This is a genomic window from Desulfuromonas soudanensis, assembly GCF_001278055.1.
Taxonomy (GTDB): domain Bacteria; phylum Desulfobacterota; class Desulfuromonadia; order Desulfuromonadales; family WTL; genus Deferrimonas; species Deferrimonas soudanensis.
In genome coordinates this window covers 2,341,057-2,455,810 of sequence record NZ_CP010802.1, presented here as the reverse complement: position 1 = coordinate 2,455,810, position 114,754 = coordinate 2,341,057, and the positions used below count along the sequence as shown (strand labels likewise).

Genomic DNA, 114,754 nt, shown 5'->3' with positions numbered 1-114,754 from the left:
ATCCGGGCCGGCGAGTTCCCCGGTTTTTCTGATAATCAACTTTTCGTCCAGGGTGAACAGTTTCATCCGAATCATCGAAGGTGAGGGGAGGCCGGCGTAATCCAGATCCCGGATCTCAATATCGAGCGGCCAATCCGAATTTTTGGCACTTGTAATCATCGCCATGACGGCCTGGCCAACCCGCTGATTAAAGGTCTGAGCATCGGAGAGAATCAATGCCGGTCTGCGCTTGGTTGTAGCTTTGTCCGTAAAGGGCGCGGGGTCAGGCTTCCTACCTTGACACATTGCGCCCAGTTGTTATCATCCCCCCATGGCACGTAAACCAAGAATACATTTCCCCGGCGCCGTGTATCACGTGATTTTCCGCGGCAACGCAGGCCAGCCCGTCTTCTCTACAGATGAAGACCGAACGCGATTTTTCCTTCTCCTTCAAGAAGGAACCTGTCGCTTTGGCTACCGCGTTCATGCCTTCTGCCTCATGCACAATCACATCCATATGGCCCTGCAGGTCGGTCAGGTTCCTTTGTCAAAAGGCATGCAAAACCTGGCTTTCCGATTCACCCGTTGGATGAATGTTCGCCTGGGCCGGACGGGACACCTGTTCCAGGGAAGGTACAAGGCGATTCTGGTGGATGCGGATGCTTACCTGCTACAACTCGTTCGTTACCTTCATTACAACCCCGTCCGCGTCGGGATGGTGATGATGCCTGCTGACTATTGCTGGAGCAGTCATCGGGCTTATCTGGGGGAGGAACTGCTGCCCTGGTTGACGACAGAGTTGGTGCTGGCGCAATTTCAGCCCAGCCTGGCGCAGGCTCGGTTGGTCTATGCTGCGTTTATGTCGGCTGGCAGTGAAGAAGGTTTCCGCAAGGAGTTTCAGAACGGGAGCCATGCAAACCGTCTCCTCGGTGACGACCGATTTGCCGAAAATGTGCTGACCCAGGTTGAGGGGGTGTTTTGTCCACGTGTCGATGTAGAGCGCCTGCAAGAGTTGGTGCTGGAGGAATTTGACTGTACGCTGGATGCGCTTGGGACACGGAGTCAGAGACATTCTCTGGCCTTGGCCCGTGCAATGATGGGATGGCTGGCCGTGCAGTCCGGGGCGGCGACTCTGACGGATGTTGGTGGCTGGTTCGGCCGGGATGTGGTCACGATGAGCGCGGCAGTACGCCGACTTGCTGAACGCGCAGAGCGGTGTGTGGAATTACGCGAGGTGATGGCACGATTGCAGGCGACATTGGCGAGCAAGGCAACCGGCTCCTGTTGCAGAGATAACTCTTTGCACTCGATGGAAGCTATTGTATTCTCTTCTTAAATCCTTGGTTGAGGAGGTACATGATGACACGTGAAGAAATTCTGAAGTTTATGCAGGATAATAAGGCGGAAATGGCCGAGCGCTTCGGTGTGACCCGCCTCGGACTCGCAGGGAGTGCTGCCCGTGGCGAGATGGTTCCGGGAAGTGATGTCGATGTCATCGTCAGCCTGGACAGCCCGAACCAATTTCGCAGTTTTTTCGGATTGCTCCACTATCTGCAGGACGCTTTGCCGCACAAGATTGATCTTGCCACGGAAACGAGTCTCAAGCCCCTTGTCAGGGCTCAGATCATGAAAGATATCCATTATGTTTGAACGGGATGTCTCTCTCTACCTGGATGACATCCTGGAGTCGATCTGTGCGATTGAAGATTTTACGCGTGGTATCGACTACGACTTTTTCTGCACGGATCGCAAAACCTATTCTGCAACCCTGCGTGAATTCATCGTGATCGGTGAAGCCATCGCGCATATCCCGGAACCGGTCAAGACCGCGTTTCCATCCATTCAATGGCGTCTGATCAAAGATTTTCGTAATTTCATCGTACATGAATACTTTGGTGTCGACCAACGGATTGTGTGGGATGCTGTGCGGCTGGAACTACCACAGTTACATGCGGAGATGTCCCGTTTGAAGGCTTCTCTTGCTGCTCCCTGACACCCTCCTCCAGTACATGGCAAGGGTCTTGCCGTGCTTGCCTGGCCGTGTTCCCGATGAGTCCCCAGGGCCGATCAAAGGCTTGTTTCACGCGACGACGCGACGAAAACCTCTGATCCTGGTTCAGATCCTGAAGCGTTGCGGCGTCGCGTGCTTTGCCCTACTCTTGCCGGGCCGAAAGGCAGGGAAGCAGCTGGCGCAGCGCCGCTATGACTTTGGCCTGATCCGGGCCGGCGAGTTCCCCGGTTTTTCTGATAATCAACTTTTCGTCCAGGGTGAACAGTTTCATCCGAATCATCGAAGGTGAGGGGAGGCCGGCGGAATCCAGATCCCGGATCTCAATATCGAGCGGCCAATCCGAATTTTTGGCACTTGTAATCATCGCCATGACGGCCTGGCCAACCTGCTGATTAAAGGTCTGAGCATCGGAGAGAATCAATGCCGGTCTGTGCTTGGTTGTAGCTTTGTCCGTAAAGGGAAAGGGGACAACGACGACATCGAAGGCATTATAGCTCACGATACGCCTCTTCATCGGCGGCCGAGTCCCATTCGGTCAGCGTCCCTTCAAGAGCCTCCGCAAAGACCAGATCCAGGGGCCTTGCCTTCCTGATCCGGATTTGGTCGTCTTCGATGTCAAAGGCAATGGCGTCCCCAGCTTTCAAGTGCAGGACTTTTCGAACCGGTTCCGGAATGGTCGCTTGATATTTGGATGTGATTTTACTCGTCGCAGTTGTCATCGGTTGACCTCCTTTTGGTAATACTAGCATTACCTGACACGTCTCGCAAGGCGTGGAGGAGCGCCAGGGGAGGGTGACTGCCGGGTCGGACCCGTGGTGACTGCCGGGTCGGACCCGTGGTGACTGCCGGGTCGGACCCGTACAACCATAGTGGTGTCAACTTCCTGGGTTCAGTAGAGCAATATGGTGCTGTTCTGTAAGGAGATCAACCTTGCCGTACCACATCTTCTCACAACCTGTTGAAAAGTCACCGACTCAGGCTTCCTTCTTCGACCGTTGACTGTCCTGGAGAGATCTTTTTGAGGGAAGGCACAACCTAAGCCATTGACAATAGGTTATACGAGGTTGTAATGTTTCTATGATGAACGTCATCTGGCAACCCAAGGCACTCAAACATCTCAAAAAGATCGGCGACCGCTCGGCTCAGGAACGGATCCTTGCCGCAACGCGGGGGTTGGCTGCCTTTCCGGCCTGTCCCAACATCAAATCGTTGGCGAACCACGAATATACCCATCGGTTGCGGGTCGGGAACCAGTGTCCCGATTGGTTAATTCCGTCCATTAATTCTGGTCCTTTTGGCCGCTCCCTGCGTTGGGTCTCCTCGGCTTAAGCCTGGCTAGGCCTGCGTCGACCCGCCTTGGCAGCGACCAAAATGCCTCAGAATTATCTGAATGGACTAACCAAACGGGACACTAACGTGTGTTGTTCAACGTCTTCGAGGAAGTCAGCATCCTCAGCATCGAGGAGGTGAAAAAGCGTGATGAGCAAACCTATTGAGTATCAAACCATCGAACATTGCGGACACCCCGCCTTTGTCCTCGTCCCCTGGGAGGAATGGAAACGAGTCCAACCCCTGCTGGAAGCCGAAAAGGCCCGCGCCGGCGGCATCCCCCAGGAGGTTGTCGAGGCGCACATCCTGCGCGATGAACCGCTTATCAAGGCATGGAGGGAACATCTCGGCATCACTCAGGAAGAGTTGGCCATCCGCCTGGGCGTATCGCAGGCAGCTATCGCCAAATTTGAGCGTCCCGATGCGCGCTTGCGGACCGTCACGCTGAAAAAGATCGCTGCGGCCATGGGACTTGACGCAGAACGGTTGAGGGCCTGAGGAAAAACCGATAACCCGGAAAGGATACCCGCAAGGGTATCCCTACAACAGGGCCGATCAAAGGCTTGTTTCCCGCGACGACGCGACGAAAACCTTTGTTCCTATTTTAGATCCTTAAGCGTTGCGTCGTTGCGGCGTCGCGTGAGGCAGGGTAAGGTCTCGGGTCAGGTCCTCAAGGTTGAGGGCGCAGAGATAGACCGGTGCGGAAGCCACCTACGTTCTCTTTTTATTTTGTGACGGATTTTTTATACTAAGTTGTCTCCTCCTCGCACCCAACCAAAGGAGTTTTCCATGTCCCCCAAAGTCGCCCTGATCACCGGCATCACCGGCCAGGATGGTGCCTATCTCGCCGAATTCCTGCTGAAAAAGGGATACATCGTCCATGGCATCAAGCGCCGTGCCTCCCTGTTCAATACCGACCGCATCGACCACCTCTATCAGGATCCGCACGTCGAGAACCGCAACCTCGTCCTCCACTACGGCGACCTCACGGACTCGACCAACCTGATCCGCATCATCCAGCAGGTGCAGCCCGACGAGATCTACAACCTCGCGGCGATGTCGCACGTGGCGGTCTCCTTCGAGACTCCCGAATACACCGCCAATGCCGACGGCATCGGCACCCTGCGCATTCTCGAGGCGATCCGCATTCTCGGTCTGGAAAAGAAGACCCGCTTCTACCAGGCGTCGACCTCGGAACTCTACGGGCTGGTGCAGGAGACCCCGCAGAAGGAGACGACCCCCTTTTACCCCCGCTCGCCCTACGCCGTGGCCAAGATGTACGGGTTCTGGATCACCGTCAATTACCGCGAGGCCTACGGCCTTTTTGCCTGCAACGGCATCCTCTTCAACCATGAATCGCCGGTGCGCGGCGAGACCTTCGTCACCCGCAAGATTACCCGGGCCGTGGCCCGCATGGTCCTTGGCCTGCAGGACTGCCTCTACCTCGGCAACATGAACGCTCTGCGCGACTGGGGGCACGCCCGGGATTATGTCGAGGCCCAGTGGTTGATGCTGCAGCAGGAGGCGCCGGAGGACTTCGTCATCGCCAGCGGCGTGCAGTATTCGGTGCGCGATTTCGTCAATGCCGCCGTGGCCGAGCTGGGGCTCGCCCTGCGCTGGGAAGGGGAGGGGGTCGACGAGATCGGTATCGTGGCGACGGTGGACGAAAAGAGAGCTCCGGAGAGCGCCCGCGCCCTGGCGGGGAAAACCGTCGTCCGCGTCGATCCGCGGTATTTCCGGCCGACGGAGGTGGAAACGCTCCTCGGGGATCCGACCAAGGCCCGGGAGAAACTCGGCTGGCAACCGAAGACCACCTTTGCCGAGCTCGTCTCGGAAATGGTCCTTTCCGATCTGGAGGATGCCCAGCGGGACGAGCTGTGCAAGACTCACGGCTTCAAGGCCTTCGACTACCATGAATAAAATCGTCTACCGCCAAAGGACCTCGAAACCCGGGAGAGGGCGATGAATTTCATGGAAAAGAGTGCGAAAATCTTTGTCGCCGGTCACGGCGGCCTGGCTGGTTCGGCCATCGTCGCCCGCCTCAGGGCTGAAGGCTACGACAATCTCCTCCTGCGGACCCGGGCCGAGCTCGACCTCCTCGACCAGGGGGCGGTACGGGCCTTTTTCGCCGCCGAGCGCCCTGAGTACGTCTTTCTCGCCGCGGCCAAGGTGGGGGGGATTCACGCCAACAACACCTACCCGGCGGAGTTTCTCTACGAGAACCTGACGATTCAGGCAAACGTCATCCACAGCGCTTACCTCGCCGGCGTCAGGCGTCTCCTTTTTCTCGGCTCCTCCTGCATCTATCCGCGCCTCGCCCCGCAGCCGATGCAGGAGACCGACCTCCTCACCGGCGAACTTGAACCGACCAACGAGCCGTACGCCATCGCCAAGATCGCCGGACTCAAGATGTGCGAGGCCTACAACCGCCAGTACGGCACATGCTTCGTGGCGGTGATGCCGACCAACCTCTACGGCCCCGGCGACAACTTTCACCCGGAAAATTCCCATGTTCTCCCCGCCCTCATCCGCCGCTTTCATGAGGCCCGTCTCGCCGGAGCCCCTGAGGTGATTGTCTGGGGGAGCGGCAGGCCGCTGCGGGAGTTTCTCTACATCGACGAGATGGCCGACGGCTCTCTCTTCGTGATGAATCTCGACGAGTCGACCCTCGCCGAGCACCTCCTGCGTTATCCCAGGCCCTGCTTCGTCAACCTCGGCAGCGGGGTCGAGGTCTCCATCCGGCAGCTGGCCGAAACGGTCCGGGAGGTGGTCGGCTACGGCGGGAGACTGACCTTCGACGCCAGCAAGCCCGACGGGGCGCCGCGCAAGCTCCTCGACGTCTCGGCCATGAAGGCTCTCGGCTGGGAGGCGAAGGTGTCCCTGCGCCAGGGGGTGGAGGAGACCTATGCCTGGTTTCTGAAGAATGTTGATCGGGTGAGAGGCTGAAGGGAGAAGGGAGAAGCTGTCCCTTAATTAAATTAACAACTTGATTGATCTTCGGTTCCGTAAATCGTAAGATTCACCGCTTGTTGAAATGTTGTTGTTTTATCCTGCAAGGGGAACCCGTTGGATCCGATCCAGAGCTGTTACATTTTCATGACGGCGCTCTTTGCGGCGCTGATCATGGTGCCGCCGCTGCGCCGCTGGGCGCTGGAGAGCGGCAACGTCGATCAGCCCGACGCCCGCAAGGTGCATACGGTGGCGATTCCGCGCATCGGCGGCATCGCCATTTTTGTCGCCTTCCTCCTTTCCTGCCTGGTTTATGTCGATCTGCTCCCTCCGGTCCGGGGGATCCTCGCCGGGGGGCTGGTGATCTTCAGCACCGGGCTCATCGACGACATCTCCGGCCTCACCGCCAGGCGCAAGTTTCTCGGCGAGATCGTCGCCTGCCTGGTGACCGTCTTCGTCGGCGGCCTCCAAATCCATACCCTCGGAAACCTCTTCGGAACAGGGCCGATTCTTCTGCCGCCCTGGGCCGCCGTCCCCTTTACGGTCTTCGCCGTCGTCGGGGTGATCAACGCCATCAATCTCCTCGACGGCCTCGACGGACTGGCCGGCGGGGTCTCGGTGATCGCCCTGACCTCCTTTGCCATCCTTGCCTATCACAACGGCAACACCTCGGCGGCGATGCTCTGCATCGCCCTCCTCGGGGCCCTTCTCGGCTTTCTCAAATACAACTTCTTTCCGGCCCGGATCTTCATGGGGGACACGGGGAGCCTGGGACTCGGTTTCATGCTCGGATTTCTGGCGGTCTATCTCACCCAGATGCCGGACTCCCGGGTCAGTCCGGTGGTGCCGGTGGTGATCCTCGGCCTGCCGATCCTCGATACCCTCTGGGTGATGAGTCGACGGCTGCTGCACCGCCTCTCCCCCTTCGCCCCCGACAAGACCCACCTGCACCACAAGTTCCTCGATCTCGGCCTCGAGCACCGCTTCACGGTCATCTTCATCTACGGCATCTCCCTGGTCTGGGGGACGGTGGCGATCCTTTTTCGCGACACCGAAGGGCATCTGCTCCTTTTGACCTACCTCGGGGTGACCCTCTTCCTCTATCTGCTGCTCCGCGCCATGCTCCGCCACCCGGAGCGCTTCACCTTTCTCCGCCTCGACAGCGCCCAGGGGATCCGCCAGGCGGTCCGGTACCGGCAACTGGCCGGAATCATCGACACCCTGGCGCTGGGGCTTTTCCCGCTGCTGGGCGCCTATCTGGGGATGATCCTCTACGTGACCTTCGCCGGAGGGCAGGGGAGCTGGCAGGTGGCCGGCATCCTCCTTGCCGCCGCCGCCTTCCTCTGGATCCTCACCCGCGACCTGAAAAACTCCTATCTGCTGGCGATGCTCTTTGCCGGCGCCCTCGAGCTGACCTACGGCGTGGAGACCTACTATCTCCTCGATCCGACGGTGGGCGGATTCTTCCGCGAGGCTTCAAACCTGATCTTTCTGGCCATGGCCGTTCTCGGCATGCTCAAGCTCTTCTTTCGCCTGGACGGCGATTTCTTCATCTCCACCGTGGATATCCTCATTTTGGGGTTGCTGGCTTTTCTCTCAATCGTTTTCCATCATCTGGCCGTCTCCTTGGACCTCTCCCTGACCCTCCTCAAGGGGGCGGCTTTGTATTTTGCCCTCAAGGTGGTCGCCGGGCGCTATCGTTTCCGGTGAAGACTTGTTCTCCGCGGAGGACGCGGAGAATTTATGATTAAAGACTCAACGCAGAGAGCGCCGAGAAAGGCCGGAGAACGGAGAGAAGAGCAGAACCGGAAGCTTTTTGGTTTAACCCCAGTGGCCATTAAGGGCTTGTTTCACGCGACGACGCGACGAAAATCTCTGCTCCTGCCCCAGATCCTTTAAGCGTTGCGTCGTTGCGGCGTCGCGTGAGGCAGGGTTAGGTTAGGTAGGCAGCTTTTCTCCTTCGACTCGTTTCTCTCCCGATTTGACAAGTCGCATCATCGACAGTACTCTTGATCGTGCTGATAGAAAGACGTGGCCGGAGGTGTGACGTGAAGACGATTGCGGCGAACGAATTGAAGACGCGGGGGGTCTCCTCCATCGAGAAGGCCCTCGAAAACGGCGCCGAGGCGATCATTTCCGTGCGTGGACAGGATCGCTATGTGGTCATGGACATGAAGGAGTACAATCGCCTGAGGGTCTGCGAACTCGAAGCCGCTCTTTACGAAACCCGACAGCAACTTTCCCGCGGCGAGTTTCTTGAGGAGAGCGTCGATGAGCATCTGGCGCGAATCAGGAAGACCGCCGAATGAGCTGGCGGATCATTTATACGCACGGGTATCTGAAGCGCGCCGCCAAGTTCCTCAAACGACATCCTGAAATTCTCCCCCAGTACGAAAAGACCCTGAGACTCCTGGAACTCAATCCGTCGCATCCGTCCCTGCGTCTGCATCGTCTGGACGGCCCCCTGCGGGAACTGCATTCGGTGTCGATCAATCTCAGCTACCGGATCACTCTCGAGTTTTTGCTCGAAGACGGGAAAATCGTTCCGGTGAACGTCGGCAGCCACGATGAGGTTTTTTGAAAGGTGCTGGGAAGGAAGAAGGAAGAAGGGAGAAGGGAGAAGGGAGAAGGGAGAAGGGAGAAGCATCCGCCGCGGTAAAAGTGTCTTTTTCATATTTTGAGGTGTCGATTAATGATCATTCCCGTCATTCTCTCCGGCGGCGCCGGGACCCGCCTCTGGCCCCTGTCGCGGGAGCTTTATCCGAAGCAGCTCCTCCCCCTGGCCGGCGAGGACACGATGCTCCAGGCGACGGTGACTCGCCTTGCCGGGGTCGCCGGTCTCGGAGCACCGCTGGTGGTCTGCAACGAGGACCATCGGTTCCTGGTCGCCGAACAGCTGCGCGCCATTGCCTCTCCGGCGAGCGCCATCCTTCTCGAACCGGTGGGGCGCAATACCGCCCCGGCGGTGGCCGTGGCCGCCCTGCAGGCGCAAAAAGGGGGGGACGACCCGATCCTGCTGGTGCTCCCGGCCGACCACGTGATCCGCGACCCGGCGCCCCTCCGCGCCGCCATCGCCGCCGGGGCCGAACTGGCCGAAGCGGGGCACCTGGTGACCTTCGGCATCGTTCCGGCCACAGCGGAGACCGGCTACGGCTACATCAAGGCCGGCCCCCCGCTCCCCCCCGTCACAGGTCACCCGTCGCCCCTCACCGCCTTCACCGTGTCCGAGTTCGTCGAAAAGCCCGATCTGGAACGGGCGCGGGGATATGTGGCGGCGGGGAACTATTTCTGGAACAGCGGCATGTTCCTGTTCCGGGCCAGCCGCTTTCTCGAGGAGCTGCAGACCTTTGCGCCGGAGATCCTTGCCGCCTGCCGGAAGGCCATGGCCGAAGCCGTGCCGGATCTTGATTTCGTCCGTCTCGATGCCGCCTCTTTTGCCGCCTCCCCCAAGGACTCCATCGATTACGCCGTGATGGAGAAGACCGCCGCGGCCGCCGTGATCCCCCTGGACGCCGGGTGGAGCGACGTCGGGTCCTGGTCGGCGCTGTATGAGATCGGCGCCGCCGACGAAGACGGCAACGTCACCTTCGGCGACGTTTTGACCTGCGATGTCCGCAACTCCTATCTCTATGCCCAGACCCGGCTGGTGGCGGCCATCGGTCTCGACAACCACGTGGTGGTCGAAACCGCCGACGCGGTCCTCGTCGCCCACAAGGATTGCGTTCAGGATGTCAAGGCCATCGTCGAAACCCTCAAGAAGCAGAAGCGTCCGGAGGCCCTCCTTCATCGCCGGGTCAACCGCCCCTGGGGGGCCTACGAGTGCATCGACGCCGCCGAGCGTTTCCAGGTGAAGCACATCACCGTTCATCCCGGCGCGACCCTCTCGCTGCAGATGCACCATCACCGCGCCGAGCACTGGGTCGTGGTGCGCGGCACGGCCAGGATCACCCGCGGCGACGAGGTCCTTGTCCTGTCGGAAAACCAGTCGACCTACATCCCCCTCGGCGTCGCGCACCGCCTGGAAAACCCGGGGAAAATCCCCCTGGAACTCATCGAGGTGCAGTCGGGGAGCTACCTCGGCGAGGACGATATCGTTCGATTTGAGGACAGTTACGGGAGAAGCTGAAAAAACTTCAACGGGGAGAAGGTCCTGAGAGCGCTGAGGAGGGCAGGGCCAGAACCAAAGGCTTGTTTCACTCAACGACGCGACGACGCGACGAAAACCTCTGATCCAGTTTTAGATCCTGAAGCGTTGCGTCGTTGCGGCGTCGCGTGAGATAGGGATAGGTTTGGTCTTCAACGCAGAGAGCGCCGAGAAGGTCCAGAGAACGCTGAGAAGGGCAGGAACAGAAACAGCAGCGTTTTTTTTAACCTTAAGACCAGATGTTCTCAGCGTCCTCCTTCTTTTCTCTGCGACCTCTGCGTTGAAAGTTTTCGATTTCAAAACTCCGTCGAAGGGTTCCAAATGAATTTGACCTGTTTCAAAGCCTACGACATCCGCGGCCGCCTCGGCGAAGAGCTCAATGAGGAGATCGCCTACCGGATCGGCCGGGCCTACGCCGCCTGTCTCAAGCCGGAGAGGGTGGCCATCGGGCGGGATATCCGCCTGTCGAGCCAGGAACTCTGCGCCGCTCTTGCCCGCGGGCTCTGCGACGGCGGAGCGGATGTCTTCGACATCGGCCTCTGCGGGACCGAGGAGATCTATTTCGCCACCTTTCACGAGAAGCTCGACGGCGGGATCATGGTCACTGCCAGCCACAATCCCCTCGACTACAACGGCATGAAACTGGTGCGGGAGGGGGCGCGGCCGATCAGCGGCGATACGGGGCTCGAAGCCATCCGCGCCCGCGCCGAAAAGGGGTCTTTTCCCCAGGGGAGAAAAAGGGGGACGGTCCGGCCCCTGGAGAGCAAGAACGCGTATATCGATCACCTCCTCGGTTACGTCGATTTGCAGCGGCTCAAAAATCTCAGGGTGGTGGTCAACGCCGGAAACGGCTGCGCCGGGCCGGTCATCGACCGCCTGAAGAATCATCTCCCCTTTGAATTCATCGAACTCCACCATGAGCCGGACGGCGCCTTCCCCAACGGCATCCCCAATCCGCTCCTGCCGGAAAACCGCGCCGCCACCACGGAGGCGATTCTCTCCACCGGCGCCGACGTCGGCATCGCCTGGGACGGCGACTTCGATCGCTGCTTTTTCTTCGACGAGCGGGGCGTTTTCATCGAGGGGTACTACATCGTCGGCCTCCTGGCCGAAGCCTTTCTCGCCCGGTACCCCGGCGCCAGGATCATCCACGATCCCCGCCTGACCTGGAACACCGTCGATGTGGTGACGGCTGCCGGCGGCGTTCCGGTGATGAGCAAGACCGGCCACGCCTTTATCAAGGAGCGGATGCGCGCCGAGGATGCGGTCTATGGCGGCGAGATGAGCGCCCACCACTACTTTCGCGACTTCGCCTACTGCGACAGCGGCATGATCCCCTGGCTTCTCGTGCTGGAATTGATGTCGGCGACGGGAAAAACGCTTTCGGAGTTGGTCGGAGCGCGCATGCGTCTCTTTCCGGCCAGCGGCGAGATCAACCGCACCCTCCTTGATCCGGGGGCGGCCCTCAAGGCCGTGGAGGAGCGTTACGCCGGGGAGGGTCCGGCCGTAGATCGCACCGACGGCCTGAGCATGGAGTTTGCCCGCTGGCGTTTCAACCTGCGGATGTCCAACACGGAGCCGCTGCTGCGCCTCAACGTCGAATCCCGGGGGGATGAAGCCTTGATGCGGGAAAAGACGGCGGAGCTGCTGGCTTTTTTGGATAACTAAGTTAAAAGCTTCAACGCGGAGAGCGCAGAGAAGGGCAGGAGAACGCGGAGAAGGGCAAAATCGAAAGCTTTTTTTGATTTAATCCCAGGGCCCATCAAGGGATTGTTTCACGCGACGGCGCGACGACGCGACGAAAATCTCTGAGCCTGCCCAAGATCCTGAAGCGTTGCGTCGTTGCGGCGTCGCGTGAGGCAGGGTTAGGTTTGGTCTTCAGTTACTCTTACAGTGATAATCATATGACTTTACTGGAGGTGGGGATGAACAGGTTGAAGGGAAAGAGGATTCTGGTCACCGGCGGCGCCGGGTACATCGGCAGCCACGTGGTCAAGGCTCTGGGCGAGGCCGGTTGCCAGATCCTGGTCTACGACAACCTCTCCACCGGCAACCGTTGGGCGGTTCTCCACGGCGAGCTGGTCGTCGGCGATCTCTCCGACCGTACGGCCCTGACCCGGGCGGTGGTCGGTTTCGCCCCGGAGGCGGTGATCCATTTTGCCGCCCATATCGAAGTCGGCGAGAGTGTCCGCGACCCCCTCAAGTATTATCGCAACAACACCGCCAACGCCCTGGGACTCCTCGAAGTGCTGCGCGGCGCCGGCGTCGGCTCCCTCATCTTCTCCTCGACGGCGGCGGTGTACGGCATCCCCGAGAGCATTCCCGTCAAGGAGGACGCGCCGCTTTCGCCGATCAACCCCTACGGGGCGAGCAAGGCGATGACCGAGCGGATCCTCGCCGATCTCGCCTGCGGGGACGGGGCCTTTCGCTATGTGGCGCTCCGCTACTTCAACGTCGCCGGCGCCGATCCCTCAAGCCGCATCGGCCAGGATTACAAGAATCCGACCCATCTGATCACCCGCGCCCTGAAGACCGCCGCCGGGGTCTATCCCCGCCTCGAAGTTTTCGGCACCGACTACCCGACCCCCGACGGCACCTGTATCCGCGACTATATCCACGTCGACGATCTGGCGTCGGCCCATCTGGCCGCCCTCGGCCATCTCCTCGGCGGCGGCGACAGCTCGGTCTTCAATTGCGGCTACGGCCACGGGTCCTCGGTGCGGGAAGTGATCGCGGTGGTGCGGCGGGTCACCGGGGTCGATATCCCGGTGGTGGAGGGGGCGCGGCGCGAAGGGGATCCTCCGGCGCTGGTCGCCGACAGCTCCCGGATCAGCGCCGCCCTCGGCTGGACGCCGCGCCACGACGACCTCGAGTATATCGTCCGTACCGCCTGGGACTGGGAACGGGCCTTGGCGTCCCGAGCGGTCGATTCCCGACCTTGATACCCCTCCCTTTTTCATTGCTGTGAGTTCGGGTGACTCGCGGTCCCGGTCGAAGCCAGGTATTAAATCAGATTTTCTTTTGATTTGCCGGTCGGTTGGGCTAGAATAGCTTCCGTTTGCTTTGTTGTGTTCTGTCCGTCAGGGAGGATTGATGATGAAAAACCGTCGGTTTCGGGTTGCCCTTTTCGCCTTTTTTCTACTTATGGCCCTCTGTCCCGAGGGGGCCCGGGCGCAGAACCGCGACCATTCCCTTACGTTCTCCCCCATGGCCGGCGGTTACCGCTTCGAGGGGAACCAGGGGATCGACACCGGCCGTTTCTACAGCCTCGGCCTCGGTTACAACCTCAATAAACACTGGGGGATCGAAGGGGTGGCCGAGATGGTCGACACCGAATTCGAAAAGACCGACACCGAGCTGCGGCTCTACGGCGCGCGTCTGGATGCCCTCTACCATTTTCACCCCCAGGGACCCTTCGTCCCCTACCTGATCGCCGGGTTGGGAGGGGCGCGGGAGGTCTCGAACCTCCCCGGAACCAATGTGGGGGGGGTCGTGACCACCGGCCTCGGCCTCAAGCTCTTTCTTAACAATTTTATTGCCCTGCGCCTCGAGGCGCGCCATGTCCTCGATGTCGATATCGACCGTGATCTGAAGATCCACGGGGCCTTCAACAACCTCGTCTACGGCGGCGGGCTCTCCCTTCAGTTCGGCGGCGGGGAAATGGCCGCGGCACCGAGCGACTCCGACGACGACGGGGTGATCGACTCTCTGGACCGCTGTGCCGCCACCCTCTCCGGAACGCCGGTCGGCCCCGACGGCTGCCCTGCCGACAGCGACTCCGACGGCGTCGCCGACGCCCTCGACCGCTGCGCCGACACCCCTCCCGGGATTCTCGTCGATGGCAGCGGCTGTCCGAAAATGCTCGGCGTCCTCGACAGCGACGGCGACGGTATCGCCGATGAGACCGATTTCTGCCCGGCGACTCCCCAGGGGACCCCGGTGGACGAAGCCGGCTGTCCGAAGACGATCAAATTTGTGGACAGCGACGGCGACAGTGTCGCCGATAACCACGACGAATGCCCCGGGACACCGAAGGGTACGGCCGTCGACCCGAGCGGCTGCCCTCCGGACAGCGATGGAGACGGCGTCTACGACCTCCTCGATCGCTGCCCCGACACCCCCCTCGGGAGCGCGTGGACGACCGGGGCTGCGAAAGTGCCGCCCTCGGCGGGACCGATGCGGCAGATAAGGGCGTGGCCGAGGTCGAGATCGAATATCTCCGGGGTGAGGCGGACTTCTCGGCCAGGGATGCAGCCCGGCTGCAGAGTCTGGCCGACTACCTTGTCAGTCACCCGGAGGCGCGGCTGGTGGTCGAGGGGCATACGGACAGTGTCGGCCCCGCGGCCTTCAACCTCCAGCTTTCCCTGATTCGCGCCGAAAAGGTCCGGCGCACCCTTATCGAACGGTACGGGGTTTCCGCCGAGCGGGTTGAGGCCAGAGGCTTCGGTGAAAGTCTGCCGCAAGCCGACAACAGCACCCCCGAGGGACGCCAGAAAAACCGGCGCGTTCTCGTTCGACTCCTGCGCTAGTCTTCTTTTTGTACATTTTGAAAACGTTTGGAAGCCGACGGTCCTGCCGTCGGCTTCCTCTTTCTGCACCTCCCAGCGAAACGGAAGCCCCTTGACTGACACCCTTGAATTTTTTGCCACCGCCCCCCGCGGCGTCGAATCCCTCCTCGCCGCCGAACTGCGCGCCCTCGGCGCCGAGGTGATCGCCGAGACCGGCTCCGGCGTGAGCTTTCGCGGCCCCCTCGAGACCGGCTATCGGGCCTGCCTCTGGTCGCGCCTGGCCAGCCGCATCCTCCTGCCGCTGGCGCGTTTTCCCGCCTTGACGCCGGAGGAGGTTTACAGCGGTGCGGCGTCCATTTCCTGGGGAGACCATCTCGAATCCGACGGCACCCTGACCGTCGACTGTTCGCTGCGCCACTCCCCCCTGACGCACAGCCATTACGCCTCTCTCAAGGTCAAGGACGCCGTCGTCGACCAGTTCCGCGACGCCTGCGGAGTGCGCCCCTCCGTGGCCCGGGAGCGCCCCGACCTGCGCATCAATCTCCATCTCGAGCGCACCGAGGGGGTCCTCTCCATCGATCTTTCCGGGGAGAGCCTGCACCGCCGCGGCTACCGCGAGGAGGGGATGGCTGCCCCCCTGAAGGAGAACCTGGCAGCGGCCATCCTCTTGCGCTGCAACTGGCCCGGGATCGCCGCCGCCGGCGGGGGGCTGGTCGACCCCATGTGCGGCTCGGGGACGCTCCCCATCGAGGCGGCCCTGATCGCCGCCGATATCGCCCCCGGTCTGACCCGGGAGCATTTCGGTTTTCTCGCCTGGCTGGGGCACGATGCCTCCCTCTGGGAGCGCCTCCTCGAAGAGGCTAGCCTTCGTCGCGACCAGGGGCTCGCCGCCCTCCCGCCGATCGCCGGCTACGATGCCGATCCGAGGGCGATCCGCGCCGCCCGGGCCAACGCCGCCCGGGCCGGGCTCGCCGAGCGGATCTCCTTCGAAGAGCAGGAGCTCTCCGACCTGAAGGCTCCTCCCGGGCAGGACGGGGTTCCCGGCCTGCTGGTGGTCAACCCCCCCTACGGCGAGCGCCTCGGTGAACTGCAGGGGCTCAAGCCCCTCTACGCCACCCTTGGCGAGCGGCTCCGTCAACACTTTTCCGGCTGGAAGGCGGCGGTCTTTACCGGCAATCCCGAACTCGGCAAGGCTCTGGCCATGCGCAGCCGGCGCATCCATTCCCTGTTCAACGGCGCTCTGTCCTGCCAGCTCCTCCATTTCGACATCGACCCCCAGTGGTTCTACCGCGAGCCGGTGATCGCCGTTCCCGGCGAATCGCCCCGCTGGGGCGAGGGGCCGCAGATGCTCGCCAACCGGCTGGCCAAGAACCTGAAGAATCTCGGCCGCTGGGCCAGCCGCGAGGGGATTTCCTGCTATCGTCTTTACGATGCCGATCTCCCCGAGTATGCCGTCGCCGTGGACGTCTACCAGGACTGGGTGCATGTCCAGGAGTACGAGGCCCCCAAAACCATCGATCCGAAGCTGGCCGCGACCCGTCTGCAGGAAGCGATGGCGGTCATCCCCGTCGCTCTCGGGGTGGCGCAGGAAAGGGTCTTTCTCAAGGTGCGCCGCCGCCAGAAGGGGAACGAGCAGTACCGCAAGCTCGACCAGACGGGGGAATTCCACGAGGTTGGCGAAGGGGCCTGCCGGTTTCTCGTCAATTTCACCGACTATCTCGACACCGGGCTCTTCCTCGACCACCGCCTGACCCGGGCCATGATCGGGGAACTCGCCGAAGGGAAGCGCTTTCTCAACCTTTTCGCCTATACCGGCACCGCCACCGTACATGCCGCCATGGGGGGGGCGCTCTCGACGGTGACTGTCGACATGTCCCGCACCTATCTCGGCTGGGCGAAAAAAAATATGGCGCTGAACGGTTTTGCCGACCGTCGCCACGAATTCGTCCAGGCCGACTGCCTCGAGTGGCTCGCCACAAGCCGGCGCCGCTTCGGCCTCATCTTTCTCGATCCGCCGACCTTCTCCAATTCCAAATCGGTGGAGGATAGCTTCGATGTCCAGCGCGACCATGTGGCGCTGCTGCAGAGCACCGTCGCCCTTCTCGAACCGGAGGGGGTGCTGATCTTCTCCAACAACAACCGGCGCTTCAAGATGGACAGGGAGAGTCTTCCCGGGCTGGAGATCGAGGACATCAGCCGCCGGACGATCCCGAAGGATTTCGAGCGCAGTCCGCGGATCCACAATTGCTGGAAAATCCGCCGCCTTTGACGTCTGAAAGCTTTACCTGTCCTGAGAGGGAGGGCAAAGAAGGATGAGAGGTAAAACTGTGACATTTCGATCAGGGGAGACCCCGAGCCGCAACAATCCGGAGATTTTGCTGCGGCAGCTCGTCGCCATCGCCCTGGTGTCCATAGTCGCCATCCTCTCCCTTGCCGGCTACGGGATCTATCGGGTTTACGCCGGGCAGGTCATCGCCAACGCCGAGACCTTGGCCATCCACGTCAGCGAAGTGCTGGTGGCCCAGGAGAGGGGGCTTCTGCTGGAGAAAGGGGAAGACGGCGGCATCGGAGTCGTTCTGCGTTCCGAAGAAATCCCCGACCTGGATCGGCGACTGCGCCGTTTTCTGCGCCCGTTTTCCATCGTCAAGATCAAGATATTTGCCGCCGACAGCACCATCGTTTACAGCACCGACGCAAGCATCATCGGTATTAAGGACGAGGGGAACCCCCGCCTGAACCGGGCCCTCTCCGGGCAGAACGATTCGCAGTTCGTGACCAAGGACCGGGTCCTCGACCTGGCCGAGGAACAGATCATCGACGTCGACGTGGTCGAAACCTACGTGCCGATCCGGGTCGGCCTCGAGCGGGTGGTCGGTGCCATTGAAATCTACGTCGACGTTACCGGCTACCGCCAGGAGATCCGTGAGGTCGTGACCCGCACGGTGATCCTTCTCGGACTCACTCTGATGGCGGTCTTTTTTTGTTCCTTCCTCGTCGTCCGCAAGGCGACGCTCCAGCTCAAGACGGTCCAGGACCAGCTGCAAAGACTGGCCACCACCGATCCCCTCACCGGGATCTTTAATCGCCGGGAGATTCTCGACCGGGCAGACCGCGAGCTGCGCAGGATTCGCCGCAGCCGCCTGCGGAGCCTCGAGAACGTTATCGGCTTCATCATGATCGATATCGATCATTTCAAAAAGATCAACGACAGCTTCGGCCATCAATGCGGCGACGCTGTCCTTTGCGAACTTGCCCGAAGGCTCAAGGGAGCGGTCCGCGGCTATGACGTCATCGGTCGTTACGGCGGCGAGGAATTCCTCGCTGTCCTCCCCGGCGCCTCTTCGGCGAAGGTCCGCGCCGTCGGTCTGCGGATGCTCGAAACGCTGGCGGGTCGCCCCGTCGAGGTCAGGGGGCAGAGCCTTTCGGTCACGGGGAGTTTCGGGATAGCGGTCACCCGAACCGGCGAGGACGACATCGAACCGGCTCTGCGCCGGGCGGACGCTGCCCTTTACCGGGCCAAGATGAAGGGGCGCAACCGGGTCTGCGGCGCCGAAGAGGGTCCGGTCCGTACCGCCGTTGAGGAGGGGGAGGAGGAGACGGGACCCGAAGACACGTTGTGACGGAGGGGTTGGGGAAGAGTGTTTTGCAGGAGAGGGGCCGGAGGGATGATCTCCGGCCTTTTTTCATGAAAAGAGGGTGTGTTCGAGGAGGATCCGCAGCCCGATGCCGATCAGGACCAGGCCGCCTGCGACTTCGACCCGGCGCCCCCAGGCGGCACCGATGCGCCGGCCGAGAAGCATGCCGATCACCGTCAGGACCCCGGCGACCAGACCGATGATGGTCGCCGGCAGCCAGATGCTGACGCCGACCAGCGCCAGGGAAAGGCCGACGGCCAGGGCGTCGATGCTGGTGGCGACGGAGAGGAGGATCAGGGTCAACCCCCGGGTCGGATCGCTGCCGGCCTTGTCGGGATCGTCGTCGGCAAAGGCTTCCCGCACCATCCGGGCGCCGACGAAGGCCAGCAGGGCAAAGGCCACCCAGTGGTCGTAAGCGGCGATCCAGTGTTGGATCGTAAGGCCGGCCAGCCAGCCGATGACCGGCATCAGGGCCTGAAAGAGTCCGAAATGAAAACCAAGGCGAAAAAGATGACGGCGGGTCAGGGGTTGGAGAATCAGCCCGGCCCCGAGGGCGACGGCAAAGGCGTCCATGGCCAGGGCCAGGGCGATACCGAATAGGGTCAGCAGGTCCATTGCGGGTCTCCGGTGGGTGGCGACGGCATGTTTGGCAGCGTCGACCGCGGCGATTTTCCCTGCTGCGCTCCTTCTTGTCAATGGAAAAGGAAGGGAGAAGGGAGAAGGGAGAAGGGAGAAGGGAGAAGGGAACGTTGGGACTTGCCTTGAGAGGGTCGAAGGTTGTAGAATGTCGAAGTTTGAAAAATTCATCAGCCCGTCAAATATTGCGAAAAGGATCCGAAACATGAAAATACTTCTGATGATGACCATAGCCCTTTTTCTTGCGGTCCCCGGCCAGGCCTTTACCCAGGACGGCTGCGGCGCCGGCACCTGTGCCGATTGTCACAGCCTGACCAAGGCCGAAGCCGCCGATCTCCTCAAGGGGGGGGTGGACAAGGTACTCGACGTCTCCTTTGCCGAAATCCCCGGTCTCTGGATGGTCTCGGTGGAAAAGGACAATCAGAAATTCCCCCTTTTCATCGATTTTTCCAAGGCCTATCTTGTGGCCGGCAACGTCATCCGCCTCAAGGATCACCAGAACATCACCACCGCCCGCCAGGCGGAACTCAACAAGGTCGATGTGTCCAAAATCCCCCTGGATGACGCCCTGCTCCTCGGCAAGAAGGGGGCCAAGACCAAAGTCATCGTCTTTACCGACCCGGAATGCCCCTATTGCAAGAAGCTTCATGTCACCTTGAAGGAGGTGGTTCAGCGCAATCCGGAGATCGCCTTTCTCATCAAGTTGTTCCCCCTCAAGATGCACCCCAACGCCTACGGGATTGCCAAGAGTATCGTCTGCAGCAAGTCCCTCGAATTCCTCGAGCTGAGCTTTGCCGGACTCCCCGTTCCTCCGGCCACCTGCGAAACGGATGTGGTGGACCAGACCCTGGCCCTCGTGGAGACCCTGGGGATCCGCTCGACGCCGACCCTGGTCCTTCCCGACGGGCTCATTGTCCCCGGGGCCAAATCGGCTGACGATCTCCTCAAGCTCCTCGGGGGGGGAGCGCCCGTGGCCAAGGCGGTCAAATAACTTGCTATCTCCCTGGCACTCTGGTACAAGTGCCTGTTGAAAAAGACATTAAGGAGGCTGTATACAATGGGTTTGATGGATGGAAAACGCGGCATCATTTTCGGTGTCGCCAATGATATGAGTATCGCCTGGGGCGTGGCCCAGGAGCTGCGGGCCGCCGGGGCGACCCTGGCTTTTACCTACCTCAACGGGGCACTGGAAAAACGGGTGCGTCCCCTGGCGGAAAGCCTCGATTCAGAGTTGATCCTCCCCTGCGACGTCGGCAGCGATGCCGACATCGAGCAGGTCTTCAAGGATGTGGAGGCGGCCTGGGGGGGACTCGATTTCGTCATCCATTCCGTAGCCTTTGCCAACCGCGACGACCTGAAGAGACCCTTTACCCAGACCAGCCGCGAGGGTTTCGCCCTGGCCATGGACATCAGCGCCTACTCCCTGGTGGCCATGAGCCGCTACGCCGCGCCCCTGATGAAAAACGGCGGCAGCATCGTCACCATGACCTACCTCGGGTCGACCCGGGCCGTTCCCAACTACAACGTCATGGGGGCCGCCAAGGCCGCCCTGGAAGCGTCGATGCGCTACCTTGCCGCCGAACTGGGGGAGAAGGGGATTCGCGTCAACGCCATCTCCGCCGGGCCGATCAAGACCCTGGCCGGCTCCGGCGTCGCCGGCCTCAAGGAAAAGATCAAGCTGATGGACCAGTACGCTCCCCTGCGTCGCGCCATCAATCAGGAGGACGTCGGCCGTTCCGCCGTCTATCTCGTCTCCGATCTCTCCAGCGGAGTCACCGGCGAGGTTCACTTCGTCGACGGCGGCTTCAGTACCGTAGTCTGCGCCTGATCGGCGTCGTGTTGCAGTATCGGAAAAGGGCCCTGCCGGGCCCTTTTTTGCTTTCGAGGGGGCTGTATTGATTCAGGGTCATCTCACCGGTCTCAAACCGAGCCAGATCAAGGGGCTGGAGCGGATCTACCGTCGGCGGATTCCGCCGGACCAGGTTGTCAGCGTTGAACTGGCGCGCTATCTCACCGAGCAGTCCTCTGCCCTGCGCCGTCAGATAGGCGTCATTCTCGATCGCCTGGGGACGGTGATTCACGTCATCGTCGGCGACGACCGCGAGATCGTCATCCCCGACCTCTCCGGCTTCGCCCTCGGGCGCAGCGGCCTGCGCGGCCTGCGCTGTATCCATACCCACCTGAAGGGCGAACCCCTCTCCCAGGACGACCTCACCGACCTGGCCCTCTTGCGCCTCGACCTGATGGTCGCCCTCGGTGTCGGCGGGGACGGACTGCCGGGCGCGGTGCATTACGCCCACATCCTCCCCCCCAACCCCGAAGAGAAGAGCGTCGAGATCCTGAAGGCGCCTTCGGTTTACGACTTCGATCTCGATTTCGATCAGTTCATCCGCTCCCTGGAGGCCGAACTCGAGGGGAAGATGGCCGAAACCGTCGATCTCTCCGACACCCGGGAGAAGGCGATCCTCATTTCCGTCTCCCAGGAGTCGCGGCAGGAGACCGAGGATTCGCTCGACGAGCTGACCGAACTGGCCCGCACCGCTGACGTCGTGGTCCTCGACCGGATCGTCCAGCGGGCCCGGCAACTCAACCCCAAGTACCTCATGGGGGAGGGGAAGGTCAAGGAGGTGGTCATCCGCGCCCTGCAGCAGGGGGCGACCCTTTTGATCTTCGACCAGGATCTCTCGCCGGCGCAGGTGCGTTCCATTACCGAGATCACCGAAATCAAGGTCATCGACCGCAGCCAGCTGATCCTCGATATCTTCGCCCGGCGGGCCCATACCCTCGACGGCAAGGTGCAGGTCGAACTGGCCCAGCTCAAATACATCATGCCGCGTCTGGTCGGCCGGGGGACCGCTCTTTCGCGCCTTATGGGGGGGATCGGCGGCCGCGGTCCGGGGGAGACCAAACTCGAGACCGACCGCCGGCGCATCCGCGATCGCATCACCCGCCTGGAAAAGCAGCTGGAGGCCCTTTCCCAGGGGCGTCGGCAGCGCCGGCAGCGCCGCATCCGCGCCGAGGTGCCGATCGTCTCCATCGTCGGGTACACCAACGCCGGCAAATCGACCCTCCTCAACGCCATGACCCAGAGCGCGGTCCTCACCGAGGATCTCCTCTTCGCCACCCTCGACACCGCCACCCGCCGTCTGCGCTTTCCCCTGGAGAGGGAGGTCATCATCACCGACACCGTCGGTTTCATCCGCAAACTCCCCAAGAGTCTGATGGGGGCCTTCAAGGCGACCCTTGAAGAGCTCGAGGATGCCGACCTGCTGCTGCACGTCGTCGATCTCTCCAATCCGCGCTTCGAGGAGCAGATGAAGTCCGTGGAAAAGATCCTCGCCGATCTGGAACTCGACCGCATCCCGACCCTGCTCGTCTTCAACAAGATCGACCTGGTCGATCCCGACGAAGTGGCCGCCTATTGCCGCCGCAATCAGGCCATCGGAGTAAGTGCTCGAAATCGCACGACCTTCCTTCCCCTTCTCGCCGAATTGCAGCGGCGCTTCTGGCCCGACGAAGCGGGAACTCATTGACATGCAAGGCTTTTTTTTATAGCCTGAGCCGTGGCAAAAACCCGGAGGAATGAACATGAAAGTCATCTTGGCTGCGGCCCTGATTCTCTTTGTCGCAGGGTGTCTGCCGTATTCGGCGTCCGAAGGAGTCACCGGCCACCCGGCGAATCCCGACCCTGTGCGTAGCGAAGCGCTCGCTCCCCAGGAGAGTCCCCTCCTCGTCGAAAATCAGGCGCCGGCGGTCGTCGCCACGGATCTTCTTGAGGAGGTGGCCGCCGTCGATCCGGAGACGATCGAGGACAACCTCCTTCTGAACGGTGCCGACCAGCTCCCGCCCGACAACGAGGGGGTGACCGTGGCCCCCGTCGCGGTGACCTTCGACTTTCCCGTCGTCGAAAACGAAAAGGTCCGCTACTTCATCGATTACTACAGCGGCCGCGGACACGGGACCTTCACGCGCTGGCTCGAGCGTTCTGGGCGCTATCTCCCCCTGATGCGCCAGATCTTCAGCGAGGAGGATCTCCCTCTCGACCTGACCTACCTGGCGATGATCGAATCCGGCTTCAATAATCGGGCCTACAGCTGGGCCAATGCCGTCGGGCCCTGGCAATTCATCGAGAGCACCGGACGGATGATGGGGCTCAAGAGCGACTGGTGGTACGACGAGCGGCGGGATTTTGAAAAGTCGACCCGTGCCGCGGCCCGGTTCCTCAAGGACCTGAATCGCCGTTTCGACGGCGACTGGAACCTGGCGATTGCCTCCTACAACGCCGGGCCGGGGAAGATGGCCCACGCCATCCGCAAGTACAACACTCGGGACTTCTGGGAGATCAGCCGCGGCAAGTATCTGCAGCTCGAGACCAAGAATTATCTCCCCAAGCTGATGGCCGCGCTCATCATCGCCAAGGAACCTGAGAAGTACGGCTTCACCGATATCGAGTACCAGGATCCCCACGATTTTGAGACGGTACAGGTGCCGACGGCCACCGATCTCGAGGTCATCGCCCGGCTCTGCGGCGCCGATTACGAAACGGTCAAGGCCCTCAATCCCGAGCTCAAGCGCTGGTGCACCCCGCCGGGGATCCGCGATTACGAGGTGCGGATCCCCCTCGGCAGCCGGGAACGCTTTGAAAAGGGATACGCCCTTCTTCCCCATGAGGACCGGGCCAATTACAAGCGGCACCGGATCGCCCCGGGGGACACACTGCTGGCCCTGAGCCATAAATACAAGATCCGGGTCGCCGACATCATCGCTCTCAACGGCATCAAAAACCCCAAGGCGCTGCGCATCGGCGCCGATCTCATCCTCCCTCTCAAAAAGGGGTATACCAGCCTTCCGGTGGATGAGCTCAAGGACGACTATGTCCGCAGCCGCCGCCAGACCTATACGGTGCGCTCGGGGGACAGCCTGTGGAAAATCGCCCGGCGCTTCAATGTTTCCGAAAAAGAGCTACGGGTCTGGAACCGTCTCGGATGGAGCAACACCATTCGCCCCGGTCAGACGCTCGTCGTTTCCGCCGGGGCGGCCAAGGCCGTCAAGCCGCAAACGGTGGCCGGCAAGGGGACGAAGGACGACGGGCCGGTGCGCAAGATCGTCTACAAGGTCCGCGCCGGGGATACCCTCTGGGGGATCGGTAAGCAGTTTTCGGTGAATACCCGGCAGATCATGGCCTGGAACGAACTCTCGGCCGACCACATCCTCCGCCCCGGGGACAAACTGACACTGATGGTTGCGGGCGGGAGTCGAGGGTAGCATGGAGCGGGCCCTCTTTCTGAGCCGTCCCGACGACGATCTCCCCTCCTGGGTCGGCCGGCTCTATTTCGGGGCCGAATTCTGTCCCTGGACCTTTCCGGAGGCCGCGGAGATCCTCGCCGCCATGGAAGCCGCCCGCCGCTGCGCCGTCCCCTTCACCCTCGCCACGCCGGTCATCGTCGAGCCCTTTCTGGCCCCCCTGCGCCGGGTTCTCGAGAAGATCTCCCCGTTTCTGGCTCCCGGGGACGAAATCCTCATTTCCGACTGGGGGGCACTTTCCCTGGTGCAGGAGACGGCTCCCGGCATCCCGGTCATCCTCGGGAGGGTCCTTTCGGGGCAAAAACGGGGTCCGGAAATCCTCGATCTTCAACTCACCGCCGACGAGTCCCGCTATTTCCGTCAAGGGAGCTGGTATTCCCCCGAGGCGGAGCGGTTTCTTGCCGAGACGGGAATATACCGAGTGGAACTCGACAATCTGCTGCAGGGGATATCTCCTCTTCCCGACGGACTTCGCGCTTCCCTTCATTACCCCTTTGCCATGGTGACCTCGAGCCGCAACTGTCCTTTCCGCGACGGAAATAGGGCGGAGGGGTGCGATTCTTCCTGCGGCGAGGTCTTTGTTCTTGAGAGCCCCCGCAGCCAACTCCCCCTCCTGCAGCGGGGCAACACCCAGTTCCTTTCCAACGACGACCTCCCCGGCGATCTGCAAGGGTGCGGAATCGACCGTCTGGTCTGGCATCCCTGTCTCCCCCGCTAGATTCCCGGGGAGCTGCCGCCCCCTTTTTCCTCTACCCTCCGGCGACATTGGTTTTGACATTTGAGGGCGGGATTGCTAAACTCTGCTCGCTCGTAATCCCCGAAAGGAATCCCCTCCCGCATGTTCAATCTCGCCATTTCTCTGCTGGTCTGCGCCCTCGCTGTCGTCACCCTTTATTTCTTGGCCGGGCTCAACATATGGTATGTCGCCATCATCGCCCTGATCGCCTTTGCCGGCGTCTATATCCTGCTCATGCGACATGTCATGAAAAAGGTCGGCGACCTCATGGAGATCGCCCAGCGCGACATCCAGGCCGGGCGGATCGAAAAGGCCGTCAAGACGTTGGAAAGCGGCTACAAATACGGCGCCTGGCAGTTCTACGTCAAACCGCAGATCGATGCCCAGATCGGCATGCTCCTCTACCTGCGCCGCGATTTTGCCAAAGCCTTCGAGTTCCTGCAAAAAGGCTTTGTCCGCCACTGGGTGGCGATGGCGATGCTCGGTATCTGCTATATGAAGCGCAACAAGACCGCCAAGATGATCGAAACCTTCCAGAAAGCCACGGCGGCGACGAAAAAGGAACCCCTCCTGTGGAACCTCTATGCCCTGTGCCTGGATAAGGTCGGGGAAAAGGAGAAGGCGATTGCCGCCATGGAGAAGGGGATCAAGAAGTGCGGCGGCGACGAGCATCTGGAGGCCAACCTGCAGGCGTTGCGGGTCGGGAACCGGATGAGGATGCAGGACTACGGGGATATGTGGTACCAGTTTCACCTCGAAAAGCCCGGGGCTCTCATCAAGCAGCAGACCAAGGCGATTCAGGGGCGGCGAAAGATCGTGAGGCGCTGATTTTGGCTCCCGGAAAAAAATCCAGAAAATCCCCCCAGAACCCCTTCGCCTCCCTGAAGGGGTTTTGCGTTTCCAACGACAAACCGAAAAAGCCGGTCCCCCCGGTGTCCAAGGCTCTCCCCGAACCGGCCCTCGAGGAGGAGCCCAGGGACGATGGGACGCTTTTCGCCGAGGAGATGGAGCGCCTCGGTCTCTCTCCCGGTGGCCCAGAGGCTTCCCACGAAGAGGCTCCGGAGGAGGAGACAGGGGAGGGTACGGAGAAGATTAGGACCCTTGCCCCCCCGACGGACCAGGAACTTTTTTGCGCGGCACTGGGGACCATGGATGCGGTCTTCGAGGATGAATTTTCCCCTGAGGAGGAGGTGCGGGCCGAACCCCGGCGGATGCGTCTGGTGCGCCGCGGCCAACTCCTTCCCGAGGCGCGGCTCGATCTCCACGGCCTCCATCGCGATCAGGCCCGGGAAAAGGTCCGGTTTTTTCTCGAAAACAGCGTCTATCAGGGGTTCCGTACCGTGCTCATCATTACCGGCCGCGGTCTCGGTTCCGGGAGTGAACCGGTGCTACGCACCGAGATCGAACGCTACCTTACCCATCAGGCCGGAGCCTGGGTCGTCGAATGGGGGAGGGCGCCCCGGCAGCACGGAGGTGAGGGGGCGCTGGTCGTATTTTTGAAGGGGTAGGGCGGTACAAACAGCAAAGGCCGGGACGCTTGTCCCGGCCTTTGCTTATCAGGAGCGGATTATTCTCCGCTTTCGGACGTTTCCACCTTCGGCGCCTTCTTGCGGGGCGCCCTTTTTTTCGCTTTTTCCGCGGCAGCGCCGGGGATCTCCTCTGCGCCGGGAGCGGCAGCGCCCTTTCGGGTGCGGTTGCGGGGGGCTGCCTTCGGGGCCGGTTTCTCGGCGGCTCCCTCCTTGACCGGGCTCTCCTTGGAGGTGGCTGCTACTTTGGCCTTGGGTTTGGCCCGGGTCGCCGTCTTTTTAGCGGCCTTTGCTTCGGCCGGCTTTGCGCCCGCCTCATCGGCCGGAGGAAGGGGCGTTTTGGCCGGCGCCGTCTTCTTGGCCGGTGTGCGGGTTTTCTTCGCCGGTTCCGACGTCTCTTTTGCGGCTGCCGCCGGGGAAGGCGGGGTCACTTCCTCGGCCACGGGGGTATCAGCGGTCGCAACACCCTTTTTGGCCCGGGGAGGGCGCTTGCGCTCCGGCCTTGTTTTTTCCCCGCCGGCCGGGGCTTCAGGCAGGACGTCCGCCCGGGTGGGTGCGGCAGGGGCCAGGGGGGGGGACAGGTCCAGAGGGCGCGCGATGGCGGAGGGCTCCTCATGCCGGGGGGAATCGGTGCCGTTCCCGGACAGAGCCGCTTCCGCGGCAGCCTCTGCGGGCCTCTTCTTGCGCCGCCGGCGCCGTTTGCGTTTGACGCCCTCTTCACTCTCACCTTCGACGGCGACATGAAGGAGGACGGGGAGTCCCTCCTCCGTGGCCGCGGCCAAATCCGGCACCTCTTCCTCTGGCGCCTCTCCCTCCTCGAAATCTTCTTCGCCTTCGCCTTCGCCCCTCCCTTCGGTCGGTGCTCCGCCGTCTTCGCTCCCCTTTTTCTTCTTGCGCCGGCGGCGGCGTTTCTTTTTGCCCCCCTCTTCGCCGGCGGGGAGTTCGTTTTCGACCTCCCTCTCTTCCGGGGCTTCGACGACGGCCTCCTCCAGGTAGTCCGTCATCGGCATCTGGGCAAAAGAAGAGGACTCGATATACTCGGCGGCGACTTCTTCCTTCTCCCGTTTGTGGATGGTCACTTCGGCCTGACTGGCCATGAAGTCGGGGCGCCCCTTGACGAGAATGGTCAGGTTGTGCCGCCGTTCCATCCCCAGGAGTTCTTCGCGCTTGCTGTTGAGGAGGTAGGTGGCGACGTCGAGCGGGACTTCCCCCTCGATGCGGCCGACCTGCCCCTTGGCCGCCGCGGCCTGCAGTTTGCGGAGAAAGGCGATGGCCTGGGCTTCGGGGCTCTTGACCTGGCCGCTCCCCTGGCAGTGGGGGCAGGGGAGGAAGGTCCCTTCGGCGAGGATGGCCTTGATGCGCTGGCGGCTGAGCTCGAGGAGACCGAACTGGCTGATGCGCCCCACGGTGACCCGGGCCTTGTCGTCCTTGAGGGCGGCGGCGACCTGTTTCTCGATCTCGCGGATGTGTTTGCGGTCGCGCATGTCGATAAAGTCGATGACGATCAGTCCGCCGAGATCGCGCAGCCGCAGCTGGCGTCCGACTTCGACGGCGGCTTCCATGTTGGTCCTGAAGGCGGTGGCTTCGACCCCCGATTCGCCGGACATCTTCCCCGAGTTGACGTCGACGGCCACCAGCGCTTCGGTGGAGTCGATGACGATGGAGCCGCCGGAGGGGAGGGGGACCTTGTTCTTGCTGATGGTTTCGATCTGCTCTTCGATCTGGTAGCGGGAGAAGATCGGGCGTCGCTCCTGATGGAGCTTGACCAGCCGTGCATACTCGGGCATGACCTGCTGGAAGAAGTCCTTGGCTTCCTGGAAGACCTCCGGATCGTCGACCAGCACTTCGTCGGTATCGGCGCTGAAGTAGTCGCGGATGCAGCGGATAACCAGGTTCGATTCCTTGTAGATCAGGGCGGGGGACTTGACCTTTTTGGCCAGGGCCTGGATGTTTTCGTTGACCCGGCGCAGATAGTCGAAGTCCCGCTTCAGCTCTTCCTTGGACTGGCCGATGCCGGCGGTGCGGACGATGTAGCCGAGATTCTGCGGGAGGTCAAGGGAGGCCATGGCGCTCTTGAGGGCCTTACGCTGGGATTCCTCCTCGATCTTGCGGGAGACCCCCTTGGTGTCGCTGTCGGGCATCAGCACCATGTAGCGGCCAGGGAGGGAGAGGAAGGTGGTGAGAGCGGCGCCCTTGGTCCCCCGCTCTTCCTTGACGACCTGCAACAGGAGTTCCTGTCCGCGGTGAAGGATGTCGGTGATGCGCGGACGCCCCTTCCCCTCGTGGCTGGATTCGTAGGCCTTGAAGTAGTTGGGGTGGATCTCCCCCATCTGGAGAAAGCCGAAACGGTCGCCGCCGTAGTCGACAAAGGCGGCCTGCAGCCCCGGTTCGACGCGAACGACCAGCCCCTTGTAAATATTCCCCCGGGTCTGCTCCCTTCCGGCAACTTCGATGTCGAGTTCGGTCAGGATGCCGTCCTCGACGATGGCCACCCGGTTTTCCTCGGGATGGGTGGCGTTAATCAGCATCTTCTTGCTCATGTAGATCCTTCCGGAACGTCCCGCGGGGCGCTCCCTGGTGTGGTTACCGGGTCAGCCGGTCGGCTTCCCGTGCGGTTTCCCGATGTCGGCATCCCTAAAGCCCCGGAGGCGTCCCCCGGAGCATGGTGCTCTTAAGGGGAGTCTGGCCGGTCGGCTGGGGGGATGCCGGATCGATCCGAAACCGCCTGATATTCTGCCGCCGCCCTGCATCCGGCAGTCGGGTGCGGTCGGCGGAAAACTCTGCGTCCACCCGGTCTTTGCCTGCGCCTCTTCTCTCGAGCCGAAGGGCGATGGGGACTGGGGGCCTTAGGCCTTATCTATCTTCCAGGGCGCATGCATGCCCGTGGGTTCCTGAGTCGGAGGTTAGCAACCCCTCCGGAAATACGCAAACTATAGCAGACAAAAGGTGTTTTGGATAGGGCAAAGGCGGCCCCGGTCGGGGATACTCCGGCGCGGAGGAGCGGTGTCCTCCGAGAGCTGCTTCTGTGTTTCAAGATGGGGGTAACTTATGGTATAAAGGGCGCATGTTGCATCTACGATCCATAATCAAAGATTTCGGCGGCCGGAAGCTCTTTGCCGGCATTAACTGGCACATCCGCCCGGGCGATCGCATCGGTCTCTGCGGAGAGAACGGAGCCGGCAAGACCACCCTCCTCAAGATGCTGGCCGGCACGGTTTCCGCCGACGGCGGCGACCTTCATGTCGCCCGGGGGACCACCTTCGGCTATCTCCCCCAGGACGGACTGGAACATCGGGGGACCGTGCTCTTTGACGAGGTCCGCAGCGCCCTGGCCGAACTCCTGAAGATGGAGGCCGAGCTGACCCGCCTCGAAGAGGCCATCGCCCTGCGTCATGATGAGGGGGACCTGGCCCGCTATTCCGAGGTGCAGGAGACTTTCCGGCAGCGCGACGGCTATGCCATGGAGGCGGAGATCGGCCGGGTTCTGCGCGGACTCGGTTTTGCCGAAACGGATTGGGACAAGCCCTGCGACCACTTCTCCGGCGGCTGGCAGATGCGCATCGCCCTGGCCAAGCTTTTGCTGCAGAAGCCGAACCTTCTCCTCCTCGACGAACCGACCAATCACCTCGACCTCCCGGCCCGGGACTGGCTCGAGGGATATCTGGCTGCCTACCCCTTTGCCGTCGTCCTGGTTTCCCACGACCGGTTCTTTCTCGATCAGGTGGTCGGACGGATCGTCGAAGTCTGGAACGGCGCCCTCACCGAATACCCGGGCAACTACAGCCGCTATCTCGAGGAGAGAGAGCGACGGGTGGCCGCTCTGCAGGAGGCCAAGGCCCGACAGAATGAGGAAATCGCCAAGATTGAGGCGTTCATCGGCCGCTTCCGCTTTCAGGCCAACAAGGCCTCTCTGGTGCAGAGCCGGGTCAAGCAGCTCGAGAAGATCGAACGGATCCAGGTCCCTCCAGCCCGCAAAAAAATTACCTTCCGTTTCCCCGATCCTCCCAAGGGGGGGCGGCAGGCTCTGGAACTCAAGGGTGTCGTTCAGCGTTACGGCCCGCTGACCGTTCTCGACGGCATCGATCTCTGCGTCGAACGCGGGGACCGCATCGCCCTGGTCGGGGCCAACGGAGCCGGCAAGTCGACCCTGATGCGGATTCTGGCGGGAGTCGAGCCCCCCGTTGAAGGAACCCGAACGGAAGGGCACAATTTGATTTCGGCTTACTTTGCCCAGGACCAGGCCAAGGTCCTCCATGCGGGGAAGACCGTTCTCGAGGAGATCACCGACGACGCCCCCTTCGAGATGGTTCCCCGGGTGCGGGATATTCTCGGCGCCTTTCTCTTCAGCGGCGACGATGTCCACAAAAAGGTGGCGGTCCTCTCCGGGGGTGAACGCAACCGGCTGGCTCTGGCCATCCTCCTTTTGCGACCGGCCAACCTCCTCCTCCTCGACGAGCCGACCAACCACCTCGATCTCAAGTCCAAGGAGGTTCTTCTCGATTCCCTGCAGCACTATACCGGGGGGCTGGTCTTCGTTTCCCACGACCGCTACTTCGTCGATGCTCTGGCCACCCGGGTGGTTGAGGTCGGCGACGGAAAGGCCATTTCCCATTTCGGCAATTACGAGGATTTTTTGCGCAGCAAAGAGACCGTCGGCGATATCAGCCACAGTCGCTTGCGGGTGGAAACCTCCAGCGCCCCGGAAGGCGCGGGAGAGGGGCGAGGGGAACGGCAGCGCAGCCAGGAGGAGCGCAAGGAGAGCAAAAAAAACGACCGGCGCCGCCAGAAGGAGTTGGCCGAGGTGGAGGAGGCCATCGAAGCCCTGGAAGGGGAGCTGGCCGTCCTTGAGGGAGAGATGGCCGACCCTGAACTCTACCGCGATCAGGAGCGCTGGCGTACCGTTTCGGCCCGGCACCGGGAACTGCAGGATTTGATCGCCGACCTCTATCCGCGCTGGGAGGCGCTGCAAATGGTCGAAACCGCATGATGAGGGGCTCATGAACCAGTGTCGGCCCTTTGTGGTTGCCGTGGCCAGTGAAAAGGGGGGGGTGGGGAAGACTACGCTCGCCACCAATCTGGCCGTTTATCTTAAGGCTCTCCACGAGGACCTGCCGGTCACCATCGCCTCCTTCGACAATCACTTCAGCGTCGACAACATGTTCGCCATCGGACGAAACAGCGGCCGTTCGGTCGCCGGCCTCTTCGAGATGGACCCCGTCGCCGACCTGGCGACCATGGGGGAATACGGGGTGCAGTTTCTCGCCTCGGAGCGGGATCTTTCTCCTCCCGACGACGATTGCCTTCGGCTGCGAAAAGCCCTGGCCGGGTCCGGCTTCGGCGGTATTCTCGTTCTCGATACCCGCCCCATCCTCGACTACTTTACCCGCAGCGCCCTGGCGGCGGCCGACCTCGTCCTGGTCCCGGTCAAGGACCGTCCTTCCCTGGTCAATGCCGCATCGGTGCAACAGGCCCTGGTCGCCGGGGGAGGAGACCCTTCCTCCCTCTGGCTGGTGCCGAGCCTGATCGACGCCCGGCTTCGGCTGCGGGAGAACATCGGCATCCGGGAATTCCTGGTCTTCTCGGCCCGGGAACGGGGATACCAGGTTCTCGACACCTTCATCGCCAAGAGTCCCAAGGTCGAAGGATTGGCCACCAATCTGACCAGCCGGGTCTATCCGGTGCTGACCCATGCCCGAACCACCGTCGTCCACCGCCAGTTTCGGGAGGTCGCCTCCTTCGTCCTCGACCGCTACGGAGAGGGATTTGCCGCCCTCTCGTCCCTCGGCAACGACGCATCGTCCGGCGGAGAATCGACCCCCCGCCTTCGGCGACTGGTGGGGGATTGTCCGGTCTGCGGAGCCGGGATCCAGGGGGAGGAGGGGCATTTCTTCTTCGATCAGCGCAGTCGGAGGCGGGGCTTCATCCATGGTCGGTGCCTGGCGCGACTCCTGGAGAATACCGATCTGAAAACCCTGGCCGGAACCGATGGCGGACTCGTTTTCGAGACCGTTTCGGTGGACGAAAGCGGTCCCGAATCGGCGTTTACCCTGCGGCTTTTCGACGGCGGCAGCGCCGAGGTGGTGGCCGAGCAGATGATCGCCGCTGAGGACGGCCTCTTTGACCACTTCTGGCAGGGGGCCTGCGGCCGGCCGGTTGAGGAACTCTATCGGGAGATTCTTCTGGTGACCCTCGATGCGGGGGCTCCCCGGCGCTTTCTCGAAGGGGAGGGACGGGCGCGGTTTTCCTCCTGGCGTCGCCGGGTCCTGCGGGAGGTTTTCCCCCGGGCATAGGAGCCTGTCGGACTATCCATGAGCCGGCTGCAAAATCGTCTATTTGGTCCATATCCGAGCTCCTTTTCGACCAATAGAGACGACTATTGGCCCTCAAACGAGCTCGAATCTGACCTCAAATATCCAATTTTTCGCTTCGGCCCGTATAGTCCGACCGGCTCCTAGCCTGCTGCGGCCATTCCGACCGATCGGGGCGTTTGGTGGACACCGGGGGCGATCATTGTTGACAAGAATGGTCAAATGGGTTAATAAGTTTAGGATTTTTCAATTCTTTTCGCCAATCGTTCCCACTCTCCATCTGTTCGAGGCCTGTCCATGATCCTGTTGCCGCGGGGAAACCCCGTCAAGGAAAAGATCGATCCGGGCAAGATCAATTTGCCCGAAGCTCTCCGTAAACTCCAGTCCGGCACTTTTACCGGCTACCTGCGTTTCGAGACCAAGACCGGGACAGGAGTTGTCATCTTCGAGGCGGGGAGCCTGATCAGCGCTCTCTTCGAATGGGCGCGGGACGGAGAGCGCCTGGTCAACGAGGCGGCGTTTGAGCGCATATTCGAGCAATCCCTGGCCGGGGGGGCGACCCTCGACATCTACCGCCTCTCCACCGAACTGGCCCGCAGTATTCATGCCCTCCTCCACGGCGAGGTCCTCTACAAGGGGCAGGATCTTAAACTGATCGACATCAAGGCGCTGCTGGCCAAGCTCAAAGAGGATCAGATGAGCGGTTGTCTGCGTATCTACACCAAGGAGCATGTCGCCCTGATCTTCTACCGTGACGGCAACCCCCTCGGTTTCTTTCATGATGGCTCCACCGATATCGAAACCACCGCCGGTCACTCCATGTCCGTGGCCCGGGAGCCGGGCGCCAAGATCGATGTCCTTCTGGCCACGAACAACGGCGAGGGGGGGGCGGTCAATCTCCTCCAGACCATCGATCTTCTCAGCGTCTGGCAAAAAATCCAGGACGGCGTCGTCCGCCAGCGCCGCACCCAGGTCGAAGAAGCAAACCGCAGCAAGGAGGTTGTCGAAAAGGACCGGCAGCAGAAGGTGCTGTCCCTGCTGCGGGGAACGGCCGAGAAGCACATCGGCAAAATCGGCGTTTCCCTGGTGGAGAAAGAATTCGACAAGGGCGTGCCTCTGGGCGCCGATAGCCTCTCCGGCTTCTACGAGCGGTTGGCCAAGGCCGCCAAGCTCGTCGCCGGCCCCTCGGCGGTCAAGACGATGGTCGAGGAAATGCAGAAGGGTCTCGGCGCCTTCCTCAAGTAAACATGCCATTTCTGCCGGGACGCTTGTGCCGGCGCGTACACATTTATTCAGGAGGCAGGTCATATGAACTGGGAGTTGCTGCAGGTCGCATTCTGGCTGATCGCCGGCATCGTGTCTTTCTACTTCAGCCTCGGCACGGCCCGGGTCTGGACAAGCATCGCCGTCGGGTTCTTTCTCATTCTCGTCGGTGAGGTCATCCCCAGGGCCATGCCCTTCCTCCCCTGGGCCGACCTCCCCCAGGTCGAGGCGATGGGCCTGATCATCGGAACCATCTCCATCATGGTCATGACCCACGGGTTCCAGGAATATTATGTCTTTTCCAAAACCCTGGAGATCGAAGGGAAAAAGAGCACCGTCTATCTCGGCACCCTGGCAGTCATCGCCGCCTCCCTGGCCTTTATCCTGATCAACCCTGTTCCCGATTCGGCCACCCTTGAGTTGATCAAGATCGTTAGCCTCACCAACTGGGTCTTTTTGTCGCTGATCAACATCGACATGATCCGCAAGATCTACCTCAATATCAAGGACAGTCCCATCAGCAAGGGCTTTCTCGCCTTCATCGCCATATTCGTTTTCATCTTTCTCTGGAAAGGGGCGGCCCTCTACATTCGGATCTATGAACTCGATACCCTGCGTGGTACCTATCCTTTCCGCTACAATCTCTCTTTCATGGTCAGCCACGCCGGCAACGTTCTGGCCAGCCTTTCCGTCGGAGGAACCTTCCTGTACCTGGCGCGCCTGCTGCGCTAGGGTTCTTGGCGAAAAGCGGGGACTGAAATCGAAAAAACCGGAGCTGAGATGCTCCGGTTTTTTTTGTTTCATTCTCATCGTCCGTTCGCGGTGCTCACTTGCCTCGAAGCGCCTACCAAAAAAGCTTTCGGTTCTGCCCTTCTCCGCGATCTCTGTACTTTCTCTGCGCTCTCCGCGTTGAAGCTTTTCCTTTCGTCTCTACGGCCGGAAGGGGAGACGGTTCGTCAAGGCCCGGTTTTTCGAGTATACTGAATCGGCAAGCCATGTCCTGGCGCTCAGTACGAACGGTCCTTTTTTTGGAGGAGCATCGGCTTGTCAGGATAAGACATCAGGGGTGAGGGGAACGAATTCATGAAGAGACTCGCAAGTATTGTCGTCTGTCTGGCCGCCTTCGGTTCGTTGTTCGGCTGCCTCGGCCTGGAACCCGGTTTTGAAACGCCGACGGTGGGGGTCAGTTCCTTCCGTATTCTACCCTCGGAGGGGATGGCGCCGAAGTTTGAAATCGGTCTGCATATTGTCAACCCGAACCGCTCGGCGCTCAAGCTTGAGGGGATCGTCTATTCGGTGATTCTGGAAGGGCACAAGGTGCTGACCGGAGCTTCCCACGACCTTCCTGTGATCGAGGCCTATGGCGAGGGGGATATCATCCTGACGGCGACGGCAGATCTCATCCGTAGCATCAGCCTCATTGCGTCCCTGATGAACCGGCCGCAAGATACCTTTTCCTACGACCTGAACGCCAAACTGGATATCGGTCGACCTGGCCCCCGGATTCACGTTCAGGAAAAGGGAGAAATCTCCTTCAGGGGGGCAAACTAGGACGGCTCCCTAATTCATCCGGTCAAAAACGCAGAGAGCGCAAGCTGATAGCCTTGCGCTCTCTGTTGGTCTGGAGCTAAAGAGGGCGCCGGGTCGGAATTTAACCGAACCGTATTTTCCCCCCGCCTGGTTTTTTACTTCTTTTTGCCCTTGCCTCTGGCCGCCCGAGCCTTGGCCAGTCCGGCACCGAGATCCTTGTCTATGGCCATCTGCCGTCTGCTCTCGGAGTAGTCTTTGGCCGCAAGAGCCGTACCCGCAGGGATGCCAAACTGCTTGCGATAAGCACCCGGCTTTATGTCGTGAGCCGTCTTGAGATGGCGCGCAAGAGTGGTGAAGCTTTTGCCGCAGATCATGCAGGTGATCTGTTTCTTGCCAAAGGCTTTGCGCCGGGTAATAGAAGGAGCAGCTTCTTCCCCCGCAGGCAGTTCAGTTCCGATTGCCTCTCCCTTCTCGAGGGAACTAAGAGCAGAAAATACCTCCTGCAGCTCAGCGACCAGTTCTTCTTTGGACATCTTCGAGTTGGAAGCGTGAGCAGAAACGATATCTGCTGCCATTTCGAGAATTTTGGACATTTAAACCTCCATTAAGGTGTTGTTGAAGTTTCCTTATATCATGATGCAATGGAGGATAAAATGTTTTTTTCAATTTATTGGCAGTAAAAATATAAATAGGGTCCTAACAGGTCGTTGAAAAACCAACTGGGAGGCGACCTGTTCCCTCCCGAAATCATTTTTTTGATCTTTGACAATCTGTGTTTCGTTGGTTTCTTGCCAATTCTCCTTGTTTAGTGGCCCGTTAAGGCCGTTTTTCTGCCATCAATCGGCAGTCTTTGCCCTTTTTGCCTATGTTGACCAAATCAAGTTACGCATTCGGGTCAAATTATAAGCGCTCATGGCGAATTCGAATATCCAACCGACCAGGTCAAGCCCTCGATGTCGCGTCTTGCGCAGACAGCCGACAGTTTTGAGCCAGCCGAAGATTTCTTCAACCCGCTTGCGGATTCTCTGGCTGACCCGGTAGCCTTCATGACGGGTGGTTCGTTCATCAATCGCAGTGCCCTTGTCTTTCCGAGCCACATGCGGCGTTGCCAACCGTTCCCGTAAACCATCGACGAAGACCGGAACATCGTAGCCCTTGTCTGCGCCGACCGTGACCCGATTTGTGCCCGGCAGATTTTCAACCATCTCCAGGGCGGCATCCCATTCGGCGGTGCCATTGGCCAGAGTCAGGCGGCTGTCGACCACCATGCCGTTGCGGTTTTCCATCAGGGCATGACCCATGTAGCAGAGTTTCGATTCCTTTCCTTTGCCCTTTTTGAGGAGTCGGGCATCCGGATCGGTGATCGACTGATGCGTGTCGTTCTTGCGCTTTTGTCCTTTGAAATCAACATCAGGGTTGCGGCCGCCCGTTGCTGGCGGGTCTTGATCCTGATCATCCTTGGGGCGGAAACTTTTCATCGAGGCCCAGGCTTCGATCAGGGTTCCATCTACGGTAAAGTGGTCTTTCGACATCAGTCCGGCCCGCTCGGCAAGTCCCTTGGTCGCCTGGAAAAACGCCGTCGCAACCTCGAATTGCATCAGGCGCTCCCGGTTCTTGGAGAAGGTGGAATGATTCCAGACCTTGTCGTCCATGGACAGCCCGACGAACCAACGAAACAACAGGTTGTAATCCAGTTGCTCAACCAGCATCCGCTCGCTACGAATGGAGTAGAGCACTTGCAGTAAAGAGGCTCGCAAGAGCTGCTCCGGCGGAATTGACGGCCGGCCGGTATGCGAATACATCTCCCGAAACAAGGGAGCCAGATCATTGAAGGCGCTGTCGACCATGATCCGAATCGGACGCAAGGGGTGATCCTTGGGAACCCGAGCTTCCGGTGAAACATAACTGAACATGGCCTGTTGATTCTGGTCTTCTCCGCGCATAACGTTTTCTCCTGCAATATCAGACGTTTATGCGCAAAATTATAACAAAATCAAGATATGAAGGCCAGCAAAATCAAGGGCTTGGGCAAATAGTTTTTCAACAGCCTGCTAAAATTATGGTCCTAAATTTGAGGTATCTGGTTGCAAAGGGTGAAATATGACCCACCATGAAAAATTTGAAAATCTTTTGCAAGTCCGTTTCGGGTCTCATTTTAACCCAGGTTCGATTTGCTCCCTTGTTCGCCATTTTGACTTCCATCTCTTCGTCTCGCCCTTGAAGGGCTGAGGTCCTCCAGACAAGTAGCGCAAAATTAATACAACAGGAGATAATGCGAGGTAAATCAATCAGGACGTTCTTCAGTAGAATTTCGGGTAAACAGAATAGCAACGTTCAGTGAACGCTCCTGTTTGAAAAAAAGGTCGCCCGGGCAGGGCGACCTTGTATGCTTCTGCCGCTGGCAGGCCTGGGAAACGGGTCCTGTTGGTGGACCTGCATTTGGCCTTTGCCGGACCAGGAGAAGTAGGCCTATGGTAACGAGGCCGGCACCTCGCCGGAAACGGGTTGTGAATAATCGGAGACCTTCCCCCCCGCGCGGGCTCTGACCTGGTAATAGAGAATGGTTTCGGGAGGCGCAGTAGCGTCGATGTACTGCAAAGTGTCTCCGCCGACGGTGCCGATGACGACGAAAGGTCCGCCGAAAAGCTCCGCACGGGCAATTTCATAACTCGAGATCCCTTCGGACGTTCCCGCAGCAGGGGACCAGCTCAGGTGAACAGCACCCTCCGCCACTGCAAGGTGCAGGGAAGTCGGCGGCTGGGGTATGTTGGAGGCCACAACAGAGGAGCAACTCCAGAGACACAGGGCCAATAGCCCCAGGGCTAATTTTACATGTATGGGAAACATCGACATTTTCCTTTCCGCCAGCCCGGTGTGATTTGACGGCAGCAGGGGAGAAAAACCGGGCGGCGGCCAGGACGGACGCCGCCCGGTGAGTTCGTACCTTTTAACGCGTCCTACGGTTGGACCATGTAGGGGCGCATCATTTCGTTGTCCTCATGATCGAGGATGTGGCAGTGCCAGACATAGCCCGTACCCCCGGGGAAGCCGAAGGCATCCAGGGTTCCAATCCCCGCGGTCGGGTCGAAGGGGAAGGTGTTGGTCCCGGCCAATGTGGTCAGCGGAGCATCCTGTGTGGCGTAGCGGACCACGAAACGAGTCACCTCGCCGGGGTAGACGATGCCCGTATCCTTCCACCCGTTTTCGTTGGCCAGAGCTGGTGCCGGATTCTTCTGCAGGTAGGGGGTGACGTCCGGATTTCCACCCACCACGGTGCTGCCGACCGGGAGGGTCGGGTTGCCGATGTTGGAGTAGGGGTAGGGCGGGCCATTGGCCGGCAGAAATGCGCCAAGGGGGAAGGCCGCATTGTAGGCCTTGAGATACTTATTCGTCTGGAACGGCTGACGGTTGAGGAGCTGGAACTGAGTCAGGTGGAGGTGGATCGGGTGCGCGTCGGCTGTCAGGTTAACGATCTCCCAGACCTCGGTGTCCCCTATCCGTGGGAGTTCCGTCAACCAGTTGGTTCCCACTTGTGTGCTTCCGGGAATGGGGGTGGCCGTTCCGGCCTGAAGCCCGTTCCACTTGGTGTTGTTGAGCAGCACCTCAAGGGGGCCTCCCATGCCCATCACCTCGTTGAGGGTCAGCTGCCGGGTGAGGGTGGCAGTTGCAGGATTGAGGCGAAGGATGGGATTGACGCCGCGCAGGGTGGCGCCGGGAAGGGCCGGATTGAAGACGGCGGTATCGGGGGTGGTGACGGTGGTGCCGACCACGATCTGCATGATCTGGCCGGTGGTTTTGGGATCGACGGGTGCCCCTTTGGGGAAGGGGGTGCGGGCGGTGTTGTTGAGCAGCAGGGTCTGTCCGGCATAGGCGCTGAAGTCGATGATGATATCGGCCCGTTCACCAGGAGCGATGAGCATCCGCGGCGAGGGGAGCCCGGCGGCCAGGGCGACCGGATCGTTGAGAAGGGTCGGTGCGTCGAGGAAGCCGCCGTCCGTGCCGATCTGCCAGAAGGCTGGCCCGGGAGCGCCGGTCACCGGGTTGATCAGGGCCATGCTGTAGAAGCGGGCGTTGGAACCGTTGAGCAGGCGCAGACGGTACTTGCGCGGCTCGACGTTGAAGACCGGCCAAGTCTTGCCGTTGACGACGATGGCGTCCCCCACGAACTCGGGAATCCAGAAGGGATGTATGGTCGGGTTGATGCCGAGGTCGGGGAAGAGCAATTGGCCGGCCGTGTCGAACATTCGGTCCTGGATGACCACCTCGACTTCGTACATCGGGTTGTCCGCCGCTCCGCCGGGGAGGTTGGTCGGTGTGTTGGCCGGATCGCGCAGGAAGTAGAATCCCGCCAGACCGCCATAGACGTTGAGCCGGGTGGTGCCGAGGGCATGGTCATGGTACCAGAGGGTGGTTCCCTGCTGGGCGTTGGGGTAGGAGTAGACGTTGGTGACGAATCCCGGGCCGGTCGAGACCGGGGCTCCGGCGGCATTGGGGGTGAACCAGGCGTCGGGGGCGCCGTCGAAGGCCGAGGGGACTTCTCCTCCATGCAGATGGGCGACGGCGGGAACGGGACCGGCATAGGGGAGCATCATGTTGCAACCCGGTGTCATCATGCAGGTCAGAGGATCGGCCCAGTGCAGGGTCTGATCGACGGTCAGGTATTTCTGCAGCTTGGGCGGATTGGCCGGGTTGGCCGGATCGACCAGATTGTTGATATAGGTCACGTTGGTCGGCGTCCCCCGCTGCGCCACAATTGTCGGCCCGGGGTAGGTGCCGTTATAACCCCAGACGGTGGTCAGGGGGAAGGGGAGGGGGAGGACCTGCTGGTCGAATTCAGACATGGTGACGGTTAAAGGCAGAGTGCCGTCGATGCGGGCCGGAATGGGCAAGGGATCAATGAACTTCGGAATGGCTTTGCCCGGCAGAGGAACCTGCAGGATCTGTGTCGAGGCCACGGCCCCGCCACCCCAGAGCATCAAGGTCGCAGCCAGCATCGAGATGGCTGCACGATAGTAGATTTGCTTCGCCGTTTTCATTGACTATCCTCCTTCCGTGAGTTGTTCTTCCGGCAGGTTCCAGCATTGAAAACTGTCACACTGAATGAAAAAAAAGACCAAGCGTCCTCCGGATGGTTTCTCCTTCGGCAGCTCGGCCATCTTCACTTCGGGAAGATCCGTCACTTTCCGTCCCCTCCTCGCGGAGGGTTTGGCTTTGTCGGGCTCAAAGTCAGGAATTTTTTCTGACCTGATTTTACTTACTAACAGTCGGCTGGCAAATTGCAAGATCATCAAGGATTTTTTTATGAGTGAAAGGCATTGATATTTGGTCTTTTTCTGACCCGCCTCTTTCATGTCGGGAGCAATACGAGGGAGCGAACGCTGATGTTTGAAAAACTCGGTATCACCAAGGGCTTGTATCTCAACAGGTACACAAAAGGCCGCCCCTGAAGGACTGCCTTTTGTGTACCTGTTGTCGTCGGGGCGTTCGCTTTGGCGCTCTACTTTGATCCCTTGAAGCGGTCACCGAGGGCGGCGAAGGGGGAATGGCCGAGGGAGGGGCGGACCTGTTGCTCGGTCGGGCCGTCTGAGCTGCGCTGCTCCTGTATGCCCCGGGTATGCTCGTGGTCGTGGCAGTAGAGACACAACAGTTCCCAGTTGCTGCCGTCGGGGGGGTTATTGTCGTGGTTGTGGTCCCTGTGATGGACCGTCAACTCACGGAGTTTTTTTCCCTCGAATTCGCGGGTACAGCGGCCGCAGACGTGGGGAAAAAGCTTCAACGCCTTCTCCCGGTATCCGGCCTGACGGTTTAGCTCTTCCTTGCGCATCTCGGCGACGATATCGTCACATCGTTTGTTGTCAGAATTGGTCATGAAGCCTCTCGGGGTTGTTCCGGATATAAAAATCCGGGCGGATCGTGTCGTTTTTTCAAGAGACGGCGCACCGGGCCGGAAGGCCTATCATAAGCCATCGCCAGGGGAAAGACAATGAGGGTGCGAGGGGACTGTTGCTTTTTGAAAAGCGCTCTGGGACTGGACACATTTTTTGAATTGGGATCCCACTTTGGAAAATATTTAGTAGAATATCCACAACGTCACTACTTTTTATCAAGGCAGGATAATTATGAATGCAAGGAACGATAAATTGAAGGTTTTATGGGCAGCCACATTCTTCGCCCTGCTTTGTTCCTGTACGACAGTCCCGGTACACCCACCTCTTGAAAATGTTTTGGCCTACGTGGTTCCGGAAGATGAGCAACTACTGAGCCGTCACGCACCTGTTTTTGTGATAGACAATTTTAAAGAAAAATACAACCGGATCGGAACACCGAGCGCAAAAATCACAGAAGATTCTGAAGAGCTCGTCTATGTAGATCCTGCAAAAGCGACCGTCTACACACGGGTGGACAGGTTTGAAACGTCAAAAGACGCTTACACCAATCTTGTCTATCGCATACACTTTCAAAAGGTCCCGGGCGGATTTATTCCTTTCTATTTAGGCAAGGGACGCAATACCGGTCTGATCGTCCTTGTCACGCTCAATAGCCGGAATGAGCCGGTCCTATACACCCTGGTGCATACCTGCGGCTGCTATCTGGCTTTTGTTCCCACGTCATACCTGCCCGCAGATCGTTTTCCCGACTATTGGGAGAACGGACGACAGTCCGTCTATGGCGAAAGTCTCCCCGGTCTTCTGGATTACGAAGATTTGTCCCCCGATGGGCAAAAAACGATTGTCCTGGTGCGGGAGGGATCCCACAGGGTCATGGATATATGGTTTTCAGATGCCGATTCCTTGCAGAAGTACCATACGGACGCCATGGAGATGTTGCCTCTCGGCTCCCTGGAAATGCTCCTCCTGGAAAGCGACCGGACAACCTCCTTCTACGAAACCTGCGGCCCCCGTGAGGGGTATGTCAAGGGGAGCGAAAAGATCCGGGAGAGGCTGCTGATGAGCTGGTGGGCCCTCGATTGGCGGGTCGGGGAGGATAAAAAGTTGGGCAAGGATAAAAACGACGGGATCCTTTTCTACACGAGTCTTAAACCGTGGGCCAGGGAAGAATCGGACTTGCGGGACTTTGTCACTTTCTTAAGATATTGGAAATGGAAACTTTAGGAGCCTGTCGGACTATCCATGAGCCGGCTGCAAAATCGTCTATTTGGGCCATATCCGAGCTCCTTTTCGACCCATAGAGACGGTTATTGGCTCTCAAACGAGCCCGAATCTATCCTCAAATATCCAATTTTTCGCTTCGGCCCGTATAGTCCGACAGGCTCCTGGGGCCATTTTTAATCTTGATTTGCCCGGTGTGATGCATGGTAAGGTGGGGCCTTCCGCAGGCTATGGCCCGGCATCCTCCTCCTTCCACCTCTCACACTTAAGGCCTGATAACGATGCGACAGAATTCGATATTTGTGACAGGGTTGGCCGTGTTCAGCGGTCTCACCTCCTTCATCTTTGTCTATTACGCCGTGGGCATATTCACGGCCGACAATCCTCCTGAATGGAGTCGGGTTTTAGCCTACGTGGCAGCGGGTTACGGCTTGGGGAATATCTACATTCTCAGTTGGGCATGGCGCATCCGCGGCACCGGGGCGACCTGGGCGAACAAGCTCATCGCTCTTTGTTTTCTCGGCGTATTCCTTCTCGACCGGTGGAAGGGCGGCGTTGAGAGCCCCATGGAATATGTCGGCATCCTTACCGTTGCCGGCGTTCTCCTTCTCAACTGGTTTGCCGTCAAGAAAATTTCCGAGAGGCACACCCCCGAGGTGAAATCATCCCGGCCGCGCAGGTAACTTCGGGCTCCCCCGAATCCCCCACGAGAACTTGAACAGAATAGAAAAAAGGGGCAGGCCGGAAATGGCCTGCCCCTTTTCGTTCTGCTGATTTGTCCGGCGACCGCCTAGACGATGGCCTTCATCCCCTGCATGGCGGCGCGCAGTTCTTCGCCGACTTCCTCGATGAGGTGACCGCGGATCTCGGCGTTGACGGCGACCAGGGTGCTGTTGTCGACACTGTTGTCCTTCACGGAGAGCCCCTTGCCGATGACGTCGGTCCCCACTCGGGACATGAAGTCCTTGAGGAGGGGGACGCAGGCGTGGGCAAAGAGGTAGCAGCCGTACTCGGCGGTGTCGGAGATGACGCGGTTCATCTCGTAGAGCTTCTTGCGGGCGATGGTGTTGGCGATGAGCGGCGTCTCGTGCAGCGACTCGTAGTAGGCCGACTCGGCCTCGATGCCGGAGCAGACCATGGTCTCGAAGGCGAGCTCGACGCCGGCCTTGACCATGGCGACCATGAGGATCGCCTTGTCGAAGTACTCCTGCTCGGTGATCTCTCCGGCGGCTTCGGTCTTCTCGAAGGCGGTCTGGCCGGTCTCCTCGCGCCAGGTGAGGAGCTTGACGTCGTCGTTGGCCCAGTCTTCCATCATGGCGCGGGAGAACTCGCCGGAGAGGATGTCGTCCATGTGCTTCTCGAAGAGGGGACGCATGATGTCCTTGAGTTCGGAGGCCAGGGAGTAGGCGGTCAGCTTGGCGGGGTTGGAGAGACGGTCCATCATGTTGGTAATGCCGCCGTGCTTGAGGGCCTCGGTGATCGTCTCCCAGCCGTACTGGATGAGCTTGACGGCGTAGGGGGCGCCGATGCCGTTCTGCGTCATCTTGTCGAAGCAGAGGAGGGCGCCGGCCTGTAGCATGCCGCAGAGGATGGTCTGTTCGCCCATGAGGTCGGATTTGACCTCGGCGACGAAGGACGACTCGAGGACGCCGGCGCGGTCCCCCCCCTGGGCGGAGCAGAGGGCCTTGGCGATCTCGAGGCCGTCGCCGTTGGGGTCGTTTTCGCCGTGGACGGCGATCAGGGTCGGGACGCCGAAACCGCGGACGTACTCGGCGCGGACTTCCGAGCCGGGGCATTTGGGGGCGACCATGACGACGGTGAGGTCCTTGCGGATCATCGTCCCTTCTTCGACGATGTTGAACCCGTGGGCGTAGGAGAAGACCGCCCCCTGCTTCATCAGCGGCACCACGGTATTGACGACGTCGGTGTGCTGCTTGTCGGGGGCGAGGTTCATGACGATGTCGGCGGTGGGGAGGAGCTCTTCATAGCTGCCGACCTTGAAGCCGTTTTCCGTGGCGTTTTTGTAGGACTGGCGCTTCTGGGCGATCGCTTCCTTGCGCAGGGTGTAGGAGACGTCGAGGCCGCTGTCGCGCATGTTGAGCCCCTGGTTGAGCCCCTGGGCGCCGCAGCCGACGATGACGATCTTCTTCCCTTTGGCATATTCGCAGCCGCCGGTGAATTCATCGGCGTCCATGAAGCGGCAGGTGCCGAGTTCCTGAAGCTGGCGACGAAGCGGCAGGGTATTGAAATAGTTCTGTCCCATGGTGTTTCTCCTTGTCTTGGCTGATGTCAAAAATCGAAGTCTAGCGCACTCTACTAGAAATTGAATATTGCGTAAATTGATTTGTTACGCATACTATGTTGCGTTTAACGCAATTTTTGTCTGGTCGAGGACTGCCTTTACCACGGAGGCACAGAGGCACGGAGAAAAGCCAAAATATCTATTGAATTTCTCTGTGCCTCTGTGCCTCTGTGGTAAGGCTTTGTGGGTTGCCGTTTTCCACTAAGCACAAAGAAAACTGAAGGAAAGGGGATTGATATGGATACCCGTGAACTGGAAATATTTCTCACTGTCGCCGAGACCCTCCATTTCGGACGTGCCAGCCAGGCCTGCAACCTCAGCCCCTCGGCGCTGACCCGCACCATCCAGCGCATCGAGGAGGAACTCGAGCGGCCGCTTTTCGTTCGCGACAACCGCCGGGTGACCCTCTCGGCCGCCGGGGAAAAGTTGCGCGTCTATGCCCGGCAGAGCCTGCAGGAATGGCAAACCTTCCGTTCGACCCTCCGGGAGGGGGAGGCCGTCGCCGGTCCCCTCTCCCTTTATGCCTCGATCACCGCCGTCTACAGCCTCCTCCCCGATCTCCTCGAGGCCTTTCGCGGTGCTTATCCGGAGGTGCAGCTCGAGCTGCGTACCGGCGCCGCCGAACAGGCGGTGATCCTGGTCAGCAGCGGCGAGATCGACCTCGCCGTCGCCGCGCTCCCCGACCGGCACCGCTCCCAGATCGAGTTTCTCCCCATCACCACCACCCCGCTCCTCTTCATCGCCCCCGGGGGCGGGATGGTCGCCGGGCTCTCACCCGAGGGGAGACTCGACCTCTCCCGGGCGCCGCTGGTGGTGCCCCAGTCCGGGCTCTCCAGGCGGCGCCTCGATCAGTGGTTGAAAGAGAAGCGCATCACCCCCAACATCACCTCCGAGGTCTCCGGCAACGAGGCGATCATCGCCATGGTGCGCCTCGGCGTCGGCGTCGGCATCGTCCCGCAGCTCGTCCTCGAGCGCAGCCCCTTTCGCGACGAGGTGCGCGTTCTTGACGGAGGCCCGCAACTGGAGCCGTACATCGTCGGGCTCTGCACCAGCAGGCGCAATCTGCAACGTCCTGCCGTGCGGGCCTTCTGGGCCCTTGCCGAGGAGCGCTCCGACGCCGGAGCGGGGTAGGGGGACATCCTCCTTCGGTTCACGATAAAAAAGCCCCGATTCCTTTGAGGAGTCGGGGCTTTTGGGCAGTTCAGTGTAGATTTTGACACTCTAAGGCAGTTTTACTTTCTGTAGTCAGCGGGACTTTCATGAACTGCGCTGGAAATTGGCACAGATTTGACATAAAGGGTTTCCGGCGCGATATCGAGATCATTGGGCCAGCAGACCGTATCGAGGGCCACATAGGCCTGGGCAAAGAGTGTCCGATCCTTCAGTTGATTGAAAACGCCTTTATCCAGATAGGGGCGGACATCAAAGAGCCGCACCTCTCCCGTATTGAACTCGATCTCCAACTGGTAGTTTTCCCGTGGAACCACACGAACGACCGATTCCATGTTTCCTCCTAACGCAGCGGTTCTATCGGAAAGGGTGTCTGCCCGTTGACGGCCAATTCCCAATCAGCCAGCAGGTCTTCCTTGTGGATTTCAAGCCAGGCTTGCACCAGTTTCATCTTGGATGAAGGAATCTCTCCTTCAAGAACTTCTCCGTCAGGGATCGAAACGGAGGCTTGTTGGCTTTGGTAGCGGGCGTGAAAATGGGGCGTCTGGTGTTTCTGGTTATCGAAAAAGTAGAGAGTGATGATGATTCCGTAGAATACACTGATTGTCGGCATTGACAACACCCTCAATGCACGAAGCCCCCGGCCGCATCAGCGAACCGGGGGCTTCGGCTTTTCTCACAACTTGATTATAGGCCGAGTTTCTTGAAAAAGTCGTTCCCCTTGTCATCGACGAGGATGAAGGCCGGGAAGTCTTCGACTTCAATTTTCCAGACCGCTTCCATGCCGAGTTCGGGGAAGTCGATGCACTCGACTTTCTTGATGTTTTCCTCGGCGAGGACTGCGGCCGGGCCGCCGATGGAGCCGAGGTAGAAGCCGCAGTGCTTCTTGCAGGCGTCAGTGACCTGCTGGGAGCGGTTCCCCTTGGCGATCATGATCATGGAGCCGCCGTTGGCCTGCAGCAGGTCGACGTAGGAGTCCATGCGCCCGGCGGTGGTGGGGCCGAAGGAGCCGGAGGCTTTCCCCTTGGGGGTCTTGGCCGGGCCGGCGTAGTAGATCGGGTGTTTTTTCAGGTACTCAGGGAGCGGCTTGCCGGAATCGAGAATTTCCTTGAACTTGGCGTGGGCGATGTCGCGGCCGACGACGATCGTCCCCTTGAGGAGGAGAGGAGCGCCGACTTCGAGCTTGGAGAGGTCGGCGAGAATGTCCTTCATCGGTCGGTCGAGATCGATCTTGGTGCCGTGGCCGTGTTTGCCGCGGTACTTGTCGGGGATCAGGCGGCCGGGATTGCGGTCCATCTCCTCGACGAACAGCCCCTCGCGGGTGATCTTCGCCTTGATGTTGCGGTCGGCGGAGCAGGAAACGGCCATGGCGACGGGGCAGGAAGCGCCGTGGCGGGGGAGACGGATGACGCGCACGTCGTGGGCGAAATATTTGCCGCCGAACTGGGCGCCGATGCCGAGCTTCTGGGCCGCCACAAGGAGGCGCCCCTCGAGTTCGAGATCACGGAACGCCTGGCCGTGCTCGTTGCCGGAGGTGGGGAGTCCGTCGAGTTCCTTGGCAGTGGCGAGCTTGACCGTCTTCAGGCAGGCATCGGCGCTGGTGCCGCCGATGGCGAAGGCGATGTGGTAGGGGGGGCAGGCGGCGGTGCCGAGGTATTTCATCTTCTCGATGAGCCACTTCTCGAGGTTCCCGGGGGTGAGGAGCGCCTTGGTTTCCTGGTAGAGCATCGTCTTGTTGGCGCTGCCGCCCCCCTTGGCCATGAAGAGGAACTTGTAGTAGTCCCCCTCGGTGGCCATGATGTCGATCTGGGCGGGGAGGTTGGTGCCGGTGTTCTTCTCTTCGTACATGTCGAGGGCGACGGTCTGGGAGTAGCGCAGGTTCTCCTCAGTGTAGGTCTTGTAGACCCCCTTGGAGAGGAACTCCTCGTCCCGGGCGCCGGTCCAGATCTGCTGCCCCTTCTTGGCGACGACGGTGGCGGTGCCGGTGTCCTGACAGACCGGGAGCTCGAAGTTGGCGGCGATTTCGGCGTTGCGCAAAAAGGCCATGGCGACGCCGCGGTCGTTGGGGGAGGCTTCGGGGTCGCTGAGAATCTGGGCGACCTGCTCGTTGTGCTCGGGGCGCAGCAGGAAGGAGACGTCCCTCATGGCGGTGTTGGCCAGCACGGCGAGGGCTTCGGGATCGACCTTGACGACGTCCTTCCCTTCGAACTGGGCGACGGAGACGTACTTTTCCGAGCCTTCGAGCTTGCGGTACTTGGTGGTGTCCTTGGCGAGGGGAAAGGGGTCCTGGTACTTGAAGTCAGGCATGGTCTTCTCTCCTTTGGGGGATATGAAAGGGGGCCGGGAAAGACCCGACCGCCAGGGGAACCGTCAGCGCAGCATTATATAGAAGATGTATACAGTTGTCGATACATCAGAGGTGTATAATTATTCAAAAAATCCGAGCCCGGATGGGGTATGCTTCGCCTGTTCCCTTCATCCCTGCTCTGAATTCCAAAGGAGGTGCAACCATGGGCAATCAAAAGAACTCCGGTCGGGTCGCCGTGATCGGCGGCATGCGGACTCCCTTCGTCAAGGCCGGAACGGTCTTCCGCCATATCTCTCCGCTGGAGCTCTCCTCCCATGCCGTCCGCGGTCTGATCGAACGCTTTTGCCTCGACCGGGAGTCCATCGACCTCCTCGTCTGGGGGCGGGTCCTTCATGACCCTCGGATCTCCAACCTCGCCCGGGAGATCGTCTTCGATCTCGGCCTCCCGTCCAGCATTGCCGCTTACCTGGTCTCCAACAACTGCATCTCCAGCCTTCACGCGGCAACGGACGCCGCCGATGCCATCCTCGGCGGGCGGGCGGAGATCGCCATTGCCGGAGGGGTGGAGTCAATGTCGACGGTGCCGGTCCTCTTCGGCCGTGAGGCCTCGGAAATCTTCCTCGATGCCGGACTGGCCCGGAGCACCGCCGAGAGGGTCAGGGCCCTGCTGAGGCTGCGTCCCCGGCATTTCAAGCCGTCGCCCCTCTCCTTCAAGGAGAATTCCACCGGGCTGACCATGGGAGAACACGCCGAGATCACCGCCCGGGAGATGGGGGCCACCCGCGACGCCCAGGACCAAATCGCCCTGCGCAGCCACCAGCGGGCCGCCGCAGCAACCGAGGACGGCCGCCTCACCGCCGAAATCTTCCCCCTGGCGGGGACGGCGCGGGACACCATCGTCCGCGGCGACACCAGCCTTGAGAAGCTGGGGCGGCTCAAGCCGGTCTTCGACCATTCGGGGAGCGGCACCATCACTGCGGGGAACGCCAGCCCCCTCACCGACGGCGCCAGCGCCGTCCTGCTCATGTCCGAGGAGCGGGCCCTTCGGGAAAACCTTAAACCTCTGGCGTTTTTGCGCGGGGTGGAGTATGCCGCCATCGCTCCCCGCCAGGGGCTCCTCATGGCCCCGGCCCTGGCCGTGCCGCGTCTCCTCAAACGCTGCGGGCTTTCCCTCTCCGAGATGGACATCGTCGAGGTCCACGAGGCTTTTGGCGCCCAGGTCGTCTGCAACCTCAAGGCCTGGGAAGAGGGGAGGGGAGAAGAGGCCATCGGCGCCGTCGACCCGGAGAAGCTCAACCCCCTCGGCAGCTCCATCGCCGTCGGTCACCCCTTCGCCGCCACCGGCGCGCGGATCATCACCACCCTGGCCAACGAGATGGCGCGGCGGGAATCCCGCTACGGGCTCATCTCCATCTGCGCGGCTGGGGCGATGGCCGGGGCGATGATCCTCGAGAGGCCCTGAACCTTTTCACCACAGAGACACAGAGGCACAGAGGAACCCTGAGACCGATAAACTGGGCTGTGGATTTTGGATTGAAATCATAGTATCTTTGGCACCTTCTGCGCCTCGAAAGAGAACTCCGGTCTTGTCGATGGACCTGCTCGCGTATTCCCCTTCAGATTTTGTCCCTTGCTTGAAGGGTTTTCTCTGTGTCTCAGTGCCTCTGTGGTCGCATATTCAAGGTTTAAATCATGCAAAAAATCCTCAAGCAGATTCTCACCTCCCGCGTCTACGAGGCGGCCGTCGAGACCCCTCTCGACGAGGCCCCGGGACTCTCCGCCGCCCTCGGCAACCGGGTTCTTCTCAAGCGGGAGGATCTGCAGCCGGTCTTCTCCTTCAAGCTGCGCGGCGCCTACAACCGCATCGCTCATCTGACTGTCGCGGAACTCGGGTGCGGGGTGATCGCCGCCTCGGCCGGCAATCACGCCCAGGGGGTGGCCTTCTCCGCCCGCCGTCTCGGCGCAAGAGCAGTAATCGTCATGCCGGTGACCACCCCCGAGATCAAGATTGCCGCCGTGCGCGGGTACGGCGCCGAGGTCGTTCTGTACGGCGACAGCTACTCCGAGGCCGCCGAGCACTGCGCCCGACTGGTCGATGAGAGCGGGATGATTTTCATCCATCCCTTCGACGATGAACTGGTGATCGCCGGCCAGGGGACGGTGGCCGACGAAATCCAGCGGCAGAACTCCGGGCGCCTCGACGCCGTCTTTGTCCCCGTCGGCGGCGGCGGTCTCATCGCCGGCATGGCCGCCTATCTCAAGGCGCTGCGCCCCGAGGTGCGGGTGATCGGCGTCGAGCCCCAGGACAGCGACGCCATGGCCCGCTCCCTGGAAGCAGGCCGACGGGTGATCCTCGATTCGGTGGGGATCTTCGCCGACGGTGTGGCGGTGCGCGAGGTCGGCGTCCTGACCTTCGATCTCTGCCGGCGCTATGTCGACGAGATCATCCGCGTGGACACCGACGAAATCTGCAGCGCCATCAAGAGCAACTACCAGGCGACCCGTTCCATCGTCGAGCCGGCCGGTGCCCTGGCTCTGGCCGGACTCAAGAAGTATGTCCGGAAGCGCAAGGTCTCGGGGGAGACGCTGGTCGCTGTCAATTCCGGCGCCAACATGAATTTCGAGCGTCTGCGCTACGTCGCCGAGCGCACCCAGAGCGGGGAGAAGCAGGAGGCGCTCTTTGCCGTGACCATCCCGGAAAAACCCGGCGCCCTGAAACGTTTCTGCGCCGAGGTTCTCGACGGGCGCAACATCACCGAGTTCAACTATCGCCTCTCCGACAGGGAGCGGGCGCACATTTTCGTCGGCATCTCCATCCGTGAGGAGGAGGAACGGCAGACCTTTGCCGCCCAGTTGACGGCCAGCGGCTTCGATAATGTCGATTTGACCGACAACGAACTGGCCAAGACCCACGTCCGCTACATGGTCGGCGGGCGTTCCGGCGTTGTCGCCGGCGAAGCCCTGTACCGTTTCTGGTTTCCAGAACGTCCCGGGGCGTTGAGCCGCTTCCTCTCCATCATGGGCGCCAGCTGGAACATCTCCCTCTTCCACTACCGCAGCCAGGGGGGGGATTTCGGTCGGGTCCTCATCGGCCTGGAGATCCCCGCCGGCGAAGAGGAGAACTTTCGCTCCTTTCTCGAACAGCTCGGGTACCGCTTTGTTGAGGAGTCGACAAACCCCGCCTACCGACTCTTCCTCTGAGCCCTGTCGTTTCCCCTTCGCCGTGATAAAATAAAGGGGAAAGTCGGACCTTGTTTCAAGAGAGGAGGTGCTTAATTTATGGCGCTTTTCTATGATCCGAGAGATGAATCCGACCTCCGGCGGGTCGAATCGATTCTTCGCCAGGGCGGGATCGAATATTTCCTTCGCAAGGAGCCCGAAGTTGGGATCGGCCCGATGCAGGTCCATGTGGCCGAGGAGGATATGCCGCGGGCCGAGGAGCTCCTGATCGAAAGGACCCTGCACTGACGGGCTGTTTCTCCTCTCCCGAGGATTGGGCGATAGCGCCGGCCTTGACTGTTTTTTCACCGGAAAGCCCCCCATTGTTTCGGCGGATCCGTTAGGGTCCGTGACCGGACTCTCCTCCAGAAGAAGCGGCAGGCTCGAAGGTGTCCCGGTCGGGCGCTTCCTGACCCGTGGATCAGTTTAGGTATGGGAGCCGCATTATATGGATATTCCGTTCTTTTTTTGTCACCGGCGTCCCCGGTGCCGAGAAGGGAAAAGGGATATTCTTATGCCTCAGGCGGTCCCGCTCCCCGGCCTTCTTCCCCGGCGGGAAGGGGCGGAGATCGGCGTTCCGGTGGCACGGACCGTGCACGTGGACCAGGAACTGCACATCGGTCTTCACTCTCAGCCTGATACTCCCCGTTCCCGGCCGGGGACACGGAAGAGCCTGAATGCAATTGACGGCCCTGATCATCGACGATGACCGCTTCATGCGGGAAGTCCTCACCGACCTCCTGGGGAGCGCCGGTTTTCGTATCCTCGTCGCCATCGACGGCGAAGAGGGGTGGCAGCAGGCCGAAGCGCACCATCCCGACATCATTCTCCTCGATCTGGTCATGCCCCGAATGGACGGCGTGGCCGCCTGCCACAAGATCCGCTCCCTCCCTGACCTCCAGGACACCCCCGTCATCATGATGACCTGCCGCAGCGATATGGAAGGGATGGTCAACCCCTTTCAGCTCGGCGCCGACGACTACATCTCCAAACCTTTCGACGACTTTGAACTCATTGCCCGTGTCCGGGGGAGCTTGGCCAAGAAGCGCGCCGCTCGGTCTCTGGCGAGAAAAGCGGAAAATTTCCAGACCCTTCTCGACATCAGCAACTCGGTGACCTCCACCCTCGATACCGTGGAAATTCTTCGCCAGGTTGTCGACAAGATTGCCCATCTCCTCGACGACGTTTACCGCTGTTCCATCGCTCTGGTTCAGGAAGACGAGCGCTGGGGTTACGTGATGGCTTCCAGCGACGATCCCGACCTCGGGGGGCTGCGTATTTTCCTCGATAAATATCCGGAAATCCGTCGGGTCCTTCAGACCGGCGAACCGATACTGATCGATGATGTCACCAAAGATCCTCTCCTGACCGATGTCCTTCCGGTTCTTGACGGTCAGAAATTCAATACCATTCTCGTCCTCCCCGTGGTCTATCGGCAGAGGGTCATCGGTGCCATGGTGGTGCGGGCCCTTCGATCCAATGCCGGGATTTCCCAAAAGGAGATCGAGTTCTGCCAGCTGATCGCCAATATTTCGGCTAATGCCATCAAGAATGCCCATCATTTCGAGCTGCTGCGTGAAGAGTCGGAACGCCTGCAGCTCGCCAAAAACAGCCTCGAACAGGATCTGTGCACCAAGACGGTCTACGAGCAACTCTTTGACAACGCCTCCGACGCTTTGATTGCCTTCGACGGCCGGGGGAGGGCGGTCTTCGCCAACCGCCGGGCCCTGGAAATCAGCGGCTATTCGGCAAGCGAGCTCAAGGGATTCAGTCTCGCCTCCCTCCTGGACCTTCGGTCGATCCGTTTGATTCTGCAGCGGCGGCGGGATGTGATGGCCGGAAAATCTGTCCCCCTCTCCTGCGATCTGGCGATCCGCACCCGTAGCGGGGAGCGGCGCCTCCTGTCGGTGAGCTTCAACAGCCGCCCCGCCTGCGGTGATCTGCAGGTGGTGGCCATCCGCGACGTCACGGAAAAGCGGCAGGTCGAAATGGAGCTCGAACTGACCCGGTCGAACCTCGAGACGGCCAATCGGCAGCTCCTTGAGGTCGACCAGATCCGGGGCGAATTTCTCAACACAGCCGCTCATGAGCTGCGCATTCCCGTGACCATCGTCAGCGGCTACTGCTCGCTCCTCAAGGATATGGGAACGGAGAATTTTTCCGAACAGCAGCGGGAGTTCCTGGAGCAGGCCGTCGAGGGGAGCGATCGTCTGGTCGACCTGATCAACAACATTCTCGATCTCTCCCGTTTCGATGCCGGCAAAATGATACTCGAGGTCGAGGAGAAGGACCTCGTGGCGACCATTCACGAGGTCCTTCCGGGATTTGTCCCCCTGGCGGAAAAAAACGGCCTCCTGCTGAATCTCGGTGTTCCGGAGACTTGCCGCGCCCTCTTCGACCCGGAGGCGATTCACCGGGTGCTGGTTAATCTGGTCGGCAATGCTCTCAAGTTCACCCCCCGCGGCGGGACGGTGACGATCGAAACCGAAGAGGCAGAGGAGGAGGTGCGGATCTGCGTCGCCGACACCGGCAAGGGGATACCCGAGGAGAGGATGGCCGACCTTTTCAAGGAGTTCACTCAACTCGGCAAGGAAGATTCCCGCCGCGGCACCGGTCTGGGACTCTCCATCTGCAAGAAGATCATCGAATCTCACCAGGGGCGAATCTGGGCCGAAAGCCAACTCGGCCAGGGGAGCCGCTTCATCTTCACCCTCCCCAAACCCGTCTGACTCTTCACGTTAATTCCTTTGTTTTTTCCCCGCCGACAGCGCCGCAAAATAATTGACAGTTTTACTCAGGTATGTTATCGATTAGAAAAATTGACGCCCCCGGTGGCTTTTTAAGGAGGATTTTTCTGTGCTGCAAACTCTCAAAGACGACTTCAAGGCGGTGTTCGAACGTGATCCCGCGGTGAGAAACATCGCCGAAATCATTTTCTGCTACCCCGGGTTCCACGCCATGCTCTTCCATCGCCTGGCCCACGCCCTCTGGCAACGCAAATTTTTCTTCGTCGGCCGTCTGACGTCCCATCTCGGCCGGTTTCTCACCGGGATCGAAATCCATCCCGGGGCCAGGATCGGTCGGGGGTTCTTCATCGATCACGGCATGGGGGTGGTGATTGGCGAGACCGCCGAGATCGGCGAAAACTGTACCCTGTACCACGGCGTCACGCTCGGCGGCACGTCCTGGGCCAAGGAAAAACGTCATCCGACCCTCGGCAACAACGTGGTCATCGGGTCCGGGGCCAAGATTCTCGGACCCTTCACCGTCGGCGACAACAGCAAGATCGGCTCCAACTCGGTGGTGGTCAAGGAAGTCCCCCCGAACTCCACAGTGGTCGGAGTGCCGGGGCGCATTGTCATGGCGGGAGCCCAGAAGGGCGATCTCGAACACGGACAACTCCCGGATCCTGAAGCCAAGGCGATCGCCTGCCTCTTCGACCAGATTCAATCGCTCGAACGCAAGGTGCGCGAACTGACCGAGGAGCAGGAGCTGCTGCGGGCCGGGCAACAGAAACCCACCCCGAAGAAAAAGGTCTCCTGAGTCATGCGGCTGTCAACCAAGGCTCAATATGCGGTGCGCGCCATGGTGAGCCTGCATTTGTATGCCGACGGTTCTCCCGTTTCCCTCAAGGTCATTGCCGCCCGGGAGGATATCTCCCTGACCTATCTGGAGCAACTCTTCGTCAAACTGCGCCGGGGGAAGATCGTCGACAGCGTCCGCGGCCCCGGCGGCGGTTACGTTCTCGCCCGCCCCGCCGGCAGCATCCGCGTCGACGAGATCATCGACAGCGTCGAGGAGACCCTGGTCCCCGTCTCCTGCATGGGGGACGACGGCAGCTGCGCCTGCACCGATCAGTGCGTGACTCACAGCGTCTGGCAGGGGCTCGGCTCGCGCATCCGGCAGTTTCTCTCCTCGATCACCCTCGAGGACTTGATTCGTGAGGCCCGGGAGAAGATCCGCTAGATTTTATCCATGCGGCAAAGGGGCGGCCGGGGATTCCCGGGGCTCCTCTTTCCTGCTGAATATCGAACATTTGCACGGTTTTATGGAGGATTGATCAGTGAAACACATCTACATGGACAATAACGCCACTACCGCCGTTCGTCCCGAGGTTCTCGAGGCGATGCTCCCCTTTTACCGGGAGCAGTTCGGCAACCCCTCCAGCGTCCACTGGGCGGGGCGGGCGGTGAGCGGCGCGGTGGAAAAGGCGCGGGAGCAGGTGGCGACCCTGATCAACTGCGCGCCGGCCGAGATCGTCTTCGTCTCCTGCGGCAGCGAGGGGGACAACATGGCCATCAAGGGGACGGCGGAGGCCCTGCGGGAGAAGGGGAACCACATCATCACCACCAGCGTCGAACATCCGGCGGTGCTCAATACCTGCGAGTACCTGGAAAAGCAGGGGTTTCGCGTCACCTACCTGCCGGTGGACAAGGACGGCATGCTCGACCTCAAGGAACTCGAGGCGGCCATCACCGCCGAGACGATTCTGATTTCGGTCATGTGGGCCAACAACGAAACGGGCAATCTCTACCCCATCGAGGAGATCGGCGCCATCGCCCGCAAGTACAAGGTGCGCTTCCATACCGACGCCGTGCAGACGGTGGGGAAGATCCCCGTCGACGTCCAGAAGGCCAATGTCGATCTCCTGGTCCTCTCCGGGCACAAACTCGGCGCTCCCAAGGGGGTCGGGGCGATCTACATCCGTCGCGGCACGCGGATGAACGCCCTGATCCATGGGGGTCACCAGGAGCGCAACCGGCGGGCCGGGACGTACAACGTCGCCGGCATCGTCGGTCTTGGCCTCGCCTGCGAACTCGCCGGTGCCGAAATGGCCGAGAGTGCGGTCCGCATCGCGGGCCTGCGCGACCGTCTTCAGGAGGGGATCATGAGCGCCATCCCCGAGATCAAGCTCAACGGCCATCCGACCAGGCGACTCCCCAACACCCTGAACATCAGCTTCGCTTACATTGAGGGGGAGTCGCTCCTTCTCAACTTCGACATGAAGGGGATCGCCGCCTCTTCGGGATCGGCCTGCACCTCGGGTTCCCTGGAGCCGTCCCACGTCATGGGGGCGATGTGCGTCGACGTCGTCCTGGCCCATTCGAGTACCCGCTTCAGCCTCGGTCGCGACAACACCGAGGAGGAGGTCGACTACGTCCTGGAGATCCTTCCGCCCATCGTTCAGCGCCTGCGGGAGATGAGCCCCCTTTACAACCGCAAGGAGCCCCTCTCCTGCGAGGAATGCCAGGTCATCCGCAAGGTGCACTGATAGGCCAGGAGACGTTTTAACCCTGACACTTAAAGCCAGTTCGCTTTTCCCCATAAAGGAGTCTGCCATGTACACAGAAAAAGTGATGGACCACTTCAGCAATCCCCGCAACGTCGGTGAAATCGAGAATGCCGATGGCGTCGGCGAAGTCGGCAACGCCTCCTGCGGCGACATCATGAAGATTTTTCTCAAGGTTGAAAACGACGTCATCAAGGAGGTCAAGTTCAAGACCTTCGGCTGCGGGGCGGCGATCGCCACCTCGTCCATGGTCACCGAGCTGGCCATCGGCAAGACCCTCGACGAGGCGATGGAACTGACCAACGCCGCCGTCGCCGAAGCCCTCGACGGCCTGCCGCCGGCCAAGCTCCACTGCTCCAACCTCGCCGCTGACGCCCTGCACGAGGCGATCAAGAATTACCGCGAGAAACAGGGGTAATCCCTCCGTCCTCTGACAGATGCCGGATCAACGGGAGGGGCACGGTACGTCGTGCCCCTTCGCTTGTGTACTACAGGTTTATTATGTCGCAAAAAAGAAAGAGAATTGTCGTCGCCATGAGCGGCGGCGTCGACTCCTCGGTGACCGCGGCCCTCCTCAAGGAACAGGGGCACGAGGTCATCGGCATGACCATGCAGATCTGGGACTACGCCAGTTTCACCTCCGGGCACGGCGAGACCTTCGGCTCCTGCTGCAGCCTCGACGATGTCCACGATGCGCGGCGGGTCGCCGAATCCCTCGACATCCCCTTTTATGTGGTGAATTTCGAAAAGGATTTTCAGCAGGCGGTCATCGACCGCTTCTGCGACGACTATTTTGCCGGCCGCACCCCCAACCCCTGCGTCCTCTGCAACCAGGTCCTCAAGTTCGAGCTGTTGCTGCGCCGTGCCCGGGAGCTCGAGGCCGATTATCTGGCCACCGGCCACTACGCGCGCATCGTTGCCGAAGGCGACGGCTATGCCCTGTGCAAGGGCCTCGATCCGGCCAAGGATCAGAGCTACTTCCTCTATACTCTGACCCAGGAGCAGATGGAGCGGGTCCTCTTCCCCCTCGGGGGAATGACCAAGGACGAGGTGCGCGCTCACGCCGCCCGCTTCGCCCTGCGCGTGGCGGAGAAGGCCGAGAGCCAGGACATCTGCTTCGTCCCCGACGGCGACTACGTCCGTTTTCTCGAAGAAGAGCGGGGGGCCGGTAAGATGGACGGCGAGATCGTTCACGTCTCCGGAACGGTTCTCGGCCGTCACTGTGGCACCTACCGCTACACCATCGGCCAGCGCCGCGGCCTGGGGATTGCCTGGCCCTCTCCCCTGTACGTGGTCGGTATCGATGCCGCAAGCCGCCAAGTGCTGGTCGGTGAAAAGGAGCACCTGTCCGTCGGCAGCCTCACGCTCCATGGCGTCAACTGGAGCCTTTCGGCTCCGGAAGGACCGCTGCGCGCCGCCTGCCGGATCCGCTACCGCCACCAGGAAGTTCCGTCGACCATCACTCCTCTCGGCGGCGGGCGGGCGCAAGTGGACTTCGACCAGCCGCAAAAGGGGGTGACTCCGGGTCAGGCGGCGGTCTTCTACGACGGCGATCGCGTCCTCGGCGGCGGGTGGATCGAGTGAGCCGAAGCGTCGCCATCGCCACCCTAGGCTGCAAGACCAATCAGTTCGAATCGGCGGCCATCGAAGAGCGCCTGCGCGAGGCCGGCTACCGTTTCGTCCCCTTCGACGAGGGGGCCGAGCTGGTGATCGTCAACACCTGCACCGTCACCGCCGCCACCGACGCCCAGTCCCGCAACCTGGTGCGCCGCGCCCGTCGCCTCAACCCCGACTGCCGGGTGGTGGTGACCGGCTGCTACGCCCAGGTCGATCCGGCGGCCCTCCTCGCCATCCCCGGGGTCTCCCTGGTTCTCGGCAACGACGAAAAGCGCGACCTCCTGCGCCTGATTGCCGAGGGGGGAGAGACCCCAGCCGCCCACGTCTCCGACATCCGCCAGGCCACCGAAGCCGTCCCTCTTCCTCTCTCCTCCTTTTCCGAACGCAGCCGCGCCTTCGTGCAGATCCAGAACGGCTGCGACGCCTTCTGCTCCTACTGCATCATCCCCTACGCCCGCGGCCGCAGCCGCTCGGTGGATCCCGAAGCGGTTCTCGAACAGGTCGGCACCCTGGTGGATTCCGGTTACGGCGAGATTGTCCTTACCGGCATCCATATCGGCGGCTACGGCCTCGACCTGAGCCCCCCGACGTCCCTCCTCTCCCTGGTACAACGCATCGAAAGCGAAACGAGGGTCGCGCGCCTGCGCCTCGGCTCCCTGGAGCCGACGGAGATTTCCGCCGCGCTCATCGAAACCGTGGCGGCTTCCCCGATTCTCTGTCCCCACTTCCACATTCCCCTGCAGGCCGGGGATGATGAGGTGCTGCAACGGATGAATCGCCACTACGACACCACCTTTTTCCGCAAGCTGGTGGAGACCATCCACGCCCGGATCCCGGAGGCCGCCATCGGTCTCGACGTCATCGTCGGATTTCCCGGTGAGAGCGACGACGAGTTCGCCAACACTCTGGCCCTCATCGAGGAACTCCCCGTCTCCCATCTCCACGTCTTCCCCTTCAGCCGCCGTCCCGGAACCCCCGCCGCTACCATGGCCGGACAGCTCCCCGGCGACCTCATCCGCGAGCGGGCCGCGCGCCTGCGGGCTCTCGGCGACGACAAACTGCGCCGCTTCGCCGAACGCTTTGTCGGCAGCACCCTCGATGTGGTGGTCGAAGGGGGGCGCCACGGCGGCCTCGGCCGCGGCCTGAGCCGCAACTATCTCTCCGTCCTCTTTCCCTGTGATAAAGGAAGGGAAGGGGAGGCGCTGGACCTGCGGATCACGGCCAGCCAGGGGGAGCACCTGTTGGGGGTTCTCCCGTGAGCTCTCCTTTTTCCCGGCGCCGCGAAACGATCCTCGTCCCTTCCGAAGAGGCCGGGGAGCGCCTCGACCTCTTCCTCACCCGGACCCTCGACGGCGTCTCCCGCAAGACGGTGAAGCGGGCCCTCGACGGCGGCCAGGTCTTCGTCAACGGCCGTGCGGAGCGCCGCGCCTCCCTGGTTCTCTGCGGAGGGGATCAGATTCAGGTCTCCTTCGAGGGGCGCGCCCCCTCCCTACCCCCCGTTCTCAGCGAACTCTATCGTGACGCCCACCTCCTGGCCGTCAACAAGCCCGCCGGGCTCCCCTGCCATGCCACGGGAGACGGAGGGGCCAACGCCCTCGATCTGGTCGCCGCGCGCCTGCATGAGGAGTCCGGAGACGCCGCACCACCGATCCTCCTGCATCGCCTCGATGTCGACACCACCGGGGTCCTCCTCTTCGCCCTCGATCCCGGTGCCAATAGGGCGTTGGCCCGGCAGTTTGCCGAGCGGGAGGTGAGCAAGGTCTACCTGGCTCTGGTGGCCGGGAGTCCTCCCGAATCCTTCTCCGTGGCAAATCAGCTCAAACTCGGGCGTCGCGGCCGCATCCAGGCCGTTACCAGCGGCGGTCAGACGGCCGAGACCTCCTTTGCCACCCTGGCCCGGGGCGACGGCTTTGCCCTGGTGGAGGCTCGCCCCCGCACCGGCCGCACCCACCAGATCCGCGTCCATCTTTCCGACGCCGGATTCCCCCTCCTCGGCGACCTCCTCTACGGCGGCCCGTCAACGCTCAAGGTTCAGGGGGAGATTCTTCTGGCCGGGCGCCACCTTCTGCACGCCCGCACCCTCTCTCTGCGCCGTCCCGACGGTGCCCCACTGACCCTCAGCGCCCCTCTTCCGGACGACTTTCTCCCCTTCTGCCGGACCCTTTCCCCACCCGTTCTTCTCTGAAGCGCTTCCCTTCCGGCAAGAAAAGGATTGACTCCTCCCTTTGGAATCGCATATAGCATATATGTCAAAAACATTATGTATTGCGTTCTCTTGTTGCTTCGGGGAAAAGGAGTTTTTCATGGATCAGAAAAAACGGCGGGTGGTGGTGGTCGGCGGCGTGGCCGCGGGGATGAAGGTCGCTTCGCGGCTGCGGCGTCTTGACCCCGAGGTGGAGATTACCGTGATCGAGCGGGGGTCCCAGGTCTCCTACGGGGCCTGCGCCCTGCCGTACTACATCGAGGGGCTCTTCGAGGATCTCGACGAGGTGCGCCAGACCCCCGCCGGGGTGGTGCGCGACGAGACCTTCTTCCGCAAGGTCAAGGGGTTCGATGTCCGCGCCTCCACCGAGGCCCTCAACGTCGCCCGGAAAGCACGGATCCTCCGGGTGCGTGATCTCCAGACCGGGGAGGAAGAGAACCTTGCCTACGACGTCCTGGTGCTGGCGACGGGGAACCGGCCGATTCTCCCCTCCATCCCGGGGATCGATCTCGCCGGTGTCCATGCGCTGAAGAGCCCTGAAGACGCCGGTTACCTGATGGACCTTTCTCGCACCGCCCGCACCGCCGTCATCGTCGGCGGCGGTCTCATCGGCCTGGAGATGGCCGAGGCGCTGGCGAAGCGGGGGATCGCCGTCACTTTGGTGGAGATGAAGGATCAGATCCTCGCCTCGGCCCTCGATTTCGGCATGGCCGCCCTGGTGCACCGCGAACTGCGCAAAAACGGCGTCAACCTGCGCCTCGGTGAAGGGGTGCAGGCCATCGAAGGGGAGGAGGGGCGTGTCTCCCGGGTCCTCACCACCGGAGGGAGCTATGCCGCCGACATGGTGGTCATGGCCATCGGTGTCCGTCCCGAGGTCACCCTCGCCCGGGATGCCGGTCTGGAGATCGGTCCCACCGGCGCCATCGCCGTCGACGCCGGCCTGCGCACCTCGGACCCTTCGATCTACGCCGCCGGGGACTGCGCCGAATCGACGGATCTCCTCACCGGCAAAAAAGTGTACGTCCCCCTCGGCTCCACCGCCAACAAGCATGGACGGGTGGTCGCCGACAACATCTGCGGTCGCAACGAGACCTTTGCCGGAATCCTCGGCTCTCTCATCGTCAAGGTCTTCGACCTCAATGTCGCCCGCACCGGCCTCTCCGAAGAAGACGCTCGCCTGGTCGGCCTCGACCCCGTGACCCTGCTGGCCCCCTCGCCGGACAGGGCCCACATCTATCCCGGGGCCAAACCGATCGTCATCAAACTGGTGGCCGATCGGGCAAGCCGCCGAATCCTCGGCGCCCAGATCGTCGGCCCGGGGAATGTGGACAAGCGCATCGACACCCTGGTGGCCGCCCTCACCCTCGGCGCCACGGTCGACCAGGTCGCAGCCTTCGATCTCGCCTACGCTCCCCCCTTCGCCTCGGCCATGGATCCCCTGATCACCGCCGCCAACGCCCTGCGCAACAAGCTCGACGGCATCGGCATCAGCCTCGATCCGGCCGAGGTCATGGAGCTCCTCGAAGGGGAGGAGGATTTCGTCTTTCTCGACGTGCGATCTCCGGCCGAGTACAGCGAAGTCCGCATTCCCGGGTCGACCCTTCTCCCCCTGGGGATGCTGCGCCAGCGTCTTGCCGAACTCCCCCGGGATCGCCGGATCGTCGCCTTCTGCAAGCTCTCCCTGCGCGGTTACGAGGCCCAGCGCATCCTTCAGGGCGCCGGTTTCGATCGCGTCTGTTTCATGGAAGGGGGGATTCTCGGCTGGCCCTACCTCCTCGAGAGCGGGCCGGTCGTTTCGGCCGCGGCCGGGGCCGCCTGAGGCGGTAAGCCTCCGGGTCCGCCGACCTGCGGCGACCCGGAGTTGATCGTTTCGAGTCCCTTTCCCCTCGGCCAAAGAGACAACCTTTTTTCGCTCAAACGACACGAAGCCCCCGGCATCTCTCAATGCCGGGGGCTTCGTCCTTTTTGGGTCCGCCTCCCGATTTCAGCGATGTCGCGGGTCGGTCAGCGGCGGGGGAACTGGCGGGCGACGTCGGCGAGGATTTCCGGAAAGTCGCTCATCAGACCGTCGACGCCGAGAAGGAGAAGGCGGTCCATGGCGCTGCGTTCGTTGACCGTCCAGACGTGGATCTCGAGGCCGAGAGCGTGGGCGACGGCCAGGGTTTCCGGGGTGACCAGGGTGTGCTCCCCCCAGGTCTCGGGGATCTGCAGCGCCTGGGCCGGCAGGGAGAAGGGGGCGGCGCAGCCGCCGCCGACCCAGGCCATGAAGGCGGCAACCTCTCCGGCGCTGGCGCTGGTGGGGATGGCCCCGCAGATCTTCCGCAGGCGCTGCATGACGTCGTCTTTCTCGGAGGCGAGGAGGACCTCCTCCTCCTTGCCGGCGCGGCGAATAGCTGCAACCGTCAACTCCTCGATGGCCGGAGCCTGCTGCTTGATCTCGATGTTGCACAGGGCGCCGGGGAAGGCGGCAAAGACCTCTTCGAGGGTCGGGATGCGGATGCCGCGGCCGGCAAAGGGGTGACTTGCGCCGCTGTCGTTGCTGAAGCCGTGCCCGGCGTCGAGGCTCTGCACTTCGGAAAGGGTGAAGTCGCAGATAGGCCGGTCGACGCCGCATTGGCGCAGGGCCGTTTCGTCATGGTGCACCACGACGACCCCGTCGCAGGTGGCCCAGACGTCGAGTTCGAGATAATCCATTCCTGAATGGAGCGCGGCAGCAAAGGAGGGGAGGGTGTTCTCGGGAAGATGCCCGGCGGCGCCGCGGTGTCCGAAGAGGCGGGGCTTTTTGGGGGCGAAGTAGCGGCTGGTCATGGCAGGACCCCTTGGGCTGCGGCTCGGCCCCGGGAGATGTCGACCCGGGAGAGGAGGAGGATGCCGACGGCAAAAAAAGCGGTCAGGGCCAGGATCGACAGGCGGGTCGAACCGGTCAGGTCGGCGATCAGGGCGAAGACGAGCGGTCCGAAGACCGAGGCGAATTTCGAGCTGATGGCGTAGAAACCGAAGAACTCGGCACTCTTCCCCTCGGGGATCAGGGCGCCGAAGAGGGAGCGGCTCACCGCCTGGCTTCCGCCGAAAATGATCGCCACCACCAGGCTCAGGACCCAGAAATGCCAGGCGGCGTTCATGAAAAAGGCAAAGACGGTCACGGCGACAAACAGGACCAGGGAAATAAGCACGGCGCCCTTGGCGCCGATCTTCTCGGCGAGGCGGCCGAAGGCGAGGGTCCCCGGCATGGCGACGAACTGGATCATGAGGAAGCAGCCGAGGATCTCCCCCTGGGAGAGGCCGAGTTCCTCGCGGCCGAAGATCGCCGAGACGACGATGATGGTCTGAATGCCGTCGTTGTAAAAGAGAAAGGCGACGAGAAAGAGGAGGAGGTCGGGATAGCTGCGGATTTCAGCAAAGGTTTGCAGGTAGCCGCGCACTCTCCGGAGGGGGGAATCGGCCGGGAGGGGGGCGGTGGCGCCCCGCAGAAAGACGAAGGCGGGGAGAGCGAAGAGGAGCCACCAGGCTCCGGTGAGGAGGAATCCGGCGCGGGTCGCCGCCCCCTTGTCGGCAAAGCCGAAGAATTCGTATCCCTGAATGAGGGCGAAGACTACGAGCAGGGTCAGGCCGCCGCCGAGGTAGCCGTAGGCAAACCCCCGGGCCGAGAGGCGGTCGAGCTCCCCCTCTCCGGCCAGGCTCGGCAAAAAGGCGTTGTAGAAGACGTTGCCGGCGGCAAAGCCGACGTTGGCGACGATGAACAGCCCGGCGGCGAGGAGATACTCCCCCGGTCCGGCGGTGGCGAGGAGGGCCGTGGCTCCGGCGCCGGTGAGGCAGAAGACGATCAGCAGGCGGCGGTGCAGGGCATGCCTGTCGGCGAGGGCCCCGAGGTAGGGGGCGGAAACGGCGACCAGCAGCATGGAAAAGGAGACGGCGTACCCCCAGAGGGCGGTGGGCGGGACGGTGCGGGAAAGACCGAAAAGGGGGAGATGGGCTCCCTGCTCCGGGATCAGGGAGACGAGGTAGACGGGGAGAACGGCGGCCAGAATCACCGTGGCAAAGCTCGAGTTGGCCCAGTCGTACATGCACCAGCCGAACCAGGCCTGTTTTTTGCTCGGAAGATTCATCGGGGGAGAACCTCGAATCCTTTGGGGTGGGAAAGAACTATAGCAAAGAAAGGGAGAAGGGAGAAGGGAGAAGGGAGAAGGGAGAAGGGAGAAGGGAGAAGGGAGAAGGGAGAAGGGAGAAGGGCTGCGTCAGCGTCTCCCCTTTTTTTGCGGGGGCTGGCGGTAGGCGCAGTCCTCGGGGAGCCACTGGACGCCGGCGACGAGCTTGGGAGTGAGTTTGACGCACCCCTCGCCGACGTCGAGGCGCTTGTGATAGACCTTGCACTCCCGGCTGACGATATCGAGGAAGCGGCAGGGGATGGAGGTGGGGTGGATGGTACCATCCTCCTCGACCCACTTTTCAAAGCAGCACTGCCCGCAGCGGTTGCAGAGGTCTTCCCAGTCGGCCACGAATCGATCCTTTGATTGAAGGTAAAAGCCTTCGGAAAAGAATCGCCCGCCGGCTTCTGGAGGCCTGGCGGGCGATGGACTGTACCTTAGGTGTAATACCCCCGACCTATACCAAGGATTTGGTTAGTCGAGGACCGTCATGGCGGTGATAACCACCGGCTCGACGGGGACGTCGGCGTGACCGGCGACGGTGGTGGTCGCCTTCATTTCGATGGCGTAGACCACGTCCATGCCGTCGACGACCTTGCCGAAGACCGCGTAGCCGTAGACCTCGGGTCGGGAGCCGCCGTGGTCGAGGGACTTGTTGTCTGCGGTGTTGATGAAGAATTGACAGGTGGCGCTGTCGACCTCGGAGGTGCGGGCCATGGCGAGGGTCCCGGTCTTGTTCTTCAGGCCGTTGCCGGCTTCGTTCTTGATCGGGGTGCCGCTCGGTTTTTCCTCCATCTCCGCCGTCATTCCTCCACCCTGGATCATGAACCCCTTGATCACGCGGTGAAAGATGGTCCCTTCGTAGTGGCCGGCCCGGGCGTAGGCGATGAAGTTGGCCACCGACAGGGGGGCCTTGGCGATATCGAGTTCGAGAATGATCTCCCCGAGGGAGGTTTCCATCTGAACCAGGGGGTTGCTGGCGCTCATGGCAGAAATCCTTTGCAGATCAATGATGCGTTGAAATGAGATTCAAACGGCCGCGTCTCCATGCCGAACCCCTAAGGGGCGGTCCCGGATTCGCCGTTATCCGGCAGTCCCTGGGCGCAGTCGCTGCAAACAAGCTTCAGTTCGAGATGCCCGAACTCCGCATTGCGCAGCGGACGATGGGCCAGGTGCGCCTCGCAGGCGATCTGGTAACAGAGGGCGCAGGCCCGTCCGGTGCCGTTGGTCGATTTGAGGCCGCAGACATGGCAGGCCCAGGGGGAATTCTCGTTCATGGTTCGTCCTGCCCGCAGTCCGGCGGACCCTTCCCAGGCCGGATGAAAAATCGACCTGTCGGGTCCTGTCCGGGGTCAGCGTCCCTTGGGTCCGCCTTTGCCGAAGGGGGCCTTCTTCGCCCCGGGCTTGAAAGGGGTCCTTTTGACGGACGAATCCTGGCGCACGTCGCCGGTCCCCTTGTCCGGGGCGATCTTCAACTGCTGGCCGCAGACCCAGACGGTCTGCAGGTGGCGGAAGACCGCGACGGGAAGATCCTTGGGGAGGTCGACGAGGCTGAAGGAATCAAAGAGTTTGATCTGGCCGATGTCACGGTTGGTGAGATTGGCCTCGTTGCTGATGGCGCCGACGATGTTTCCCGGCTCCACCCCGTGCATGCGCCCCACCTCGATGCGGTAGCGCACCAGATTGGTGGTGTCCCGCTGGGCGCGGGTAGCGCGGGGTGCTCCCGAGTCCTTCTCCTTCGACTCCTCGATGGCGCTCTCCTCCGGCTGCAGCGGACGCTCTTTCTGCAGGAGGTAGGCGAGGGTGGCGGCGACGCGGCGCAGGCCGACGTCGTTCTCGCTCTGGTAGTTGTCGATCAACTCCTCGAAGAACTCGAGATCCTGACTCTCCATCGCCTCGGAGATCAGCTCCTTGAACTGGTCGGTGCGCCGGTTGGTGATGTCCTTGCGGCTCGGCAGGGTCATGGGGGTGATCGGCTGACGGGTGGCCTGCTCGATGGCCGAGAGCATCCGCATTTCCCGGGGGGCGACGAAGAGGATCGCCTTCCCTTCGCGGCCGGCGCGGCCGGTGCGGCCGATGCGGTGCACGTAGGCCTCGGTGTCGTAGGGGATGTCGTAGTTGATGACGTGGCTGATGCGTTTGACGTCGAGGCCGCGGGCGGCGACGTCGGTGGCGACCACGATGTCGAGGGTGCCGTTCTTCAGGCGTTCCACGGTCTTCTCCCGCATGACCTGGGTCATGTCGCCGTTGAGCGCGCCGCTGGAAAAGCCCCGTGCCTCAAGCTTTTCGGCGAGTTCCACGGTGGCGATCTTGGTGCGCACGAAGATGAGCATCGCCTCGATCTCCTCGGCTTCGAGGATGCGGGTCAGGGCGTCGAGCTTGTGCATCCCCTTGACCTGCCAGAAGCGTTGGGAAATGGTGTCGACGGTGGTCGTTTTGTTTTTGATGCGGATCTCCACCGGATCCTTGAGGTGGCGGCGGGCGACCTGCAGCACTTCCTTGGGCATGGTGGCGGAGAAGAGGGCGGTCTGGCGCCCTGCCGGAGCCAGGGCGAGAATCGCTTCCACCTCATCGACGAACCCCATGCGCAGCATCTCGTCCGCCTCGTCGAGGACGACGCAGACCAGGTTGTCGAGCTTCAGTGTGCCGCGGCGGAGGTGATCCTGAATGCGCCCGGGCGTGCCGACCACGGCCTGCACGCCGCGACTGAGCTGGCGCAGCTGCTGAAGCATGTTCTGGCCGCCGTAGACGGGGAGGACCTGAAATCCCGGGAGATGCCGGGCGTAGGTCTGCATCGCTTCGGCGACCTGCAAGGCCAGTTCGCGGGTCGGAGTCAGGACGAGGATCTGCGGACTTTTCAACTTCGGATCGAGGCGGGAGAGGAGCGGCAGAGCGAAGGCTGCGGTTTTGCCGGTGCCGGTCTGGGCCTGACCGAGGAGGTCGCGTCCGGCCAGCAGGGGAGCGATGCTTTGGGCCTGGATCGGCGAGGGGGTTTCGTAGCCGACCTCTTTGATCACTTTCTGGATGCCGGGAGCAAGGGCGAAGTCGGAGAAGGAACAGGGAATTTCTTCAGTCATTTTGGGCCTGTCGGGGGAATGTCCGGCCGGTGCGCCGGAGGGGTGATCTGGCGAAAGGACGTTTCACCCCGGGGAGCCGCAAGCGGCGAACATGAGAGCAGGATGGATAGCGTCGCAAAAAGAGCACTTTAACCCATTTATGGGTAAAAATGCAACCCTTTTGAAGGGAGAAGGGAGGAGGGAGGAGGGATAAGGGGGGGTCAGAAATCGTGGAAGAGGGCCAGTCCGGCGGAGAAGTCGGGACTTGCGTCGGTAATGCCCCGCCCGAGGTATCCCTCGAGGGCGTTGTCGGGAAGGAAACGCCAGATAAACTTCGCCCGTCCCTCCAGATAGTCCGAAACCCCTTCTGCGCTCTCGGTTGCCCCCCGGGCCTGGAGGGCCCCGTAGAAAGTGGGGGTGAATTGACGACCCAGTCCGCCGTTGTAGCTCAGATAGTTGCGGGTGGCATACAGGTCCGAATCCCCCTGGAAGACGTACCGTCCCTCGGCGAAGAGGTGCCAGTTGCCCAACCATTGACTGACCCCCAACCCCGGACCCCAATCCCATTCGCCGGTCCCCAGCCCCTTCTCTTCGTCGGCCGTAGGGGCCTTCAGATAGAGAGAAGCCCTCAATTGCGGGTGACGTTCCTTCTCCCTCAACAGGATCAACCCTGCCGTCAGGGTGATGTCGCCAAGGCCGTTGGCTGAAGAATCGCTGTCGGTGAATGTCCTCGTGGTCCCCCCTCCCGGGCCGACCGCGGCCATCAGGACGGTACTTCCGTGGGGGGTGCGATAAGGGAGTGTGGCGAGGTCGCCTGTCTGGTTGCTCTGGTACACCAGGGGAACGATGAGTTCGAAGTCGAGACGTTCGCTGGGGTAATAATCGAAGTAAAGAGGGATCGAAACAAAATCGGTACGGGTTTCGCTGCCGTAGTCTCCGGTGACATAGTCGATCCCCAGACCGAAGGAGACGATGGGGAACAGGTCTTCTCCCCCTTCCCCGGCGGCGCTGGTCAGGGGGAGGCCGGTGACCATCAGGAGGACGAGAACGGGAACCAGGGTGAAGATTGATTTGTTCATAATTAGGAAATCCTTCGAGAATGTTCGATGCGGAGGCACGGGTCAGGGCCCCTTGCCGCTACGGACGGGACGCATCGGCATCGGTCGTGTCCGCTCGGGCCGGATTCCACCGGACCAGGCCGGGCGCCCCGAAGGACTGCGCAGGGTCGTTTCCGAATCACTCCCCGGACGGGTCAGGCTCTGCACCATCAGGTAAACCTTGCCGTCCACTCCCTGCGCCTTGGAGCCGCTGACCTTGAGCCGGTCTCCGGCTTGAAGGGGGAGGCCGTTTTTTTGCCAGAAGTCCCGTGGTCCCAGGACCAGGGAGACCTCCTCCCCTCCGGTCTCCATGACGGCGATGGCCGGTCCCCGGTCTCCGCCGACATCCACGCTGACGATCGATCCGGTGAGGGTGACCACCGTGTTCTGGTCATACCCCTGTTGAAGGTCCAGGCCGCTTTTTTCCCATTGATCCGACTCTCCGGACCACCATCCCGCGGTCGCGGCACCTGGAAGGGCAAGGCAGAGCAATGTCGCTGCGATCAAAGCTGAAAAGCGGCCTGGTTTCATGTTAACACCTTTCTATTGATTGTCAGGAGCGCCGTACCCGGTGCCGTCCTCGGGGGCGGGAGCTGCGCCGGAGCCGTCAGCGGGACCGAGGCGCCCCATGGAGCCCTGGCCGTCCCCCTGCCGCGGTGTTCCGTCCTGCACGCCGCTGCCATCCTGGAGATGCTGAGGGTCGCGGATGCGGTCGCGGTCGCGGAGCTGGTCCTGGTCGCGGGTCTGATCCTGGGTGCGGATCTGGTCGTGGGTGCGGATCTGGTCCCTGACCTGGGCGCCGTCGCGGCTCCCCTGGCCGGCGCCGCGGCCTGCTCCGCCGGCGGCCAAGGCGGCGCTCCCCAGGGTGAGAGAGCACAGTGCAGTGATGATGCCGATTTTGATAGCTGTGTTGTTCATGATCGTCCTCCGTTTGGGTGAGTGGTTCGTGCTGCAGCTGTCCTGTGTATTCCACGGAGCGTGCCAGCACGGACGATCCCAGCCAAACGGCCGAAAATAAAGGGTTTCGTCAGTGGTGAGGGGAGACCGATCCTCCCCGGTCGGTGCAAATGCTGCACCTTCGAGCACCATCTTTGCACTCCCTCAGTCGGCGCCGGTCAGGCCGTAGCGCTTCAGGCGGTACTGGAGGGTCCGCTTGGAGATCCCGAGCCGAAGCGCTGCTTCCCGACGGTTATTATCGCAGGCCTCGAGGGTTTCAACAATGGTTCGCCGCTCGATTTCCTCAAGGAGGGGAGCCTCGGTCTTCTCCGGTTTTTGTTTCCAGAGGTTCTCGGGGAGATCTTCGAGTCGCAGGGTCCGCCGGCCGAGGATGACGGCGCGTTCAATGACGTTCTGCAATTCGCGGATGTTCCCCGGCCAGGGGTAGCGGGCGAGGGCCTGCATGGCCGGCGCCTCGATGGCCGAGACGGCCTTTCCGGTCAGGCGGGCCGAACGGCCGATGAAATAAGCCACCAGCTCGGGGAGGACGTCGAGGCGCCGGCGCAGGGAGGGGAGAAAAACCGGAAAGCCGTTGAGGCGATAGAGGAGGTCTTCGCGGAAGCGTTTCTCCTCGACTTCTTGTTTCAGGTCGCGGTTGGAGGCGGCGATGATCCGCACGTCGGCGACGATTTCCCGACTCCCTCCGACCTGTTCGAAGCGGCGCTCCTGCAAAACCCGCAGGAGCTTGGCCTGCAACGACAGCGGCAATTCGCCGATTTCATCGAGAAACAGGGTCCCGCCGCGGGCCAGTTCGAATTTGCCCCGGCGCGCCTGTGCCGCTCCGGTGAAGGCGCCGCGTTCGTGTCCGAAGAGTTCACTCTCCAAAAGGTTTTCCGGAATCGCCGCGCAATTGACGGCGACGAAGGGTTCCTCGCGGCGCGGGCTGTAGAGGTGAATGGAACGTGCCACCAGTTCCTTTCCGGTGCCGCTTTCTCCCTGGAGCAGAACCGTGGCCGGGGTCGGTGCAACTTCCTGCACCAGGTGTTGCACCTCGGTCATGGCCGCTCCGGCAAAGATCAGTTCCGCGGGGGGGAGACCCGCCGCCTCGGTTTCCTTGAGGCTCAGATATTCCCGCTCGCGGCGGCTCCCCTGCAGGGCCTTGCGCACCACGACCCGCAGTGACTCGGGGTCCCTGAGAGGTTTGGTGAGGAAATCCTGCACCCCTTCCTTCATGGCGGCCACCGCCTCCTCGATGGTTCCGTAGGCGGTGAGGAGGATGAAAGGGGGGGGCGTTCCCTCCCGGCGACTGAGGCGGAAAAGATCGAGACCGCTCATCCCGGGGAGCTTCAGATCCGAGAGAACCAGATCGAAACTGCAGCGGCCGAGGAGGGCTTCTCCTTCCTCGGCGGTGGCGGCTTCCTCGGCCACCAGACCCATGTCGGTGAGGATCCTGTGCAGAAACCCGCGAAAGGTTGCGTCATCCTCGACGATCAGGACCCGTTCCTTCATCCATTTCCTCCGGTATTTTCGGCCGTCGGCAGGGCGATGCGGAAGGTGCATCCCGCTCCCGGAGCGCTGGCAAGGACGATGGATCCGTTCATCTCCTCGACGAATTTTTTGCAAATGGCCAGTCCCAGGCCGGTGCCGCGGGCCCGCCGGGTGAAAAACGGCTCGAAGAGCCGCGGGAGATCCGTGGTCGCGATGCCGTCTCCGTCGTCGATGACCTCGATCTCGACGGTGCCGGGACGTAAAGCAGTGCGCACCTGCACGGTGCCTCCGGCCTTTGAGGCCTGTATGGCGTTGAGAACCAGGTTCAGGAGCACCTGCTGCAGATGGTCGCGATCGGCACGTATCACCGCCGGGGTAACGAAACATTCCAGGTGCACCTGTCGGGTCGCCGCCTCGGGTTGCAGCAGTGAAAAAGCGAGCTCGACCATCTCCCGGGGGTCGACAGCCTCGAGGTGCAGGGACGGAGGACGGGCGTAGGAGAGGAGGTCGCGGACCAGGTCTTCAAGGCGCAGCGCTTCCCTGACGACACAGGCGGCAAAGGAACGATTTTCTCCCGGGGGGAGTTTTTCCTCGAGGAGTTGAGCATATCCCTTGATCCCCGAAAGAGGGTTGCGCACCTCGTGGGCCAGGACCGCACTCAGAGTGCCAAGTTGTGCCAGATGCTTCTGCTTGGCCATTTCCTGACGATGACCGGCAGCTCGTCGCACGAAACGGTAAAGAAAAATCCCCATGATCCACCCCCCGGACCCCAGAGCCAGGAGGATGGCGACGTCCGTCCGGGCGCGGCGCACCACGGTGTCGGCCTGGTAGGTGTGCAGAACCAGCCGCAGCAAATACTGCCGGCCGTTGATGTGCAGAGGGGAGATGAATTCATAGGCGGCTTCGCCCGTGCCGAGGAGCAGTCGTCGTTCGACAAAGGCGTTTGACGACCCTTCGGGGTGGGGGAGAGGGTGGAGATTCTTGGTGCCGATGAGATCGGGGTTGGTGTGAAACAGCCAGGTCCCTGAAGGGTCGGCCACGGCAAAGAAGGCGATGTCGCGGCTGTTGACGCCATGCAGCAATGCCAGGGAAGGGTCACGGTTGGCGAGCGCCTCGATGGTCGAGGCGAGGGTCAGCGCCAGCCCGCGGAGGGCTCCCTCGGCGATGGGGAGGGCTGAGCGGTAGTTGGAGGCGGCAAAGGCCCCCAACAGGATGGAGAAGAAGATGCCGGCCGCAAGGAGCCGGCGTCCGGGGGCGTTGTAGGTTTTTGTTTCGGTCATCGGAGTCGTTCACCTTGCCTGCCGACCGGTGGTCCGCGGCGCGTCCTCAGCAATGGGGGCGGGGACCGGGAATGGAGCGGTGAAAACCCGTTAATTATTCTGGATATTGAATATAAAGTCAAGGGGCGGCTGCGCCTCTTCAGGAAAAGGTCAAATTCTCCTGTTCGGCTACGCGGATGAAGGTGGTGCGCTTGGTGAGTTCCTTGAGGGCGCCGGCGCCGACATAGGTGCAGGCCGAACGCACCCCGCCGAGGATGTCCTTGACCGTTTCGGCGATCGGTCCGCGGTAGGGGACCTCGACGGTCTTCCCTTCGCTGGAGCGGTATTCGGCGACGCCGCCGGCGTGTTTCTCCATTGCCGTGGCGCTGCTCATGCCGTAGAAGAGTTTGTAGGTGATTCCGCCGCGCTCCACCAGTTCTCCTCCGCTTTCGTCATGGCCGGCGAACATGCCGCCGAGCATGACGAAGTCGGCGCCGCCGCCGAAGGCCTTGGCGACGTCCCCGGCGCTGGCGCAGCCGCCGTCGGAGATGATCCGGCCGCCGAGGCCGTGGGCGGCGTCGGCGCATTCGATCACCGCCGAGAGTTGGGGATAGCCGACGCCGGTCTTAACCCGGGTGGTGCAGGCCGAGCCGGGGCCGATCCCGACCTTGACGATGTCGGCGCCGGAGAGGAGGAGCTCCTCCACCATCTCCCCGGTGACGACATTGCCGGCGACGATGGTCTTCTCGGGCCAGGCGGCCCGGACCCTGGCGACGAACTGGACGAAGGATTCGGCATAGCCGTTGGCGACGTCGATGCAGATGAATTCGAGTTTGGGGTGGGCGGCGAGGATGGTCCCGAGGCGCTCGAAGTCGGCCTCGGACGAACCGGTGCTCACCATGATCCGCTGGTAGATCTCTTCCCCCTGCCGGGCGAGAAAGGTATCCCAAGCCTCCAGGGAATAGTGCTTGTGGATCGCCGTGAGCATCCCGAACTCGGCCAGCACCTGCGCCACCTCGAAGGTGCCGACGGTGTCCATGTTGGCGGCGATCACCGGCACCCCGCTCCACTGGCGGCGGCTGTGGAGAAAGGTAAAGGTGCGCTCCAGATTGACCTGGGAGCGGCTCTTGAGGGTCGAACGCTTGGGGCGGATCAGGACATCCTTGAAGCCCAGCTTGAGATCGGTCTCGACGCGCATGGCAGCAGTCCTTTCCTGAGGAGCCGGATCACTTTTTTTGGCTAACGAGGGTCAGAAGCCGAGACGCAGACCGAGGACGACGCTGTGGCTGTAGTATTCGCCTTCGAACTTTGCTCCCCCGGCCTCGAGGAATTTCGGACGGGTGGTGCCGAAAAAGCGGTAGCCGAAATCGAGGGCGAGGGCGCCCCCGAGAGCCAGGTCGAACCCGGCCCCCACCTGGTAGGCGAGGACCAGATCGTCGTCGTCGGCCAGGGGCTGGCCGGTGACCCGAAGGTCGTCGGCGCTGAGGCGGGCCGCGCCGATCCCGGCGCCGATGTAGGGGGTCCAGCGGCTCGGATTGCGATGAACCCCCCAGGTGTTGAGCAGCAGACTCTCGGCGGTCAGGTCCCCCGTTCCGGGCACATCCCCCTCCAGGAATTCCACCGTATCGAGGGTGTTGCTGCGCCGGGCATATTCCAGTTCGAAACGACCCTCCCCCATGAAATGGCCGACTTTGAGGTCCCAGCCGAGGACGGCGCTCCCCTGGACGGCGGGGTCGAATTCGAGATTGAAGGTCCCCTGGCTGTCGCTACTCTCGGCGGTCCGGAGGAGGTTCGCCCCTCCGTAGAGGCCGAGATAGGGGCCCGTGTGCTCGGCGAGGGCCGGGGCGCAGAACAGGAGGGAGATTCCCAGGGCAGTTATTATTCGGCGGAACGGTTTCATGGCATCCATCCTGTCGTTGCTGAAAAAGGGGCCCGCATCAGGGGACTGTGAGGGCTCGGGTTGCGGTCTTGCCGCCGAAGGCGGCGGTGAGAGTCGCCGCGCCGCTGTCCACGGCAACCGCAAGGCCGGGCTGATTGACGGTGTCGGCAAGAATGGCGACGTTCGTCTTGTCGACGGACCAGACCGTATCCTCTGTCACAACGTGGGTGGTGTTGTCGCTGTAGGTGGCGGTGGCGGTGAATTGGACCTGGGTGCCGGGGATGAACGTCGCCGGCTGGGCGGAGATCGCCAGGCTCTGCAGGGTTCGCTGGATGACGCTGCCGACATTTGCGGTGGCAGTCTGCACGCCAAAGCCTGCGGTGATGGTGGCCGCCTGGCTGGTCGCTGCGACAACACCTTTGACCCGGCCCTTGTTCACACCGAGGTTGAAAGCCTCCACAGCGGCGGCGGAGGAACTCCAGTTTGCGCTGCTGGTGAGATCCTGGGTGTGCCCGCCGGTGTAGGTTCCGGTCACCGTGAAGCGGTCGCTGGTGCCGACGGTTAGGTCGAGACTAGTCGGGGTGATCGACAGACTGTTGAGGGTGGGGTTAACGACGGTGAGGGGGATCGAACCTTCCACTGTTCCCCGTTTGGCAAAAATTGTTGCTGGAGTCAGGGCAACCGTTGCAGCATCGGCGGTGATCCAGGCCAGGCTGTTATCGCGGACTACCGTTGCCTTTGTTGAGTCGTCCACCGTCCAGTCTGCCTGACCGGTGATGTCGCGCGTGGTGCCGTTGCTGAAGCTTCCGGTGGCGAAAATGCGCTGTGTAGTGCCGAGGGCCATGGTCGGGAGAGGGGTCAGGGAGATTGCAGTCAGGTTTCCTCCCGTCACCTGCAGGGAGGTGTTGGCGTTGACACCGTCCAGGGAGGCACTAATGGTTGTCGTCCCCTCCTTGAGGGTCGTGGTCATACCGGTAGCGGCGATGGTGGTGGCAACCGCCGGAATGGAGGAACTCCAAGTCACATTAGGGGGATTGATGAGTTCGGTGCCATCGGAGTAGTGGCCGGTGGCGGTGAAGGAGGTCTGTGCGATGCTGAGGACCGAGGGGTTGGCCGGGGTTATGGTAATCGACTGCAGCTGCGGAGCCGTGACGGTGACGGTTGTGGAGTCGCTGGCGGTGTCGAAGGTGGCGGTGATGTCAGCGCTCCCTACTTCTATCCCCTTGACCCGTCCTTTGCTGGTGACGGTGTCGCCAACCGTGGCAAAGGACGGAAAGTCGGAGGTCCAGACCGAGTCAAAGGTCAGATCCTGTGAGGTTGCATCGGAGAAGGTGCCGTTTGCCATCAGTTGGATCGTCAGTCCTTTGTGAACCGTCGGCGCGGCTGGGGCAATTGTCAGGGCAGTGATGGTCGCAGAGGTGATCTCCAGATCGTAGGTTGCTGAAATCTCCCCGAGTGTGGCGGTGAGGGTTGCCGTTCCGGGGGCGAGTCCTTTCACCCGGCCGGGAACCTCCGGGGGGGTGAACTCGGCAAGCGTCGGGGTGGTGATTTCCCAGAGGACCCTGTCGGTGATGTCCCGGGGGAAGAGCCCCGAGTAGTTGCCGATAGCCTGCAGGGGAATCGAGGTGAGGGGGGCAATAGATGCAAGAGGGGAAACGATCTCGATGGAGGTCAGTGGGGTGAAATCGTTGGGCCGGGTCGCCTGGTCGTCACTGCCGCAGCCCGCGAGAAAAAGGAGCAACCCTGTGCAAAGCAGTCTTCTCATTCTGATCCTCCTGGAAAATCCCTGCGCAGGGTCAAGGACCCTGCTGCGGCCTTTCGGGCCACAGGGAAAATGATACCTCCTTATCCGCCGCAATCGACGGTGGAGGGGTGAAAAAAATCGAAAGAGGCGTCAGCCGATGGCAGCGGGTGGAAGGGCGTCGCTCCAGCCGAAGTGGTCGATCAGGGCCATGAAATTCTCCTGCAGGGGAGCGCTGACGGTCAGCTTTTCGCCGCTGCAGGGATGGGAGAAGGAGATGTCGATGGCGGCCAGCAGCAGGCGCCGGCAGTCGAGGGCGTCGCGAAAGTAGCGGTTGTGTCGCCCTTCGCCGTGGGTGGTGTCGCCGATGATCGGGTGGCCGAGGTGCCTTAAGTGACGGCGCAGCTGGTGGCGGCGGCCGGTGCGCGGCTCGGCGAGGACCAGGCTGTAACGGCTGGTGGGGTAGCGGCCGACGGCGACGGCGAGTTCGATCTCGGCCAGGCGTCGATAGTCGGTGACGGCGCTTTGGGCGTCCTTCTCCTCCGCTTGCGGATAGTCCATGGCGTCGATCTCCTCGACGAGGGGATGATCGATGGTTCCGCTTTGGGGGGCGATGCCGCGCACCACCGCCAGATAGCGCTTGTGCACTTCGCCGGCGGCGAAGGCCTGGGCCAGGGAGCGGGCGGACTCGACGGTGAAGGCGAAGAGGAGGACGCCGGAGGTCGGCTTGTCGAGGCGGTGGACCGGGAAGACGCGGCGGCCGGTGAGGTCGCGCACCAGCTGCAGGGCGAAGCGGGTTTCGTGGCGGTCGATGGGGCTGCGATGCACCAGGAGGTCGCAGGGCTTGTGCACGGCGACCAGGTGTTCGTCGCGGTAAAGGATCGTCGGCATGGCGGGTACTCTAAAGAGGGAGAGGGGAGAGGGGAGAAGGAAGAAGGGAGAAACTACACCCCGCCTCGCACGGCCATTACCCGTACTTCGGCCCGGGCGTGCACGGTCTCACCCAGCAGAAGCTCCGACTCCACAAGAAGGATGCGGCGGCGCTGTTCGACGACCCGGGCGCGCACCAGGATTTGGCGTCCGCTCGGCAGGGGTTTGAGAAACTTCACCGTGAGTTCGGCGGTCACGGCGAACTCCGCCCGGGAGCGGCAGGCGTAGATCGCCGCCTCGTCGAGGAGGGCCGAGATGATCCCGCCGTGCACCACCCCCTGCCATCCCTGGAAATCGTCGGGGATGGTGAGAGTCGCCTCGGCGCTCTGTTTCTCGGCGTCGACGACGAAGGAGGCCTTGAGGCCAATGGGGTTCTCACTGCCGCAGACGATGCAGCGGGCGTCCTGGGAGACTTCCATGATTGCGCCTTCGCCTCTCGGGTCAGGGGAGAACTTTTTTCCAGGCGTTGATGGTCACGGCGCTGAAGAGGCCGGCCTTGGCGTAGGGATCGCCGGCGGCAAAGGCCTCGGCGTCGGTGCGGCTGTCGAGATCGAGGATGACCACCGAACCGTTCATGTCCCCCGCCTCGTTCAGGGTCGGCCCGGCGGCGAAAAGCTTTGCACCGAAGCTCTTGAGATATTCGACGTGCGCCGGACGGTTGTCCATGCGCACCTGCAGATGATTGGCCTTGTCGGTGCAGCAGATGACGTAGAGCATCGGAGTGATTCCTTTGTCTGTGAGAAAAGAAGGGCAACCGGGCGGTCCGATCGCGTGAACCTGACGTCAGGAGGAAGCCTTAGCATACCAGTACGAGGCAACGATACCGTAAAGGAAGTTGAGTCCCACCACGACTACGGGCATCAGGGTGCCGAAACCGAGGCCGAACATCCCCTTTCCCATGGAGGGGAGGACCACGAAGAGCATCATCGCCGAGGGGAGGAGGCTAAAGAGCATCCCTCTGAGGGCGATCCGTTGCCTGAGAACGGGGAGAACGAGAAGGAGCATCCACAGCCCACCCCAGATCATCCGTTGGTAGAGCCAGGGGGCGGCGAACTCGGGCTTCATCCCGATTCCGATGAGGTCGGAAATCCCGACGACACCCATCGCCCAGATATTGAAACTGTCAAGAAGTCCGCCGAGAACCCCTCCGGTAAATGCTCCACTCAACTTTCGCAACATCACCATTTTGACCCCCTCGGAATTTTGAACCTGCGCGACTTCACTTCCCCAGCGTTCCGATGATCCCCCGCACCGCCGCCGGGATGTCCGCAGGGAGGAGAACGACCTTGGCGTTGTTGGCCGTGGAGATCTGCCGTACTGCTTCGATGTATTTTTCGCCGAGGAGGTAGAGGACCGGCATCTCGTTGGCCTGGATCGCCTCGGTGACCTTCTGGATGGCCCGCTGGCTCGCTTCGGCGAGGACCACCTGGGCCTGGGCGTCGCGCTTGGAGGCTTCGAGGCGGCCGTCGGCGCTGAGGATGGCGGCGGACTTCTCACCCTCGGCGCGGGTGATGGTGGCCCGGCGTCCCCGTTCGGCGGCGGCCTGCTCTTCCATCGCCGTCTGCATGGTTTTGGAGGGGGTGATGTCCTGGATCTCGACGGTCTTGAGGGTGATCCCCCAGTCGGAGATGTCGTCGGAGATGGCGGCCTTGAGCTTGGCCTTGATCATGTCCCGCGAGGAGAGGGCGTCGTCGAGGTCCATCTCGCCGACGATGGAGCGCAGGGAGGTCTGCACCAGGGTCTGGATGGCGACGATGTAGTCGGTGACGCCGTAGACCGCCTTTTCCGGGGAGACGATGTTGAGATAGGCGACGGCGTTGGCGATGATCACCGCGTTGTCGCGGGTGATGACTTCCTGGGAGGGGATGTCGAGAACGATGTCCTTGGTGGTGACCTTGTAGGCCACGGTATCGATGTAGGGGATGATGATGTTGAGCCCCGGTGAGAGGGTGCTGTGAAACTTGCCGAGGCGCTGGATGACGTACTTGCTCCCCTGGGGGACGAGGCGCACCCCGAGCGTGATGGTGACGAGAACGAGAATGACGAAAATAACAACGAGAACGATCCCTGCCATGAAAGTAACCTCCTGAAATGTATATGTGATGACAATTGTCGAGTTAGCGTTTTTCGACGATCAGGGTGTTGCCGGAAATCTCCCGGACGACGACCCGGTCGCCGACGGCCGTCGGCGTCTGGCAGATGAAGGGCCACTCGTCGTTGCCGAGCAGGGGGATGGTGAAGCGCACCACGCCGCGCTGTCCCTCGAGAGGGGCCTTGATCACCTGGCCGCTTTCGCCGAGGGCCGCTTCACGGGAGAGGCCGGCCTTGGTGCGGTCGGTCATCAGAGGCCGGAGATAACGAAACCACAGCCAGGTGAAGAGACCGGAGGCGAGCGCAAAGCAGAGAAGCTGGCCGGTGAGGGGAATCGTCGGGAACAAAAGGAGGAGAAGGGCGACGAGGACGGCGCCGAGGCCGAACCAGAAGATGGTGAAGCTCGGCACGAAGAGCTCGGCGATGATGAGAATCATGCCGAGGGCCAGCCAGTGCCAGTAGAGAAGGGTGAAGCTCATGGACGACTCCTGGTGAGCGAAGGAAAAAACGGGGGAAGCCGGGGGAACCTCAGTCGCGGTAGCGCTTGACCAGATCGCCGTAGGCGTCGATGCGCCGGTCCCGCAGGTAGGGCCAGATGCGGCGCACGTCCTCGCTGCGCTGCCGGTCGAGTTCGACGGTGAGGACCTCTTCGCTCCCTTCGCCGGCCCGGGCGAGAAACTCCCCCTGGCATCCGGCGACGAAGCTGCTCCCCCAGAAGAGGGCGCCGGGGCCGCTTCCGGGATCGGCTTCGAAGCCGACGCGGTTGACGCTGACGACAGGGATGCCGTTGGCGACGGCGTGGGAACGCTGGATGGTGATCCAGGCGTCTCGCTGGCGCTGCTGCTCGTCTTCGGGGTCGCGGGGGTCGTAGCCGATGGCGGTGGGGTAAATGAGGATTTCGGCGCCGGCCATGGCCATCAGGCGCGCCCCTTCCGGATACCACTGGTCCCAGCAGACGAGGACGCCGAGGCGGCCGACGGAGGTGTCGATGGGGTTGAAACCGAGGTCGCCGGGGGTGAAGTAGAACTTCTCGTAGTAACCGGGATCGTCGGGGATGTGCATCTTGCGGTAGGTCCCGGCGATGGTGCCGTCCTTTTCGAAGATGACGGCGGTGTTGTGGTAGAGCCCGGGGGCGCGTTTTTCGAAGAGGGAGGTGACGAGAACGATCCCCAGTTCTTTGGCCAGGGCGCCGAAGGTTGCCGTGGACGGCCCGGGAATCGTTTCGGCCTGGTCGAAGACGGCGGTGTCCTCGCTCTGGCAGAAGTAGAGTCCGGTGTGCAGCTCCTGTAGGACGACAAGAGAGGCGCCGCGGGCCGCAGCCTCGCGGATCCCCTTGATGCTTTTGTCGATGTTTTCGCTGCGCACGGCGCTGCAGCTCTGCTGGACCAGGCCGACGATCAATCTGTTCATGGCAAGACTCCCCGGGGGATCTGCATGGTGACGCAGTGCAGGGAGCCGTGCTGCAGGATCAAGGGGAGGCAGTCGATTCCAATGATCTGCCGCCCCGGGAAGGCGTCGCCGATGGCGGCCAGAGCGGCGGCGTCGTTGAGATCGCGGTAGGTGGGGACCAGGACCGCGCCGTTGATGATCAGGTAATTGGCATAGGTGGCCGGAAGGCGCTCCCCCTCCTCGTCGTAACGGGGAGAGGGCCAGGGGAGGGGATTCAATCGGTAGGGGCGGCCGTCGCGGGTACGCAGGGCCTGCAGCTCCTGCTCCATGCGGCCGAGGGCGTCGAAGTGCTCGTCCTCCGGGTCGTCGCAGCGGACGTAACTGATGGTGTCGTCGGGGCAGAGGCGGGCCAGGGTGTCGACGTGGGAGTCGGTGTCGTCGCCGGCGAGGTAGCCGTGTTCGAGCCACAGGAAGTGATCGGCGCCGAGGAGGGGGGCCAGTGCCGCCTCGATTTCGGACCTGTCGAGGTGCGGATTACGGTTGGGGTTGAGAAGGCACTCGGCGGTGGTGAGGATGGTGCCGCATCCGTCGCTCTCGATGCTCCCCCCTTCGAGAATCAGGCCGATGCTCCGTCGCTCGGTTGTCCCGAAGGCCCCGGCCTCATGGAGGAGACGGGTGATCTGGTTGTCGTGGTTGCTGGCGAATTTGAGCCCCCAGCCGTTGAAGCCGAAGTCGAGGAGGAGGGGCCGACCCTTTTGCAGAACGGTGATCGGCCCGAAATCCCGGGACCAGGTGTCGTTGGCGGGGAGGGCGTAGAGGTGCACCCGTTCCATAAGCGCTCCGGCCTGGCGCAGGATCTCGGCGACGGCCTGCGGTTCGGGGGCGACGATGAGCACCTGCTCGAAGCGGCTGATCCGGGTGGCGATATGGACGAAGACCGGCTCGACCTCGTCGAGGATCGGGTGCCAGTCGCTGTCGGCGTGGGGCCAGGCGAGGAGGACGCCGTCCTGGGCCTCCCATTCGGCGGGGAGTCTGTTGCTCATGATTTGATCCGTGGGTGAGGATTTACGCGCCAGTGGTTCCGGCTGCCTATCCTATAAAAAAATTCCTGTTTGGGCAATTGTTTTCCACCCTTAGCGCCGCTCCTGCGGCGGTGAACGGTCGACAGCCGTTTGGGTCCTGACGTAGTCGACGACCCCGAAGAGGGTGGCCAGGGCCGCAAGGGTGAGAATGGTCGTTTTGAGCCAGGAGGAGAGCCGGATCGGCATCCACCCCCTTTGCCAGGGGAATTCGCCGCCGTAGCGGCGCCGCGCCTCACCGGCGGTGACCAGAAACGTCAGCCACAGGGCCGCCAGGGCGAAGCCGGCCAGGACGTCGCTGAGCCAGTGGACGCCGAGGTAGATGCGGCTCAGGCCGATGGTCAGGGCGAAAAAACTGCCGCCGGTGACCAGTGCCAGCTTCCCCCGCATATTATCGATGCCCCCGAGGAGCAGGTAGACGATCAGACCGTAGAAGACCAGACCGACGAAGGCATGGCCGCTGGGGAAGCTGGCCGAGTCGGGTTGCAGGGCTGCAAAAAAAGGGGCGGGGCGCGGGCGCTGGAAGAGGGCTTTGAGGACGAAGACCAGCAGTTCGCCGCCGGCGGTGCCGACAACGAGAATCAGCGCCGAAACGTCGCGGTTGTTCAGAATCAGCCAGAGCAGGGTCAGGGCGCCGATCATCAGCAGGACCGGCCAGTTGCCGAGGGAGGTGACGATTAGAAAGAAGGTGTCGCTCACCGGGTGGCGCAACTCCTGCACCAGGGTGTAGCTGCTCTGGTCGAGGCGGGAGAGGCGTTCATAAAAGACCCCCCAGGTCAGGGCGCCGAAGAGGGCGGCAAAGAGAGTGCTGACGGCCAGGGCGAAAGTCAGGTAGAGCCCTGCGCCGTGGCGAAGGGAAAAGCGCTCGGCGACAAAGGTCCAGAGCGCCGGGTGGGCGGCGGCGAAGGCCTGTACCTTCGGTTTCTGCAAAAAGGACGTCCAGCGAAGGGAAATCCCCCGCCACAGGTGACGGCCGGCCTTTGCCAGACGGGGGGCCAGGTATTTCCAGAAGAGGGCGTTGCTGACGAAAAGCGCAGCCAATACGGCGATGGCCAGGCTGAAGCGGCCGGTCCACAGCTGCACCAGTTTCCAGCTGGCGCCGAAGACGTAGCCGAGTCCCGGGTAGGCCGCCCCCCAGAGGAGACCGCTGGTCACGGCCCAGACGATGAAGGGGAGGGGGCGCATGTGGGCGCTGCCGGCGACGAAGGGGATGAAGGGACGAAGAAAGCCGACGAAGCGGCCGATGAAGACGCTCTTGCCGCCATGCTCGATGAAAAAGACGTTAGCCCGGGCCATCAGAGCCTGGCGCCTTCGGAACAGGCGGTGCTGACGCAGGGTTTCGCCGAGTCGGGCGCCGGCCCAGTAGCTGATCAGATCGCCGAGGATGGCGCCGCCGGCGGATACCGCGACGAGGGTGGAAATGTCCCCCTTGCCGTGGGCGGCCATGAAGCCGGCGAAGACGATGAGGACGCTGCCGGGGACGAAAATCCCCACCAGTGCCAGCGACTCGACGAAGGAGAGGGCTCCGATCAGCAGGTAGTAGCTCGCTCCGCCGGGGAGGTAGCCGAAGAGGTTTTGCAGCCAGGCTTCCATGGAGGTCGTTCCTCACTGATCGATTTCAATGCACGGGTTCACAGGAAAATCCGGTCTTACGCTTAAAGCAAAAAAAGGGTTCGGTTCTGTCCTTCTCTGCGTTCTCCTGCCTTCCTCCGCGCTCTCCGCGTTGAAGCTTTAACTTCGAGGCACTACTGTCCGGTTAATAGCCGAATAAATTCAGCTGGTTATAATCTTGGGTGTCTGGAATCTGCTTGAGCGCTTCCGCAACCAACGATGAAATGGGCTTTTTCTCGAACAGATTGACCTCCAGGATCTGCAAAAAAGTGTAGAGAGTACATTTGATGCTAAGCTGCCTTTTAGCGATCGCCACAAGTAGATATATGCAAAGAGCTACCCATATCTGGCTCTTGACCGCATTGATAGAAGTCCCGTAGAACGCTTTTATTCGTAGATGCTGTTTGATCCACTTGAAGAATAGCTCCACTTGCCAGCGCTGTTTATAGATGTCTGCAACCGTTGTGGCTCCAATTTCAAAGTGGTTGGTGAGGAATACAAGCCGCTTGTTTCGCTCTTTATCAACATAACTGACCCGGCGCAATCTCTCCGGGTAACCCTTTTTCGATTTCTGGGTGACCAAGGCAATCACTTGGTCGGCTCGGACGCCGGCCTCCTTGTCCTTGGGCAAAGAGTACAACCGCTGGTAGCGTAGGTTGTCCTTGGCCCGCACCACGAAGAAGGCGCCCTGTCGGTGAATGGCATAGAGCCGGGCAAAATCTACGTAGCCGCGGTCCATCGTGTAGATGGCCTCTTCGGTGACGGGCATTTCGTCAAGCATCTTGACGTCATGTACTTTGCCGGTTGTCACGGCCACAAACGTGGGGATGATGCCGCGCAAGTCAATGAGCGTGTGCATCTTGACCGCTGCCTTGGTCGTGCGAAACTCGGCCCACGGAAACAGGGTGAGGCAGAGGTCAATGGTCGTCGAGTCAAAGGCGAACAGTGGCTGCTTCAACTCGATGGCCAAGGGCTCATCCCGGTACAGCTGCTGTGCCATGCCGATCAGGACTTGGCCGAAATCCTGAAAAATGCGCCAATCCCGGCGCTCGTTGGCGTCGGCAAGGGTGGAGCGGGAGACAGCGCCACGAAATCCGATGTGGTAGAGCTTCTCCCGATGAGAGTTCAGGCACGTTTCGATATCCCTCAAGCTCTCGCGACCCGATAGCTGGGCATAAGCCAGGCACAGGAACTGGTCAAATGCAGTAAAGCTTTTGGCCCGGTACTCGCCGCGATACCGTCGGGCACAGAGGTTGAACTCGTGACGCGGGAGAAACTGAAGTAGCTGTCTGAAAACGGTCTGGCCAGCGTTCATGGATGCCCTCCTGAAGTGTCAGGAAGATATCACTCGCGGGCGGGGTGAAGCGATTTCAAATCGAGAAAAGAACAGTTGAGCCAAAGTACTATAATTTTCAGTAGGTTATCGACGTACATTCAAAGTTAACCGGACAGTAGTGACTTCGAGGTTTTATTTTTGTCATTTTACCAGAAGGGCGAAGGGAGACATCACGGTCCGAAGCGCTCGTACCAGGCGTCCAGGATTTGAAGCTTTTCGGCGCCGTAGCGCTCGACGCTGCTGCGCACCTCGGCAAAGGAGCGTTCGCGGTCGTTTTCCTGCGGGTTTTTGGAGAAGAAGAGGTCGGCGTAGGTGACGATCTGCTCTTCCAGAGTGACAGGGAACATGTCCCGCGCCGGCAGGGGGAGGTGACGCGCGGCGATCTCGGCGGCGCTCAGGCCGACGCCGATATGACGGTCGCAGACCAGGGCGTGGCGGGCAAGTCCCTCGGACTCGAGAAGTTCTCGTCCCTTGTAGGCGTGTGCCAGATAAGGGAGGGTTCCGCTGCAGCCGAGCTCCGGAGCGTCGGTGTAGAGAATTCCGATGTCGTGGAGGAGGGCGGCCTCCTCCACGAAGGGGAGATCGACGGGGCAGCGCAGGCGCGCGGCGACGGCCGTCGCCCTGGCGGCGACCCGGGTGCTGTGACGCAGCAGCACTGCGTGGGCCAGGGTGCCGGGGGGATAGTATCTATCGATGAGGGCGAGGGGGTTCATCGTCTTATCCGCAGGGTTATGGAGAGATTTCTGGCCGATCCGGATTGAAAGCCGGCTTCAAATCCCACGGTTCCATTTTATAGCAACCCCTTCGGCAGGGATACCGCAAAAAGTCGAACGCGGTCGAAACATCTTGACCGCAACCCGGGGCGCGGTTAAAATCCGACCGCGGTCGAGAAAACAATTGCGGGAGGGGAAATGGGCGGCATTCGGGAGAGCAAAAAACGCCAGACCCGCGAGGCGATCATGGCGGCGGCGATGCGCCTCTTTGCCGAGGAGGGGTATGAGCGGACCAGCATGGAGATGCTGGCCCGGGAGGCGGGGATAGGCAAGGGGACGATCTATGGCTATTTCCCCACCAAGGATGCCATTTTTCTCGCCTACTGCGAGGAGGAGATCGATTTCGCCTTCGCCGCCCTGGAGCGCCTCTCCGACCCGGCGGCGCCGCTCCTCGAGCAGCTCCTGACCCTCTTTACCAGCCAGTTCGCCTTCGTCACCCGCAACCCCGAGTTCGGTCGCCATCTGGTGCGCGAGATGGCTTTTCCCCGTCCCGCTTCCCAGGAAGCCTCCCGGCAGCTCGACGGCCGCTACATCTCCGGTGTCGGCGCGCTTCTCGAGGCGGCCCGGGAGCGGGGGGAGCTCAAGGAGGATTGCGACATCTTTCTGGCGACGGTGCATTTCTACTCCTTCTACCTCGTCGCCCTCTCCGGGTGGTACGGAGGATACACCCGGACCCCGGAGGAGGTGGAGGGCTCCCTGCGCGCCCTCTTCATCCAGGCCTTCAACGGCCTCGGGAGAGAGCCTTTGGCCGAGCAAGCCGACGCCGGGCTCATCGAACGTCTCAAGCATCCTTTCACCGGCCTTTGAACGCCGGTTGCCCATCGACAGGAGATCCGCCATGACCCGATCGTTTCGATCCCTTTTTTGCCTTCTAACCCTCTGCGTCCCTCTGGCACTGGCCGGGTGCGGCAACGGCAGCAATGCCGAAGAGAAGGTCCAGGAGCCCGCGGCGGAGAAGGTGACCAACGTCCGGGTCCAGATCCTCGCTTCCCAAGACCTTCAGGAGCGCTTCACCCTCCCCGGGAACCTCGAGGCCTGGGAGGATTTGACCCTGGCGGCGGAACTCGACGGACCGGTGCGCTGGATCGGCCCGAAGGAGGGGTCTCGCCTGGCGGCCGGGGAGGCGATACTGCGTATTGACCCGGAGACCCAGGAGGCCAATCTGGCCAGCGCCCGCACCGAGAGCCAGCTCAAGGAGCGCACACTCAGACGTCTGGAGGAGCTGCAGGCCCAGAAGCTGGTCAGCACCCAGGAGGTCGAGGAGGCCCGCAACGAATACGAGGCCGCCCACGCCGCTCTGCAGGTGGCGCAGGTGGCCCTGGCCAAGAGCACCCTCTCTGCACCGGTGGCCGGGGTCCTCGACCGTCTGCTTGTCGACCGCGGCGAATACGTCAAAGCCGGCGCTGCGGCGGCTGTTCTGGTGCAGGTCGACCGCCTTAAAGTGCTGGTCGATGTCCCGGAAAAGGATGTTTCCTTTCTCAAAATCGGCGATCGGGTGGAGGTAATCTCGTCCCAGCTCGAAGGGGAGGGTGTCCCGCCGCGGACCGGGACCCTGATCCATCTCGCCTACCGGGCCGATCCGGCCACCCGGACCTATCGGGCCAAGATCGAGGTCGACAACGGGGACGACCGGCTCCGTCCGGGAATGATCGTCCGCGCCGGATTCCTGCGCCGCGACCTGCCCAACGTCATCGCCGTTCCCCTCTACGCCCTGGTCGATGAAGGGGGGAGGCGGATCGCTTTTGTGGAGGACAACGGAGTGGCGCGCCTGCGCACGGTGGTTCCCGGGGCCGTGGTCGGCAATCAGGTGGTGATCCGCGAGGGACTCAAAACAGGGGAGCGTCTCATCGTTCAGGGGCAGCAGCTCATCGGCGACGGCTCCCGGGTCGCGGCGGGGGAATAAATCCATGCTGATTTCCAACGCCGCCATCGGCCACCGCAGCACGGTTTTCACCCTGATGCTCTTTGCGGTCATCGCCGGGGTTTACTGCTATCTGACCCTTCCCCGGGAGTCGACCCCGGACATCACCATCCCCTACGTGCTTGTGGTGACGACATACGAGGGGGTCGCCCCCACCGACATCGAGACCCTGATCACCCTCCCCATCGAACGCAAGCTCAAGGGGCTCAAGGATGTGGAGGAGATCCGCTCCGTTTCGGCGGAAGGTTCCTCGATGATCACCATCGAGTTCAATCCCAGGGTCGACATCGACAACGCCCTGCAGTGGGTGCGTGACAAGGTCGATCAGGCCAAGGGGGATCTCCCCGACGATCTGGAGAACGACCCTTCGATCCTCGAGATCAACTTCAGCGAATTCCCGATCCTGATGGTCGCCGTCTCCGGGGATGTGGACGAAGCGGTCCTCAAGGGTGTCGGGGAAGAGCTGCAGGACCGCATCGAAGAGATTCCCGGCGTCCTCGACGTGGTCTTGACCGGCGGCCGGGAGCGGCAGATCCGCGTCGAGTTCGATCCGGAGCGGATGGCCGCCTACCAGCTCTCGTTCACGGAGATTCTCACCTCCATCAGCCAGGAAAACGTCAACATCCCCGGCGGCAGCATCGATATCGGCCGCGGCAAGTACCTGCTGCGCATTCCCGGCGAGTTTACCGATCCTTCGATCATCGACAACCTTGTGCTGGTGGCCCGGGACGGCAAGCCGATCTACTTCAAGGATGTGGCACAGGTTGTAGACACCTTCGAAGACCGGCAGAGCCACGCCCGTCTCAACGGTCGCCAGAGCGTGACCCTGGCGGTGAAGAAACGCACCGGCGAGAATATCATTGCCGTCGCCGACCAGGTCTTCGCCCTGCTGTCGGCCGCCGGCGACCAACTCCCCCCCGGTATCGAGCTGGCGGTGACCATGAATCAGTCCAAGGACATCCGGCGCATGGTCGCCGACCTGGAGAATAATATTCTCACCGGGCTGATCCTTGTCGTGGCGGTCATCTTCCTTTTTCTCGGGGTGACCAACGCCTTCTTTGTCGCCCTGGCGATCCCCTTCTCCATGCTCTTTTCCTTTGTGGTGCTGCAGGCTTTCGGCATCACCCTCAACATGGTGGTCCTTTTCAGCCTGATTCTGGCCCTCGGGATGCTGGTCGACAACGCCATCGTCATCGTCGAGAACATCTACCGCCACATGCAGGAAGGGAAGGGGCGGGTCGCCGCATCCCGGGCCGCCGTCGCCGAAGTCGGCTGGCCGGTCATCAGCTCGACCCTGACCACCCTCTGCGCCTTTTTGCCGCTGATTTTCTGGCCGGGGATCATGGGCGAGTTCATGAAGTTTCTCCCGATTACCCTGATGATTACCCTCACCGCCTCGCTCTTCGTCGCCCTGGTGATCAATCCGGTTCTCTGCGCCAGCTTCATGCGCCTGCGCCCCGGCGACGGGGGGGACGGCAAAGGCACCCCCTGGATACTGCGCATCTATCGGCGCATTCTCGAGTTCTCCCTCGGGCATCGCCTCGTCGTCGTCTCCGGTTCCGTCCTCTTTCTGGTGGTGATCTCCGGGATCTACGGCCTGATGGGGCACGGCGTCGAACTCTTTCCAGAGACCGAACCGAACAACGCCTACGTGGAAATCAAAGCCCCGGAAGGAGCCAACCTGGAAACGTCCAACACTCTGGCGAAGATCGTCGAGACGGTGGCTCAAAGCGAACCGGATGTGGAATTCACCATCGCCGAAGTCGGGGTTTCGGCCGGCACCGAGTCCGGCGGCGACGGCAGCTCTCCGGCCAACCAGAGCAAGGTCTCCCTCAACTTTGTCGAGCGGTCCGTCCGCCATGAGGATACCAACCGGGTGCTGGGGCGAATTCGCGAAAAGGTGGCGGGTCTGGCCGGGGCGGAGATCAAGGTCGAAAAGCAGAAGGAGGGGCCGCCCACCGGTGCGCCGGTGAGCGTCGAGATCAGCGGCGAGGATATCGTCATTCTCGGGCTCCTTGCCGACCAGGCCAGGAGCCTCATCGAGGACGTGCCGGGTCTGGTGGATCTGAAGGACGATTTCACCCAGGCCAAGCCGGAAATCCGGGTGCTGGTCGACCGGGAAAAGGCCTCCCTCCTCGGTCTCTCGACGGCCGATATCTCCCGCACGGTCAAGGCGGCGATCAGCGGCAGCAAACTGGGGATCTACCGCCAGGGGAACGATGAATACGACATCGTCGCCCGCCTCCCCGAAGCGCGCCGTCAGACGATGGCCGATATCGAAAATCTGCTGATCCCGACCCGCGACGGCAGTCCCGTCCCCCTCTCCACCGTCGCCCGCATCGAAATGGCCACCGGCTTCGGCTCCATCCGTCATCTCGATCAGAAAAGGGTGGTCACCCTCACCGCCAACACCTTCGGACGCAACAGCAACGAGGTCCTTCGGGAGGCTCAGGCGCGTCTGGCCGGGCTCAATCTCCCCGCCGGCTACAAGGTCGACTTCTCCGGGGAGCAGGAAGAGCAGCAGAAGGCCTCGACCTTTCTCGCCAAGGCATTTCTGTCAGCGATCTTTCTCATCATCCTGGTTCTGGTCACTCAGTTCAACTCCCTGATCCAGACCTTCATCGTCATGACCTCGGTGATCCTCTCCCTCTCCGGGGTCTTTCTCGGACTCCTGATCACCGCCACCCCCTTCGGCATCATCATGACCGGCATCGGCGTCATCTCTCTGGCCGGGGTGGTGGTCAACAATGCCATCGTCCTCATCGACTACGTCAATCAGCTGCGCCTTCAGGGACTTGCCTTGCGCGAGGCGCTGATCCAGGCCGGGATCGTGCGCTTCCGGCCGGTGATGCTCACCGCGGTGACGACCATTCTCGGCCTGCTGCCGATGGCGGTGGGGGTGAGTTTCGACTTCAAGAGTTTCAGCTGGGAAATCGGCGGCGAGTCGGCCCAGTGGTGGGGGCCGATGGCGGTGGCGGTGATCTTCGGTCTGGCGGTGGCGACCCTGCTGACCCTGGTCGTGGTGCCGGTGCTCTATTCCCTCATGACCCGGAAGGAAACTATTCGAGAAGGGTGAGAGATTCGGCCATCCTCGAAAAAGCTGGGCGGAACCGGTCGAAATATTCCGGCGGGGAGGAGAAGGAGAGGGTAAAGGCGCGGCGGTAGGAGGTCAAAAAAACCACCTGATAGGTGCGCTGCGGGGTGTGACCGAGAATCTGCAGGGCCGGGCCGGAAGGGAGTTCGATCTCGCGGCGGTCGGTCACGACGAAGCCGGGATGAGCGGATTGAAAGATTTCCAGCATCTCCTTTATGCCTCCCCGGACCAGGGAGGGGGGGAGGGCGGTGACGCGCCCCCTCGCCGGGCTCCCTTCCCCCGGGGGAGCGGGGGAGAGCCATTCCACCGTGTACGGGTCGGAAACGGCGCCCTTTTTGCCCCCTTTGGTCCGGATCCAATCATGGGGGTATTCGATGGCGAAGTCGAGGTTGGCGTTGAGATAGTACGATTCGTGTTCCGAAAGAGCGTCCTGCGACTTTGTCTTCCCCGCGCAACCGGCACCGATCAGGAGCGCCACCAGGAGCGTCAACAGCCGAAGGCCTCTCCCCATCCCTTTTCCTTCCCTGTTTCCCATCGATCCCTCCCCGCACAAATTCTAGATCTTCAATCGTCGATTGCAAGGATTCATGTCTCCGCCCGGGGGCGGGGATCGAGGGTGCGGAGGAAAAGGGCGGCCAGGGGCAAAAGGATCGTTCCCAGGAGGAGGGCGAGGAGGAGGAAGGTCGGGCGCAGCCCCCAATGGTCCGCAAGGGCGCCGACCAGCGGCCCGCTGCCGACGAAGAGAAGGCGGAAGATCAGCGACTTCAGGGAGAGGATGCTGGCCCGGTTTTCCCGGCTGCTGGAGCGCTGCAGGTGGTTGCGCAGGATCGGCCCCTGCAGGCCGCGCATCGCCGTAAGGAGGTAGTAGCCGAGGAAGCTCCAGACCCCGGCGGTCAGCCCGAGGACCAGATAGCCGGCGACGATCAGGAGGAGGAAGAGCCCGGTCAGTCCCCTGTCGCCGAGATGGAAATGGATCCGGTGGCCGATGAGGGAGAAGAGGGCGACGCTCAGGTTGGCTCCGGCCCACACCGGCCCGAACCAGGCCAGGGGAACTCCGTTCTCCTGCATGTAGGGCTGGATCAGCCACACGGGGTAGAAGGAGGCGATCCCCAGGACGGTGGAGAAGAGGATGGCATAGCGCAGCCGCCGGTTGTCGATGAGGGCGTAGCGGATCTGCTTCAGGGCCTCGGCGAGGTGGGAGGTCACCGCCTGGCGCTGGGGGACGGGGGGCTCCACCAGCTTCCAGGATATCCCGAGGGCGAGGGCCCAGACGCCGACCTGGATGTAGAAAGGACTCAAAGGGGCAGCGGCATAGAGAACGCCGGCAAAGAGGGCCCCGGCCGCCTCGCCGATCTGGGCGGCTCCGGCCATCCGGCCGTCGTAGCGGGCGTATTCGTCTTCCTTCCCCTCAAGGCGCAACGTTTCGAAGAGGAGCGCCGCATCGGAGCCGCTGATAAAGGCGAAGGAAACCCCGAGGAGGATTTCGGCGACAAGGACCCCGGCGAAGGTGTCGGCCGCGGTGTAGAACCCCCAGCCGACGATGCCGATGAGGGAGGCCAGGGTGAGGGCGAAGCGGTAGCCGAGGCGGTCGCTGAGGTAGCCCGAGGGGTACTCCATCAACAGCGTCGCCACCGAGAAGATCCCCTGCAGCAGGAGAATCTCCGTCAGGGACAGGCCGATGTGATCCTTCCAGAAGAGGGTGATGATCGCCATGGGAAAGAGCGTCATCTTCAAAAAGGCAAAGGCGTAGAGTTTGCGGATGTTGCCGGCGGTCTTCAAGGGGGCAGGGGTCAATCCTGCCAGTAGATGCAGGCTGCCGGGCAGCGATCCATGGCCAGCTCGATCTTCTCCTCCGGTGCGCCGTCGGGGTTGTAGACCTCCGACTTGTGCTCATGGTGGTCGTCGTGGTCGCCGGTCATGCGGAAGACTTCGGGGCAGACCAGGGTACAGACTTCGCAGCCGATGCAGGCGTCCTGGTCAACGGCGGGAATGCGCGCCATGGGGATCTCCTTTTTTTTGGGCGGATTTGGTGGCGGCATCCTAGCAGTTTGATCGTCTCTTTTCCAGTGCCGGCAGCAAAGATCCCGTAAATATTATCTTCGCCGCCGACTCCCCCTTTCACCCGGCCGGCGCTGTGTGCTATCTTGGCCGTGGCCCGAGGGGGTCATTCGTGCACGACAGATTTTCCTCAACCTGCCGGCCAGGGGAGATGTCCGTGAAAAGAAGGGTCGGACTGCGTACGGAAATTATCGTCAACATCTCCTTTCTTGTCGGTGCGGCGCTCCTGCTCGGAGGTTTTCTGCTGGTCAAATTGACGGAAAGGGAACTGGTCGCCCAACGGGTATCTTCCGTTTCCGCGACGATGAAGATCGTCGCCGGGGTCCTGGCTCCCGACCTTGCGGAAAAAGATGATCTCAGGGCACGGGTCGAAACGGTTCTCCAGCCCCTCTCCGGAAGTCTTTCTCCTGCAGGCTGGTGCCTTGTCGACAGGGATCTGACGTCGCTGGCCGCTTCTTCCGGTTTTGTCCCGGACCGAACCGAAATCCTTCAGGTCCGCTATCAATCCGAACCCCTGTCAAAAATAGATTACGACTTTAACCGGATCCCCGGGTTTGGCGGCGCGGCCTCGGTTCTCGTCTCGGTCCCTGTTTTTCATCGCCAGCAATTTGCCGGTTCTCTGCAGGTCCGTTTTTCCCTGGCGGATGTTCGCCGGCAGGTCGCCTCAGCACAGAAGCTGGTCATTCTCTATGCCCTCCTGTACGGAACCGTACTCGTTTCAGCCGGCGTTTATCTGTTGAGCCGCAACGTCGTCCACCCCGTACGGCAGCTGATGGCGAGCACCCGGCAGGTCGCCGGGGGCGATCTGGAACAGACCCTTCCCGTTACCGGCCCCAGCGAGATTTCCGATCTTGCCGGTTCCTTCAACACCATGGTCGCCGCCCTCAAGGCGAGCCGTTTGCAAAGCGAGGAGGCTATTGCCACCCTGCATGATGCCAATCTGGAGCTCCTGCAGGCGCAGCAGGAGCTGCTGCGCTCGGAAAAGATGGCCTCGGTCGGTCATCTGGCCGCAGGCATGGCTCACGAGATCGGCAATCCCCTCGGCGCCGTCATCGGCTATCTCGAAATCCTGCGGGGAGATCTTGGTCCCGGCCCCGAAAAGGATCTGGCCGAACGCGCCCTCACCGAAACCGGGCGCATCGACCGTCTGGTCCGCGACCTCCTCGACTACGCGGCTCCTTCGCCCATCGATACCGAACTGATCGATCCCGCTCAGGTCCTGAGGGAGGCCCGGGACATCCTTGTCCAGCAAGGCGCTTTGGCAGCCTTGTCCCTGACCGATGCGCTCCCTTTGCAGCTGCCGAAAACCTCCATCGCCAGACACAAACTGCTGCAGGTCTTCGTCAACCTTCTGCTGAATGCCCGGGACGCCTGCGACCCTGGGGGGACGATCGGGCTCGCGGGAGGTTCGGAGCCGGGCTGGGTCTCCCTTTCGATCTCCGATACCGGGGCCGGGATGAGTCAGGAGATCGCCAGTCACATCTTCGATCCGTTCTATACCACCAAGGCCCCGGGACGCGGGCGCGGGCTCGGCCTATCCGTCTGCCACCGGGTGGTCAGCGAGGCCGGCGGCGTCATTTCCGTGCAGTCCGAACCCGGCAGGGGGAGCAGCTTTACCGTCAGGCTGAAGGAAGCCGAATCGAGGTGCCATGAAACGTGACGATGAAAAGATCCTGGTGATCGACGATGAAGCGCCCCTGCGCCACATGCTGCGTCTGGTCCTCGAAAAAGCCGGGTACAGGGTGATCGAAGCGGCCGACGGCGCCGTCGCTCTTGCCATTCTCGAGGGGGAGCCCTTCGACCTCGTCCTCTGCGATATCCGCATGCCGGAGATGGACGGGCTGGCCTTTCTCGATCAGGTCGCTGCCCGCAAGCTTCCGGTCACGCTGATTATGATGAGCGCCTACGGTTCCATCGATACCGCCATCGAATGCATGAAGCGCGGCGCCTACGATTACATCTCCAAGCCCTTCAAGCCCGATGAGGTGATCCTGACCCTGCGCAAGGCCGAAGAGCGCCTCCGCCTGCGGCGGGAAAACGACCGTCTCCGCGACGAACTGGCGACCGTCTCCCCTCCATCGGGAATCGTCTCCGTCAGCGCCTCCATGGAGCAGGTTTTGAAGCTGGTCCGCCAGGTGGCCGTCTCGTCTTCCCCGGCCCTGATTACCGGGGAAACGGGGACCGGCAAGGAGCTGGTCGCCCGGGCCCTCCACAACGAGGGGGGGCGCAGGGATCGTCCGTTTGTCGCCGTCAACTGCAGCGCAATATCGGCAAGCCTCATGGAGAGCGAACTGTTCGGTCACGTCAAGGGGGCCTTCACCGGCGCCGACCGGGACCGCCCCGGACTGTTCGGGGCCGCCGACGGCGGCACTCTGTTTCTCGACGAAATCGGCGAACTCCCCCTCGAACTGCAACCCAAGCTGCTGCGCGTTCTTCAGGAGGGCGAAATTCGCCGGGTCGGAGAGAGCCGCTCGCGCCGGGTCGATGTCCGGGTGCTGACGGCCACCGCCCGCGATCTCAGGGAGGAGGTGGCCCGGGGGCGTTTCCGCGACGATCTCTATTTTCGCCTGGCCGTGGTGGAAATCCCCATTCCTCCCCTGCGGCAGCGGATGGAAGACCTCCCCTTTCTCGTCGAGCATTTCGTTGCCCGCATCGCCGCCCGCGAGCGGCGATCGCCGCCGGTTTTCACCCGCGCCGCCATCGACCTTCTCCAGGGATATCGGTGGCCGGGAAACGTTCGGGAACTGGAAAACTTCATCGAGAAGACCCTCATCTTCTGCCGGGGGGAGACGATCGACGGCGCCGAGCTCCCCTGGGAGGTCCGCCGTGAAAATCGCACGGAGCCGAGCAGTCTCTCCCTCAAACAGGCGGCATCGCGCCTGGAGCGCGAATATATCGCCAAGGCCCTGGCGGCCACGGGCGGAAATCGGACCCATGCCGCGCGCCTGCTGGAGATCAGCCTGCGCGCCCTTCTCTATAAGGTGAAGGAGTACGGCATCGAGTGAACGGTGAAATAACTGCGTGGTGGTACGCAGAATTTGCGCATTCAGGCGGGACGTTGGGGGGGTAATCGATGAGTGGCACCAGTGTGACCGCTCGCATAGGGGGTCCGCTTTGCTGAAATGTCGTTTACATTCCAGTTCTTTGACCCCGATGGAACGCTGGATGGTCTTTGTTGTGAGCTTATTGGTGCGAATATTGCTCATGGGTTTAAGGCAGGAGGTAGGGGATGAATGCAAGCCGGATGGGAAACAAGGGTTTTACCCTGATTGAGTTGCTGATCGTTGTGGCGATATTGGCTATTGCCAGTGCCATTGCGGTGCCGGGGATCCGTCAAATGCGGCAGAACACTGTGCTGAAGTCCGAGGCGCGGGATCTGCTTTCGGCCTTTCATACGGCAAGACTCGAGGCCGTAAGCCGAAACACCGATGTAACCATCTCTTTTATTAAAGGGGCCTATTCGCCCGCCGGTGGCGTCGGCGAATATACGGTCTTTATCGACAACGGTGCCGGTGCCGGTGGTGTTGCCGGGAACAGACTCCCCGATGGTGATGAGGAGAAGATTATCGAAAAGGCCATTGGTGCCGGCGTGTCCATGCCCTTGTCCGCCAATTCAACTTTCACGGGGACATCTCCGGCGATGTGGGCCGGTTTCAATTACAGGGGACTCCCTCTGGAGAACAACCTCGGGGGAGTGGTCCTGCAAAACGCCAACAGCCGCTATTATCGGCTCGTTATGTCGCCGACGGGAACTGTCCGGATGCAACAGAGTTCGACCGACAGTTGGTAATAAATGGGAATGGAAATCGCCATGAATAAATCAAGTACAAGGCAAAAAGGCTTTAGTCTGGTCGAGTTGCTGGTGGCCCTGGTCATTTCGGCAGTCGTCGGCACGGCTCTCGTGTCGATTTTCATCACCGATTCGCGAAGATTTACCGTCCAGACCCAGGTGGTGGACATGCAGCAGACCCTTCGAGCGGGTTTGGACATGCTCTCCCAGGATCTGCTGATGGCCGGATATGATCCGACGGAGAGCGGGAATTTCGGCATTACGGATATCGGTCTCAGGAATCTCGACAACAATCTTGATACGACAGGGGACAGCTCCATCACCTTTGAGATGGACGACAATGAGGATGGTCTGCTGGATAGTAACGAAACCATCCGTTACGTTCTCTATGATTTTCCCGTCGATACTCCGGACGGACGCACCGACCTGGGGCGAGTTGTCGGGGGAGGGGGGCGCCAGCTCCTCGCCGAGAATGTCGATGCCATCGGGCTGGCCTATGCCTTTGATCAGGACGCTGATCGTGTCATCGATACCTCGGCCGGAGGAAACCTGATCTGGGCCATGGATACCGACAACGACAACGTCCTCGATACCGCCCTGGACACCAATGACGACGGGGTGATCGATGCCGATGATGACGCCGCCGGAGTTGCCCTCCCCACGTTGGTCCAACTCGATCGGATTCGGGCGGTGCAGATTTGGCTTCTGGTGCGTAACGAGACGGCCGACACCGGCTTCATCAATAACGAAACTTATGTGGTGGCCAACCGCCGACTCGCCTTCAATGACAACTTCCGCCGCCGCACCCTGTCAACGATTGTCAAATTCAGGAATTTGGGATTATGAAGAGTCCGCGGAGAAGGGAACAGGGTTTTTCCCTCATCGAAGTTCTGGTGTCCATGTTGATTCTCTCCATAGGGCTCATGGCGGTGGCGTCCATGCAGATCAATGCCGGAAGGAGTGACATTCGTTCCATGGGGATGACCAAAGGGGGAGCCTTGGCTCACGGCAAGATGGAGGAGTTGATCGGGCGCCCCTATGAACACGCCGACCTGGTCGCCGGTGCCGGTGTGCATCCCTGGGAAATCCGCGAGGAATATTCCCTGGGATGGGAGGTTGTCGATAATACCCCAATTCCCAACGTCAAGACCGTGACGGTGACCGTGGAATGGGATCGGGACTGGGAGGGAGGCGATGCAGGCGAACCTTTTCCCCCCCAAACCTATCGGCTCTCCTATATCAAACCCGCAGGGATCTGAAGAGAGAAGAATCATTCGGTATTGTCGAAAGGAATTGGCATGAAAAAGTCGTTTGCCAGGATAAAAAAGGAAGAAACCGGCTCGGTTCTCATCCTCAGCCTGTTGATTCTCATGGTGTTGACCCTTCTCGGCATTTCTGCCTCGAATACTTCGGTCTTTGAATACAAGATCGCCAGCAACGATAAATATCGGGACATGGCATTTTACAACGCCGACGGCGGGATCTACGCAACCGCCAAACTGATCGGCGAAGTGATCACCGGCAGCGCGGATCCCGATCACCCCGGGGTGGTGAGTTATCCCATCGACGGCGGTTTCACAGTTGCCGGAGATTTCTACAAGGAGGCGATGGGTTACAAGGTTCCGGATGACCCTTCGTTAAGTGATCTCAGAATCAACTTGGCCCAAGGGTCCGTGGATATCGACATCGTTTCCCGCAGCGCCCAGCAGATCGCCGGAGGGGGCGCCGAGTTCGGCAGCGGTTCCGGCGGCGCCGGTGTCGGTTCCGTGGGCGGAATCGGCATCAAGTATGAGATCGATGCCTACGGCAATGGACCGGCGAACTCCCGGGTGGTTGTCGGTACGCGATATGTGAAGATTCTCGGGGCATCCGGAGGTTTATAAAATGAAAAGTACATCTAAAAAACTGATTCCTGGCGGAACCCTGACCCTGTTCATTGTCTTCTTGCTGGTCCTGTCGGTCAACGGCCCGGTCTTTGCTCAAACCATGGGCACTTATACCTCCTATCCGCCGGTTATGGCCTCATCGGTCAAGGCCAGTGCCCTGATCCTTCTGAGTAACGACTGGACGGGATTTACCGAGGGGTATCAGCAACCCTATAACGATTCCATCGATTATTACGGCTACTTCGATCCGAAAAAAAGTTACAAGTACACTACCGCCAAAAAGTTTTTCCCCTATCAGGTCAACGCGAGCACAACCAACCATCACGCTCCAGCCGGGTATTGGAGCGGCAACTTTCTCAACTGGCTGACCATGTCCCACGGCGATTTTTTACGCAAGGCGTTGACCGGGGGGCGCCGCGGGGACGATGCCGTCGCCTCGACTCGGCTGGAACGGGCCAATATCGCCACGAGACCCTGGACCAAGGAACCTTTGGACTACACGGGGTACCTCCCCGAAAATTTTACTCCCTTCTCAGGCAGTGTTAAATTCAAGAGCACCGGCATAAAACTCCAGGCCACCAAAGGGAACACGGCACTTGGACAATATGACGTGCAGGTAGAAGTCTGCAGTTCCGAGGTTTCCCTCGAGAACAACTGTACCCTGTATCCAGCCGGCAATTACAAACCCCAGGGCCTTCTGCAACGCTACTCGGACAGGATAGATTTCGGCCTTATGACTTACAGCCATGGGAAAGTCGATGCCGGAGGAATTATCCGTCGCAACATCGGTGATGTCAGCTTCGAATTCTCCCAGACCAATGGCCAGGAAAACAGCGGCATCTCCGGAATGATTCGCTATATCAATAATTACACGGAAAAAGGGTGGGATCCGCTGGGTGAAATGTACTTCGACGCTCTGCGGTTCTACAAAGGGCTGACGACCGCCGGAGCGACCTCCGCCTTCTGTCCGTCGGGCACGAACGACGATAGTTATCCTTTTTTCGGCTGTGCGAGCAATAAACCCTGGGAAGATCCGATCACAACCTGGTGTCAGAAGAACTCGATCGTTATTCTGAATGACGAATACCCCAGCAGAGATCACGAGTCGATCTCCGGAAGTCCCTTCTCCACTTTCACCTCTTCGGACTTCCCTATTGATGCCAGCGCTTGGACAAAAGCGGTCGGCGATGCCGAGGGGATCACCGGTACCGATCGATTTGTCGGAAATATTCTCGGGGGGCTTCAGGACAACAGCTGCAAGGCGACCAAATTCATTAATGATCTGAGCAAGGTCACCGGCATGTGCCCTTCTGAGGGGGATGCCAATGCGAGTTATCTCCTGGCTGGACTTGCCCACTATGCCATGACCGAAGATATCCGGCCGGATATGCCAGGCGACCAGAATGTGCGTACCTATACCATCGCCTTTCGCGCCTCGGACCAAGAATACTTCGTTCCTCCTGCGCCGATGAATCCCCTGTGGCTGGCTGCCAAGTATGGCAACTTCAACGACGTGAACGGGAACAACCTCCCAGACCTGCAGGAGGAGTGGGACGTAGTTCCTCTCGGCGGAGACGGGCAACCGGATGGTTTTTTCTATGCCGAATCGGGGGGCGGCGTCGAGGATGCCCTGGAAAAGGTTTTTGATCTGGTCATCAAGGGTTCGGCTTCGGGGACCTCGGTTTCGGTTCTGGCAACCTCCGGCGAAGGGCAGGGCAACCTGGTCCAGGCCTACTATCGGCCACGTCAAACCATCGGAGGCAAAGATATTTACTGGACCGGATATCTCCAGTCCCTCTGGGTCGACGAAAAAGGATTTATCCGTGAAGATACCAACGCCAACCATTCTCTTGACACCAGTACAGACAAGGTTGTCCGCTACTTTGTCGATACCGACGGTGTGACCAAGGTGATGCGTTTCGATGTCAGCTCTGAACATCCTTACCCCGATGTCCTGAATGATTCCCCTGTAATTAAAGGCATGGACGATGTCGCCGTCGTCTGGGAGGCGGGGTCGCGCCTGGCAAGCCGCTCGGCCGACAGCCGAAAGATTTACACCTATCTTGATCTGGACAACGATCAGACAGTCGATGCCTCGGAGAGAATGGATTTTAACGGGGTGTCAGCCTCCAGCATCCAGCCCTTCCTCGGCCTGCAAAATGCTGTGGACAACGTCTATCTTGGAGCCACCGAGGCTGATCGTGCGCAGAACCTGATCGAATATATTCGCGGCAAGGATCCGATCCTCGATACTTCGTCCTTCATCGACAGCGATAACAGCCTCAATCTGCGTGACCGGGTGATTTACGGACAAACCTGGAAACTGGGCGACATCATTCATTCAACGCCCGTCGCCGTTTCGACTCCGGTTGATAACTATGGCGCAATCTACGGCGATCAGACCTACCAGGCGTTTTACAATCAGTACAAGAATCGGGAAACGACTGTTTATGTCGGAGCCAATGACGGGATGCTCCATGCCTTTACCTCCTGGCGCTACGACTCCACGGCTAAAAGCTACGTTAAGCCTGCCGTCGCCTCCAGCAGTGAAGAGATCGGCGATGAATTGTGGGCCTATATTCCGCAAAATCTGCTGCCTCATCTCAAGTGGCTGGCCCGTCCGGACTACTCGCACGTTTTCTACATGGATCTGCAGCCCAAGGTGTTCGATGCCCGCATTTTTCCCGAGGATGCGACCCACCCTCATGGTTGGGGTACCGTCTTGATCGCCGGAATGAACACCGGCGGAGGGGACATCTTCGCCACCGGAGCCTTCGACGGGTCGACATCTGAAACGCGCTACTTCCGTCCCAGTTACGCCGCCATCGATGTCACCGATCCGCGAAATCCCAGGCTTCTCTGGGAGAAAACCTTTGCCGGGTTGAACCACACCACATCTTTTCCGGCGGTACTCAGGGTGGAGGACTCCAGCGGTACCACCGACAAGGGTATCTGGTATGCGACCTTCGGATCGGGGCCGGCGACCTACGAAGGCACCAGTTCCACCAACGGCCGCATTTATGTCGTTGATCTCCTCACCGGCAATCCTTATAAATCCGGGACCAATGACTGGCTCTTTCAGACGGCCGAGACCAGGGCATTCATGGGGTCCCCGGCCTCTATCGACATGGGGCTCAATTACAATGTCGATGCCTTCTATATCGGCCAGACCTACGATTCAAGCAACAATGCAACCCCTTCCTGGAAGGGGACGCTGTACAAGGTACGCATTCCCTGGGAGGGCACCTTGCCGAATTCTCCCTATGGTGCGTTGGGCACCAATGGAAGATACAATTCCGATCCCACCTCCTGGAGACTGGTTCGTCTGTTTAATTCCCCGCGACCGATCACGGCGGCGCCGGCCCTGAGTCTCGATCAATTCCTGAATACCTGGATCTATTTCGGAACGGGACGCTATTTCAACCTTGGCCTCGGCGGAGACAAAAGCAGCACCGAAACCGAGTACCTCTATGGCATCAAGGATCCCTTCTTTAACAAGGAGCACCAATTAGATCAACCCCTGGCGATTCCACCCAAGGATTATATCTTTAATGACGACTATTACCACAATACCTTGAGCGCCCTGACGCTCGCGCCGGCTAATCTCTTCAACGCCGATCCTTATTCGGTGCTGGATAACGGCACGGTCCTCACCGGTGCCCCGGGAACTTACACGGTCTGGGGAAACTTCGATCTTCTCAAGCGCACTGCCTGGACAAAAGATGGTTGGCAACGAACGTTGCCGTCTTCGACAAGCGCCGAACGGTCTCTGACCAAACCGGCGGTGATCGGGGGGGTCTCGCTCTTTACAACCTTTACCCCTGAAGGCGATGTTTGCAGCTTCGGTGGGAACAGCTATCTGTATGCTCTCTATTACGAAACTGGGACGGCTTATAAACAATCGGTTTTCAAAAAAGTAACTCAAACGACCGTAACCGAAATTGTCGATGGTGTGAGTGTTGAAGTCACCAAAAATGTTTATACCGGTGCTACGGATACGGTCACGGTTGACGGCGAAACCCAGGAAAAAGTCGTCGACAAGACCGACCTCGGTTCCGGTACGACATCCAGTGTCGGTATCCATGTCGGATCACAGTCCGGAGGCGAAGCGACCGGTTATGTCCAGCAGGGGACGGGAAACGTCATCGACTTTGGCTTCAAGCCGGCGTTCAATATCCGCAGCGGCTTACGATCATGGCGAATCGCTGAACCCAATTTTTAGCCGCGTCGTAAAAGCCCTGATGTCGATGGGCTCAGGAAAAAACGCGCAAGGGTCATAAAACGAAAGGCAGCCAGGACGGCTGCCTTTCGTTTTATGGAACAATAGCTCATCCCCCTTTTCCCTGCCTCGCAACCCTTTTATTGATTTCCTCCAGTGATTTACGTATAGTTATCCCCTTGCTGCCAGCAGATTGGAGAGGGGACCACCGTTATGGCCAGGTTCGTTCCGTTTCTCGGAGTCCACTACAACCTCGACAAGGTCGCTGATTCCGCCAGCACACCGGCTCCCTTCTACGAATCCATATTTCCGACATATCAAGTACACTCCATCCCCTTTTTTCTCGCACCTTCTTCAGCTTCGCCTTCGGGGGTTCTTTTTCCCCGTCGTTCGTTTTTTGCCATCGCCTGTTTCCCCGGGAGAACGTCCAGTCATGCCAATATCCGCACCTGACCTGCTCCGAATTCTTCAAAGCCACGCCCGACAGCCCCTGACGTCCACGGAGATTTTCGCCGAACTCTCCCTGTCCCCCGCCGAGCAAAAGCTGGCCATCCGCTTTCTCGACGATCTGGTCCGCCAAGGGGCCCTGGTCAGCCTCAAGGGGGAGCGTTACTCCATCCCCAGCCAGGTGAGTCTGGTCGTCGGGGTCCTTCGGGCCCACCGGGACGGCTACGGGTTTGTTTCTCCCCGCCCCGGCGAGGGGGCGGATGTCTTCGTCCCCGCCCGGTATCTGCGCGAAGTCATGGACGGCGACCGGGTGATTGCCCGGGTCGAGCGCGGCGGCCGCGGCGGCAAGCCCGAGGGGCGCATCATCCGCGTTCTGGAACGGGCGCACCAGACGATGGTCGGGCGCTACGAGGTCGGACGCCGCATCGGCTTCGTCGTCGCCGCCGACCCGCGCATCGCCCAGGACCTCTTCATCCCCCCCGGCGCCGAAGGGGAGGCCCGGCCGGGGCAGGTGGTCGTCGCCCGCATCGACAACTATCCGAGCAAGACCCGCGGCCCCGAGGGGACGATTATCGAAGTGCTGGGCGAAGCCGATGATCCGGCCGTGGAAATTCTTGCCATCGTCCATAAAAATGGTTTGCCGCACAAGTTTCCCCCGGAAGTACTTGCGGCCGCCGAGGCTGTTCCGCGCGAAGTCGGCGCTGAAGAGATGGGTAACCGCGTCGATCTGAGGACCTTGCCGATTGTCACCATCGATGGCGAAACCGCCAGGGATTTTGACGATGCCGTGGCGGTGCGCCAGGAAGAGGGGGGTGGAATCCGTCTTTGGGTTTCCATCGCCGACGTCGGCCACTATGTGGCCGAATCGAGCCTTATCGACGTTGAAGCCTACGAGCGGGGGACCAGCGTCTATTTTCCCGGCCAGTGCATTCCCATGCTTCCCGAGGCCTTGAGTAACGGCATCTGTTCCCTCAACCCCGGCGTCGACCGTCTGACGATGACCGCCGAGATGGTTTTCGACGAGCAGGGAAAACAGGTGGAGAGCCGCTTTTATCCTTCGGTCATCCGCAGCCATGCCCGGCTGACCTATACGGAGGTGCGGGACATGCTGGCGACGGGGGAAGGGGAGGGCGCTCATTTCCAGGGCCTTCTCGGGCACCTGCGGCTCATGGAGGAGCTGGCGGGCCGCCTGACCGCCATGAGACGCCGCCGGGGGAGCCTCGATTTCGATCTGCCGGAGGCCGAGGTCGTTCTCGACCTGCAGGGGCGTCCGGAAAACATCATCCGTTCCGAGCGCAACGTCGCCCACCGCCTCATCGAGGAGTGCATGCTGGCCGCCAATGAGGCGGTGGCTGCTTATCTTACGGCCAATGACGTGCCTATTCTCTACCGGATTCATGAGCCTCCCGATCTCGGGAAGATGCAGGCCTTTCAGGAGTTCATCGCCCACTTCAACTACGGCCTGGTTCTCGACGGAGTCGTCGAGGCCAAGCGCCTGCAGACGCTTCTTGCCGAAGTTGCCGGGCAACCCGAGGAGCGGATGATCAACCAGACCCTCCTCAAGAGCATGAAGCAGGCCCGCTATTCCCCGGACAACATCGGGCATTTCGGCCTGGCCGCCGACTGCTATTGTCATTTCACCTCGCCCATCCGTCGCTACCCTGATCTGTTGGTGCATCGCGCCCTGAGGGAACTCTCCCTTAAGGGTTCCCTGGCGCCGGGGCGCATCAGTCATCTGAAGCAGGTCCTGCCGGAAATGGGGGAACATACCTCCCACCGGGAGCGGCGGGCCATGGACGCGGAGCGCGACATCATTGCCCTGAAAAAATGCCAGTTCATGGAGGAAACCGTCGGTCAGGAATTCGACGGCTTCGTCTCCGGCGTTCAGGCCTTCGGCATCTTCGTCGAAATCAAGGATATCTTCGTTGAGGGTCTGGTTCACATCTCCAGCCTTTCCGACGATTTCTATCATTTCGAAGAGGATCGCCAGCGCCTGATCGGAGAAAATACCCGGAAGATCTTCCAGGTCGGCGACGGAGTGCGCGTCACCGTCGCCAAGGTCGATCTCGAACGTCGCGAGATCGACTTCACTGTCACCGGTCTCGTTCCCCGCCCCCGGCAGAGGCCGAAGGACAAACCGAAAGAAAAACCGAAGGATAAGGTAAAGGAGGGGCAGAAGAAGGGTCGAAGCGGGTCGCGGCGCAGACGGAAAAAAACCTGATCTTCTGTTCAGCAGCCATAAGTTGGAAGGAAGAAATCAAGTGACCCGTCGGACATTTGCTGCGCCATGAGAATTATAAGAGACTTACAGGAAATCACGGCCCCTTTCCCGGGGGCCGTGGTGACCATCGGCAATTTTGACGGGGTGCACCTGGGGCACCGGGAGATTTTTCGCCGGGTGGTAGCCCTGGCCCGGGAATCCCAAGGGACCTCAGTGGTTTTCACCTTCGTCCCCCATCCCCTCAAAGTCCTCTCTCCCGAGCGGGCTCCCCGGCTGATCAACACCTATGCCGAAAAGGAGCGCCTGATCGAGGCCTCCTGCATCGACGTCCTGATCAGTCTCCCCTTCACCGTCGAAACCTCATCGATTTCGGCGAGTCGCTTCGTCGAAGAGATTCTCGTCGGCCGCATCGGCGTCCGCCATCTGATCGTCGGCTACGATTACGCCTTCGGCCGCGGCCGGGAGGGGGACGTCGACTTTCTCCGCAGCAAGGGTGAGGAGTACGGTTTTGCCGTTCATGTTCTTTCTCCCGTCGCCCATGAGGGGGAGACTTACAGCTCGACCCGGATCCGTCAGCTTCTCGCCGCCGGAGACGTCGTCGGCGTCGTTCCCCTTCTCGGGCGGCACTTTACCCTCGAGGGGAGGGTCATTCACGGCGCCCACCGGGGGAGCGGCCTCGGATTTCCCACGGCCAATCTCGATACCGACAAGGAACTCCTTCCGCGCCCCGGCGTCTATGCCGTAAAGGTCAAGCGGGGGGAATCGGTTCTGGACGGGGTGGTCAACATCGGCTACAATCCGACCTTCTGTGCCGAGCGCCTCTCTCTCGAAGTTCACATCCTCGATTTTGCCGGGGATGTGTACGGCGAAACCCTGCGTCTCTATTTCGTCGGCCGCCTGCGGGATGAAAAGCGTTTCCCCTCCCCCCATGCCCTTGTGGAGGCCATCGGCGAGGATGTCCGGCAGGCGCGGCAATTGCTCGGTGCGGCACGTATTATCGAATATCGTCAGTATCTTGATTGCGGCTGAAGGAAGGTAGAAGGAAGAAGGTAAATTCTGTGTTCTGTATTCTATATTCTGTATTCTGAACCAAGGATCTTCCATGCTCGTGCGCGGTACAACTCGAATCTTCGGCATCTTCGGCGATCCGGTGGCTCATTCCCTGTCGCCGCTGATGCAGAATGAAGCCTTCAGTTGCGCCGGCATCGACGGGATCTATGTCCCCTTTCACGTCGCGCCGGCGGCCCTGGAACAGGGGGTGGCGAGTCTGCGGGCTCTGAAAATCGCCGGAGTCAACGTCACCATTCCGCACAAGGAAGCCGTCTGTCAATATCTTGACTTTGTCGACCCCGAGGCGCGCCTGATCGGCGCCGTCAACACCATCGTCAACCGCGACGGCCTCCTCTGCGGCTACAATACCGACGGCAAGGGGCTGCTGCGCTCTCTGGCCGAAGACCTCGAGTTCGCTCCCAGAGGGAAGCGGATACTCCTTCTCGGGGCCGGCGGAGCCTGCCGTGCGGCCCTGGTGGCGCTGGCGCGGGGCGGTGCGGCATGGATCGGCATTGCCAACCGCACACCCGCACGGGCTGCGGCTCTGGTAGAGGAGTTTCACATTTCTCTTGGCGGCACAGCCCTTGCAAGTTTCTCCCTGGCCGCCGAGGATCTCTCCTCCCTTGCCGAAATTGACCTTCTGGTCAACACCTCGGCCCTCGGACTCAAGGGGGAATCCTTTCCAGAAATCCCCTGGAGTTCTTTTAATCCCGGGGCCCGTGTCTACGACATGGTCTATACCCGAAGCGGTACGCCGTTGCTCCACGCCGCCCGCGACCGCGGTTATGCGGCGGCCGACGGCCTGGGGATGCTGGCCGGGCAGGGGGAGGAGTCCTTTGCCCTCTGGACCGGCACCGCGCCGCCTTCTGGCGTGATGAAGGGGCGGCTTTTGGCAGAATTCTCAGAACGTTAAAGACCCTGCCTTGACAGGTTTCGGGCCGTTTCTATAAGATACACGCCAATCAAGTTACGAGGGGAAGCCGCTTCATATGACAAGCAATCGACTCGGAGAACTCCTGGTCCGCAACAAGCTCATCGACGAGAGCCAACTTGCCAAAGCCCTTGAAGAGCAGAAGGTGCAGGGGGGGCGTCTCGGCGCCAGCCTCATCAAACTCGGATTCCTCAAGGAAGACGAACTCTCGGCCTTTCTCTCCCGTCAGTATGGCGTCCCCTCCATCAACCTGGCCGAATTCGAGATCGATCCCGGGGTCATTCGTCTGGTCCCCTCCGATGTCGCCCAGAAATATCAGATCATCCCTATCAACCGGGCTGGCTCGACCCTGATCGTCGCCATGAGCGACCCGTCAAACATCTTTGCCATCGACGACATCAAGTTCATGACCGGTTTCAATGTCGAGGTCGTCGTCGCTCCCGACACCTCGATCAAGGCGGCGATCGACAAATACTACGACCAGAGCGCCACGCTGGCCGACGTGATGAACGATCTCGAGGACATCGATCTCGAGGTCGTTGACGAGGCCGATGATGTCGATGTCAGCGAGCTGGCCAAGGCCAGCGAGGATGCGCCGGTCGTCAAGCTGGTCAACCTGATTCTGACCGACGCCATCAAGCGCAAGGCTTCGGACATCCATGTCGAGCCGTACGAGCATTCGTTCCGGGTCCGCTACCGCATCGACGGCGTCCTCTATGAGGTGATGAAGCCGCCGATGAAACTCAAAGCGGCCATCACCTCCCGTATCAAGATCATGGCCGAGATGGATATCGCCGAGCGGCGACTCCCCCAGGACGGCCGTATCAAGATCAAGCTCGGCGGCGGCAAGGACATGGACTACCGGGTCAACTGCCTGCCGACCCTCTTCGGCGAAAAGATCGTCTGCCGGCTCCTTGACAAGTCCAACCTGCAACTCGATATGACCAAGCTCGGGTACGAGGAGGCCGCTCTCAAGTGGTTCAAGCAGGAGATCCACAAGCCTTTCGGCATGGTGCTGGTCACCGGCCCCACCGGTTCGGGGAAGACCGTTTCCCTCTACTCGGCTCTTGCCGAACTCAACAAGGTGACGGAGAACATCTCCACCGCCGAAGACCCCGTCGAGTTCAACTTCGCCGGAATCAACCAGTGCCAGATGCACGAGGAGATCGGTCTCAACTTCGCCTCGGCGCTCCGCGCCTTTCTCCGCCAGGATCCGGACATCATCATGATCGGCGAGATCCGCGACTTCGAAACCGCCGAGATCGGGGTCAAGGCCGCACTCACCGGGCATCTCGTCCTCTCCACCCTCCACACAAACGACGCTCCGAGCACCATCAACCGTCTCCTCAATATGGGGATCGAGCCGTTTCTGGTCGCCTCGGCGGTCAACCTGATCACCGCCCAGCGCCTCGGGCGCCGTGTCTGCAGCGAATGCAAGGAACTTGAAGACGTCCCCGCAAAGGCACTCATCGACGCCGGCGTTCCCGCTGCCGAGGTCGGTGAATATGTCTGTTACCGCGGCGTAGGCTGCCCCACCTGCAACAATACCGGCTACAAGGGACGAATCGGCATCTACCAGGTCATGCCGATGTTCGAAGGGATCCGCGAGCTGATTCTGGCCGGAGCCAACACCGCCGAAATCAAGCGCGAATCGATGCGCCTCGGCGTCAAGACCATGCGCCAGTCGGCCCTGACCAAGCTCAAGGAAGGTGCAACCACCCTGGAAGAGGTGTTGCGCGTTACCGTCTCCGACGACTAGAATCTTCTCTCCAAGTCGACCATGTCCGGACATTCCCGGGCCTGATCCGTTGAACTCCCCGCAGAGGAACCTGTAAAGATGTCCACAGAACAAAAACCCCAGGCCGCATCCCTCGGTATTCACCAACTCCTCAAGGCGATGGTCGACCAGGGGTCGTCCGACCTGCACATCACCACCGGCACACCGCCCCAGATCCGCATCAACGGCCACATGGTCCCCCTCAAGCTTCCGCCGCTGCAGCCGGCCGAGACAAAGCAGCTCTGCTACAGCATCCTCACCGACGCCCAGAAGCGCAAATTCGAGGAGGAAAACGAGCTCGATTTTTCCTTCGGCGTCAAGGGACTGGCCCGATTCCGCGGCAACGTCTTCATGCAGCGCGGTGCCCTTGCCGGTGTCTTCCGGCTCATCCCCTTCAAGATCCTCACCTTCGACGATCTCGACCTGCCGCCGGTGGTGCGCAGCATCTCCCGCAAACCCCGCGGCCTTGTGCTGGTCACCGGTCCCACCGGTAGCGGCAAGTCGACCACGTTGGCGGCGATGATCGACGCCATCAACAGCGAGCGCCACGAACACATCGTCACCATCGAAGACCCCATCGAATTTATCCATCCCCACAAGAAATGCATTGTCAATCAGCGGGAGGTCGGGGCCGACACCGTTTCCTTCAAGCGGGCGATCAAGTCGATCCTGCGCCAGGACCCCGACGTCGTATTGATCGGCGAACTGCGTGACCTGGAAACGATCGAGGCCGCATTGACCATCGCCGAGACCGGCCACCTCTGTTTTGCCACCCTGCACACCAACTCCTGCGTACAGACCATCAACCGCATCGTCGATGTCTTCCCCACCAACCAGCAGCAGCAGGTGCGCACCCAGCTCTCCTTCGTCCTCGAAGGGGTCCTCTCCCAGAGCCTCCTCCCGAGGGCCGACGGCAAGGGGCGGGCAATGGCTCTGGAGGTCATGGTCCCCAATATGGCGATCCGCGCCCTGATCCGCGACGACAAGGTCCACCAGCTCTATTCGCAGATGCAGATGGGACAGGAGAAGTACGGGATGCAGACCATGAACCAGGCGCTGTTCATGCTTTTTCACAAGAAGCGGATCTCTATGGATGACGCGCTGATGCGCTCCTCCGAACCTGAAGAACTGCGGCAGATGATCGCCAATCCCGCATCGGTGCTGAAACGTCAGGGCCAGATGTCCGGGTCCGGACACGGTAATTAATACCTTCTGCCGGAACTCCGTCGGCAAGTCGTTCCACTAACTGAAAAAGAGGTCGATCATGCCCAAGTTTACCTGGGAAGGGAAAAACCGCAGCGGACAGATTCAGAAAGGGGATATGGAAGCCCCGAACGAGGCTGCGGTCAACAATCAGTTGCGCCGCAACGGCATCGTCCCCTCCAAGGTTAAAGAACGGGGTAAGGGTCTGGATCTTGAGATCAAGATCCCGGGAATGCAGCCGAAAGTGACGACCAAGGATCTGGTCGTCTTCACGCGGCAGTTCGCCACCATGATCGATGCAGGTCTCCCCCTGGTGCAGTGTCTCGACATTCTCAGTCAGCAGCAGGAAAACAAGACCTTTCAGAAAATGCTCGTCGCCGTCAAGGAGAGTGTCGAGTCGGGATCGACCTTTGCCGACGCTTTAAAAAAACACCCCAAGGCCTTTGACGAGCTCTACGTCAACCTGGTGGCGGCCGGTGAAGTCGGCGGCATCCTTGACACCATCCTCAACCGTCTGGCGGCCTATATCGAAAAGGCCCAGAAACTCAAGAAGCAGGTCAAGAGCGCCATGACCTATCCGACGACGATTGTCGGCATCGCCCTCGTCGTCATCTCCGTCATTCTTGTCTTTGTCATCCCGGCCTTCGAAGCGATGTTCAAAGATTTTGGCGGTACTTTGCCGATGCCGACCCAGGTCGTCATCGCCATCAGTAATTTTATCCAAGATTACATTCTTGTCATTTTAGGCGTCGGCTTCGGCTCTGTTTTTCTCTTTAAAAAAATCTATGCAACAAAGCCGGGAAGAGAAAGGATCGATGATTGGTCACTTTATTTGCCCGTTTTCGGACCGCTGATACGCAAGGTGGCGGTCGCCAAATTTACCCGTACCCTGGGGACGATGATTTCCAGCGGTGTTCCCATTCTCGACGGACTGGAGATCGTTGCTAAGACCGCCGGCAACAAGACCGTTGAAAAAGCTATTTATCACGTTAAAAAGAGCATCAGCGAAGGTAAGACCATTGCCGAACCCCTGACCAAATCCGGGGTTTTCCCGCCCATGGTCTGCCAGATGATCGCTGTCGGCGAACAGGCCGGTGCTCTTGATACCATGTTGAATAAAATTGCCGACTTCTATGATGATGAAGTGGACGATGCCGTTTCCAACCTCACTGCCATGATGGAGCCGCTCCTCATGCTCTTCCTCGGCGTCACCGTCGGCGGTCTGGTCATCGCCATGTACCTGCCGATCTTTAAACTGGCCGGCGCGGCCGGAGGGTAATCCGGCGCGATGATCGGAAATACCGAAGAGGGAAGGGGCGGCAGCGCCCCTTCCCTGCGACAGCTGACCTGGTTTCTGGCCATCCGGGTGCTCGTTCTCGTGTTGTTCCTCGGGGGGAGCATTCTGTTGCGTTTTGCCGATGGCAGCGAGATGGCCGGCTCCCCATTGCCCTATCTCTATGCTCTGGTCGGCATCTCCATTCTGCAGACCCTCGGTTCCGCCCTCTGGCTGCCGAGGATTGTCCTCTTCCGGCGTTTTGTTCAGCTTCAGGTGGTCTGGGACCTCCTTTTTTCCGTATCGCTCATCTATGTCACCGGCGGCATCGGCAGCCTCTTCTCCTTTCTCTTCCTTCTGGTCATCATCAGCGCCAGTTTTTTTCTCAGCCGTCATGAGATCTATTTCGTGGCTTCGGCGGCGGCTATTCTTTACGGCAGCCTGCTCGATCTTCAGTATTACGGGTATCTGCCGCTGCTGGAGGGGCTCGTCTTTCCGAAGCAGGTGGACGGTCAGACTTATTTTTTCGCCGTTTTCATCAATGTCACCGCCTTTTTCCTCACCGCCTTTCTTGGCGGAACGCTCTCCGAACGCCTGAAACGCAGTGTCCAGGCCTTCGAAAAAAAGGCGATTGACTACGAGGAACTGGGCAATCTCAACCGCACCATTCTGGCCAACATCAGCAGCGGCCTGATGATCGTTAATTCCCAGGGACGAATTCGTTCCTTCAATGTCGCGGCAAGCAAGCTGACCGGTCTGTCCCTCGAAGAGGTCTACGATCGGGACGTCAGGGCACTGTTCCCGGGATTCGCCGCCTTTGACAACGGCTCGCTCCAGGTCGTCAAGCGCGGCGAGGGCGAATTTGTCGACCCTTCCGGGCGCAGTCTCCTCCTCGGTTATTCCTCGACACTGGTCAGGGATCCCGATGAACAGCCGAGCGCCCTCTTGATCACCTTTCAGGATCTGACGGCGTTCAAGGAAATGCAGGAGCAGTTGCAGCGCTCCGACCGCCTGGCGGCTGTTGGCCGCCTCGCTTCGGGGATGGCTCATGAGATCCGCAATCCTCTCGCCTCGATCAGCGGCTCGGTGCAGCTGCTGATGGAGACCGGCGCCGTCGATAAGGCCGGGCTCCGGCTGATGGGGATCGTGGTCCGGGAGGTCGATCGCCTCAACGGCCTCCTGACCGATTTTCTCGTCTATGCCAAGCCCTCGCCGCCGCGATTCGAAGCCGTCGATCTCTCGGCCCTCTTCGATGAACTGGCCGAGATGGTCACCGTCGACCCCCGATTTGCCGCGGTGAAAATCCGCCGCGAGTACTCGCCGGGGGTCGTAGTTTCCGTGGACCGAAAGCAGTTTCGCCAGGCCCTCTGGGATCTGGTGATCAATGGCGCCGAAGCGATGCCCGAAGGAGGGACTCTCACGCTCGGGGTGAGCCGCGATGGCTCCAGGATCTATGTCGAGGACACGGGGAGGGGGATCCCCGAAGGGATCAAGGAGCGAATTTTCGAGCCGTTTTTCACGACCAAGGATTTCGGCACCGGCCTCGGTCTGGCCAGCGTCCTCACCATTGTCGAGGCCCACGGCGGCCGGATCGAAGCCGAAACGGGGCGAAACGGGGGAGCTCTGTTCACGATTTATCTGGCATCGGATGAAACTGGCCGATGAATCAGTTACTATGGTCGATCAAAACTTCCACGCCTGGATCACAGAGACAAAGAGAAATATAATCAAGACCTTTGCCTCACGCGACGCCGCAACGACGCAACGTTTTTGGGTCAGGGTCAAAGTCAAGATTCTCGTTGCGTCGTCGTGTCGTTGCGTGAAACGGACTTTGATGTTTATTAGATCCTGAGGAAAGCCATTGATTGTAAAAGGTTTCCTCTTCGGTCTCTGCGTCTCTGCGTGAGATGCTTGTAGTCCTTCAAAGGCAAAGGTCTGTCTCACGCAGAGACGCAAAGACCGCAAAGAGGTCAAACACCCAGAACATCCTTTCCTGATTAGCTGTCAGGGCTTATCAGGCCAATATTTATTTGCCGCCGCGGGAGAACGCGAGTTGACTCAACCTAAAAATACGATTCTGGTGGTCGATGACGAAGCGAGCATGCGGGAATTTCTCAGCATTATGCTCACCCGGGAAGGGTATGACGTCGAAACGGCCGAAGACGGCATGCAGGCTGTGGTGCGTCTCAAGGAGCGCAACTTCGATCTGGTCATCAGCGATATCAAAATGCCGCGTTTCACCGGGTTCGAGCTTCTCGATCACATTCGCGCCCGCTATCCCGAAACCATGGTGATCATGGTCACCGCCTTCTCCACCACCGAAGAGGCGGTGGAGGCGATGAAGCAGGGGGCCTACGATTACATCATCAAGCCCTTCAAAAACGACGAGATCCGGCTCATCGTCAAAAATGCCCTGGAGCGCAAGAGCCTGCGCCAGGAGAATCTCGCCCTCAAAAAGGAGCTCGGACAGCGTTATTCCTTCGATAGCATTATCGGCAAGAGCCGCGGCATGCAGCAGGTCTACGACCTGATCCAGAAGGTCGCCGACAGCCGGACCAACTTGTTGATCACAGGGGAAAGCGGCACCGGCAAGGAGGTCGTCGCCCGGGCCATTCATCACAACAGCTCCCGGCGTGCCGCGGCCTTTGTTCCCATCAACTGCGGGGCCATTCCTGAAAATCTTCTCGAGAGTGAACTCTTCGGCCATGAAAAGGGCTCTTTCACCGGGGCGATCCTGCAGAAGGCCGGGCTCTTCGAAGTGGCGGACGGCGGCACCCTGTTTCTTGACGAAATCGGCGAACTGCCGCCGATGATGCAGGTCAAGCTGCTGAGGGTGCTGCAGGAGCGGGAGTTCCGCCGGGTGGGGGGAACAAAAAACATTTCAGTGGATGTGCGTCTCATCGCCGCCACCAACTGCGATCTCGAGGAAGCGGTCAAGGACGGCACCTTTCGCGAAGATCTCTACTATCGCCTCAACGTCATCCGCATCGCCCTTCCG

At 61.1% G+C, this 114,754-nt stretch carries 103 protein-coding genes, 1 pseudogene and 1 riboswitch (2 of these 105 running past the window's edge); of the genes and pseudogenes, 62 read left to right on the top strand and 42 right to left on the bottom strand.

The genetic code is table 11. The features are described 5' to 3' along the window. Window positions 1–285, bottom strand: the 5' portion of a protein-coding gene (locus DSOUD_RS11070) for a type II toxin-antitoxin system PemK/MazF family toxin (RefSeq protein WP_053551071.1). Its footprint begins 63 nt before the window's first position; only the first 285 of its 348 coding nucleotides appear in the window; its start codon is at window positions 283–285; its stop codon lies beyond the left edge, outside the window. 25 nt (window positions 286–310) lie between these two features. Here DSOUD_RS11070 and DSOUD_RS11065 point away from each other — a divergent pair, with 25 nt between their 5' ends. Genes DSOUD_RS11065 through DSOUD_RS11055 form a run of 3 tightly spaced genes read left to right on the top strand, consistent with a single transcriptional unit; the run spans window position 311 to window position 1,972 of the window. After that, window positions 311–1,315 (top strand): transposase, encoded by a 1,005-nt coding sequence (locus DSOUD_RS11065; protein ID WP_053551070.1) that lies wholly within the window; start codon window positions 311–313, stop codon window positions 1,313–1,315. 20 nt (window positions 1,316–1,335) lie between these two features. Then, window positions 1,336–1,629, top strand: a complete 294-nt coding sequence (locus DSOUD_RS11060) for a nucleotidyltransferase family protein (RefSeq protein WP_082351226.1) — start codon at window positions 1,336–1,338, stop codon at window positions 1,627–1,629. Beyond that, entirely contained in the window at window positions 1,622–1,972 is a 351-nt protein-coding gene (locus DSOUD_RS11055) for a HepT-like ribonuclease domain-containing protein (RefSeq protein ID WP_053551068.1), read from the top strand. Before DSOUD_RS11060 ends, DSOUD_RS11055 begins: the two co-directional genes overlap by 8 nt. 160 nt (window positions 1,973–2,132) lie before the next feature. Here DSOUD_RS11055 and DSOUD_RS11050 read toward each other — a convergent pair whose 3' ends face one another. After that, window positions 2,133–2,489 carry a type II toxin-antitoxin system PemK/MazF family toxin gene (locus DSOUD_RS11050; protein ID WP_053551067.1) on the bottom strand — a complete coding sequence of 119 codons (357 nt, stop codon included), beginning with the start codon at window positions 2,487–2,489 and terminating at the stop codon, window positions 2,133–2,135. Then, window positions 2,479–2,709 carry an AbrB/MazE/SpoVT family DNA-binding domain-containing protein gene (locus tag DSOUD_RS11045; protein ID WP_053551066.1) on the bottom strand — a complete coding sequence of 77 codons (231 nt, stop codon included), beginning with the start codon at window positions 2,707–2,709 and terminating at the stop codon, window positions 2,479–2,481. The genes DSOUD_RS11050 and DSOUD_RS11045 overlap by 11 nt, the downstream gene beginning before the upstream one ends. A 358-nt stretch (window positions 2,710–3,067) precedes the next feature. On the opposite strand from DSOUD_RS11045, the gene DSOUD_RS18495 reads away from it, so the two are divergent. The 14 genes from DSOUD_RS18495 to DSOUD_RS10980 all read left to right on the top strand — a co-directional run bounded on the left by DSOUD_RS18495 (window position 3,068) and on the right by DSOUD_RS10980 (window position 18,540). Continuing rightward, window positions 3,068–3,319, top strand: a complete 252-nt coding sequence (locus DSOUD_RS18495; RefSeq protein ID WP_157671846.1) for a type II toxin-antitoxin system RelE family toxin — start codon at window positions 3,068–3,070, stop codon at window positions 3,317–3,319. 150 nt (window positions 3,320–3,469) lie between these two features. Beyond that, window positions 3,470–3,817, top strand: a complete 348-nt coding sequence (locus tag DSOUD_RS11040) for a helix-turn-helix domain-containing protein (RefSeq protein ID WP_053551065.1) — start codon at window positions 3,470–3,472, stop codon at window positions 3,815–3,817. Between the two features lie 291 nt (window positions 3,818–4,108). Continuing rightward, a complete protein-coding gene (gene gmd, locus DSOUD_RS11035) occupies window positions 4,109–5,239 on the top strand; it encodes a GDP-mannose 4,6-dehydratase (RefSeq protein WP_053551064.1) in 1,131 nt (376 codons plus the stop codon). Between the two features lie 51 nt (window positions 5,240–5,290). Then, window positions 5,291–6,265: a GDP-L-fucose synthase family protein gene (locus tag DSOUD_RS11030; RefSeq protein WP_053552369.1), complete on the top strand. Its 975-nt coding sequence runs from the start codon at window positions 5,291–5,293 to the stop codon at window positions 6,263–6,265. A gap of 120 nt (window positions 6,266–6,385) precedes the next feature. Further along, the gene (locus tag DSOUD_RS11025) at window positions 6,386–7,978 is read left to right on the top strand and encodes an MraY family glycosyltransferase (protein ID WP_053551063.1); all 1,593 of its coding nucleotides are present in this window, start codon (window positions 6,386–6,388) and stop codon (window positions 7,976–7,978) included. A gap of 338 nt (window positions 7,979–8,316) precedes the next feature. After that, window positions 8,317–8,577 carry a type II toxin-antitoxin system Phd/YefM family antitoxin gene (locus tag DSOUD_RS11020; protein ID WP_053551062.1) on the top strand — a complete coding sequence of 87 codons (261 nt, stop codon included), beginning with the start codon at window positions 8,317–8,319 and terminating at the stop codon, window positions 8,575–8,577. Next, window positions 8,574–8,849 carry a type II toxin-antitoxin system RelE/ParE family toxin gene (locus DSOUD_RS11015; protein WP_053551061.1) on the top strand — a complete coding sequence of 92 codons (276 nt, stop codon included), beginning with the start codon at window positions 8,574–8,576 and terminating at the stop codon, window positions 8,847–8,849. The genes DSOUD_RS11020 and DSOUD_RS11015 overlap by 4 nt, the downstream gene beginning before the upstream one ends. 111 nt (window positions 8,850–8,960) lie before the next feature. Further along, window positions 8,961–10,394: a mannose-1-phosphate guanylyltransferase/mannose-6-phosphate isomerase gene (locus DSOUD_RS11010; protein ID WP_053551060.1), complete on the top strand. Its 1,434-nt coding sequence runs from the start codon at window positions 8,961–8,963 to the stop codon at window positions 10,392–10,394. Window positions 10,395–10,733: 339 nt separating this feature from the next. Next, window positions 10,734–12,080, top strand: coding sequence for a phosphohexomutase domain-containing protein (locus tag DSOUD_RS11005; RefSeq protein WP_053551059.1), 1,347 nt, complete (start codon window positions 10,734–10,736; stop codon window positions 12,078–12,080). 257 nt (window positions 12,081–12,337) lie between these two features. Beyond that, the gene (gene galE / locus DSOUD_RS11000) at window positions 12,338–13,354 is read left to right on the top strand and encodes a UDP-glucose 4-epimerase GalE (RefSeq protein WP_053551058.1); all 1,017 of its coding nucleotides are present in this window, start codon (window positions 12,338–12,340) and stop codon (window positions 13,352–13,354) included. Window positions 13,355–13,505: 151 nt separating this feature from the next. Beyond that, window positions 13,506–14,780, top strand: a complete 1,275-nt coding sequence (locus DSOUD_RS10995; protein ID WP_053551057.1) for a porin family protein — start codon at window positions 13,506–13,508, stop codon at window positions 14,778–14,780. Next, a complete protein-coding gene (locus DSOUD_RS17915) occupies window positions 14,672–14,941 on the top strand; it encodes an OmpA family protein (protein WP_232426541.1) in 270 nt (89 codons plus the stop codon). Before DSOUD_RS10995 ends, DSOUD_RS17915 begins: the two co-directional genes overlap by 109 nt. Before the next feature lie 91 nt (window positions 14,942–15,032). Continuing rightward, the gene (gene rlmKL / locus DSOUD_RS10985; RefSeq protein WP_053551055.1) at window positions 15,033–17,189 is read left to right on the top strand and encodes a bifunctional 23S rRNA (guanine(2069)-N(7))-methyltransferase RlmK/23S rRNA (guanine(2445)-N(2))-methyltransferase RlmL; all 2,157 of its coding nucleotides are present in this window, start codon (window positions 15,033–15,035) and stop codon (window positions 17,187–17,189) included. A 43-nt stretch (window positions 17,190–17,232) separates the two neighbouring features. Next, entirely contained in the window at window positions 17,233–18,540 is a 1,308-nt protein-coding gene (locus DSOUD_RS10980; protein WP_082351225.1) for a GGDEF domain-containing protein, read from the top strand. A 63-nt stretch (window positions 18,541–18,603) separates the two neighbouring features. Here DSOUD_RS10980 and DSOUD_RS10975 read toward each other — a convergent pair whose 3' ends face one another. Further along, the gene (locus DSOUD_RS10975; protein ID WP_053551053.1) at window positions 18,604–19,170 is read right to left on the bottom strand and encodes a manganese efflux pump MntP; all 567 of its coding nucleotides are present in this window, start codon (window positions 19,168–19,170) and stop codon (window positions 18,604–18,606) included. A 226-nt stretch (window positions 19,171–19,396) separates the two neighbouring features. On the opposite strand from DSOUD_RS10975, the gene DSOUD_RS10970 reads away from it, so the two are divergent. From DSOUD_RS10970 to DSOUD_RS10940, 7 genes are all read left to right on the top strand, one after another. After that, on the top strand, window positions 19,397–20,182 hold the full coding sequence (locus DSOUD_RS10970; RefSeq protein WP_053551052.1) for a DsbC family protein: 786 nt from the start codon (window positions 19,397–19,399) through the stop codon (window positions 20,180–20,182). A 66-nt stretch (window positions 20,183–20,248) separates the two neighbouring features. Continuing rightward, on the top strand, window positions 20,249–21,019 hold the full coding sequence (locus tag DSOUD_RS10965; protein WP_053551051.1) for an enoyl-ACP reductase FabI: 771 nt from the start codon (window positions 20,249–20,251) through the stop codon (window positions 21,017–21,019). A gap of 67 nt (window positions 21,020–21,086) precedes the next feature. Next, window positions 21,087–22,724: a GTPase HflX gene (hflX, locus tag DSOUD_RS10960; protein WP_053551050.1), complete on the top strand. Its 1,638-nt coding sequence runs from the start codon at window positions 21,087–21,089 to the stop codon at window positions 22,722–22,724. Between the two features lie 55 nt (window positions 22,725–22,779). Beyond that, entirely contained in the window at window positions 22,780–24,456 is a 1,677-nt protein-coding gene (locus DSOUD_RS10955) for a LysM peptidoglycan-binding domain-containing protein (RefSeq protein WP_053551049.1), read from the top strand. A 1-nt stretch (window position 24,457) separates the two neighbouring features. Next, window positions 24,458–25,213 (top strand): hypothetical protein, encoded by a 756-nt coding sequence (locus DSOUD_RS10950; RefSeq protein WP_053551048.1) that lies wholly within the window; start codon window positions 24,458–24,460, stop codon window positions 25,211–25,213. 120 nt (window positions 25,214–25,333) lie between these two features. After that, complete coding sequence (locus DSOUD_RS10945) at window positions 25,334–26,059, top strand: tetratricopeptide repeat protein (RefSeq protein WP_053551047.1); 726 nt, start codon at window positions 25,334–25,336, stop codon at window positions 26,057–26,059. Between the two features lie 2 nt (window positions 26,060–26,061). Further along, window positions 26,062–26,739 (top strand): Smr/MutS family protein, encoded by a 678-nt coding sequence (locus DSOUD_RS10940; RefSeq protein WP_053551046.1) that lies wholly within the window; start codon window positions 26,062–26,064, stop codon window positions 26,737–26,739. Between the two features lie 59 nt (window positions 26,740–26,798). On the opposite strand, the gene DSOUD_RS10935 is transcribed toward DSOUD_RS10940, so the two are convergent. Further along, a complete protein-coding gene (locus DSOUD_RS10935; protein WP_082351223.1) occupies window positions 26,799–29,297 on the bottom strand; it encodes an Rne/Rng family ribonuclease in 2,499 nt (832 codons plus the stop codon). A 524-nt stretch (window positions 29,298–29,821) separates the two neighbouring features. Here DSOUD_RS10935 and DSOUD_RS10930 point away from each other — a divergent pair. The 5 genes from DSOUD_RS10930 (at window position 29,822) to DSOUD_RS10910 (ending at window position 35,879) form a co-directional block, all read left to right on the top strand. Continuing rightward, on the top strand, window positions 29,822–31,744 hold the full coding sequence (locus tag DSOUD_RS10930) for an ABC-F family ATP-binding cassette domain-containing protein (protein WP_053551045.1): 1,923 nt from the start codon (window positions 29,822–29,824) through the stop codon (window positions 31,742–31,744). Window positions 31,745–31,754: 10 nt separating this feature from the next. Next, a complete protein-coding gene (locus DSOUD_RS10925) occupies window positions 31,755–33,047 on the top strand; it encodes a ParA family protein (protein WP_053551044.1) in 1,293 nt (430 codons plus the stop codon). A 315-nt stretch (window positions 33,048–33,362) separates the two neighbouring features. Beyond that, window positions 33,363–34,310: a DUF2226 domain-containing protein gene (locus tag DSOUD_RS10920; protein WP_053551043.1), complete on the top strand. Its 948-nt coding sequence runs from the start codon at window positions 33,363–33,365 to the stop codon at window positions 34,308–34,310. Between the two features lie 63 nt (window positions 34,311–34,373). Then, window positions 34,374–35,060, top strand: coding sequence for a hypothetical protein (locus DSOUD_RS10915; protein ID WP_053551042.1), 687 nt, complete (start codon window positions 34,374–34,376; stop codon window positions 35,058–35,060). 351 nt (window positions 35,061–35,411) lie between these two features. Next, entirely contained in the window at window positions 35,412–35,879 is a 468-nt protein-coding gene (locus DSOUD_RS10910; RefSeq protein WP_053551041.1) for an LEA/WHy family protein, read from the top strand. A gap of 134 nt (window positions 35,880–36,013) precedes the next feature. On the opposite strand, the gene DSOUD_RS10905 is transcribed toward DSOUD_RS10910, so the two are convergent. The 5 genes from DSOUD_RS10905 to DSOUD_RS10880 form a co-directional block, all read right to left on the bottom strand. Continuing rightward, window positions 36,014–36,451, bottom strand: coding sequence for a Ros/MucR family transcriptional regulator (locus DSOUD_RS10905; protein WP_053551040.1), 438 nt, complete (start codon window positions 36,449–36,451; stop codon window positions 36,014–36,016). A 270-nt stretch (window positions 36,452–36,721) separates the two neighbouring features. Next, entirely contained in the window at window positions 36,722–37,801 is a 1,080-nt protein-coding gene (locus DSOUD_RS10900; protein ID WP_053549738.1) for an IS5 family transposase, read from the bottom strand. 526 nt (window positions 37,802–38,327) lie between these two features. Beyond that, window positions 38,328–38,636, bottom strand: coding sequence for a fibronectin type III domain-containing protein (locus tag DSOUD_RS10890; RefSeq protein WP_157671842.1), 309 nt, complete (start codon window positions 38,634–38,636; stop codon window positions 38,328–38,330). Between the two features lie 179 nt (window positions 38,637–38,815). Then, a complete protein-coding gene (locus tag DSOUD_RS10885) occupies window positions 38,816–40,894 on the bottom strand; it encodes a multicopper oxidase family protein (RefSeq protein ID WP_053551037.1) in 2,079 nt (692 codons plus the stop codon). Window positions 40,895–40,997: 103 nt separating this feature from the next. After that, window positions 40,998–41,078: riboswitch (cyclic di-GMP riboswitch) on the bottom strand. Between the two features lie 277 nt (window positions 41,079–41,355). Continuing rightward, window positions 41,356–41,727 (bottom strand): YajD family HNH nuclease, encoded by a 372-nt coding sequence (locus tag DSOUD_RS10880; RefSeq protein ID WP_053551036.1) that lies wholly within the window; start codon window positions 41,725–41,727, stop codon window positions 41,356–41,358. Between the two features lie 250 nt (window positions 41,728–41,977). Here DSOUD_RS10880 and DSOUD_RS10875 point away from each other — a divergent pair, with 250 nt between their 5' ends. Further along, window positions 41,978–42,970 (top strand): hypothetical protein, encoded by a 993-nt coding sequence (locus DSOUD_RS10875; RefSeq protein ID WP_157671841.1) that lies wholly within the window; start codon window positions 41,978–41,980, stop codon window positions 42,968–42,970. A gap of 314 nt (window positions 42,971–43,284) precedes the next feature. Next, entirely contained in the window at window positions 43,285–43,650 is a 366-nt protein-coding gene (locus DSOUD_RS10870) for a hypothetical protein (protein WP_053551034.1), read from the top strand. A gap of 107 nt (window positions 43,651–43,757) precedes the next feature. Here DSOUD_RS10870 and ilvC read toward each other — a convergent pair whose 3' ends face one another. Next, on the bottom strand, window positions 43,758–45,230 hold the full coding sequence (ilvC, locus tag DSOUD_RS10865; RefSeq protein WP_053551033.1) for a ketol-acid reductoisomerase: 1,473 nt from the start codon (window positions 45,228–45,230) through the stop codon (window positions 43,758–43,760). A gap of 276 nt (window positions 45,231–45,506) precedes the next feature. Between ilvC and ilvY the strand changes: the two genes are divergently transcribed. Then, window positions 45,507–46,400, top strand: a complete 894-nt coding sequence (gene ilvY / locus DSOUD_RS10860; RefSeq protein ID WP_053551032.1) for an HTH-type transcriptional activator IlvY — start codon at window positions 45,507–45,509, stop codon at window positions 46,398–46,400. Between the two features lie 101 nt (window positions 46,401–46,501). On the opposite strand, the gene DSOUD_RS10855 is transcribed toward ilvY, so the two are convergent. The 3 genes from DSOUD_RS10855 to DSOUD_RS10845 all read right to left on the bottom strand — a co-directional run bounded on the left by DSOUD_RS10855 (window position 46,502) and on the right by DSOUD_RS10845 (window position 48,746). Further along, window positions 46,502–46,774 carry a DUF2442 domain-containing protein gene (locus DSOUD_RS10855; RefSeq protein ID WP_053551031.1) on the bottom strand — a complete coding sequence of 91 codons (273 nt, stop codon included), beginning with the start codon at window positions 46,772–46,774 and terminating at the stop codon, window positions 46,502–46,504. An 8-nt stretch (window positions 46,775–46,782) separates the two neighbouring features. Next, a complete protein-coding gene (locus DSOUD_RS10850; protein ID WP_053551030.1) occupies window positions 46,783–47,052 on the bottom strand; it encodes a DUF4160 domain-containing protein in 270 nt (89 codons plus the stop codon). 74 nt (window positions 47,053–47,126) lie between these two features. Beyond that, window positions 47,127–48,746 (bottom strand): fumarate hydratase, encoded by a 1,620-nt coding sequence (locus DSOUD_RS10845; protein ID WP_053551029.1) that lies wholly within the window; start codon window positions 48,744–48,746, stop codon window positions 47,127–47,129. 203 nt (window positions 48,747–48,949) lie between these two features. Here DSOUD_RS10845 and DSOUD_RS10840 point away from each other — a divergent pair, with 203 nt between their 5' ends. The 12 genes and pseudogenes from DSOUD_RS10840 (at window position 48,950) to DSOUD_RS10785 (ending at window position 62,895) form a co-directional block, all read left to right on the top strand. Next, the gene (locus DSOUD_RS10840) at window positions 48,950–50,209 is read left to right on the top strand and encodes an acetyl-CoA C-acyltransferase (protein WP_053551028.1); all 1,260 of its coding nucleotides are present in this window, start codon (window positions 48,950–48,952) and stop codon (window positions 50,207–50,209) included. Between the two features lie 230 nt (window positions 50,210–50,439). Then, window positions 50,440–51,948, top strand: coding sequence for a threonine ammonia-lyase, biosynthetic (gene ilvA / locus DSOUD_RS10835; protein ID WP_082351221.1), 1,509 nt, complete (start codon window positions 50,440–50,442; stop codon window positions 51,946–51,948). A 78-nt stretch (window positions 51,949–52,026) separates the two neighbouring features. Continuing rightward, window positions 52,027–52,215 carry a putative signal transducing protein gene (locus DSOUD_RS10830; RefSeq protein ID WP_053551026.1) on the top strand — a complete coding sequence of 63 codons (189 nt, stop codon included), beginning with the start codon at window positions 52,027–52,029 and terminating at the stop codon, window positions 52,213–52,215. A 428-nt stretch (window positions 52,216–52,643) separates the two neighbouring features. Next, entirely contained in the window at window positions 52,644–54,695 is a 2,052-nt protein-coding gene (locus tag DSOUD_RS10825) for a hybrid sensor histidine kinase/response regulator (RefSeq protein WP_053551025.1), read from the top strand. A gap of 121 nt (window positions 54,696–54,816) precedes the next feature. Next, window positions 54,817–55,509 (top strand): annotated as a pseudogene (cysE, locus tag DSOUD_RS10820) (serine O-acetyltransferase); the annotation flags it as partial. Window positions 55,510–55,512: 3 nt separating this feature from the next. Then, complete coding sequence (locus DSOUD_RS10815) at window positions 55,513–55,932, top strand: Rrf2 family transcriptional regulator (RefSeq protein ID WP_053551023.1); 420 nt, start codon at window positions 55,513–55,515, stop codon at window positions 55,930–55,932. 97 nt (window positions 55,933–56,029) lie between these two features. Further along, window positions 56,030–57,238 (top strand): cysteine desulfurase NifS, encoded by a 1,209-nt coding sequence (gene nifS / locus DSOUD_RS10810; protein WP_053551022.1) that lies wholly within the window; start codon window positions 56,030–56,032, stop codon window positions 57,236–57,238. A 67-nt stretch (window positions 57,239–57,305) separates the two neighbouring features. Then, window positions 57,306–57,674, top strand: a complete 369-nt coding sequence (gene nifU / locus DSOUD_RS10805) for a Fe-S cluster assembly scaffold protein NifU (RefSeq protein WP_053551021.1) — start codon at window positions 57,306–57,308, stop codon at window positions 57,672–57,674. A gap of 83 nt (window positions 57,675–57,757) precedes the next feature. Further along, window positions 57,758–58,840 carry a tRNA 2-thiouridine(34) synthase MnmA gene (gene mnmA, locus DSOUD_RS10800; protein ID WP_053551020.1) on the top strand — a complete coding sequence of 361 codons (1,083 nt, stop codon included), beginning with the start codon at window positions 57,758–57,760 and terminating at the stop codon, window positions 58,838–58,840. Then, window positions 58,837–60,132, top strand: coding sequence for a tRNA (N(6)-L-threonylcarbamoyladenosine(37)-C(2))-methylthiotransferase MtaB (mtaB, locus tag DSOUD_RS10795; RefSeq protein WP_053551019.1), 1,296 nt, complete (start codon window positions 58,837–58,839; stop codon window positions 60,130–60,132). The genes mnmA and mtaB overlap by 4 nt, the downstream gene beginning before the upstream one ends. Continuing rightward, on the top strand, window positions 60,129–61,058 hold the full coding sequence (locus tag DSOUD_RS10790) for an RluA family pseudouridine synthase (protein WP_053551018.1): 930 nt from the start codon (window positions 60,129–60,131) through the stop codon (window positions 61,056–61,058). The genes mtaB and DSOUD_RS10790 overlap by 4 nt, the downstream gene beginning before the upstream one ends. Before the next feature lie 118 nt (window positions 61,059–61,176). Continuing rightward, a complete protein-coding gene (locus DSOUD_RS10785; protein ID WP_053551017.1) occupies window positions 61,177–62,895 on the top strand; it encodes an FAD-dependent oxidoreductase in 1,719 nt (572 codons plus the stop codon). A gap of 185 nt (window positions 62,896–63,080) precedes the next feature. Here DSOUD_RS10785 and DSOUD_RS10780 read toward each other — a convergent pair whose 3' ends face one another. From DSOUD_RS10780 to DSOUD_RS10660, 25 genes are all read right to left on the bottom strand, one after another. Next, entirely contained in the window at window positions 63,081–63,884 is an 804-nt protein-coding gene (locus tag DSOUD_RS10780; RefSeq protein ID WP_053551016.1) for a glycerophosphodiester phosphodiesterase family protein, read from the bottom strand. After that, entirely contained in the window at window positions 63,881–65,182 is a 1,302-nt protein-coding gene (locus DSOUD_RS10775) for an MFS transporter (RefSeq protein ID WP_053551015.1), read from the bottom strand. Before DSOUD_RS10775 ends, DSOUD_RS10780 begins: the two co-directional genes overlap by 4 nt. 129 nt (window positions 65,183–65,311) lie before the next feature. Next, window positions 65,312–65,572 carry a YkgJ family cysteine cluster protein gene (locus DSOUD_RS10770; protein ID WP_053551014.1) on the bottom strand — a complete coding sequence of 87 codons (261 nt, stop codon included), beginning with the start codon at window positions 65,570–65,572 and terminating at the stop codon, window positions 65,312–65,314. Window positions 65,573–65,695: 123 nt separating this feature from the next. Further along, window positions 65,696–66,208 carry a peptidylprolyl isomerase gene (locus DSOUD_RS10765; RefSeq protein WP_053551013.1) on the bottom strand — a complete coding sequence of 171 codons (513 nt, stop codon included), beginning with the start codon at window positions 66,206–66,208 and terminating at the stop codon, window positions 65,696–65,698. A gap of 71 nt (window positions 66,209–66,279) precedes the next feature. Continuing rightward, entirely contained in the window at window positions 66,280–66,498 is a 219-nt protein-coding gene (locus tag DSOUD_RS10760; RefSeq protein ID WP_053551012.1) for a hypothetical protein, read from the bottom strand. 75 nt (window positions 66,499–66,573) lie between these two features. After that, entirely contained in the window at window positions 66,574–68,298 is a 1,725-nt protein-coding gene (locus tag DSOUD_RS10755; protein WP_053551011.1) for a DEAD/DEAH box helicase, read from the bottom strand. 200 nt (window positions 68,299–68,498) lie between these two features. Further along, entirely contained in the window at window positions 68,499–69,356 is an 858-nt protein-coding gene (locus tag DSOUD_RS10750) for a transporter (protein WP_053551010.1), read from the bottom strand. Window positions 69,357–69,398: 42 nt separating this feature from the next. Next, complete coding sequence (locus tag DSOUD_RS10745; RefSeq protein ID WP_082351219.1) at window positions 69,399–69,905, bottom strand: MamS/MamX family magnetosome protein; 507 nt, start codon at window positions 69,903–69,905, stop codon at window positions 69,399–69,401. 12 nt (window positions 69,906–69,917) lie between these two features. After that, on the bottom strand, window positions 69,918–70,292 hold the full coding sequence (locus tag DSOUD_RS10740; RefSeq protein WP_053551008.1) for a hypothetical protein: 375 nt from the start codon (window positions 70,290–70,292) through the stop codon (window positions 69,918–69,920). Window positions 70,293–70,475: 183 nt separating this feature from the next. Continuing rightward, window positions 70,476–71,819, bottom strand: a complete 1,344-nt coding sequence (locus tag DSOUD_RS10735) for a sigma-54-dependent transcriptional regulator (RefSeq protein ID WP_053551007.1) — start codon at window positions 71,817–71,819, stop codon at window positions 70,476–70,478. Then, window positions 71,816–73,078 (bottom strand): two-component system sensor histidine kinase NtrB, encoded by a 1,263-nt coding sequence (locus tag DSOUD_RS10730; RefSeq protein ID WP_053551006.1) that lies wholly within the window; start codon window positions 73,076–73,078, stop codon window positions 71,816–71,818. The genes DSOUD_RS10735 and DSOUD_RS10730 overlap by 4 nt, the downstream gene beginning before the upstream one ends. Before the next feature lie 139 nt (window positions 73,079–73,217). Continuing rightward, on the bottom strand, window positions 73,218–74,255 hold the full coding sequence (locus tag DSOUD_RS10725; RefSeq protein WP_053551005.1) for a GMP reductase: 1,038 nt from the start codon (window positions 74,253–74,255) through the stop codon (window positions 73,218–73,220). Window positions 74,256–74,306: 51 nt separating this feature from the next. Continuing rightward, window positions 74,307–74,957, bottom strand: a complete 651-nt coding sequence (locus DSOUD_RS10720) for an outer membrane protein (protein WP_053551004.1) — start codon at window positions 74,955–74,957, stop codon at window positions 74,307–74,309. A 37-nt stretch (window positions 74,958–74,994) separates the two neighbouring features. After that, window positions 74,995–76,701 (bottom strand): Ig-like domain-containing protein, encoded by a 1,707-nt coding sequence (locus DSOUD_RS10715; RefSeq protein WP_082351217.1) that lies wholly within the window; start codon window positions 76,699–76,701, stop codon window positions 74,995–74,997. A 129-nt stretch (window positions 76,702–76,830) separates the two neighbouring features. After that, the gene (locus tag DSOUD_RS10710) at window positions 76,831–77,568 is read right to left on the bottom strand and encodes a pseudouridine synthase (protein WP_053551002.1); all 738 of its coding nucleotides are present in this window, start codon (window positions 77,566–77,568) and stop codon (window positions 76,831–76,833) included. Between the two features lie 53 nt (window positions 77,569–77,621). Beyond that, window positions 77,622–78,026 (bottom strand): PaaI family thioesterase, encoded by a 405-nt coding sequence (locus DSOUD_RS10705; RefSeq protein WP_053551001.1) that lies wholly within the window; start codon window positions 78,024–78,026, stop codon window positions 77,622–77,624. A 22-nt stretch (window positions 78,027–78,048) separates the two neighbouring features. Next, the gene (locus DSOUD_RS10700) at window positions 78,049–78,324 is read right to left on the bottom strand and encodes a YciI family protein (RefSeq protein ID WP_053551000.1); all 276 of its coding nucleotides are present in this window, start codon (window positions 78,322–78,324) and stop codon (window positions 78,049–78,051) included. A gap of 66 nt (window positions 78,325–78,390) precedes the next feature. After that, window positions 78,391–78,792: a hypothetical protein gene (locus tag DSOUD_RS10695; RefSeq protein WP_232426433.1), complete on the bottom strand. Its 402-nt coding sequence runs from the start codon at window positions 78,790–78,792 to the stop codon at window positions 78,391–78,393. A gap of 34 nt (window positions 78,793–78,826) precedes the next feature. Further along, window positions 78,827–79,681: an SPFH domain-containing protein gene (locus DSOUD_RS10690; protein ID WP_053550999.1), complete on the bottom strand. Its 855-nt coding sequence runs from the start codon at window positions 79,679–79,681 to the stop codon at window positions 78,827–78,829. Window positions 79,682–79,724: 43 nt separating this feature from the next. Next, window positions 79,725–80,177, bottom strand: coding sequence for an NfeD family protein (locus DSOUD_RS10685; RefSeq protein WP_053550998.1), 453 nt, complete (start codon window positions 80,175–80,177; stop codon window positions 79,725–79,727). A gap of 49 nt (window positions 80,178–80,226) precedes the next feature. Continuing rightward, window positions 80,227–81,108, bottom strand: coding sequence for a carbon-nitrogen hydrolase (locus DSOUD_RS10680; RefSeq protein WP_053550997.1), 882 nt, complete (start codon window positions 81,106–81,108; stop codon window positions 80,227–80,229). Next, window positions 81,105–82,130, bottom strand: coding sequence for an agmatine deiminase family protein (locus tag DSOUD_RS10675; protein WP_053550996.1), 1,026 nt, complete (start codon window positions 82,128–82,130; stop codon window positions 81,105–81,107). The genes DSOUD_RS10680 and DSOUD_RS10675 overlap by 4 nt, the downstream gene beginning before the upstream one ends. A 90-nt stretch (window positions 82,131–82,220) precedes the next feature. Beyond that, on the bottom strand, window positions 82,221–83,759 hold the full coding sequence (locus DSOUD_RS10670; RefSeq protein WP_053550995.1) for a bifunctional DedA family/phosphatase PAP2 family protein: 1,539 nt from the start codon (window positions 83,757–83,759) through the stop codon (window positions 82,221–82,223). Window positions 83,760–83,922: 163 nt separating this feature from the next. Beyond that, a complete protein-coding gene (locus DSOUD_RS10665; protein WP_053549677.1) occupies window positions 83,923–85,092 on the bottom strand; it encodes an IS4 family transposase in 1,170 nt (389 codons plus the stop codon). A gap of 191 nt (window positions 85,093–85,283) precedes the next feature. Beyond that, window positions 85,284–85,826, bottom strand: coding sequence for an HD domain-containing protein (locus tag DSOUD_RS10660; RefSeq protein WP_053550994.1), 543 nt, complete (start codon window positions 85,824–85,826; stop codon window positions 85,284–85,286). 198 nt (window positions 85,827–86,024) lie between these two features. On the opposite strand from DSOUD_RS10660, the gene DSOUD_RS10655 reads away from it, so the two are divergent. The 3 genes from DSOUD_RS10655 to DSOUD_RS10645 are packed head-to-tail and all read left to right on the top strand — an operon-like array spanning window position 86,025 to window position 90,883. Then, a complete protein-coding gene (locus DSOUD_RS10655) occupies window positions 86,025–86,693 on the top strand; it encodes a TetR/AcrR family transcriptional regulator (RefSeq protein WP_053550993.1) in 669 nt (222 codons plus the stop codon). Between the two features lie 31 nt (window positions 86,694–86,724). Next, entirely contained in the window at window positions 86,725–87,789 is a 1,065-nt protein-coding gene (locus tag DSOUD_RS10650) for an efflux RND transporter periplasmic adaptor subunit (RefSeq protein WP_053550992.1), read from the top strand. A 4-nt stretch (window positions 87,790–87,793) separates the two neighbouring features. After that, window positions 87,794–90,883, top strand: coding sequence for an efflux RND transporter permease subunit (locus DSOUD_RS10645; RefSeq protein WP_053550991.1), 3,090 nt, complete (start codon window positions 87,794–87,796; stop codon window positions 90,881–90,883). Here DSOUD_RS10645 and DSOUD_RS10640 read toward each other — a convergent pair. The 3 genes from DSOUD_RS10640 to DSOUD_RS10630 form a co-directional block, all read right to left on the bottom strand. Then, a complete protein-coding gene (locus tag DSOUD_RS10640) occupies window positions 90,867–91,412 on the bottom strand; it encodes a hypothetical protein (protein WP_053550990.1) in 546 nt (181 codons plus the stop codon). The two genes, DSOUD_RS10645 and DSOUD_RS10640, sit on opposite strands and share 17 nt — an antisense overlap. Before the next feature lie 74 nt (window positions 91,413–91,486). Further along, the gene (locus tag DSOUD_RS10635) at window positions 91,487–92,680 is read right to left on the bottom strand and encodes an MFS transporter (protein ID WP_082351216.1); all 1,194 of its coding nucleotides are present in this window, start codon (window positions 92,678–92,680) and stop codon (window positions 91,487–91,489) included. A gap of 11 nt (window positions 92,681–92,691) precedes the next feature. After that, the gene (locus DSOUD_RS10630; protein ID WP_053550989.1) at window positions 92,692–92,901 is read right to left on the bottom strand and encodes a ferredoxin; all 210 of its coding nucleotides are present in this window, start codon (window positions 92,899–92,901) and stop codon (window positions 92,692–92,694) included. 215 nt (window positions 92,902–93,116) lie between these two features. Here DSOUD_RS10630 and DSOUD_RS10625 point away from each other — a divergent pair, with 215 nt between their 5' ends. The 15 genes from DSOUD_RS10625 to DSOUD_RS10550 all read left to right on the top strand — a co-directional run. Next, complete coding sequence (locus DSOUD_RS10625) at window positions 93,117–94,619, top strand: sensor histidine kinase (RefSeq protein WP_198300307.1); 1,503 nt, start codon at window positions 93,117–93,119, stop codon at window positions 94,617–94,619. Next, window positions 94,609–95,964 (top strand): sigma-54-dependent transcriptional regulator, encoded by a 1,356-nt coding sequence (locus DSOUD_RS10620; protein WP_053550987.1) that lies wholly within the window; start codon window positions 94,609–94,611, stop codon window positions 95,962–95,964. Before DSOUD_RS10625 ends, DSOUD_RS10620 begins: the two co-directional genes overlap by 11 nt. A 224-nt stretch (window positions 95,965–96,188) precedes the next feature. Continuing rightward, window positions 96,189–96,749: a GspH/FimT family pseudopilin gene (locus tag DSOUD_RS18700; RefSeq protein ID WP_053550986.1), complete on the top strand. Its 561-nt coding sequence runs from the start codon at window positions 96,189–96,191 to the stop codon at window positions 96,747–96,749. A 21-nt stretch (window positions 96,750–96,770) separates the two neighbouring features. Then, on the top strand, window positions 96,771–97,595 hold the full coding sequence (locus DSOUD_RS10610; protein WP_198300306.1) for a prepilin-type N-terminal cleavage/methylation domain-containing protein: 825 nt from the start codon (window positions 96,771–96,773) through the stop codon (window positions 97,593–97,595). Beyond that, window positions 97,592–98,008: a type IV pilus modification PilV family protein gene (locus DSOUD_RS10605; protein ID WP_053550984.1), complete on the top strand. Its 417-nt coding sequence runs from the start codon at window positions 97,592–97,594 to the stop codon at window positions 98,006–98,008. Before DSOUD_RS10610 ends, DSOUD_RS10605 begins: the two co-directional genes overlap by 4 nt. A gap of 39 nt (window positions 98,009–98,047) precedes the next feature. Next, window positions 98,048–98,632, top strand: a complete 585-nt coding sequence (locus tag DSOUD_RS10600) for a PilX N-terminal domain-containing pilus assembly protein (protein ID WP_053550983.1) — start codon at window positions 98,048–98,050, stop codon at window positions 98,630–98,632. Window position 98,633: 1 nt separating this feature from the next. Further along, window positions 98,634–102,857, top strand: coding sequence for a pilus assembly protein (locus tag DSOUD_RS10595; RefSeq protein ID WP_053550982.1), 4,224 nt, complete (start codon window positions 98,634–98,636; stop codon window positions 102,855–102,857). 430 nt (window positions 102,858–103,287) lie between these two features. Then, window positions 103,288–105,522: a ribonuclease R gene (rnr, locus tag DSOUD_RS10590; RefSeq protein WP_053550981.1), complete on the top strand. Its 2,235-nt coding sequence runs from the start codon at window positions 103,288–103,290 to the stop codon at window positions 105,520–105,522. Window positions 105,523–105,588: 66 nt separating this feature from the next. Continuing rightward, window positions 105,589–106,551, top strand: a complete 963-nt coding sequence (locus tag DSOUD_RS10585) for a bifunctional riboflavin kinase/FAD synthetase (protein ID WP_053550980.1) — start codon at window positions 105,589–105,591, stop codon at window positions 106,549–106,551. A 73-nt stretch (window positions 106,552–106,624) separates the two neighbouring features. Further along, complete coding sequence (gene aroE, locus DSOUD_RS10580; protein ID WP_053550979.1) at window positions 106,625–107,485, top strand: shikimate dehydrogenase; 861 nt, start codon at window positions 106,625–106,627, stop codon at window positions 107,483–107,485. A gap of 76 nt (window positions 107,486–107,561) precedes the next feature. Beyond that, on the top strand, window positions 107,562–109,262 hold the full coding sequence (pilB, locus tag DSOUD_RS10575) for a type IV-A pilus assembly ATPase PilB (protein WP_053550978.1): 1,701 nt from the start codon (window positions 107,562–107,564) through the stop codon (window positions 109,260–109,262). A 78-nt stretch (window positions 109,263–109,340) separates the two neighbouring features. Then, on the top strand, window positions 109,341–110,486 hold the full coding sequence (locus tag DSOUD_RS10570) for a type IV pilus twitching motility protein PilT (RefSeq protein ID WP_053550977.1): 1,146 nt from the start codon (window positions 109,341–109,343) through the stop codon (window positions 110,484–110,486). Window positions 110,487–110,544: 58 nt separating this feature from the next. Next, window positions 110,545–111,762: a type II secretion system F family protein gene (locus DSOUD_RS10565; protein WP_053550976.1), complete on the top strand. Its 1,218-nt coding sequence runs from the start codon at window positions 110,545–110,547 to the stop codon at window positions 111,760–111,762. Window positions 111,763–111,771: 9 nt separating this feature from the next. Further along, window positions 111,772–113,421, top strand: coding sequence for a two-component system sensor histidine kinase NtrB (locus DSOUD_RS10560; protein WP_053550975.1), 1,650 nt, complete (start codon window positions 111,772–111,774; stop codon window positions 113,419–113,421). Window positions 113,422–113,809: 388 nt separating this feature from the next. Next, window positions 113,810–114,754: the 5' portion of a sigma-54-dependent transcriptional regulator gene (locus tag DSOUD_RS10550; protein WP_269745836.1), read on the top strand. The gene runs 444 nt beyond the window's last position; only the first 945 of its 1,389 coding nucleotides appear in the window; the start codon lies at window positions 113,810–113,812; its stop codon lies off the right edge, out of view.

Coding starts and splice junctions, on each gene's coding strand:
- DSOUD_RS11065 (WP_053551070.1), top strand. CDS start 311: ATGGCACGTAAACCAAGAATACATTTCCCCGGCGCCGTGTATCACGTG.
- DSOUD_RS11060 (WP_082351226.1), top strand. CDS start 1,336: ATGATGACACGTGAAGAAATTCTGAAGTTTATGCAGGATAATAAGGCG.
- DSOUD_RS11055 (WP_053551068.1), top strand. CDS start 1,622: ATGTTTGAACGGGATGTCTCTCTCTACCTGGATGACATCCTGGAGTCG.
- DSOUD_RS11045 (WP_053551066.1), bottom strand. CDS start 2,709: ATGACAACTGCGACGAGTAAAATCACATCCAAATATCAAGCGACCATT.
- DSOUD_RS18495 (WP_157671846.1), top strand. CDS start 3,068: ATGATGAACGTCATCTGGCAACCCAAGGCACTCAAACATCTCAAAAAG.
- DSOUD_RS11040 (WP_053551065.1), top strand. CDS start 3,470: ATGAGCAAACCTATTGAGTATCAAACCATCGAACATTGCGGACACCCC.
- gmd (WP_053551064.1), top strand. CDS start 4,109: ATGTCCCCCAAAGTCGCCCTGATCACCGGCATCACCGGCCAGGATGGT.
- DSOUD_RS11030 (WP_053552369.1), top strand. CDS start 5,291: ATGGAAAAGAGTGCGAAAATCTTTGTCGCCGGTCACGGCGGCCTGGCT.
- DSOUD_RS11015 (WP_053551061.1), top strand. CDS start 8,574: ATGAGCTGGCGGATCATTTATACGCACGGGTATCTGAAGCGCGCCGCC.
- DSOUD_RS11010 (WP_053551060.1), top strand. CDS start 8,961: ATGATCATTCCCGTCATTCTCTCCGGCGGCGCCGGGACCCGCCTCTGG.
- DSOUD_RS11005 (WP_053551059.1), top strand. CDS start 10,734: ATGAATTTGACCTGTTTCAAAGCCTACGACATCCGCGGCCGCCTCGGC.
- galE (WP_053551058.1), top strand. CDS start 12,338: ATGAACAGGTTGAAGGGAAAGAGGATTCTGGTCACCGGCGGCGCCGGG.
- DSOUD_RS10995 (WP_053551057.1), top strand. CDS start 13,506: ATGATGAAAAACCGTCGGTTTCGGGTTGCCCTTTTCGCCTTTTTTCTA.
- DSOUD_RS10980 (WP_082351225.1), top strand. CDS start 17,233: ATGAGAGGTAAAACTGTGACATTTCGATCAGGGGAGACCCCGAGCCGC.
- DSOUD_RS10975 (WP_053551053.1), bottom strand. CDS start 19,170: ATGGACCTGCTGACCCTATTCGGTATCGCCCTGGCCCTGGCCATGGAC.
- DSOUD_RS10970 (WP_053551052.1), top strand. CDS start 19,397: ATGAAAATACTTCTGATGATGACCATAGCCCTTTTTCTTGCGGTCCCC.
- DSOUD_RS10965 (WP_053551051.1), top strand. CDS start 20,249: ATGGGTTTGATGGATGGAAAACGCGGCATCATTTTCGGTGTCGCCAAT.
- DSOUD_RS10955 (WP_053551049.1), top strand. CDS start 22,780: ATGAAAGTCATCTTGGCTGCGGCCCTGATTCTCTTTGTCGCAGGGTGT.
- DSOUD_RS10950 (WP_053551048.1), top strand. CDS start 24,458: ATGGAGCGGGCCCTCTTTCTGAGCCGTCCCGACGACGATCTCCCCTCC.
- DSOUD_RS10945 (WP_053551047.1), top strand. CDS start 25,334: ATGTTCAATCTCGCCATTTCTCTGCTGGTCTGCGCCCTCGCTGTCGTC.
- DSOUD_RS10935 (WP_082351223.1), bottom strand. CDS start 29,297: ATGAGCAAGAAGATGCTGATTAACGCCACCCATCCCGAGGAAAACCGG.
- DSOUD_RS10930 (WP_053551045.1), top strand. CDS start 29,822: ATGTTGCATCTACGATCCATAATCAAAGATTTCGGCGGCCGGAAGCTC.
- DSOUD_RS10925 (WP_053551044.1), top strand. CDS start 31,755: ATGAACCAGTGTCGGCCCTTTGTGGTTGCCGTGGCCAGTGAAAAGGGG.
- DSOUD_RS10920 (WP_053551043.1), top strand. CDS start 33,363: ATGATCCTGTTGCCGCGGGGAAACCCCGTCAAGGAAAAGATCGATCCG.
- DSOUD_RS10915 (WP_053551042.1), top strand. CDS start 34,374: ATGAACTGGGAGTTGCTGCAGGTCGCATTCTGGCTGATCGCCGGCATC.
- DSOUD_RS10910 (WP_053551041.1), top strand. CDS start 35,412: ATGAAGAGACTCGCAAGTATTGTCGTCTGTCTGGCCGCCTTCGGTTCG.
- DSOUD_RS10905 (WP_053551040.1), bottom strand. CDS start 36,451: ATGTCCAAAATTCTCGAAATGGCAGCAGATATCGTTTCTGCTCACGCT.
- DSOUD_RS10900 (WP_053549738.1), bottom strand. CDS start 37,801: ATGCGCGGAGAAGACCAGAATCAACAGGCCATGTTCAGTTATGTTTCA.
- DSOUD_RS10885 (WP_053551037.1), bottom strand. CDS start 40,894: ATGAAAACGGCGAAGCAAATCTACTATCGTGCAGCCATCTCGATGCTG.
- DSOUD_RS10880 (WP_053551036.1), bottom strand. CDS start 41,727: ATGACCAATTCTGACAACAAACGATGTGACGATATCGTCGCCGAGATG.
- DSOUD_RS10875 (WP_157671841.1), top strand. CDS start 41,978: ATGAATGCAAGGAACGATAAATTGAAGGTTTTATGGGCAGCCACATTC.
- ilvC (WP_053551033.1), bottom strand. CDS start 45,230: ATGGGACAGAACTATTTCAATACCCTGCCGCTTCGTCGCCAGCTTCAG.
- ilvY (WP_053551032.1), top strand. CDS start 45,507: ATGGATACCCGTGAACTGGAAATATTTCTCACTGTCGCCGAGACCCTC.
- DSOUD_RS10855 (WP_053551031.1), bottom strand. CDS start 46,774: ATGGAATCGGTCGTTCGTGTGGTTCCACGGGAAAACTACCAGTTGGAG.
- DSOUD_RS10850 (WP_053551030.1), bottom strand. CDS start 47,052: ATGCCGACAATCAGTGTATTCTACGGAATCATCATCACTCTCTACTTT.
- DSOUD_RS10845 (WP_053551029.1), bottom strand. CDS start 48,746: ATGCCTGACTTCAAGTACCAGGACCCCTTTCCCCTCGCCAAGGACACC.
- DSOUD_RS10840 (WP_053551028.1), top strand. CDS start 48,950: ATGGGCAATCAAAAGAACTCCGGTCGGGTCGCCGTGATCGGCGGCATG.
- ilvA (WP_082351221.1), top strand. CDS start 50,440: ATGCAAAAAATCCTCAAGCAGATTCTCACCTCCCGCGTCTACGAGGCG.
- DSOUD_RS10830 (WP_053551026.1), top strand. CDS start 52,027: ATGGCGCTTTTCTATGATCCGAGAGATGAATCCGACCTCCGGCGGGTC.
- DSOUD_RS10825 (WP_053551025.1), top strand. CDS start 52,644: ATGCAATTGACGGCCCTGATCATCGACGATGACCGCTTCATGCGGGAA.
- DSOUD_RS10815 (WP_053551023.1), top strand. CDS start 55,513: ATGCGGCTGTCAACCAAGGCTCAATATGCGGTGCGCGCCATGGTGAGC.
- nifU (WP_053551021.1), top strand. CDS start 57,306: ATGTACACAGAAAAAGTGATGGACCACTTCAGCAATCCCCGCAACGTC.
- mnmA (WP_053551020.1), top strand. CDS start 57,758: ATGTCGCAAAAAAGAAAGAGAATTGTCGTCGCCATGAGCGGCGGCGTC.
- DSOUD_RS10785 (WP_053551017.1), top strand. CDS start 61,177: ATGGATCAGAAAAAACGGCGGGTGGTGGTGGTCGGCGGCGTGGCCGCG.
- DSOUD_RS10780 (WP_053551016.1), bottom strand. CDS start 63,884: ATGACCAGCCGCTACTTCGCCCCCAAAAAGCCCCGCCTCTTCGGACAC.
- DSOUD_RS10775 (WP_053551015.1), bottom strand. CDS start 65,182: ATGAATCTTCCGAGCAAAAAACAGGCCTGGTTCGGCTGGTGCATGTAC.
- DSOUD_RS10765 (WP_053551013.1), bottom strand. CDS start 66,208: ATGAGCGCCAGCAACCCCCTGGTTCAGATGGAAACCTCCCTCGGGGAG.
- DSOUD_RS10760 (WP_053551012.1), bottom strand. CDS start 66,498: ATGAACGAGAATTCCCCCTGGGCCTGCCATGTCTGCGGCCTCAAATCG.
- DSOUD_RS10755 (WP_053551011.1), bottom strand. CDS start 68,298: ATGACTGAAGAAATTCCCTGTTCCTTCTCCGACTTCGCCCTTGCTCCC.
- DSOUD_RS10750 (WP_053551010.1), bottom strand. CDS start 69,356: ATGAACAAATCAATCTTCACCCTGGTTCCCGTTCTCGTCCTCCTGATG.
- DSOUD_RS10745 (WP_082351219.1), bottom strand. CDS start 69,905: ATGAAACCAGGCCGCTTTTCAGCTTTGATCGCAGCGACATTGCTCTGC.
- DSOUD_RS10740 (WP_053551008.1), bottom strand. CDS start 70,292: ATGAACAACACAGCTATCAAAATCGGCATCATCACTGCACTGTGCTCT.
- DSOUD_RS10735 (WP_053551007.1), bottom strand. CDS start 71,819: ATGAAGGAACGGGTCCTGATCGTCGAGGATGACGCAACCTTTCGCGGG.
- DSOUD_RS10730 (WP_053551006.1), bottom strand. CDS start 73,078: ATGACCGAAACAAAAACCTACAACGCCCCCGGACGCCGGCTCCTTGCG.
- DSOUD_RS10725 (WP_053551005.1), bottom strand. CDS start 74,255: ATGCGCGTCGAGACCGATCTCAAGCTGGGCTTCAAGGATGTCCTGATC.
- DSOUD_RS10720 (WP_053551004.1), bottom strand. CDS start 74,957: ATGAAACCGTTCCGCCGAATAATAACTGCCCTGGGAATCTCCCTCCTG.
- DSOUD_RS10715 (WP_082351217.1), bottom strand. CDS start 76,701: ATGAGAAGACTGCTTTGCACAGGGTTGCTCCTTTTTCTCGCGGGCTGC.
- DSOUD_RS10710 (WP_053551002.1), bottom strand. CDS start 77,568: ATGCCGACGATCCTTTACCGCGACGAACACCTGGTCGCCGTGCACAAG.
- DSOUD_RS10705 (WP_053551001.1), bottom strand. CDS start 78,026: ATGGAAGTCTCCCAGGACGCCCGCTGCATCGTCTGCGGCAGTGAGAAC.
- DSOUD_RS10700 (WP_053551000.1), bottom strand. CDS start 78,324: ATGCTCTACGTCATCTGCTGCACCGACAAGGCCAATCATCTGCAGGTG.
- DSOUD_RS10695 (WP_232426433.1), bottom strand. CDS start 78,792: ATGGTGATGTTGCGAAAGTTGAGTGGAGCATTTACCGGAGGGGTTCTC.
- DSOUD_RS10690 (WP_053550999.1), bottom strand. CDS start 79,681: ATGGCAGGGATCGTTCTCGTTGTTATTTTCGTCATTCTCGTTCTCGTC.
- DSOUD_RS10685 (WP_053550998.1), bottom strand. CDS start 80,177: ATGAGCTTCACCCTTCTCTACTGGCACTGGCTGGCCCTCGGCATGATT.
- DSOUD_RS10680 (WP_053550997.1), bottom strand. CDS start 81,108: ATGAACAGATTGATCGTCGGCCTGGTCCAGCAGAGCTGCAGCGCCGTG.
- DSOUD_RS10675 (WP_053550996.1), bottom strand. CDS start 82,130: ATGAGCAACAGACTCCCCGCCGAATGGGAGGCCCAGGACGGCGTCCTC.
- DSOUD_RS10670 (WP_053550995.1), bottom strand. CDS start 83,759: ATGGAAGCCTGGCTGCAAAACCTCTTCGGCTACCTCCCCGGCGGAGCG.
- DSOUD_RS10665 (WP_053549677.1), bottom strand. CDS start 85,092: ATGAACGCTGGCCAGACCGTTTTCAGACAGCTACTTCAGTTTCTCCCG.
- DSOUD_RS10660 (WP_053550994.1), bottom strand. CDS start 85,826: ATGAACCCCCTCGCCCTCATCGATAGATACTATCCCCCCGGCACCCTG.
- DSOUD_RS10655 (WP_053550993.1), top strand. CDS start 86,025: ATGGGCGGCATTCGGGAGAGCAAAAAACGCCAGACCCGCGAGGCGATC.
- DSOUD_RS10650 (WP_053550992.1), top strand. CDS start 86,725: ATGACCCGATCGTTTCGATCCCTTTTTTGCCTTCTAACCCTCTGCGTC.
- DSOUD_RS10645 (WP_053550991.1), top strand. CDS start 87,794: ATGCTGATTTCCAACGCCGCCATCGGCCACCGCAGCACGGTTTTCACC.
- DSOUD_RS10640 (WP_053550990.1), bottom strand. CDS start 91,412: ATGGGGAGAGGCCTTCGGCTGTTGACGCTCCTGGTGGCGCTCCTGATC.
- DSOUD_RS10630 (WP_053550989.1), bottom strand. CDS start 92,901: ATGGCGCGCATTCCCGCCGTTGACCAGGACGCCTGCATCGGCTGCGAA.
- DSOUD_RS10620 (WP_053550987.1), top strand. CDS start 94,609: ATGAAACGTGACGATGAAAAGATCCTGGTGATCGACGATGAAGCGCCC.
- DSOUD_RS18700 (WP_053550986.1), top strand. CDS start 96,189: ATGAATGCAAGCCGGATGGGAAACAAGGGTTTTACCCTGATTGAGTTG.
- DSOUD_RS10610 (WP_198300306.1), top strand. CDS start 96,771: ATGAATAAATCAAGTACAAGGCAAAAAGGCTTTAGTCTGGTCGAGTTG.
- DSOUD_RS10605 (WP_053550984.1), top strand. CDS start 97,592: ATGAAGAGTCCGCGGAGAAGGGAACAGGGTTTTTCCCTCATCGAAGTT.
- DSOUD_RS10600 (WP_053550983.1), top strand. CDS start 98,048: ATGAAAAAGTCGTTTGCCAGGATAAAAAAGGAAGAAACCGGCTCGGTT.
- DSOUD_RS10595 (WP_053550982.1), top strand. CDS start 98,634: ATGAAAAGTACATCTAAAAAACTGATTCCTGGCGGAACCCTGACCCTG.
- rnr (WP_053550981.1), top strand. CDS start 103,288: ATGCCAATATCCGCACCTGACCTGCTCCGAATTCTTCAAAGCCACGCC.
- DSOUD_RS10585 (WP_053550980.1), top strand. CDS start 105,589: ATGAGAATTATAAGAGACTTACAGGAAATCACGGCCCCTTTCCCGGGG.
- aroE (WP_053550979.1), top strand. CDS start 106,625: ATGCTCGTGCGCGGTACAACTCGAATCTTCGGCATCTTCGGCGATCCG.
- pilB (WP_053550978.1), top strand. CDS start 107,562: ATGACAAGCAATCGACTCGGAGAACTCCTGGTCCGCAACAAGCTCATC.
- DSOUD_RS10570 (WP_053550977.1), top strand. CDS start 109,341: ATGTCCACAGAACAAAAACCCCAGGCCGCATCCCTCGGTATTCACCAA.
- DSOUD_RS10565 (WP_053550976.1), top strand. CDS start 110,545: ATGCCCAAGTTTACCTGGGAAGGGAAAAACCGCAGCGGACAGATTCAG.
- DSOUD_RS10560 (WP_053550975.1), top strand. CDS start 111,772: ATGATCGGAAATACCGAAGAGGGAAGGGGCGGCAGCGCCCCTTCCCTG.